The sequence below is a fragment of the Lysinibacillus sphaericus genome (genome assembly GCF_000600105.1).
Classification (GTDB): Bacteria; Bacillota; Bacilli; order Bacillales_A; family Planococcaceae; genus Lysinibacillus; species Lysinibacillus sphaericus.
Genome location: NZ_CP006837.1, coordinates 3,575,632 through 3,690,974, shown reverse-complemented (window position 1 = coordinate 3,690,974; position 115,343 = coordinate 3,575,632). Strand labels below are relative to the sequence as shown.

The following is a 115,343-nucleotide window of genomic DNA, read 5'->3' as shown; positions in this document are numbered from 1 at the left end:
AGACTTCTTTATTGAAACCTTCTAAACCGAGGGGAAGTTAGATTCACGTGAGAAAATTTATTTGGTTTATCTGTATGGCACTACTAATTATCACAGCATGTAGTAATAGCAAAGAAGTTCCGGTTGAAGCAAAGGAAGAGCTAAAAAATAAAAATAAGTTGCAATTATCTATTTGGTTGCCCGAATGGCAAAAAAAATCAGCAATAGAAGACGTGAAAAATTCACAGCAGGGTTTACAGGATATCCGTGTATTTGGCGCTTATTTCAACAGTAAAGATCAATTATTATTAACAGATAATGCGGTAGAGATGTTGCAACAAACACAGCAACAATTTCATGCCACACATTTTGTGATGCTTACGTTAATCAATGACTATGTTACAGATAACGCCCCATCAGTTCAGAAGGATAGTAAGTTATTACATCGCCTGCTCCAAGATACTTCAACGAGGCAAAAGCATATCGATAATATATTGCAAATTGTTGAGCAATATCAGGTCAAGGGAATAGAAATTGATTATGAAAAGGTAGCGAAAGAGGATCTTCCGAAATATATACTTTTTTTAGAAGAGCTTTATCAACAGTTATCCAAAAAAAATATCACACTAAATGTTGTATTAGAACCGCGTTTTCCATTCGATATGAAATTGCCCGATGGCCCAAAGTATACTGTTATGGCGTACAATGTCCATGGTTATCATAGTGGACCTGGAGCAAAAGCAACATTCTCATTTTTAGATGACTTACTAAAAAAAATACAAAAGTCGAATCAAAACTTAGCCATTGCTTTTGCAACGGGTGGATTTAAATGGGCTGCACAAGGGAAAGCAGTTGCTTTAACGGAAATTGAGGCAGAGCAACTTCTCGCCAAAACGAAAGTAAAGAAACAACGAGATCAAGCAAGCGGAGCTGCCTACTTCACTTATTCTGATGACAATAATGTACGTCATGAGGTATGGTATGCGGATCAAGAGACACTTGAAAAATGGATTAGCTATGTCCAACAAAAAAGCTACCATGAGGTAGTATTATGGCGCGCTGGCGGTTTAAGTTCAGATACATTAAAGTGGATTGACAAGCAATCTATCAAATGAAGGAAGGATAGATAAGTCAATTAAACGTATTTTTTACTGTAGTTTGAAATAGCGAAAAGCTATATAATGATTAAATATGACAAGCCCCACCATTTAACTTTTTGTGGGCGAGCATCGAGCATCTTCCATATGGCATGTGCCATATGGAGGGGGCTTGTCTGACTCGCTTTCCTATAAAAGTTTATTTGGTGGGGTTTACCTTGTTTATCAATAATTATGTACGGTTAGTACAAGGTTTATTTTTGTTCCTATCGGGCACTAAACAAGTAAGGCTTTGAATTATTTCGAGGAGAGCTACAAGGAGGTAGGAATAATGAATGAAGTAATTTTCGCAAAAGATATAATGCTAGAACAAGATGTTAAAAAATATTTTGAAATTATGCTTGAAAGTGCTATTCGTTCACATATGACGATTACCACAATTTTTTTAAAGTGTGTACACAGTAGCTCTTCAGAAGTAAATCAAAGCAATGTAAATGCTCAAATTACTGATTTTTTAACGGAAAATATTCGGAAGACGGATTTACTCTTCCAATTGGCAGATGGAGAGCATTGGGGCATTATTTTTTTACAAAGTAGCGATGTTGAAGCGAATGCATTTTTAAAAAGAATCTTTTATTTACTAAAGAAAGATACAACGCTAGAAAGTCGCGTTGCCTTAAAAGCTTCTATAACAGAAATACGTAATAATCAGATTAACTTTGAAATACTAGTAGAAAAAAATAAAGCATTACTGGCTGATAGCAATCAACAGCAATGGTGGATTGAACAGATAGAGGATTATCGTTTACAATCCATTGAACTTGTAAAAGTGAGTATTATTGAACAAAATGCTATTTTTAGAAAAGTGTTAGAAACGACTTTAAATTCCATGGATATCGCTAATTTTACTTTTGATGTCACAGCATATGAAGATGGTTATAGTTTTTTACAATCTAATACTTATCAATCCGGGCATTTGCATTTAATTATTATGAATGATATTTTACCGCGCAATAATGGCTTAGAAATTTTACACAGCTTACGAACAATGCCGAACGAAAAGCGATTCCTCATTTACATGATGTCTGAACGTAACTCAGAGATCGCCGCACTCAATGCATATGAAGGTGGCGTAGATGAATTTATAGTTAAACCGTTTAACTTACGTTTATTAGAAGCAAAAATTAAACGAACTTTTGCGAGGTATTGGCAATGATAGACTTATCGCTTGATTTTCTTTTATCCGTAATAGCTATACTGTTCATCGTTCTGTGCGGCTTTATGATGTATATATTTTATCAACGTCAAAGTGAAGTGCGTTTTAAAAAATCGAGAGATATCTATTTAAAAGACTACTCACAGCTTTGGTATGAATATCTTTTTAATAATGAAATTTTTTCAGTGGTGCTTATACCACGTGGCAAGCCGCAAGTTCAGGCAATCGAAATGATTTTTTCATCCTATTTAAAGAACATTACGAATGATGATATGAGATGGAAAATGAAGAATTTTTCCAATCAGTATTTAAAGACATTTTATGAAAATGATTTAATGAATAAACGTTGGAGCATTCGCATGAACGCATTATATCGTATCGCCGATTTGCAGCTCGATGAATTGCTCGATGCTTGTAAAAAATTAGAGACAACGAAATACTCTAAGGAAGAGTTTTTTCAATTGCTTAAAATATATTCTTTATTTCAGCCAGAATTATTTATTCAAAAAATAAAGGCCCCCAATGCAAATTACTCTGAAAGTGAATATAGAAGATTATTCGTTTTATTAGAGGAAGATATATTTATGCGATTTTTTGATGAGTTTACGAGCTGGTCAATGAGCATTCAATTTGCTGTAATCGATACGGCTGCGGCCCAAAAAAATATGCAATATATTGAGAAATTAGAGCAATTATTAACGAATGAAAATGATGAAATTAAAATACGCGCGCTAAAGGGCCTGTTTGAAATTGGTGTAATTGAAAATATCAATCCGTATATTCCTTTCGTAACGTCACATTTATGGGAAGTACGCTTAATGGTAGGGAAGATATTTAAATATGTCCCCTTGTCCTATTCTTATCCCTATTTAGAACAGCTTCTTCAAGATGAAAATTGGTGGGTTCGGTCTCAAGCTGCGAAGACGATTGCTGAAGATCGTGACGGATTAGAGAAATTAAAAGAGTTTATTTCATATTCTACTGATCATTATGCAGTGGAGATGGCACAAGAAACAATAATGAGAAAGCAGGGAACGAGATGAAAATTTTACATTACTCCATGTTGTTTTTTGGCGGCGTAATTGTATTTTATATGCTGTTTGTTATTGTTTCATATTGCACCATGTTAATTATCGCAATGCTTGATTTGCGTAAGCGATATCGTTTAGACCCTTCGGAGTATGATGATGCGCATATAGATGCCTTTTATTCCAAGCCTGTGTCCTTACTAGTTCCTGCCTATAATGAAGAAGTAGGGGTAGTAGATACCGTCTATTCATTGCTTAATTTACGTTATCCGCAAACAGAAATTATTATTATTAATGATGGTTCCACTGATAATACTCTACAAACGGTCATTAAGCACTTTCAGATGAAACCTGTAAATAAAATTATAAAAACAAATATTCATACGAAGCAAGTTATCCAAATTTATGAATCAGAAATTTATATGAATTGTATATTGGTAGATAAAGTGAATGGCGGCAAGGCTGATGCATTGAATGTCGGTATCAACGTATCACAATATCCGTATTTTTGTTCCATTGATGGGGATTCCATTTTAGATGAAAAAGCATTGCTTCGTGTAATGAAGCCGATTGTTTTATCTGATGGCGAAGTGATTGCAGCTGGGGGCAATATACGTATCGCCAACGGAGCGAAAATGCAACTTGGCTCGATTTATGATATGCGATTACCTAGTAATTATTTAGTTATCATGCAAATAATTGAATATTTGCGAGCCTTTTTAATGGGGCGAATTGCATTAAGTAAATTTAATCTTGTGTTGATTATTTCAGGTGCATTTAGTGTCTTTTCAAAAAAATGGGCTGTTGAAGCAGGCGGCTATTCGACCAATATTATTGGTGAAGACATGGAGCTCGTTGTCAATATTCATCGACTTATTAAAGAGAAAAAAGAAAATAAACGAATTGAATTTGTGCCAGACCCTGTCTGTTGGACAGAAGCGCCGCATACATTAAGTGTTTTGCGAAATCAGCGCAGACGTTGGCACCAAGGGATGTTTGAAAGTCTTTGGAAACATAAGAAAATGACGTTAAATCCACGATACGGTTTGATTGGTATGGTGTCGTTTCCGTATTTTTGGCTTGTGGAATGTTTAGGACCTGTTGTAGAACTAGGTGGCTATATCTATATTATTATCGCGTTTTTCTTAGGGCAAATTTATTATGAATTGGCGATTTTGTTATTATTGCTTTTTGTTATTTATGGTGTTATTTTTTCCGTTGCTTCCGTATTATTTGAGGCTTGGAGCATGAATACGTATCCAAGAAAGAGAGACTTGTTACGTATGATTACTTTAGCGTTTACTGAAATTTTTTGGTATCGCCCACTTACACTACTATGGCGTTGTGAAGGATTAATTCGATTTGTACGTAGAAAGAGTGAATGGGGAAATATGAAGCGTGTCGGGATTGCTGAAAAGGAGAAAAGAGTATGAAGCGAATATATATAGGAATTATCATTACATTAATGCTCATTATTACTCCGATTATTATTTGGTACTTGGATGATAATACCCCGCTTAACGTAGCTATTTTAGATAAAACAGTTCCAAATGAAACATATCGCGAACATCTCGGCGTGAATTGGTTTTTAAATCATTACAAGTATACGATGGACAATCAGCCTTATGATTTAGTGGACAGTTATTTCGGTACGCAACCAGATGACAAATTAAAAAGTGTAACGGAAAAAAAATTCCCAACAGACTACAGTAACTATGATGTGATTTATTTAGCAGATACGTATGGTGTGTATAAAGATGATTTAGGACAAGAAAAAAGGCTAGGACAGCGCTCAGAAAAAATTGTCGGTGGTTTAGAGATGGAAGAATGGCAGTCCATTGTATCTCGACTAGCTAGTAATAAAAAAAGTATGTTAATAGCCGAGTACAATACATTTGCTTCGCCAACAACAGAAGCTGTTCGAAAAGAGCTTCAAGATTATTTGGGAATTTCATGGTCAGGATGGATTGGGCGTTATTTCGATGAGCTCGATTATCATAAAAATTTAGAAATACCACAATGGATCGTAGATGAATACGGAGACGATTGGTCCTATAAAGGCGGAGGATTTATCGTATTTAATGAAATTACAGAAAAGCTCGTAGTATTAGAGTTGGACAAACATATTAAAACGGCAGGGATTGAGCTTCAATTTACGGAAGCGGGTAAGCAATTTTTTAATACCTCTAGCAGTGCAAAATATGAGTATTGGTTTGATATTATTACGCCGAAATATGCTGAAGATGCATTAGCCAACTATAAGTGGGATTTAACGAAAGAAGGGTCAAAGTTATTAGATGACAATCATATTCCACAACAATTTGCAGCGATTGTCTCGCAGGATAAACGTTATACAACGAGCTATTATTTTGCAGGAGACTTCAATGATATGGGGCGTTTACCTACGCTATCTAAAGTCAAAGGTTTACCTACTCTTTATAAATATGCTGAGAAGTTTGCTGACAGCTCTTTTTATTGGTCTATTTACATACCAGTTATGCACAAAGTATTTGAGACATTTGAGAAAAAAGAAGTGCAAGAAACAAATCATGCAAACAAATTAAACTATAATGCACGTGTTCAAGGTGAAACGTTTGAAGTGTTACAAGATGGAAAATGGGAGCCGATAACATTCAAAGGTGTCAATATTGGTATGGGGAAACCAGGTGCATTTCCTGGGGAAGCAGCAATCACTGAAGAAGAGTATTATCGTTGGTTTAATCAAATTGCAGCTATGAATGCGAATACGATACGGGTATATACATTACACCCGCCAGGCTTCTATCGAGCGCTGGCAAAGTACAACGAAGAAAATCCTAATAAGCCACTATACGTTTTACATGGTGTTTGGATTAATGAAGAAGGCTTATCACAATCACTTGATGCTTATGATGCAACTACGTTAAAGGATTTTCAACATGAAATGAAGCGCATGGTTGATGTTATTCACGGTAATATTTATGTGAAGCCTGTAACGGGACATGCATCCGGCTTATACGATGTAGATGTTTCAAAATATGTAATTGGTTGGGTGCTTGGGATTGAGTGGTATCCACATATGGTCGTCGGAACAAATGAAAAGCATGCTAATTTAGGGCAATATAATGGAACATTTTTCGAAACGAAAAATGCGACACCTTTTGAGCATTGGCTTGCTGAGCAGATGGACATGATTACAGTTTATGAGAAAGAGAAATACAATTGGATGCGACCGATGAGTTTTACCAACTGGGTAACAACAGATTTACTAGAGCATCCATCCGAACCATCAGAAGATGAAGATTTAGTAGGCGTTAACCCGAATGTCATCTTTACAAAAGGGGAAATGCAAACACCAGGACAATTTGCTTCATATCATGTCTATCCTTATTACCCAGATTTCTTTAATTTCGATAAAGATTATTTAAATTATGTAGATTTCCGTGGTCAAAAAAATAGTTATGCGGGCTATTTAAATGAATTGCATAAGGCGCATACAATGCCTGTACTTATCGCGGAATTCGGCATTCCAGCATCGCGTGGAATGACACATGAAAATGTCTACGGTTGGAATCAGGGGCACATGTCTGAAAAGAAACAAGGTGAAACATTGCAGCATTTGTATGAAGATATCATGTATGAAGGCTTGCTTGGTGGGCTTGTATTTACATGGCAGGATGAGTGGTTTAAACGGACGTGGAATACAATGGATTACGACGACCCGAATCGTCGACCGTTTTGGTCCAATGCTCAAACCAATGAACAGCAATTCGGTCTAATGAGCTTTGATCGAAATAAAGTAAAAGTGGATGGAAAGCTAAATGATTGGGAAGAAGGTACACAATTATATAAAACTTCGCCTTCTAGCTCGACTGATTTTGCTGTGGATTACGATGAAAAGTATGTGTATATGAAGTTGAAGAGTGATGAGATAAAAACAGCATCACCACGTATTTTACTAGACGTAGTACCAGAGCAAGGCAATACATCTGCAACAACTATTAAAAATATAACATTTTCAAATGGTGTTGACTTTATTGTTGAGTTAAATAAAAATAGCGATTCGCGAGTTGTCATTGATGAATACTACGATTTCTATGATTATTTCTATGGACATCGATTAAGTATGATTCCTCCACGCATGAAAGCAGCGGTTAAAAATAGTGGCAAGTTTGCGCCGATTTATTATGTTTTAAATAAACAACTGTACTTACCAGAACAAAAAAAGACGACAGACTTTAGCTTTTATGAAACAGGTAAATTGCTACAAGGAAATGCAAATCCTGAAGCGTCTAACTATAATTCACTCGTTGACTACACATGGACAGATGATAATGTGATTGAGCTACGAATACCTTGGCTTCTGCTACAATCCAAAGATCCAAGTCAGCGAGAGTTTATGGGAGATTTATATGCAAATGGTGAAACAGCGTCAGTTAAAGTGGATAATATTTTTGTTGGTGTAGTATTTGTCGATGAAGAAGGAAAAGTAGTCCAATCTTTACCGAAGTCTACGAATAATGTATTGCCAGCATTGGATTCATATAGTTGGGATACTTGGCAACAACCGAAGTACAATGAACGCTTAAAACAATCTTATTATATTTTACAAAAAGTATTTAAGGACGATTAACGCATACACTTGAAGCATTGGATAAACAGAAAAAGTGGCTGGGACATAACTAAAAAAATTAAGAAACAGACGAAAGATGTTCATAATTTTTTGCTGTATGGAGACCTTAGCTATTCTTGCTTTTGCAATAAAAAAATTAGAAGTGTTCACTAGTTGTTGGTAGCGAAGGCGGTGACTCCAGCTCAGAACAGCACATAATGTAAGACGCGGGCATACGCGCGCAAGCAGAGGGTTGCGGCTTACTGTGCTGAGCGGAAAGCACCGTCGTAGCGGACAACAACGGCAAAGCAAAAAAGTGTTAGATTGATGGCAGTCAATCTAACACTTTTTCTCTTTTGTCTCAGCCACTTTTTTTACTGTGAATGTTGTTGTCGCACCGTCGTCGGACGCATCTCAATTGTTTGGGTCATTGAAACTGTGAAAGTCGAGAATAGAAATTAGTTACGAACTCTAAAAATATTTTTTCAGATGGAGCGATTTCACGATTTATCGGTGAAATAATGCCAACAGTTCTTGGTATTGTAGGTGATTCAATGGGTACCTTAATCGTGAAGCGGGCAGCTGAATCATATAGGGAGCTTTCAGGAAGTAAGCTAACGCCAATTCCAGCTGCAACTAGACCTTTTAAGGCATCTAAGTCTTCACCTTCCGAGATTACATTCGGTAAAAAGCCAGCAGCACGACAAGCGTCCATTGCAACTTTATGCAATATATAGCCGTCTGGAAATAGAACGAAAAGGTCATTACGTAAGTCTGCCAGTTGAATGCTTTCTCGTTTAGCTAATGGATGGTTTGCTGGCAATAAGGCTGCAATGTTTTCTGTAAATAGTATAGTTGATTGGATTGCCTCGTCCTTTGGGGGAAGCGGTCCTAAAAATGCTAAATTTAACTCACGGTTTTTAACAGCATCAATTAAAAATCGATAGGAGCCCTGACGCAATTGGAATTGCAAATCTGGGTATTCGCGCTTAAAGGCTGAAATAACAGTCGGTAGCACATAGCTTGCTAGGCTTGTAGGAAAGCCTATCTTAATAGTACCTTTTGCAGGGTCTAAATATTCCTCTACCTGCTTCGCTGCAAAGTCTATGGCTTTTAAAGCAGTAATCGTATGTTCGAGAAAAGTTTTTCCGATCGGTGTTAATTTTACATTTCGACCGACGCGTTCAAAAAGTGGTGTGCCTAATTCGTCCTCTAAATTAGCAATTTGACGACTTATTGCTGACTGAGCAACATGAAGATGTTCAGCAGCTTCTGAAATATGTTCCCGTTCTGCAACCTCCACAAAATAACGTAATTGACGTAACTCCACTGGATATTCACCTCTATTAATCGAAAAATCCGATTGATTATACTTTAATTATATAATATTTAATATATAAATAGTCTGAAAAAATAGCGTAGTGCGAAATAAAAATATGATAAATTACAGAAAAGACAATTGAAATTGAAAGATTTAACACAATCTTTTAATGATTATATTAAAAAAAGGAAATTACACTTATTCTGTTAGTAATTTGAGAGTTGGGTCTTGTAAGATGTATATGAGGTGGAAATTTATGATAAAGAAAGGGATTAGCTGGATACTAATTCTACTGGCCATTACAATGTTAGCCGGTTTAACATTTAACGATCAAGATACGAGCAATACAGATCTGCAAGCAAAAGATGGCATATTAGATCTTACGGGTATTTCTAAAAATGAAAAAGTAGTTGCCTTGTCAGGTGAATGGAAGTTTGTTGGAAATGAATATGTAAAGCCAACCGATATTCTGCAAAATGCAAAGGTGGAAATTGTGCCGGGGCCTTGGAAAGAAAACGTCCAATATGGTACTTATCAGCTTCAAGTTACATTGCCTGCCCATTTCGATAAACTAGGCATCCGTGTAAGAAATATTTGGTCTGCACATCGCCTCTTTATCAACGGAGAAGAGTTTGCTTCTTACGGAACGCTTGGAACGCAAAAGGAAGGGGCAGTACCGAGTAATCCAGTGTATGAAATCTATTTTAAGCCTAAAACAAAATCACTGACCATTACATTGCAAGTAGCAGATTTCTATAATGCACGGCATGGCGTCATTTTTCCAATTGATCTTGGTGATGCAGAAACGATTGCTCACGATGTTGTAAAGGATGTTAATTTAGAGAAAACGACAATCATTATCTTATTTATTTTTTCGATTTTTCATTTTAGCTTGTACTTATTAAGGACGAAAGATCGAGCTTTTTTCTACAGTGCTCTGTACTTTTTCACATTGGCATTATTAGTATCTACAAGGGGTGAACGGACGCTTATTCGGGAGTACCCTGCCATCTCCTTCGAATGGTACTTTCGATTACAAGATTTTATTACGTATATCAATGCCGTTACGTTATTCTTTTTCTTTGTCTATACTGTTGAAACGCTAGTGAAGCGTCGAACAGCTATTACGTTGGCGATGCCGCTAATCTTATACGGAGTAGGAACGCTACTCTTTCCTGCAAGGTCATTATCATTTTTACAATATTTCTTCTTTGGATACATAAATGTTTTGGCTTTAATAATAATTGGGAGATTGGTCCACTTACTTATCACTAAAAGTACGAAAATACCTAGAAATGAACTAATGATTTTAAGTGCCTCGATGTTTTCACTACTTATCTTTTCGATAAGTGGCACAGTCGATCAGCTTTTTTTCTCTGGCAAAAATGTTCTTAATCGCGGTGGATTACTATTTTTTATTCTAGGTATGAACGTCTTTCTCGCAATGCGTCTTATTAATCGAACGACGGAAGCGGAAGTTTTTAGCGAAAGATTGGAAAAGGCTACAATAGGTAAAGATTCTTTTTTAGAAGTTACAACAAAAGAACTCGAACAACCTCTTTATCATGCACTGAACGTCACAAAATCATTATCAGCACATCGAACTTTAATAGAGCATCAATTACTTGAGCAACAACTTGAACGTTTACTTTATTTAGTAAATGACTTAAAGGATTTTACAAGAATTCGTTTCCAAGATTTTCACATTGAAGTTCATCCGGTAAATGTGCAAATGATTTTTCAGCATGTCGTTAAAATGCATGAACGTACGATGGAAAAAGCAAATATCCGATTTTATACGCATGCAGATAGTCAATTGCTAATACAAGCAGATGAGCAAAGAATTAGTCAAATAGTTTATCGTGTGGTGGAAACAGCCATTGCTCACGCGGTCAATGGAGAAGTCGTTCTAACGATTATGCATCTTGATGCAGATGTAAGAATAGTCGTTGAAGGAACTGGACCTGACGTTATCAAGCAAATCGCTGCAGACGAAACGGGCCAATCAATCGGAAAAGCAATAATTGAACAAATGGGTGGCAGCTATTCGGTAGATATTTTACATAATGGCATAAGGTTTTTAATCACATTGCCTTTTGGGGGATATGAGAAAAAACAACACAATAAAACCGATTATGTTCTGCCGTTACCCCTTCCAACACTAAATGATAATTTACCAAATTTATTGATTGTGGAGGATGATGTTATACATGCAGAAGTATTGCGAAGTTTGCTTCAGAATCATTACGCAATATCTTTAGCGCATAGTGCTGAAGAAGCGCTTTACACTATTCAGCATAAAAAACCGGATTATTTATTAATCGACGAAGTGATGCCGGTGATGGATGGCTTAGTGTTAACCAAACAAATAAGAACTCAATATAGCTATATTGATTTACCGATTATCATGCTAGTAGCTAATGAATATCCTACGAATATTTCACTTGTACTTGAATCAGGCGCTAACGATTACATTCGAAAGCCTGCATCCAAGGAATCATTATTGGCACGACTCTCTGCTATTTCTTTAACGAAAGAAGCGATGACGAATGCTATTGAGCATGAAATGAACTTTTTACAAGCGCAGATTAAGCCACACTTTTTATATAATGCACTTAGTAGTATTATTTCCTTCTGTTATACAGATGGAGAACGTGCAGGCCATTTATTAACCATGTTGTCTACGTATTTACGATATATTTTTGATTCAGGAAAAGAAGGACATCGAGCAACGCTTGAAAAAGAACTAGAAATCATTCAGGCTTATGTTGAAGTTGAACAAGCTCGTTTTGGTAGTAGATTAAGCGTTGTAATTGAAATTGATGAATCAATTGATACAGCAAAAGTTGAGGTGCCTAGCCTGCTTATACAGCCTCTTGTCGAAAATGCGATTCGTCATGGAATTTTTGAAAAAGAAGGAAATGGCTGTGTAATTGTGAAAATAGAAAAAGAAGAAAATTTCCTTGTAGTTCAAATTATCGACGATGGCGTTGGGATGACGGCAGAACAAGTAGCCGCTTTAACAATGGGGAAAAATATCAGTTCTAATGGAATTGGTTTTACGAACGTATTACGCCGTGTTAAAGAGTTACCAAAAGCTTCGCTCATGATTCAATCTAAATTGGATGAAGGAACTACAATGATTTTAAAACAACCTTTAAAGGAGCATGCCAATGTGGAAAATTATTATGGTAGAAGATGAAGAACCTATTCTAAACTTGCATAAGCGTTTACTGGAGAAGAGTGGTCTTTTTAAGGTTATTGCATCTTATACTTCGCCCATAGAAGCAGCTAAAGAGCTTTCAACAATTCAGGCAGATGCGATTCTGTTGGATATCGAAATGCCTAAAATAAATGGCTTAGAGCTTGCGTTAAAGCTAGTAGAGGAAGGAATTGATGTACCAATCATTTTTTCGACAGCTTATACGAAGTATGCAGTAGATGCTTTCCGCGTACAGGCGCTTGATTATGTCTTAAAACCGATGACACCGAATACGGTACTGCAATTAGATGAACGACTTGCAAAATATTATGGTCGTCAGAAACAACACAATATTGCTAAGCTTGAAGTTCGCCTTCGAGGTGAAGCAGGAACTCGTATGAACGGTCAAGCGATTAAATGGCGCACAAAGGTAACAGAAGAACTGTTTTACTATTTGCTGCTGAATGAAGGAGTAGTCGTTTCTAAATATCGTATTTTAGATGATATTTGGCCAAATCTTGATGAGCGAAAGGCACTAGCGAACCTTTATAATACGATTTATCGCTTGCGCCAGCTATTTAATGAATTAGAAGTGCCAATTCAAATTGAACGTATCAATGATGGCTATGAGTTAAAAACAAATAATGCCGTTGTGGTGCAAATGTCTAATGAGCCTGATTCATTCCTTCTTGAATCAAAGGGCTATTTATGGGCTTATAAAATAAGCTGAATTATATTTTTAAAAAATAGTAAAGAAGAGAGCTTAAGACAAAAGCGTTAGATTGACCTGCTAGCAATCTAACGCTTTTTTGCTATGTTGCTAATGTCCGTTACAACGGCTATGCGCATGCACTAAGAATGCACCCCGTTATATGCCACGCTTTGTTGCATCTTCATTTCTAAGTTGTTCCTACTATAGCCATGTCCTTTGCCACAACTCGTATGCTCTTTACATTGGTAAAATAATTGCAAAGGAAGGAATCACTAGGTTTTCCATTCATTGAACCTAGCTAAAAGTTACGAACAGGTTTATTCTTGTTTTTTATATTTACATACAAAGTTTTATGGAGACTTCTGCTGAAAGCAAATTAAATTTTCATCATACAGTAAAAAAGTGTAAATCTGCTTGACGTGTTTATTATGCTAGTACTCTATAATTTTATTTCTTGAAGTGATTCCATTCGAATGAAATAGGATATAGTATAGATAGGGTTGTTTGTGCGTATTTGTCACAAAACCGTTACAATTAATGCTCTATGCGAGGTTTCCACTATGTAGCTAGATGAAATCTATTCTCAATTAGAGATATTTCATTGAAAATAAACTTTGTTGATTCTCATTGTCAGTTTCGATTTCCAATAATCTGAAAATGCTTACAAAGTCTTTATATTTCACGATTTCATCATTGAAAAGTGAAAGTGGTCAAAATGGTTTGCATAGAGAACGATTTTCAGTTAAGATTAGAATGATAATAATTAAGGAATGGTTGCCCATTCATAGAACACATTATGGAGGTATTTTCATGTCAACTTTAGTAATTAAAGATCTTCACGTTGAAATCGACGGGAAAGAGATTTTAAAAGGCGTAAACCTTACAATTAATACAAATGAAATCCATGCAATTATGGGACCAAACGGAACTGGTAAATCAACACTAGCTTCTGCAATTATGGGACACCCTAAATACGAAGTTACTTCTGGTACAGTTGAACTTGATGGTGAAAACGTACTTGAAATGGAAGTTGATGAGCGTGCACAAGCAGGTTTATTCCTTGCGATGCAATACCCATCAGAAATCGCTGGTGTGACGAACGCTGATTTCTTACGTTCAGCTATTAATGCACGTCGTGAAGAAGGCGACGAAATTTCACTAATGAAATTTATTCGTGAATTAGATAAAAATATGGAATTCCTTGAAATGCATGAAGACATGGCGCAACGTTATTTAAATGAAGGTTTCTCTGGCGGTGAGAAAAAACGTAACGAGATTCTTCAATTAATGATGATTAAACCAACTTTTGCTATTTTAGATGAAATTGACTCTGGTCTTGATATTGATGCACTTAAAGTTGTGTCAAAAGGTATCAATGCAATGCGTGGCGAAGGCTTCGGATGCTTAATGATTACGCACTATCAACGTCTACTAAACTACATCACACCAGATCACGTACACGTAATGATGCAAGGTCGTGTTGTAAAATCAGGCGGCGAAGAATTAGCACAACGTTTAGAAGCAGAAGGTTACGATTGGATTAAAAAAGAACTAGGAATCGAAGAAGAAACAGAAGAACAAGAAGCATAAGAAGGAGGACGAACTAGCATGACAGTGGAACTTAACTTGCCTGTAACAGTACAGGACGTGCGCTCGTTCTCAGAAGCGAATGGTGAGCCAACTTGGTTTGCAGAGCTTCGTACGGCAGCACTAGACAAAGCAGCTGGTTTAGATATGCCAAAACCAGATAGAACAAATATTACAAAATGGGATTTTATGAATTTCCCAACTCACACAGTTGTCAGTGAAGAATTAACTTCATTAGATGAATTACCAGAAGAGGCAAGAGGGTTAATTAATCTTGAGTCTCAAGAAAACTTATATATTCAACGTAACAACACACCAGCGTTTATTAAAACGTCACAGGAGCTTGCTGACAAAGGCGTTATTTTTACAGATATGTTAACAGCTGTACGTGAACATGGTGAGCTTGTACAAAAGTATTTCATGACTGAAGCAGTAAAAGTCGATGAACATAAATTAACTGCACTTCATGCAGCACTTGTAAATGGTGGCGTATTTGTTTACGTACCGAAAAATGTCGTTATTGAGCAACCGTTACAAGTAGTATTTTTAAATGATAATGCCGAAGCTTCTCTATATAACCATGTATTAGTTGTTGCTGAAGCCAATGCAGCTGTCACATACGTAGAAACATATATTTCTACAGTTGAAGAAGCGAAAGGTCAGGCAAATATTATTTCCGAAGTCATTGTACAAGATAACGCGCAAGTAATTTACGGTGCGGTTGATGTACTGGCTAAAGGTTATACTACTTATGTAAATCGTCGTGCTCGTTTAGCGCGTGATGCAAAAGTAGACTGGGCACTAGGTTTAATGAATGATTCAGATACAATCTCTGAAAACATTACACACCTTATCGGTGATGGTTCTCATGCAGATACAAAAACAGTTGTAGTTGGTCGCGGAGAGCAAAAGCTAAACTTTACTACAGAAGTTCGTCACTGGGGTAAAAACTCAAATGGTCACATCTTGAAACACGGTGTGATGAAAGATGCAGCACAGTCAATCTTTAATGGTATTGGTTACATTGAACACGGTGCTACAAAAGCGGATGCACAGCAAGAATCACGTGTGCTAATGCTTTCTGAAAAAGCACGTGGCGATGCGAACCCAATTCTTTTAATTGACGAAGATGATGTAACAGCAGGACACGCAGCATCTGTAGGACGAGTAGATCCACTACAACTTTATTACTTAATGAGTCGTGGTATCTCGAAAGCAGAAGCAGAGCGCCTTGTTATCCATGGATTCCTTGCGCCAGTTGTTACGCAATTACCAATTGAGGGCGTTCAAAAGCAACTGACGGAGGTTATTGAAAGGAAAGTTCGCTAATGATCAATAAAGACATTAAAAGCTATTTCCCAATATTAAATCAACAAGTAAATGGTCACCCGCTTGTTTATCTTGATAGTGCAGCAACATCTCAAAAGCCTATTCAAGTAATTGAAGCAATTAAGCATTACTATGAATTTGATAACTCAAATGTTCACCGAGGTGTGCATACATTGGGGAATCGTGCGACTGACAAATACGAGGGTGCTCGTGAAAAGGTTCGCAATTTCATTAATGCGAAAACGACAGAAGAAATTATTTTCACTCGCGGTACAACAACTGCGTTAAATACAGTAGCTTCTAGTTATGGTCGTGCAAATGTTGAGCAAGGTGATGAAATTGTCATCACACATATGGAACACCATTCTAATATTATACCTTGGCAACAGCTTGCAAAAGAAAAAAATGCAACATTAAAGTACATTGACCTTGAGGCAGATGGAACGCTTGACCTTGAAAAGGTTCGAGCAACAATTACGCCGAAAACAAAAATCGTGTCTGTATCCATGGCATCAAATGTTCTCGGTACGATTAATCCGATTAAAGAAATTGCTAAAATTGCACATGCCAATGGTGCAGTTATGGTAGCGGATGGTGCACAAGCAGCACCGCATATGAAAATGGATGTGCAAGACCTAGATGTCGATTTCTTAGGATTTTCAGGACATAAAATGTGCGGACCGACTGGAATAGGTGTACTATATGGTAAAAAAGAGCACCTTGAAAAGATGGAGCCAATTGAATTTGGTGGCGAAATGATCGACTTTGTTGGATTACATGATTCAACGTGGAAAGAATTGCCGTGGAAATTTGAAGGTGGTACACCTATTATTGCAGGAGCAATTGGTTTAGGAGCTGCTATCGATTTCTTAACTGAAGTAGGGTTAGACAATATCGCAAAGCATGAACATGCGCTTGTAGGCTATGCGATGGATCAGCTTGAAACAATTGACGGACTTAAAATTTTTGGCCCACGCGATCCTATGAAGCGTTGTGGACTTGTTACATTTAACTTAGATGATGTACATCCGCATGATGTTGCAACTGTTCTTGACATGAATGGCATCGCTGTTCGTGCCGGACATCATTGTGCGCAGCCACTAATGAAATGTCTCCAACAAGTAGCGACAGCGCGAGCAAGCTTTTATCTGTACAATACGGAGGAAGATATTGACCGCTTAGTTGCTGGGTTGCGTTCAGCGAAGGAGTATTTTGGCGATGTCTTTTAATAATTTAGATCAACTATACCGTTCAGTAATCATGGATCATTATAAAAATCCTCGTAACAAAGGATCTTTAGAAACAGATGCTGTCACAATTGATATGAACAATCCGACTTGTGGTGACCGTATTCACTTAACACTTAAAGTGAATGATGGTGTTGTAGAAGATGCGAAATTTGACGGTGAAGGCTGTTCAATTTCGATGTCTTCTGCATCGATGATGACTCAAATCATTAAAGGGAAAAAAGTAGCAGAAGCATTAGAACTTGCTGATATTTTCTCAAAAATGATGATGGGTGAAGAATATAGCGATAAATACGACCTAGAGGATGTCGAAGCACTGCAAGGTGTTTCACAATTCCCTGCACGCATAAAATGTGCGACATTGGCTTGGAAAGCAATGGAAAAAGGCGTAAAAGAATAATAATTCGTGAACGGAGGAGAAATAATGGCTAAAAAAATGCCGGATATTGGCGATTACAAATACGGATTCCATGACAAGGACGTATCAATTTTCCGTTCAAAACGTGGTTTGACTGAAGAAATCGTCCGTGAAATTTCAAATATGAAGCAAGAGCCAGAGTGGATGCTTGAATACCGCTTAAAAGCGCTTGAAACTTTCTATACAAAACCGATGCCACAATGGGGTGGCGACCTTGGCGATTTAGATTTCGATGAGATTACGTACTACGTAAAACCATCTGAAGCTACGCAAAAATCTTGGGATGAAGTACCTGAAGAAATTAAAGCAACGTTTGATAAATTAGGTATTCCTGAAGCAGAGCAAAAATATCTTGCTGGTGTATCAGCTCAGTACGAATCTGAGGTAGTATACCACAACATGAAACAAGATCTTGAAGACCTTGGTATTGTGTTTAAAGATACTGATTCAGCTTTACGTGAAAACGAAGAGATTTTCAAAAAATATTGGGGCAAAGTAATCCCATACACTGATAACAAATTTGCTGCATTAAATTCAGCTGTTTGGTCAGGTGGTTCATTTATCTACGTGCCACCAGGTGTAAAAGTGGAAACGCCTTTACAAGCATACTTCCGTATTAACTCTGAAAACATGGGGCAATTTGAGCGTACGTTAATTATCGTTGATGAAGGCGCACACGTGCATTATGTTGAAGGATGTACTGCTCCAGTTTATACTACAAACTCTTTACACTCTGCAGTTGTAGAGATTATCGTCGAAAAAAATGCTTACTGCCGTTATACAACGATTCAAAACTGGGCAAATAATGTTTACAACTTAGTAACTAAACGTACAGTTGTTGAAGAAAACGGTACGATGGAATGGATTGACGGTAATATTGGTTCAAAATTAACGATGAAATACCCAGCTTGTATCCTAAAAGGTGAAGGCGCTCGTGGTATGACATTATCAATTGCATTAGCTGGTAAAGGACAACACCAACATGCTGGGGCAAAAATGATTCATATGGCACCGAATACATCTTCTACAATCGTTTCTAAATCGATTGCCAAACAAGGTGGTAAAGTAACATATATGGGTCAAGTTCGTTTCGGTCCTAAAGCAAGTGGTGCACGTGCTAACATTGAATGTGACACGTTAATCATGGATAATCAATCTACTTCGGATACGATTCCATACAACGAAATCTTAAATGATAATGTTTCTTTAGAACATGAAGCGAAAGTTTCAAAAGTGTCAGAAGAGCAACTATTCTACTTAATGTCTCGTGGTATTTCTGAAGAAGAAGCAACAGAAATGATCGTAATGGGCTTTATCGAACCATTTACGAAAGAATTACCAATGGAATACGCAGTAGAAATGAACCGTCTTATCAAGTTCGAGATGGAAGGTTCAATCGGCTGATTTTTTGTTGATGTACATGCGACTAGAGCTATTTTAGCTTTAGTCGCTTTTTATTTTTGTAAGTATTTGCACTGGAAAGTGTATGCTATCATTAGGTACATAGGGAGGGAGTCTTATGATTCGAATTGGGTTAACAGGCTGGGGCGATCATCCTTCGTTATACAGTGGTGTGACTGCCTCAAAGGACAAATTATTTGATTATGCAGGTCATTTTTTAACAGTAGAAGTAGACACATCATTTTATGCTATTCCATCAGTTGATAATGTACGGAAATGGTGTGAACTAACACCACATTCATTCCGTTTTGTTATAAAGGCTTATCAGGGAATGACCGGTCATTTACGTGGGGAAATCCCCTTCGAATCCAAAAATGATATGTTTAACGCGTTTATTGAGTGTGCCAATGAATTTAAACGGCATGGAAAATTAGCGATGGTACTCGCACAGTTTCCACCATGGTTTGATTGTCAGTCAAAAAATGTCCAATATTTATTGTATATTAGGCAACAATTAAAAGAGTTCGATGTGGCAATTGAATTTCGTAATCGCACGTGGTATGCAGACAAGCTTGTCCAGCAAACAATGGATTTCTTGCAGGATCATCAATTTATTCATACGATTTGTGATGAACCACAAGCGGGTATTGGCTCTGTTCCCTTTTACCCTGAAGTAACGGCAAATAGGGCACTTGTACGCATTCATGGTCGTAATATTCATGGTTGGCGTAATACTGGCAATATGAAAAACTGGCGCAAAGTTCGATTTCTATATGATTATAATAAAGAAGAATTGCAACAACTCAGCCAGCATATTCAAGCTATACAGCCAAAGGTACAGGAGTTATTTGTGTTATTTAATAATAACTCAGGGTTGCATGCTGCGAAAAATGCAAAGGAGCTTCAGGAGCTATTAGCTATACGAGATGTTGGTTTAGCACCAAAACAATTAAATATGTTTGAAGGAGAAATATAATGGAGTTTATTCTTTTAGTTATCATTGCACTAGCATCGGGGCTAATCGGCTCTCTTGTTGGGCTAGGTGGAGGGATTATTTTAGTACCGGCTACTTTATTTGTTGGGTTAAATCTTGGGTTGCTTCCAGATATAACACCGCAAAAGGTGGTTGGGCTATCTGTTGTGATGATGATTTTCACCGGGCTAGCATCAACATTAAGCTACATGAAATCCAAAACGGTGGATTATAAAAGTGGTTTTATATTTTTTTTAGGTAGTGTTCCAGGAACAATGGTAGGTGCATGGGTAAATAAAGGATTGGATTTACCTTCATTTAATTTATATTTTGGGTTATTGTTAATTGTTATATCGATTATTTTACTTGTACGCGATAAATTGAAACCTGTACAATGGTTTGTGAAAAATGGTACACAACACCAGTTTATCGATGCATCGGGACAAACATATGTTTACGGCTATCCGATTTGGTTTGCGTTGTTGTTCTGCTTTGCAGTTGGCTTTGCATCAGGATTATTTGGTATTGGTGGCGGCTCGATGGTTGTGCCTGCAATGATCATATTATTTTTATTTCCACCACATGTGGCAGTGGCAACATCCATGTTTATGGTGTTCTTAACATCCATTGTGAACTCCGCAAGCCATATTTATTTAGGGCATGTACCATGGCTTTATACGATTCCAGTTATTCCTGGGGCTTATATTGGAGCTAAGTTAGGAGCAGCACTCAATAAAAAAATTAAATCAGATACACTTGTCCTGGCACTTCGAATTATTTTATTATTATTAGGAATTCGTTCCATTATAGAGGGCTTATTGTAAAGAAGAGGTGGCTGGAATGCTAGAAAAAATTCATATTTTTCACACAAATGATTTGCATAGTCATTTTAAGTATTGGCCACGCATGCAAAACTATGTCAATGCGCAACGTGCTCAATATGCAGCTCTAGGGGAAACTAGCTTTTTAGTTGATGTTGGAGATCATCTAGATAGGTCAAATATTTATACAGATGCGACTATTGGTAAGGGAAATGTCCAATTATTAAACGATGCAGGTTATGATGTTGTGACAATCGGTAACAATGAAGGCATTACACTGTCTCATGATGAGTTGTTTCATCTATATGATGACGCGCTATTTGAAGTCGTAGTGGCGAACGTTAATGCCTCGAAGGGACAAAACCCAATGTGGCTAAAGCCTTACGTTGTGTTAACTACAAAAAATGACACGAAAATCGCGGTTATTGCAGCGACAGCTATGTTCGAAATTTATTATAAGGAATTGCAATGGCAAATAGACGATGCACGAAGTTCCCTTATTCGATTAACCCATCAACTGCGTAAAGAAGTAGACATTGTTGTTTGTCTGTCACATTTAGGAATTACTGAAGATGAACTGCTCGCAGAGGAATGTCCTGAGATTGATGTTATCTTTGGGTCTCATACGCATCATACATTGCCAAATGGGAAGTTCATCAATGGTGTATTGCTTACTGGCGGAGGAAAATTTGGCCAATATACTGGACATCTCGTGATAGAATATGATAAAAAAACGAGAGAAATTGTTGAAAAAAAGGATACTTTAATTCATAATAAGGACTTGCCAATTGTTGAAAATGAAAATGAATTTTTGCTAACTTTAGAAGAAGAAGGCAAAAGGTTATTAGACAAGCCTGTATTTTCAACAGAAAAAATGTACAATAAAGAATGGTTCCATTACTCACAATTATCTCACTTATTTGCGCATGCAATTATAGAAAAAAGCGATGCAGATTGTGCGTTATTTAATGCAGGGATTTTTTTAGAGGGCCTTCCAAAAGGAACGGTAACCGCGCTTGATTTACATAAAATTTTTCCACATCCAATTAATTTATGTACAATCGAATTGTCGGTATCTGAAATAAAAGAGATTTTTCAGCAATCGAAAAATGAAGAGTGGCCCAATATGGAGCTTAAAGGATTAGGGTTTAGGGGCGTTGTTTTTGGTAAGATGCTGACGTATGGCTTTGCAATGAATGAGGAGCGTCAATTGCTCATTAATGGAAAGATTGCAGATAATGAACGTACTTATAAATTAGTAACGCTGGATTTGTTTACGTTCGGTTATTTTTATCCTAGCTTTAAATATGCAAAGAAAAAATATATTTTACCTGATTTTTTACGAAACATTATGTTAGATTATGGGCAAAGTTTCTTTAAGCGATAGATAAAATGCTTTAAGAATGGATTGGGGAAGAAGTCATGCGATTAATTTCAATCGATGTATTAAAAGAAGGAATGGTACTAGGAAGAACCATTTGGAATGAGGCAGGTCATCCACTTTTAAAGAAAGACGTTGTCATTAATGAACGTATTATTGAAAGACTTCAACAGTTGAATACGCATTATTTATATATTGATGACAAAATTTCTGAAGGCATTGAAGTCAAGGAGACAGTTCCTCCTGATGTCCGGAATAAAGCCATTTCAACTATTAAAGATTCTTTCCAATCATTGAATGGTTTAAGTACGGTGAATGCCTCTTATATACTGGATCAACAGTCGAAAGCGATTGTCACGATTGTCGATGAACTACTCTCAGCTATTACGGGTAATAATGAAATTTTAACGGTTTTAACAGATGCTTATTTATTTGATGAATATTTATATCAGCATTCTTTTCATGTGACTTTATACTCGATTGCAATAGCAAAAGAATTAGGTCATTCTGCTGAAGATCTTCGTTTAATTGGTATTGGTGCCTTATTGCATGATGTTGGAAAGCTTATGGTGCCGAAAGAGATATTAAAAAAACCAGGTCGCTTATCTCATGAGGAATTTGAGATGATGAAAATGCATACGCGTTACGGGTTTGATTTATTACGTAATTTGCATTCTATTTCCTTACTGGTTGCACATTGCGCTTTTCAACATCATGAACGCATTGATGGAAGTGGTTATCCACGTGGCTTAGTTGATTTTGAAATCCATCCATTTGCCAAAATAATTGGTGTAGCGGATGTATTCGATGCAGTGACGACAAATCGTGTATATCGTGAAAAAATGCTACCATCACAAGGGCTTGCCATTGTTGAAGCTGGCTCAGGCACTATTTATGATGCACGAATTGTTAATGCATTAAAAAGATCGGTTGTCCATTATCCGAATGGGCTGATTTTAAAATTATCAGATGGTCGCCGAGGCATTGTTTCTAAACAAAATACTTTGGATGCTGCTTTGCCATGGATTCGAATTTTTGAAGAGCGTAATGAATTACTTACAGCGACATATGAAATTAATTTAGTGGACTATCCAACTGTAAAAATTGATAGTATTGAAACTGATTATGTAGTACCAACGAGAGTCGTATAATTTGCTCCTTCTGTTCATACGTTGTAGAACAGGAGGAGATTTTTTTGTTTTTCCCTCGAAAAAGGATGAAATTGCGAACGAATCATAAAAGAGGAATGCAGCTCAATCGTTTAACCTTATTAATTGTCGCAAGTATTATTTGTATCGCATTATTTCTGTATTTATTAAATGAGCGTCTTAAACCCACATATTTGGAATATGCAGAAGTGCAGACGAATAAAATTGCGTCGTATGTTGTTAGTAAAGCCATTAACTCACGTACTTCTAACGTATTGGACGTTAATGATATAATCGAAGATGTACCATCTGGTACGTCAGTGACCACAAAATTTAATACAGAAATTATTAATAGAGTGCGTGCAGAAACACTTGAACTTGTGAAAATGTATTTAGAACAAGCTGAGCATGGAGAATTGTCCCATTTACCGGATTTAGATAATGTTGAATATGATGTGAATAAAATTCAACAAGGAGATGGTATTGTCTTTTTCGTTCCGCTTGCACAGGCGGCAGATATTCCTTTACTCGGTAATTTAGGGCCTAAAATACCCATACGTTTTCATGTAATTGGCAATGTCCATAGTAATGTTACAGCGGATATTAGAGAATTTGGTATTAATAGTGCGTATGTCGAAGTTGGCATTCATATAGAAGTGAATGTCCAAATAATTGTGCCATTTGCTAGTAAGTCAACGACGGTATCACAGGATATTCCTGTAGCAATGGGGTTAACGAGAGGACCAGTACCAAACATTTATACGAATGGCACAGATGCGGTACAGCCATCTATAGAAGTGCCGGTGCCATATCAATAGAAATGTTAGGTTGAGAGTAAATGTTAGTTGTTGCAGTTCGTGTAATATGATACATTGACAACAGTGATGGTAGATCATATTCAACAAAAGATTACTTTGATAGGGGCGAAATTGTATGACATCCTGTAAACCTACTAGCAATGAAAAAGAAGAACATGTAAGAAAACCTGATTGGCTTAAAATTAAACTAAACACGAACGATGAATATAAGGGTCTTAAAAAGCTAATGCGTGAAAAAAATCTTCATACAGTATGCGAAGAAGCACGTTGTCCAAATATTCATGAATGCTGGGGTGAGCGTCGAACAGCGACAATGATGATCTTGGGTTCAGTTTGTACGCGTGCATGTCGTTTCTGTGCTGTAAAAACGGGTTTACCAAATGAGTTAGACCTTGCAGAACCAGAACGTGTGGCAGATTCAGTAGCAATTATGAACTTAAAACATGTTGTTATTACAATGGTGGCTCGTGATGATTTAAAGGATGGCGGTGCAGAAGTATTAGCGGAAACTGTGCGCGCTATTCGTCGTAAAAGCCCTTTAACATCAGTAGAAGTATTGCCTTCAGACCTTGGAGGTATTAAGGAAAATCTTCAACTTCTAATGGATGCAAGACCAGATATTTTAAATCATAATATTGAAACAGTACGTCGTTTAACGCCAAGAGTACGTGCGCGTGCAAAATACGAACGTTCTTTAGAATTTCTTCGTTTAGCAAAAGAGATGCAACCAGACATTCCAACAAAATCATCTTTAATGATTGGTTTAGGTGAAACGCATGAAGAAATTTTAGAAGTAATGGATGATTTACGTGCGAATAACGTGGATATTATGACAATTGGTCAATATTTACAACCGACTAAAAAACATTTACCTGTAAAAAAATATTATTCTCCGATTGAATTCGGTAAACTTCGCAAAATTGCAATGGAAAAAGGTTTCAAACATTGTGAAGCAGGCCCACTTGTACGCAGTAGTTACCATGCAGACGAGCAAGTGAATGCCGCAACAAAAGAGCGTCAATTACAAGCCGAAGTGTAATGTAATTTAGTAGACCTAGAAAGGTGGTGTCACTTTGATCATTATTGAAGGATATGAATACGAAGTTGTTGAAGATTACCGTGAAGCTTTTCAGGAAGAAGTCTTTAAGGAGCGGTACTCAGATATTTTAGTCAAGTATGATTATATTGTAGGCGACTGGGGTTATAATCAATTGCGGTTAAAAGGTTTTTTTGACGATAAAAATCAGAAATCTACCTTTGATACAAAAATCAGTACGCTGCAAGATTACTTATATGAGTATTGTAACTTTGGCTGTGCTTACTTTGTTTTGCATAAACGCGGTAAAGCTATTATGCAGCCTGATGTTGTAATAAATGAAGCTACCGAAGTGACAAAACCAAATGACAATGAACAGATAGCAGAATAGCTAATAACAACCTGATGCCAAATGTGCATCAGGTTTTTTTATGCGATGACGGCCGTTGAACAATGAACAGCCAAGTATAGTGTGTGTAATTTGGATATAATAGTACAAAAGATTAGTGCTTTAGCATTTATTGATTCTTATTAAAGGTGTGATTTTTATAAAAAGAGCAGTCTTTTTAGATCGAGATGGGGTTATTAACGAAGTGTTGACGAAAAGAGTTAAATTTGTGAATAAGCCGCAGCAACTTTTTTTCCTACCTCATGTGCCAGAGGCGATAAAAAAATTAAACGACTTTTTTGATTTTGTCTTTGTTGTAACCAATCAAGGTGGCGTAGGCTTAGGATTTATGAAAGAAGGACAGCTCAAAAAAATACACATGCATATGACAAATGAATTAAAGACACAAGGTGCTATCATTCATGAAGTCGTGTATTGCCCTCATAAACCAAAAGCTGGTTGTGATTGTCGGAAACCAAATAGCAAGTTAATTGTAGATCTTGCTGAAAAATACAATGTGGATTTATCAAAATCTTATATGGTGGGGGATACAGATACAGACATTATTGCAGGAAAAAGAGCTGGTACAAAAGGCGTTTTTTTAGGTAAATATGATCCACTTGCGGATGCCGTATTCCCAGATTTAATAAGTGCTGTTGACTGGATAATTGAGGATGCATATTAGTTTTTTTGTTTAAGTATAAATCATTTAAAAAAGGAAAGTTTATAAAGTGGAGGTGATAATTTTGGCTAACGAAAAGCAAAAGCAAAAGAAAAAGCAATTAGACCGTGAAGAGTACGGATATGGCTTTGATATTAGTGTAGATGATTTAGCTGTTATTGGGCAAAATAAACAAGCGAAAAAACAAAATGATAATGAAAACAAAAACAAACCACATAATAAAGATAACCCTTCCACTTTAAATAAATAATGATACATCAGGGGTTCTATTTAGTGTAATATTCGATAGACATGATGGGATTTTGACAAAAAAATTTCGCTATATGCCAAAGGGTCTATTGCAGTCCCAAGCAAATGGATTAGCGAAATTTTTTTTATTTAAATCTTTTAAACAGTATTAGTTTAGTAATTCCCGTAAGTATTCACGCAGTTCCACTGTCTCTTCTTCAGAACGGTTGTATACGTGTTCAAGGTAGCCAGGTTCTTCTACGTCGTCTGGTCCTATAATCGCAAAACGGCCAAATTGGATATCCATCACAAGTACTTTGCCAAAGAAGCGGCTAGATTGTAAAATGGCTAAATCGTAGCGTAGTTTTTGTCCTGCAAAACTAACAAAGCGTGTTTTTGTATCTTCTACATCATCATATAAGAAAAAACGTTCCATCTTTTAATCTCCTTCCAGTCCTATAGATATGGTACTATAGAAGAGAAAAGACTATCAACTTTAAATGATTTGAATGGGGGCTTTCCTTGTGTATTTTGTAGATCGAAATAAAATCACAACAAACTTACAGTACTTAGATAAACTATTAGCTATTTTGGAGACAGAGGATAACTGGCTACAAAATGATATGAAGAAATTAGCGCTCGAACGTATTGGGCATAATGTGATGGAATCAATGATGGATGTAGGTAACTTAATGATTGACGGTTTCATCATGCGTGATCCAGGTAGCTATGAGGATATTATTGATATATTAATCGATGAAAAAGTCGTATCAACTGATATGGAAGCATCGTTAAAAGCTGTTGTAGGCTTACGTAAAATGCTCGTTCGTGAATTCGCATCTGTAGATATAGCAGAAGTTGTGACGGTTTTAACAGCCAGCTTACCGGCTTTAAAGCAGTTTGCACCAGCAGTGAATAACTACTTAACAAATGAGCTAGGTCCCGTATCAGCATTTTTACCTGAGGATCATCAATGAAAACCTATAAGGCTTATTGCTTTGATTTAGATGGCACTGTCTACCGCGGAAAGGAAGGTATTCCTTCTGCGGTTGCTTTTATACAGCAATTACAGCAGCAAGGGATTGAGCCGTTTTACGTAACAAACAATTCCTCTAAAACGAGAGAGCAGTTACAAGAAGCTTTACACGCAGTTGGCGTAGAAGCACCACTTCATCATATTTATTCAAGTGCTTTAGTAACAGCAAAGTATGTAGCTATGAATTTCCCAGACAAAAGAGTAGCAATGATGGGCGCTGATGGGATTCGATTGGCGTTGTTAAATGAAGGAATTGAACCTGTAGACAATGAGCCAGATGTATTTGTTATGGGCATCGATCGCACATTAGATTATATGGCACTGGCAAAGGCTACAATTGCTGTACAAAATGGTGCTGCCTTTATTGCAACTAATCAAGATATTAAATTTCCAACAGAATATGGATTTTTACCTGGAAATGGCTCATTTGCGCGCCTAGTAGGAGAGGTTGCTGGGGTTGAACCAATCTACATCGGGAAGCCGTCTGCTGCAATGCTCGACATCATTGCGTTAGAGCATTGTTTTACAAAAGATGAGATGGTTATGATTGGTGATAACTACGATACGGACATTATGTGTGGTATTCATTTTGGCTGTGATACCATTCATGTCAATACAGGTGTAACACCAACAAGCGAAGTTTTAACAAAAAAACAGCAACCTACTTATTTAGTGGAAACGCTGGTTTAAAATTTTGCTCGAGGTATAAATTAACAAAGGATGTTATGCCGATTTTGGTATAACATCCTTTTCATATGTGTAACTTTATTTTGTTAGGACTCAAACTTTTTTTAAAATATATTGATGGTATCCATGTTTTACAATTACCATAATGGATTTTCATCAATAAATTGATATATAGCTTTTGTGAGCTCCTCTGGTGAAGCAGCTTCTACTAATTCACCATTGACAATCGCGTAAAAAGATTCAGAACACTTTGTACAGTAGCTAAGGCAGCCATATTCCAAAACATCGATATTTGGATCGCGTTCGAGTATTTCATAAGTTTTTTGTGAGCCATTTGCTAAATTACTTACACAAAATTCAACCATTGGATTCATATGTTCACCTCACCCTTGATATGCTACTAGCTTTTGAAACGTTCGTCAATGATTTAAATTGATTGAGTTAAAGTCGTTCCAGTTTATATGAATGCTGACTAACCGTTTATTTGTAGTGGGGATGCAAATTATTGCAAGATACTTTTGGATGTCACCAATTTTAAGTTAAACTTTTCGAGTCGGCTTATTTATTACGGGGCACAAATTCTGCCGAAATGTAATTGACTTTGGCATAATTGTTGTGTGAAAATGCAAAGAAGTAATCGATATTGTGAAATCTTTCACAAAAATGCAATCTTATATTGTGAAACTTCTCACAATCGGTTATACTCATTTGTGGATACTTTGTGAACAATTATAATTAGATACATTAAAGGAGACTATTATGGGGAAATTAGTACTTTTAGGTGGCGGCTACGGCAATATGCGTGTCATGCTTCGACTTTTACCAAACAACTTACCTTTGGACACGGAAATCGTGTTAGTAGATAGAGCGCCTTTCCATAGTTTAAAAACAGAATTTTATGCATTAGCAGCAGGGACTTCAACAGATAAAGAAATTCGTGTAAGTTTCCCAGAGCACGAGCGTTTAACGGCTGTGTATGGTGAAGCCGTTGGGATTAACCGTGCTGAAAAAGTAGTCATTCTAGAGGATGGGCAACGTATTGAATATGATGATTTAGTTATTGGTCTAGGCTGTGAGGACAAATACCATGGTGTACCAGGTGCAGAAGAGTACACATACAGCATTCAGACGATGGCAAAATCACGTGCAACATTCCAAGCGTTATGTGGTTTACCAGCAGGCTCAACTGTCGGCATTGTTGGTGCTGGTTTAAGCGGTATTGAGTTGGCGAGTGAGCTACGAGAAAGCCGTGCTGATTTAAAAGTAAAATTGTTTGACCGAGGTTCACGTATTTTAAAAGACTTCCCAGAGAAGCTTAGTAAATATGTGAAAGATTGGTTTACGAAACATAATGTAGATGTTATTGCAAATTCTAATATTACAAAAGTAGAACCAGGGAAAATTTTTAACCATGAAGAGGAAATACCACTAGATGCAGTAGTTTGGACTGCAGGTGTGCAGCCTGTTAAACTTGTGCGTGAAATGGATGTTGAAAAAGATCGTCAAGGTCGTCCGATTGTCACGCAATACTTTAATGTGTTGGATGATGAGCACGTCTATGTTGTTGGTGACTGCGCTTCTTCTGACTTTTCTCCTAGTGCACAATTAGCGGAGGAGCAGGCGGAGCATATCGTAAAAGTATTACGTATGCGTTGGAAGGGTGAGCGTTTACCAGAAAAAATGCCTGATATTAAACTAAAAGGTTTCATGGGATCATTAGGTAAAAAACAAGGCTTTGCTTACTTAGCGGATACAACTGTTACTGGTCGTATTGCACGTTTAATGAAATCTGGATTACTATGGATGTACAAATACCAAAATGATTAATGCGTTGCTCATATTCTTTTGAGCATACTAGTAAATAATAAAAGGGATTGCTCAAAGGTAAACTTGTGAACAATCCCTTTCATGTATTATTAAACGGTTTCGTCTGGTGTAAAGCCAAGGTTTTCAAGGGCATTAAAGACCGGCTTTAATTGGACATACCCTTCTCCTACTACTTCATCATTGATGAGCACGAGTGGATAGAAAAATTCATCTTCTTGAATACGTCTAGCATAATCTAAATCACGTTCATTCTCAATTGGACCTTCAATATCGACATAACGAATAGCATAAGCTTGGTCTGGATATTTACGATCAATAGCGGCTTGCAACCACTCATATGTATCCTTAGAAGATGGTGCATTGACACAGCTAGCACAGATGACCGCAGTGCCATAAATTTCGATAATTGGTTTTGTTTGACCCATAGTATTTATTCTCCCTTGTGATTCTATATTGGATTTTTTCTGTTGCTAACATTATAATCATTATAAGGAAAGGAGTCGAGACAAATGGCAGAAGCAACAATTAACGACCAAGTTCAAGAAGTATTAGATAAATTACGTCCATTCTTATTACGTGACGGTGGAGACTGTGAATTAGTAGATGTAGAAGATGGCGTTGTAAAATTACGTTTATTAGGTGCATGTGGTAGTTGCCCTAGTTCTACGATTACATTAAAAGCAGGTATTGAACGTGCTTTATTAGAAGAAGTACCAGGGATTATTGAAGTAGAACAAGTTTTCTAACATTTACGTACAAAAAGTTCTAGCTAATTTTGGCTAGAACTTTTTTAATTTACGCTTGTCGAGATTTTTCTTTTTCTTCGCGAATCAGTGTCCATTGTTCCTTTGCCATATCGATAATTTTTGCTTCGCCACCAATACTTTGTTTCTCAATAACCTTAGAAAAGAAGCGTGTCGCATTTTCGATATCACCGATACGTCGTGATAGCTCGGCAATCATATACATAATGCGTACATCAGACATTTGAGTTGTGCTGTAATCCTCATTTGAATAGGAATCCATATAAAGATCTCGGGACATTTTCATAAAACGCTGCTCTTGACCTTCATTTTTTAATGAACGATATAACCACGCAAGACGTAAAGTTAGACCAGCAGTAGCAACGAATTTTTCTTTTTTAATCGTAGCGCATAAAAATGCTAATTTATAGGCTTGAATCGCTTGGAAGACCGTACGTTCACCTTTAAAATCATGGTGAATCCATTTTTCTGTAATTTGTGTCTTTATCTCATCTTGTACGCCAGGCGCAAAATATTTTGTAAAGTCCTCTGTAAAGGAGAAGCCACAATGCTCACAAACAAAAACATTGTAGTAAAGAGCATTGACATCGTCAGCATAAATCGGCTGAAAATCGGTTTCCGTATGATCCACTTTTATGAATTTAGAGCGTACTTTTAATGTTGGAAATTCTTTTTTACAATTAAGACATTGAATTTTTTTTTCATAATACGGTGAAATCTCCATAATATATACCTCTTTCATCGATGTAATTATAACTATTATACCAATAGATGCATTTAACACATGAATAAAAAATACTAATTAAGTGAAAATATCGGGAATTTTGCTAATAATCTACTTCAAGCTGAATGTTTGTCATACAATAGTCAAAATTGATATGATAAGTAAGAAGGAAGGTGATTGGGATGACAAGTTTAAAACAAGTAATAGACGTGACTGAAGCGGCTGCATTTCATATTAATGAAATGATGGAGCATAATGAGGAGCAAGGTTCTTTTTTACGCGTAGCTGTTAATGGTGGCGGATGTAGTGGTCTATCGTATGGCATGCATTTCGATAAAGAGAAAAAAGAAGACGATTTTGAAGATGTACAACATGGTTTAACGATTCTTGTTTCCCGCGAAGATGCGCCTATTTTAATGGGAACAAAAATTGACTATAAACAATCGTTAATGGGTGGTGGCTTCACCATCGACAACCCAAATGCCATCGCATCTTGCGGCTGCGGCACAAGCTTTAAAGCGGCAAAACGTGAAGGTACGCCTGAAGTTTGTGAATAATTAAACGTGATATAAATGTTGAAGAAGGGTTGTATAAGTCTATACATTCCCGATTATAAGTAAACACAACCCTAAATTAGCGTCGTTAGGGCTGTGAATACCAAGCCTTTTTGATTTGTCTGTTGCGGAAAGCATCACAAATTGAGGAGGCTTTTTTGTATGGTTTAAAAAGAGTAAACAAACACAATGTAGAAAGAATATCCAAAAACTTTGAACAATCAATTGACCTTATGGATTCTGCTAAAAATGCAAAGGGGCTTCGACCAAGAACATTAAAAGATTATCGTAAAGATTGGAGCTACTTTGTTAAATGGTTGGAGCAGACCTATGGGATTGAGACAGTTGATGAACTAGCACCACAGATTTTCCGTGATTATATTAACCACCTTAAGTATGATGCGAAAAAGTATGAAGGGCATAAATTTATAAAGGAAGAACAAGGGTTAGGATTGGCTGATACAACAATCAACATTTGATTACGAGTATATAAAGCAATGTACACCCATTTAGAGCGTGAGGGATTAATAGCGTTTAATCCTATGGCGTCTGTAAGGCTGATAAAGCAAGATATAGACCTGACAAATTGCTTTACCGATGAAGGAGTGAAGGAGCTTTTCAAACAGCCTGAGAAGCGTGATTACGTTGGCTTTCGTGATTATGTTGCTATGACACTTTTATTAGATTGTGGACTTAGAGCAAATGAGTTATTGAGCCTACGAGTGGCTGATATAGACTTTCAGACACGCTTCATAACGCTAAAAGCTGAGGTAAATAAGAATCGCAAGCCTCGTATTGTACCAATGTCAGGTCATTCAGTAAAGCTCCTCATGCAGCTTATTGGTGAAAATAAGAAGCATTTCACAACCGACAGAAGTTTTCTATCACAATGGGGAGAGCCTTTAGGGCAAAATCATTTCAATAAGCGTTTAAAATATTATGCTGATAAAGCAGGGATCAAGGGCAAAAAGGTTACTGCTCACGTTTAGCGTCATACATGGGCAAAGAATATGACACTTAATGGATGTGATTCTTTTACACTTCAAAAGATGGGTGGTTGGAGCGATATTAGGACAATTTAGAAGATACTTCCAAATGGATACAGACGATTTACGAAAGACGCATGATAGTTATTCACCTGTGATGAATATGTTGAATAAAAAGCAATAAGATTAAAGGAGCTAGAGGGGGTAGCTAAGGATTTGAGGGAGAGCCTTTAGTTTGATTGGCTGTCTATGTTATAGCTTCAAGGTAACTTGATTCTATGATGTAGATGGTCTTTTTGTGTAATTTAAAAATTTCTCATATTCCACTAGTATTGATTTGACAAAAAGATTTTTTTGTAATATGGTAATAAACAATTAATTATGTATTACTTTAATTGTATTAATTATTGTATTACAATTGAATTGGAGATGATATTAGTATGGAAAATACACCGAAAACAATCAGTTTTAGATTGGATGATGCAACACTTGAGAGTATGGAATATTTAAAAAAGAACTTATTTAAAGATAAGGAAGTTGGTAACTCAGAGTTAATTCGTTATGCGTTAAGCTATTTACAAAGTAGTTTTGGACGAGGTATGGCTGACAGTGAATACTTTTATGAGTTAGTTCAATCGTATATAAAGACAATTTATTTGAAAGCACCGTCAACAAACTTCCGAATGTTAGATGAGATACTTTACGCAATGGAAAATGCTTATGGAGAGTATACGGTAGAAGAAGTAGAAGAGCTTGGAAAGTTATATGATGAATTAAATCCAATAACTCTTGTACAACTAATTCGTTTTAAAAATAAAATTGTTCCTATAACGTTTTTAAAAATTATGGGACAAGATGAAGACGAGTTAGAAGATATGACTGAAACCAAATTAGCAGATTTAATTTTGCAAAAATTTTCGGAAGAAGAGTTTAGGAAAGAAGCAAAGAGGCTGTTCCATATAGAATCATGATTGTTAAATGCTCTTTAGAAATAGTTAGGCACTTACAGCAAAAGAAAGAGAAAATTATTTTCTAATTAATCTCATGTGCTTAGTTAATTAGCGAGCAAATCAATTACTAATATAAATAAAGACTATTCAGTAGTTGAATATCTCGCAAAATGACTATTAGCTAAAAGGAGCTATGTTAATACTTGTATAACGTTTTAGCTGATAGAGGAGGTTATTTTTTATTGAAAAACACAATATTTTATTCATGGCAATCAAATCTCCCTAATTCTTCGAATAGAGGATTTATAGAACAGTGTATAAAAAATGCTATAAGAAATATTAGAAATTCTAAAGATTTACATTTAGAAATGAGTATAGAAAGAGATACAAAGGGGGTAATTGGAACACCGGATATTGTTGATACTTTATTTAAAAAAATTGATTCTAGTAAATTATTTATCGCAGATGTTTCAATAATTAACTCAAATAGCAAAGAAAGAAAAACACCTAATCCTAATGTATTGTTAGAATTAGGATATGCGGCTAAATCTCTTGGATGGAATAATGTATTATGCTTTTTTAATCTAGATTATGGTAGTATAGAGGACTTACCGTTTGACATTAAATTTAGAAGGATTATAACGTACAGTTTAAATAATCGTGTTAAAGGTGAAGTTAGAAGTGAATTAGCAAAAATAATATCTGCGACAGTCGAAGAATTGTTTTTTAGTGGATTATTAGATGATGATATTAATGATTTTTTCAAAGTTAAGATAGATACACAGTTACTTACTGTTCTCAAAAGTATAGCCAATATAGTATATGGCTATAATTCCGAAGGGAATAATCTTAATCGTATAACTAGGCTATTAAATTTAAGTGAATCTGATATGCAAAATTTACTTTTGAATAAAGAATTTATTGGTTTTCAAGTCCACAAAAATTTTCGAGAAATAGAAGAGGAACTTACATTAATATTTAAGGATTTCGTATCTTCTATGTATTTTAAAAAAGAACTTGGAATTATTATTGCAAACATTATTAAATGGATAAAAAAATATAATAAGTTTATTTCTTTAAGAACGCACCCAAATTTATTTATACATACATCTAAAGTCAATTCAGAGTATTATTTACTTGATTCGAAATCTTTAAATCCTACAAACAAAGAAGGTTATTTATTGTTAAGGAAAATTGATGGTGAAAAAGGAATGGTAGTAGACTTTGGAGATATACAAGAAACTTCAAAAGTAGATAGAGCATTAGAAAGCGTTTATCTCAATGAAATATATTATATAGAATTTAGTGCTTGTATAAAAGAATTTTTGGGGTTAGTGGAGGTGTGGCTTGATAAGACTAATGGTGAATTTATTATTGATAATATTGAAAACTTCGAATTTAGAAGAGGTGAAAATCCCTATATAAAATCTATTGGAAATCCAATGCAAGAATCATTATTGATGATACTAAAAGAGGGAATTAACATTAATTATTATGAGCTATCTATATTTAATGCTATTAGTATTTTAAAAAGTTACGGATATATTTTTTCTGATGAAAGTTCTATTAAAAAAATTGTAGAGAGATATACAGCCATAAAGTTTAATTTAGAAGAAGAAATTACTTCACTTATTAATTATTCAACTGTTGAAAACCCTATTGACTTAATACAACCTTCTAAAGAAAACTTTGAGCTTTTAAAAAATAAAGAGTTAAAGTTAGATAGTATCTATATGCCACATATATTGGTTAAGAAAATAAAGGCATTAATACTCTTGCAAAACACTTCGGAATTAGAAATTGTAAAAGTGCACATTGATGAATTATTAAAAAAAATAAATGAAAATTTAGTAGTTTTATTACCAAATGTAATGGAGAGTTTTTTAAGAGAGGTAGCGGGAGGTAGATATTCCGATATTGATTTAGAGCAAGTTGCAGAAGAATTTGAAAATATAAGAAATTATCATGAAAAAGAATTGAATATTCTATTAAGAGGTTTGAAAAAGGTAGATATATTAAAAATATTAGAGAAATAAATATAAAGATAAAATTATTCCTTAATATAGTAGAATATTCATATAAATCATAGATATTAGTAGGAAGTGGGTTATTTAATGAGTATTACTGAGTGGGTACTACAAACTTATAATGCACAAAATAGTGGGCTTGAAAAAGCGAAAAATTTTACATTTATATGGAGTTTATTTGAAAATCATTCTAGAGGTAGTATTTTCAAGTCTAATAATATGCATATTAGTGATTTTGAAGTATGGGTAAATAGTTTAGATATTAAAACAGATAAATTTTCATTAGTTATCGAAGACAAAAATTCTAATAATAATATAAGTAATGGGTTAATTGATAATATCAATAAATCATTTAATCATTTTTATCAGAAATACGATAAAGATAAAGAAGTATTTTTGAATCTTGTATTTAATCAAAATGATGCAATGACACAAAGAGCGAAAGGGTATTTTAAAACTTTCGCAGAATCGATGGATAAGACAAGGATACAGTCGAAAATTATTTTTTTGTTTTATATTGCTAAAAGAATGAGAAATAAGTTTTTTCATGGTATCAAAAGTATTGAGGATGTTAAACAAGACTCTAAAGAGTTTGAAAAAATAAGTGGATACTTAATATCTATTATTTCATTAATAGAGAAATATGATTGAATTATTATTAATATATCAAATTTCAAGGTAATTAGATAAGAACTTGCGTAGTTTATAGAGGAGCGGGGTAAAATAAGGGTTTATCTCGTTTTTTATTTTGATATTAGTCTTTGTGTAAGACAAAATAACAATATTAAGATGTAGTTCAGGTAAGTCTTACATAGCATCTGTGAAGCTGTTGGAATATATGACCCTTATTGTGAGTGTGGTGAAACAGTGGATGCTTGAGGAGTTTGTTATGACCTAATGGAAGGGGGGCGTAGTTTCCGATATTGAGGTAGGGTGTCTCCTTGTATTGATGTGACCTGAATCATCCACACGAATTTAAGTTTCTAACGAAAGACTAATCACATTTAGTAATGGTTTTTCCACGTTACTTGGGGTACAATCGAATCAGCGATATGCACAATCATAGAGGCATGGGATACACAATCCACTCTGTGATTTACAATCCATCAAAGCATAAACAAACGTTGATATAAAAACATTTAAGGTAATTAACTTATGGGTGGTGGCTTCACCATCGACAACCCAAATGCCATCGCATCTTGCGGCTGCGGCACAAGCTTTAAAGCGGCAAAACGTGAAGGTACGCCTGAAGTTTGTGAATAATTAAACGTGATATAAATGTTGAAGAAGGGTTGTATAAGTCTATACATTCCCGATTATAAGTAAACACAACCCTAAATTAGCGTCGTTAGGGCTGTGAATACCAAGCCTTTTTGATTTGTCTGTTGCGGAAAGCATCACAAATTGAGGAGGCTTTTTTGTATGGTTTAAAAAGAGTAAACAAACACAATGTAGAAAGAATATCCAAAAACTTTGAACAATCAATTGACCTTATGGATTCTGCTAAAAATGCAAAGGGGCTTCCTATTCTTATTATAGTAACTGCGTAAGAGTGTTCCTTCTTAATAACAGGAACCCAATCTTATTTTTCTTTTATAAAAAAGAAACCTGTTCCATTTTCTTGTGGTATAAATCCTTCTTCAATGGACATTTTTTCTATAGTGTTTTGTTCATGTGCTGTAATTACAGCGGTAACATCCTTTTTTTCAGCTGGCTCCCCTTTAATAAAAAAGAAACCTGTTCCATTTTCTTGCGGTACAAATCCTTCTTTAACGGACATATTTTCTACCATTTTTTGTTCTTCTTTTGTTATAACCGTAGTAATATCTGTTTGTTCTTTAGCTGATCCTATATTGTCTTTTGCAAAACCAATTGTCAATGCTAAAACGCCTGTTAAACCAATAGTGAAGACTAACTTTCCTTTCATATAAAAACCTCCATTTGAATGTAGTTTGAACCAATAATATATTTCTTTATCATTTTTCCTTACACAATTTTATAAAGCAACTTAGAACTTCTCCGTTAGAGTTTCTCAATTTTTATTGTTATATTTTCTTCGCTAATTGTGATGTTTTCTGTTTCAGATACTTTCTTTATAGAATCTTTAATTATTTGTTTAATCATCTTATCATCAACTTTTGTATTCTTTGGAAAGCTTATTGATATATCAATAATTCCTTTAACGGGACTACCACTTACCATTATTCCTTCTATTGACTCACTATCCAATTCCGTTTGTTCTGTAATAGATGCCATTATTTCTGTTTTAAATTCTGAAATTAAATTTAATTCTTTTGATTCTGACATTACATTTGCATCATTTTCCTTGTTTTCCGTAATATCTATAATTTCCTCTTTATTGCAGCCAACTAACAAAATTGAACTAAAAACCATTCCTGAAAGCATAGCTTTTTTTAACACTTATACTCCTCCTTTATAAATAAATTACATATTTTGAAAAAATATCAATATTAAGTTTAACGATATATATTGGCGAAAGTTTCAATTTAAACATAATATCTTACCTTATTGAATTGATAAAAGTGAGTAAAGATATACACATAGAAAGACTAAGGTATTTTCTAGAATGCCTTGATATTCATTTACAAAGTATATCGAGGTTGTGCACATTTGAATCGAAGCAATGAAAGCGGATTGCATTTCTTGTTTATTCATTTATATTTAGCTTTAAAAATAGGTAAAATTTATTATGGAAATATATACAGTCAATAGTAAAAATGGTAGAATAGTGAAGATTAAAAGGAGGTCATTTGATTGAATATACTTAAGAAATGGTTTGTTGCAGCCTTTGTACTCATCATGTTATTTACTTTTCAGCACCAAGTAGCCGAAGCAGCAGACTACCGAACAGTGAAAGTTGTGAGTGGCTCCAGCTTAATTGTCAGAGAGTCGCCGAGTGATACAGCCAATTCGGTTGGTAATCTAGATAAGAACCAATTTGTAATAGAGTTTTCTACTTCTAATGGTTGGTCTCACATTCAAGCTGGTGATGTTAAGGGCTACGTTAATACTTCATTTTTAAGCGTTCCACCTTCAACAATAAAAATTGCAAATTCTAAAAGTGGTCTTGTTGTAAAATCTACGCCATCGCTATCAGCAGCCACATTAGCGACATTGAAGTACAATATGGTCGTTGAAGATTATGGCTCGGTAGGGAATGGATGGTCCTATGTGCAGTATGGTAATGTGATAGGCTATGTTAAATCCGATTTTATGGGAAAGACTAAAACATCGACTAAGTATGTAAATACAAGTAGTGGGGTTGTTGTTCGCAATATTGCCAGTCAATCTGGAGCTTCAGTAGGTTCATTAAGCAATGGTACACAAGTAACAGTACATTCTACATTAGTAGGGTGGTCTTATGTAACTGCTGGGAATGTTAAAGGGTATGTAGTCGATTCATTTTTATCGACAAAGAAACCTGTTGTACCTTTCAATAATATTAACTTTAAATTGTCTATTCGTGATGTAGAGAGAAATGAAAAATCAACGTTTATTCAAAAAATTCAAGACGATAGAGAAACTTATTTAATTTATGAGACGAAAAAATATGGCTATTTTGCAGAGTTAACATACATTTTTATAGGTGGACAATTAGAGTATATTAGCTATGATTTCTATCCAGATCAAAATAGTTATCATACATGGGATGAAATGTCTGTTTTACATGATATTCTGCATAGAAAGGGTGTTGCAGAATTTGGTAATGACTATCAATTCACATATGAAAAATATAATAGTCTATATACTACTTGGGAAAAGAGTGGTTACAAGGCATTGCTAACAGTGCACGATAACTATCTTTATACAACGGCAAAATTAATATATTATCGTAAATAAAATTCATATAATTAGTAATATAGATATAAAGCCTTTTAAGTTGGTGCTTGCAAAAGCATAATGAATTTACAAGGCTTTTTTGTATGGTTTTAAAGAAGGTGAAAATTGCAATGGAGAATGAATATTCAGTGTTAGTGATCGGGGGGTATTTATAAAAAAACCTCACATTGTTGTAATGTAAACCTCCAATAGCGATTGAGAAAGCAGAATAAAAAGACTTGTGCTGAAAAGTCGTTCAAACGCACAAGCCTTCACAAAAGTATTTCTTTGAAAAATAGACTATCCTATTAAGATGTTAAGGATACCATGAAAGTTTAGCATCACTATCTAATGGTTTATTTTTTATTTCCTCGCTCAAAGTATTGAACCATTGACTTGAAATTTCTTCTGCTTTGAGATTGATATCGTCATTATCTTCCCAGATAATATGAGAAAACCAAGCTCCTGTTGCCCATTCAAATTGCAGTTCAGCAAAAGAAATTTTAGGATGGTTCACTTGAATAAATTGATCATTTACTGCTTTAGAAACGTTAGAAGCTTGAGGTAGTAACTCATTTTGAATTTTTTCTATAATAGTAGGATTTTCAAGCTCATACCACTTCAATAGATGCCCATCAATTTGGTAAAAAATATGGAAAGATGGCTGTTGACCCATATCTATTAAAATAAAGGCACGTTCTACTGTGTTGTCAGTCGCCTTCACTGCGTTTACGATAATATTTTGCGCAATTTCCTTCCAAAAGTCATTTGCCTCATCTAATGGTGACGGTAAAGAAAACGCAGACTCAAGTTCAGAAATATCAGCTTCTGCTTTATTAACCTCTTCAACTTTTTTAAAAAATCTATTAAAGAACCCCATTAATTGCCCTACTCCCGATTTTATTTATGATAAATAATTTTAGTATTGTTGCTTATTTGTTAACTAAAACATATCTATTACAAATAATAACATATAAAAGTAATAATAAATAAATGGTTATGTAAATATTTAGGGGCATAGGGTGAGCATGGTGTTGTAGATAAGTTTACTTTGATTTTGGTGAAAGGGGATATTCGTACAATAAGAAAGAAGCTGCGATATATCTTTAGATAGAGATATTTGCGGCTTCTTTATGTACCGGTAAAAGATGGTTAGCTAAGTTTCGCTACTACATAATCATAAATTTCTTCTGAAGGTTTATCGAGTGCAATGGAGAATTCCGAAAATATAATTTCTTGTAAAGAGTGCAATAATTTTTCTTCTTGATTTGGGAATTTTTTTTCGTTCGCTTCATATTCAATCTTTTTGCGTAGCAGTGTATTTAAGAGGTTAGCTTGCTTTTGTCGATCGCCGGTTTTAATAATTTCTACGTGAAATCTCATACGATGTGTGTTTTGTTCAATCCATTCCACACCAGGAGACGTGAAGGATTGTAAAATTCGAATGGCTTCTTCTTTTTGAATAACATCTCTAAGCTGTTTTTTTGCATTATCAATAGGAGTACGTATCGTTAATTTTGAATCGTTTAGTGGTTGTAAAACGTAGTAAGTTTTAGTAATGTCGCTAAAGGTTTGTTCACAAATATCTTCAACTGAACAAAGTCCATGTGATGAATAAATGACTACATCGCCAACATTATACATGTATAATCCCTCCATCAAACATTATTGTCAACTTAGTTGACTAAATTAATTGTAAACAATAAAAGAACTTTTGTCAACTTAGTTGACGATGACTTCGTTTTTTTGTATAGTAATTACGAAAATTAGGGAATGAAGGTGAACGAGTTGAAGGACGAATTGCAAAATCGAGATGTCATTGATTTGTTGAGCGAACGTCATGAAATACTTCGCCGACTTGCTGAAGAGAAATGGAATAAACATAATACAGTCCATATATCCAACTCAGAATGGCATATTTTAAGCAAAATTTATAAAAACCAACCGACTATTTCAGAAGTAACAAAAGTTGTGGATTTTTCTCGCCAAGCCACTCATAAATTTATTAAAAGTTTAGCAGCTAAAGGTTTGGTGGAAGTGAGCAACGCTGAGAATAGTAAAAAGCACAAAGTAATACGGATGACGAACTTCGGTGAACTGTGCTATGAGCAAAATGAACGGAATAAAGCAGAAATTGAACAGCAATTGGTTCGTACTATCGGAGAAGAGCAAGTAGCAAAATTAAAAAACATCTTACAACTTAATTGGATGGAGTGCCAGTCACCGAAACAATTCTGAATATTTCTTTTGCGCAGGATGCGTGTGCTTGAGTTTAAAGCTTCTGTCTGCAAAGATATCGTCTTTTTTCTATAATTAAAACTTCTAACTATAGAAAGCTTAACGCTATAATATGGACATAGAGGTGAATGGATATGAAAAAAGATCGAGGCAAAGTTTGGTTAGGAGTCGCTGGTTGTACTGTCAATGAGCTTGGACAATGGCTTGTTGTCAAAAAGGCTTATAGTGGTTTAAAGGGGCGCTGGTCATTACCAGCAGGTTTTGTGAATGCAGGTGAAACAGTGGATGAGGCGATTGTTCGGGAATTAAAAGAAGAAACAGGGTTAGATTGCTATGTTTCGGGCTTAATAGGTTTCCGTACAGGTGTTATTCACGGTGAAGTTAGTGATAATATGGCTATTTTTTATTGTAAGATGAAAGACGAGCGACAACAGCTTTGTATTCAAGAAAATGAATTGTTAGAGGCAAAATGGTTATATCCATGGGAATTGGCACAGGATGAAATGACATCGGTCATGTTAAAGGAAATGGTTTCTAATCAGTTTGAACAGCATCAATTAGATGCCATTGAAGGTATCAATCCAGGAGAGGTATTCGGTTACACCTCTTACCGTTTGTTTTTTAAAAAATAATGCAAGGAACAGCTAGCTACATTTACTGAAAGTTGACGATTTACTAAAATATGACGAACATGCGAAATGAAGGATATGTTCATTGAAAGCACTCTCATAATCATGTAAACTAATGAGAGGAAAACGGAGGTTATACATACATGGGTGGTTCAGTTTCATTAGTACAGTTAATCATTTCAATTGTGTTATTTTTCGTCATGTTTTTTGGTATCGGATTCTTATTGAATATGTTACTGCGAATGACATGGTTAATGGCAATTGTATATCCAATTGTTGTTGTTTTTATTGTCGATGAAGTAAGCTTTTTAGATTATATTTTTAAACCTGGTTCAGCTTTCCCTGCGCTGTTGGAGAAATTGCAAGCACTTCAAACAGTAGATATTGCTATTTTATCTGGCGGCTTTGCAGGAGCGATTGTAGCAGGAATTGTAATGATTTATTTACGTAAAAGTGGATATCGAATGTTTTAGTCTTAACAAGAGACAATGTAATTGTGAAAGGAGCTGGTTCGAGGATGTGAACCAACTCTTTTTTTATTGAATAAATTGATAGGCTATGATGGCGATAAAAATGCCAGTCAATGCTCCGAAAAATACCTCACTTCGCTTATGCCCAAGCAAGGTTTTTAATTCTTCCATTTTTTCTTGCCCATCCATTTGTGGCCAATCCTTTATATCACGTAACAATGTTTGAAAATCTTTGCGCAACTGATTTAAGACTACAGCATGTTGCCCTGCCTGGTATCGAACACCACTTGCATCATACATGACAATAAAAGAAAACATAGCCGCTATGGCAAAAATGGGAGAATCTAAGCCTGTTTCATAAGCGATGGACGTTGTTAACCCTGTAACAGAAGCGGAGTGTGAGCTAGGCATTCCTCCAGTGGATGTGAACAGTCCCCACTTTAATTGTTTGGTCATTAAAAAATGAATGGGGATTTTTACAAACTGTGCAAAGAGAACGGAAAAGAGGGCGACGAGTAGAGGAGTATTTTGAAGTATCGACATATTCATCACAACCTTCACTTGTAATTGCCTTTATTATAACATTCATTATTTTCTAAAAGAAGAAATAGCTAAATATTACGTGCATTTCTGAAAGTTAGGTATAATAGAAATATTGAATGGAGGAATATTTATGCATATTGTTAAAGAAGCAAAAACATTTGAAACGATTTCTACAGAAGTATTAGTGGTGGGGGTCACAAAACATCGTGAACAAATGCAAGATTGGGCAAGTTTTTCGACTTTTTACGGAGAGTCTCTGAATGGGTGGCTTAGTGCAGGTGATGTTTCAACTGAACTAAAAGCCATTACGAAATTGCCATTTATGAAGGAGCATGCCCATCTAAAACGAATTTTGTTTGTTGGCTTAGATGAACGTAAAAACTTAACGGAAGGTGATTTACGTGCAGCCTTTGGTTTAGTCGGCAAAGAGCTAAATGCTTTAAAAGTGAAAGAGTATTCGATTTGGCTAGAATCATTTACAACAGAAACAATAACGGTAGATGATGTTGCATTTTTAGCAGGTGAGGGCACAACGCTAGGTTATTATACAATTCCGCACTATAAAACAACTTCAAATGAAGTAGATAAGCGCATGGAAGCTGTACATTTCGTGACTACTGCTGAAGATTTAGATAATGTTGTAGCGAGCTTCGAGGTCGGAATTATTTATGCAGATGCCGTAAATGAAGCACGTAGCTTAATTAATCTTCCACCAAATTTATTAACAGCGACAGACTTAGCAAATTATGCACAGTCCCTTGCTATGGACTATGATTTTGAAGTGGAAATTTTAGATAAAGCCCAACTAGAGGAACTGGGAATGGGTGGTATTTTAAGTGTAAATCAAGGCTCATTTGAGGAACCTCGCCTTATCACTTTAAAGTATAAAGCAACAGAAGATTTCACTGATCCGATTGGGCTTGTTGGTAAAGGTGTAACGTATGATACAGGGGGCTATTCTCTAAAACCTAAAGATTCAATGGTTGGAATGAAGGGTGATATGGGTGGTGCAGCAGCTGTGCTTGGCGCTATGAAAATTATTGGTGAATTACGCCCTAATAAAAACGTTGTAGCAGTTATTGGTTCTACGGACAATATGGTTTCGGACACAGCCTTTAAACCTGATGATGTGATTACAACGTATAGCGGTAAAACGGTTGAAATTTTAAATACTGATGCTGAAGGTCGTTTAGTACTGGCAGATGCTACTACATATGCTAAACAACAAGGTGCAACTGCGCTAATCGACGTTGCCACTTTAACTGGTGGTGTTATTACAGCTCTTGGTTTAGATAAAACGGGTGCACTTTCTAATAACGATGCATTCTATGCGAGTTTTATGGAGGCAGCACAAGAGACAGATGAGTTTGTATGGCGTATGCCGTTAACAGAAAGTGATAAAAAGCGAATTCGGAAATCAGATATTGCCGATTTAAACAACTCTCCTGGTCGCGATGGCCATATGATTTTCGGAGGTGGCTTCGTAGGTGAGTTTGTTGGGGATTTACCATGGATTCATTTAGATATTGCAGGTACATCGGATGCAGTCTCTGCACATGATTTAGGACCAAAAGGCGGTACAGGTGTCATGGTGCGAACACTAGCAAACTTTGTGCAACGTTTAGGTGAAGAGAAATAGAGTAGGCAAAGGACTTGCGGTATATGTACCTCCCTTCATACGATAGAGAAAAAGGGAGGTAGCATATGCGGAATTTCGGAGGATATCCAGGAGGCTTCGGTGGCTTCTTTTGGCCAATTGGCGCACCATTTTTTGGAGGATTTTTAGGCGGTCTACTTGGATCACAATTTAACCAATATCCAAACTATCCTAATTATCCAAATTATCGTCCATACCCACCAGGTCCATTTTACCCGCCAGGTAGACCATACCCGAGGTATCGTAGACCATATTAATGTGAATTAAACGAGTGCCAGAAGTTTAACAATGGGCTCATTAAAAAGTAAAAAAAGGTGAGGCTGGGACAAAGGAGAAAAGGTGTTAGATTGATGGCAGTCAATCTAACACCTTTTTTGCTGCGCCGTTGTTGTCCGCTTCGGCGCGGTGCTTTTCACTCAGCACAGTAAGCCGTAACCCTCGCTAACGCGAGGAATGCCAGCGTCTTACGTTGTGTACGTTCTGAGCAGGAGTCACCCCTTCCTACCAACAACTAGTGAACCCTTCTAAATTTTTATTTATTGCAAAAGTAAAAATAGCTAAGTTCTCCGTATAGCAAAAATTTATGAACACCTTTCCTCAATTTTTTAAGTTATGTCCCAGTCTCATTTTTTTCGTATTGAAAATTTAAAATGATTGGTTTCGTCGTTTAACTTTTAAAATGAATAAAACAACTGTTGACAGAATATACTAAATTATTTATTATTCTTATTATATTACTAAGAATTAAAAATAAAAGCTGACTAGCAAACTAGAGGCTCTTATTATCCAAAGGCAGGACTGTGTCTATGGATAGTATGAGTCTCTTTTTTTATCGAATGAAAGGAGTGCAACGACATGGGAAAAGTGTTCATAGTAGGAGCGGGTCCTGGAGATGTTGATTTGATTACCGTGCGTGGATTGCGCTGCATTGAACAAGCGGATGTCATTTTATATGACAGACTGGTCAATAAGGATTTATTAGCCTATGCGAAAAAGGGTGCCAAGTTAATATTTTGCGGTAAGTTACCAAATCGGCATGCCATGATTCAAGATCATATTAATCATTCGCTTGTAAGCTATGCACAACAAGGTTTTATTGTCACAAGGTTAAAAGGAGGTGACCCTTTCGTTTTTGGTAGAGGTGCGGAGGAAGCTGAAGTACTTGCACAACACCATATACCATTTGAGGTCGTACCTGGTATTACATCTGGTATAGCTGCACCTGCCTATGCGGGAATTCCTGTTACACATCGAGATTTGAGTTCAAGCTTTGCAATGGTCACAGGGCATATGCGAGAAGGAAAAGATGATGGTATTCAATGGGAAAGTCTTGCTAAAGGAATCGATACCCTTGCGATTTATATGGGCGTTGGCAATTTGCCTTATATTCAACAGCAGTTACTGCAATATGGACGTGATGCGCAAACGCCTGTCGCACTTATTCATTGGGGAACGTGTGCACAACAAAAAACGGTGATAGGTACATTGGCAACTATTGTGGATGTCGTACAGCAAGAAGAAATTCAAAATCCGAGCATGATTGTAATTGGTAAGGTGGTGACATTAAGGGAAAAAATCCAATGGTTTGAGGAAGTTTGTCCACAAATGCCTTTCAAAGAGATGTCAGTATAAGGAAGTGTTTTGATGCAAGCGATTTTATATGTAGCACATGGCAGTCGTGTGAAAGCTGGTGTAGAGCAAGCAGTTGCATTTCTACAACGCGTGCAACAGGACATTGCATTACCAATACAAGAAATTTGTTTTTTGGAACTAGCCGAGCCGACTATTGCACAAGGTATAGAAAACTGCTTCCGCCAAGGAGCAACGGACATTGCGATTATGCCAATTTTGTTGTTAGCCGCTCAGCATGCCAAGCATGATATTCCCAAGGAAATTGACAAAGCACAAAAGCAATATCCAACAGTACATTTTACATACGGTGAACCACTCGGCGTACATGAACTATTAATTGATACACTTCAAAAACGAATTTTAGAAACACAGCTCCATTTTAACAATGCAAGTGTATTACTGATTGGACGTGGCAGTAGTGATCCAGCAGTAAGAGAGGATTTAACAAAAATCGCATTAAGATTACGCCATAAATATGGTTATGGAAAGGTCGATACGTGCTTTTTATACGGAGCGGGTCCTAATTTGGAGGAATGGTTAGCACAAAGAAAACAAGACAATGAGCAGGTATTTATTGTGCCGTATTTATTGTTTACAGGCATTTTACGTCAAAGTATAGCCAAACGTTTACAAGGATATGAGGTAAATAACATGATTTTATGTAATAGCTTGGGCTATGACGATAATGTAAGAAAAGTATTAGTGGAACGTATTATGGACTTAATAAAACGAAATTATTTGGAGGAAGGGTGTTTTTCGTAATGGTAGATAAAAGAAAAGAAAATATAAATCTAGCATTAGATAATGTCCGACAAATTTTAAATACAGTTAACCATGGCTCGATTACATTAACTGTTCAAAACTTTTACGTTGTACAAATTGAAAAGAAAGAAAAAATACGTCTTAGATAATTTAATAATGATACGTGAGGTGGCTTAGTTGAAACTGCAAGTAATTAACAGTCCTTTTAATGAGGAACAGGTGAAGCTATTAAATGAACTTCTACCTAAATTAACTGGAGAACAAAAAATATGGTTGAATGGTTACTTAAGTGCTCCACTAACAACAGTAGATACCGTTGTAGAAGAAGCAGTATTGTCGGTAGTACCCGAGACGAAAACGGTGACGCTATTATATGGCTCACAAACTGGAAATAGCCAAGGACTCGCTGAAAAATTTGCAGCTGCGTTAAAAGCAAATGATATTGAGGTGACTGTCACATCTTTAGCAAAGTTTAAGCCAAATAATTTGAAGAAAATAACGAATCTTTTGCTCGTAGTGAGTACGCATGGTGAAGGGGAACCACCCGACCAAGCAATTCAATTCTATGAATTTTTGCACAGTAAGCGTGCGCCTAAATTAGAACATCTGCACTTTTCTGTTTTGGCATTAGGAGATAGCTCATATGAATTCTTCTGTAAAACTGGGCAGGATTTTGACGCACAATTTGAAAAGTTAGGCGCGAAACGTATCGTTCCACGTAGAGACTGTGATGTTGATTACGATGAACCAGCAGCCGAATGGTTTACAGCTGTTCAACAGGCATTATTACAGCAAAGCGATACAGCGATTGTCTCGCATGCAACGCCATTATTAGAAGAAGAAGCTACATATTCTCGCAAACATCCGTATTATGCCGAAGTACTGGAAAATATCAATTTAAATGGGCGTGGCTCGAATAAGGAAACACGTCATATTGAGTTGTCCATTGAAGGTGCAAATTTACATTTTGAGCCTGGAGATAGCATTGGTATTTTGCCAGAAAATGATGAATCTTTAGTAGATGCATTAATCACAGCCTTGCAGTTTCATCCTCAAACAGAAGTAACGGTGTTTGAGGAATCCATGCAATTAAAAGAGGCTCTTCAAAAAAAGTTAGAAATTACAGTGTTATCGAAGCCTCTTTTACAAAAAATTAGTGCTTTTACGGTGCATAAAGCATTGGCAGAGCTATGTGAAAGTGCTACAGCATGGAAGGATTACGCAAGAGGAAGAGATTTACTTGATGTCGTTGAAGATTTTGCTCCTTTTACTTGGGATGCACAACAGTTTGTAGCCCTTCTTCGTAAAATTCCAGCGAGATTGTATTCCATTGCTAGTAGCCAATTGGCCAATAGTGATGAAGTCCATTTAACAATTGCTAAAGTGAGTTATGAAACGAATGGTCGAAAGCGTTTGGGCGTGTGTTCGGGCAGTATTGCAGAGCGAATTCAAGTGGGCGATACATTACCGATTTATGTCCATAAAAATCCAAACTTTAGATTGCCAGAACAAGCAGATACACCAATTATTATGATTGGTGCAGGCACAGGTGTTGCGCCGTATCGTGCTTTTTTAGAGCAGCGAGAGGAATTAGGAATAACAGGGGATACTTGGCTGATTTTTGGCGATCAACATTTTGTCACCGATTTCCTTTATCAAACAGATTGGCAGCGTTGGCTTGCTTCAGGCACATTAGCTCAAATGGATGTTGCTTTCTCACGTGATACAGATAAAAAAGTATACGTCCAACATAAAATTCACGAAAAGGCACAAGTATTTTATGAATGGCTTGAGCAAGGGGCTGTTATTTACGTTTGTGGTGATGAAAAATCGATGGCTGCTGATGTTGATCAAACAATCTGTCGCATTATTGAGCAGCAAGGGCATAAAACGCCTGAGGAAGCGAAAGCGTATATCAATGATTTGAAACAGCAGAAGCGCTACCAACGTGATGTTTATTAGTAAAGGAGCGAGATAAATGACTGGAAAAATTATTTTACCCCCACAACCTGGAACACCAAGCGATGTTGAGCGTATTAAAAGCGATAGTAATTACTTACGTGGAACATTAGAAAGAACAATGAACGAACCTTTAAGTTCAGGTATTCCTGAAGATGATAATCGCTTAATGAAATTTCATGGCAGTTATTTACAGGATGATCGAGATTTAAGAAATGAACGGCAACGTCAAAAATTAGAGCCCGCGTATCAGTTTATGGTGCGTGTACGTACACCTGGTGGTGCGGCAACACCTGCACAGTGGCTTGTTATGGATGAGATGGCAAGAAAATATGGCAATGGATCATTAAAATTAACAACACGCCAGGCATTCCAAGTGCACGGGATTTTAAAATGGAATGTCAAAAAATATATGCAAGAAATAAATGAAGTACTTTTAGATTCTCTTGCTGCATGTGGGGATGTCAACCGTAATGTAATGTGTAATGTCAATCCCAATCAATCAGCATTACACGAGGAAATTTACAATTGGTCAGCAAAGTTAAGTGAGCATTTATTGCCAAGAACACGTGCCTATCACGAGTTATGGCTAGATGGCGAAAAAGTAGTGGATAGCCAAGAAGAAGAAATCGAGCCAATTTACGGTGCACAATATTTGCCTCGTAAATTTAAAATTGGTATTGCGATTCCACCGAGCAATGATGTCGATGTTTACTCACAAGATATTGGCTTTATTGCAATCGTTGAAGATGATGAGCTTGTAGGTTTTAACGTAGCAGTTGGTGGTGGTATGGGGATGACACATGGTGATCATGAAACGTATCCACAGCTTGCGCGTATGATTGGCTTTATAACACCTGATAAATTACTTGAGACGGCAGAGAAAATTATTACGATACAACGTGATTATGGTAATCGTTCAATTCGTAAAAATGCCCGTTTTAAATATACAATTGATGCACGTGGACTCGACTGGTTTAAAGCAGAATTACATCGTCGGCTAGGGTGGGAAATACAAGCGGAGCGTCCATTTACATTTGACCGAACGGGCGATGAATTTGGATGGATTAAAGGTGCAAATGGTAAATGGCATTATACGCTATTTATTCAAAATGGGCGCATTAAAGATTTTGAGGATTATGAGCTGTTAACAGGTTTACGAGAAATTGCCAAAGTGCATACCGGAGATTTCCGATTAACACCAAATCAAAACTTAATGATTGGCAATGTATCGCAACAGCAAAAGGAAATCATTGCTGCGCTTATTGAGCAGTATAAGTTAACAGACGGGGCCCACTATTCAGCGCTGCGCCGTAATTCCATTGCTTGTGTGTCGTTGCCTACTTGCGGTTTAGCAATGGCAGAGGCAGAACGTTATTTGCCTTCACTCATTACGAAAATTGATACGATTATCGATGAAGCGGGTTTACATGATACGGAAATTGTTATTCGTATGTCGGGTTGCCCAAATGGGTGCTCACGCGCTGCAATGGGTGAAATCGGCTTTATCGGCAAAGGTCCAGGAAAATATAACATGTATCTTGGCGCAAGCTTTACAGGTAATCGTTTAAATAAAATTTATCGCGAAAATATTGGGGAAGAAGAAATTTTAGCCGAACTACGTCCAATTTTGCTGCACTATGCAAAAGATCGTTTAGAGGGCGAGCATTTCGGGGATTTTGTAATTCGTGCAGGTTATGTAACAGCCGTCTTTGATGGTCGAGAATTTCATAAGGAGTAAAAGGAGGGTGCCTGGCACGCAAACAATTCTGAATTCTATATCCTAAAAATTCACGAAGGCTCCTGTGAAATAGCGCAAGATGTAAGCCGCAACAGGCCCGCGACAGCGAGTGTTGCGGCTTACGTGTGCCCTTGCAAACACTTTGGCGGTAAGAACTTCTGCCATAATGGACATCAACGACATAGCAAAAAGTGTTAGATTGAAGGGTAGTCAATCTAACACTTTTCTTTTTTGTCCAAGTTTTTTAAATAGAATAATCTTCTGGGATAAATACTTTTAATTGCTTTGGTCGCACAAATACATTGTCACCTACGTTAAGATGAAGACTTAAAAATTGATCTTTTGTCAGTTCTGCTTCTAAAAATTCATCCATGTCACAACGACGGAGTTCAATTTGGACAATCGGTCCAAGCAAATGAATATGGCTGATATGGGCGGGGACAGTGCCAGCCACCGCTGTTTTTTCAATTTGTATATCGTGTGGTCGTACATAGCCTACTGCATCTTCTTGTGTATGGGCATGCGTATCTGGCACATCAATGGCAAATTCTCCATGTGTCAACTTACCGTTATGTAAACGCCCTTTAAAGAGGTTAACATTACCTAAAAAATCATAAACAAATGGACTTTTAGGATGGGTGTACACTTCATCTGGACTTCCAATTTGCTCAATTTTACCGTTGTTCATCACGACGATACGATCTGCGACATCGAGTGCTTCTTCTTGGTCATGCGTAACAAAAATACTTGTAATATGAAAATCATCATGTAACTTCCGCAACCAACGCCGTAATTCCTTACGCACTTTTGCATCAAGTGCTCCAAATGGTTCATCTAGTAAAAGGACTTTAGGTTCCACAGCAAGTGCACGTGCAAGTGCAACCCGTTGACGTTGCCCACCAGATAGCTGTGTTGGATAGCGATCCGAAAAATTGTCTAGTTTAACAAGTCGCAGTAGGGTCATTACTTTATCGGTTATTTCTGCTTTGGATGGTCTTGTTTTACGTGGTCGTACTTTCAATCCATAGGCAACATTATCGAAGACCGTCATATGGCGAAAGAGCGCATAGTGCTGAAAGACAAAGCCTACGTTTCGTTCCTTCGGGTGACGATTAGTAATTGTTTGGCCGTCAAATAAGATTTCGCCGACATCCGATGCTTCAAGCCCTGCAATCACGCGCAGTAAAGACGTTTTACCAGAACCAGAAGGGCCAAGTAGCGCTACCAATTCACCAGATTGAATATCGATGGATACATCTTGTAAAGCTTGAAAAGAACCAAATTTCTTAGAAACATTTTGAATTTGAATGCTCACGCAAGAATACCTCCTTTAAATTGATTTCGATTTCCATGCAACAATATCTTTTATAACTAGCGTAATAATCGCTAACACACTCATCAATGAAGCAACAGCAAAAGCTGCTGAAAATTGGTATTCATTGTATAAAATTTCGATATGAAGCGGCATTGTATTCGTCATGCCTCGAATATGACCCGAGACGACAGAAACTGCTCCAAACTCACCAATGGCACGTGCATTACATAAAATCAAACCATAAAATAATCCCCATTTAATATTGGGTAATGTTACATACCAAAAGGTTTTAAAGCCATTTGCACCAAGAGAAATAGAAGCTTCTTCTTCAGCGTTCCCTTGTGCTTGCATTAACGGGACAAGCTCACGTGCAACAAAAGGCAATGTTACAAATATAGTCGCAAGCACAATGCCAGGTAAGGCAAAAACAATTTTAATATCATTAGCAAATAGCCAATCTCCAAATAGTCCTTGTGCACCAAATAGCAAGATAAATACTAAGCCTGCAATAACGGGCGATACAGCAAAAGGTAAGTCAATTACTGTTAATAATAAATTTTTACCTTTGTAATTGAATTTCGTTAATGCCCAAGCAGCCATAATGCCGAAAATGGCATTTAAAGGAACGGCAATGGCTACTACTGTTAAGGTCAACTGAATAGCAGCTAAAGCATCTGGATGTGCGATTGCTGCAAAGTAGACGTCTGCCCCTTTTTGAAAGGCCGTAATAAAAATCGATACGAGGGGGAGAACGATAAAAAATGCTAAAAATGCCAGTGCAATAAATGTTAATACATAACGAAAGAAGCGAGGCTCCTGTAAGGCAGCGGGCTTTGCTGCTACAATCCGTGTTTGTGGAGCCAAAGGTTCAATAATCGTAGACTGATCCATAAATACCTCCTAATGTATAAAGCGGCGATTTGCTAGCCATTGAATAAGATTAATCGTAAATAATAAGACAAAGGATGTAATTAGCATAACAGCGGCAATAGACGTGGCACCCGCATAGTCATATTGTTCAAGCTTTGTCATAATGATTAACGGTGTAATTTCTGTCTTCATCGGCATGTTACCAGCGATAAAGACAACTGAACCGTATTCCCCTAATGCACGTGCAAAGGCTAATGAAAAGCCAGTCAAAATGGCTGGTGCAAGTTCAGGGAAAATAATCTTACATACAGTTTGCAGACGTGTAGCCCCTAAACTTGCTGAGGCTTCTTCAACTTCTACACTAATATTTTGTAAAACAGGTTGCACAGTACGCACAACAAATGGAAGACCGATAAATGTTAGAGCAATTATAATACCGAGTGGTGTAAAGGCGATTTTAAAATTGAAAAACTGTCCAATCCAGCCATTTGGTGCATATAGCGATGTTAAAGCAATACCTGCTACTGCCGTAGGTAAAGCAAATGGTAAATCTACAAGACCGTCAATAATACGTTTAAACGGGAAGTGGTAGCGTACGAGTACCCAAGCGATAATGGTGCCAAACACAACGTTTACTAAACCAGCAGCAAGTGCAGTGCCAAAGCTTAACTTATAAGAGGCAATTGCTCGAGGGTCGGTGACAATTGCGGTAAACTCTGCCCAGCTTAACGACATTGTCTGAATGAAAATCATTGCTAAAGGTAAGAGTACAAGCAAGCTTACGTAGAGCATCGTATAACCAAGTGAAAGGTGGAAGCCGGGAATAACACGAGCCGGCTTCTTTTTAAATGTTAGGCTAGTCATCATATGCCTCCTTATTGTGGAACGTAAATTTCATCGAATGTACCACCATCTTTAAAATGTGTTGTCTGAGCTTCTGTCCAACCCCCAAAGTCTTCAATGGAAATAAGTTCAAGCTTAGGGAATTGCGCTTGGTATTTTGCTAATATATCTTCATTGCGTGGTCGATAGTAGTTTTTCGCAGCAATCTCTTGACCGATGTCACTATATAAATGTTGTAGGTATGCTTCTGCGACTTTACGCGTCCCTTTTTTATCAACAATTTTGTCAACGATTGCTACAGGAGGCTCTGCTAAAATACTTAAAGAAGGTGTAATAATTTCGAATGCATCTTTCCCTAATTCATTAAGTGATAAATAAGCTTCATTTTCCCAGGCAATTAACACATCACCAATTTTTCTTTCAACAAAAGTAGTCGTGGCGCCGCGAGCACCAGAATCAAGTACCTCTACATTGCGATACAAAGCCTTCATAAAATCTTTTATTTGCTTCTCGTCATTGTTATACAACTTCGCTGCATAGCCCCATGCGGCTAAGTAATTCCAACGGGCACCACCTGAAGTTTTTGGGTTTGGCGTTATGACTGAGACATCGTCTTTTACCAAATCATCCCAATCTTGAATCCCTTTTGGATTGCCTTTTCTTACTAAAAAAACAATGGTAGAAGTATAGGGTGTAGAATTATTTTCAAATTCTGTTTGCCAGTCTTTGTTTAGTAGACTACGAGCTTGGGCAATTTCATCAATATCGTAAGCAAGTGCTAATGTGACAACATCGGCTTCTTGACCATCAATAACCGCACGCCCTTGTTTACCCGAGCCACCATGTGATTGATGAATTTTTACTTCTTGACCTGTTTCGTTTTTCCACTTCGCGATAAAGTCTTGATTAAATTCATCGTAAAGCTCACGTGTTGGATCATAAGATACATTTAGTAACTCAACTGTTTTTTGTGTGTCTTGCGAAGTTGTATTGTTATCTTTGGACGTGCTATTACATCCTGTTAACATAATTGTTAACCCTGATAAGAGTACAATTGTTTGAAAAATAGTTTTTCTTTTGTTCATTGAAAATCTCTCCTTTTTCTTACAAAATGCAAAAGGACCATCTCTTCAACATGTATCAACACATGTTAAGGAGATGGCCTTCAGATAATCTGATCAGCATATTTTGTTTTTTAGCTTAGTACCACATTAAACATATATTTCCTATTAGTCAACAAGGAATTGAAAAAATATTTAAAATTTTAGATAGGTTTTTCCCTAAGTCCAGTAACGAGTAGCAAAAGACTCTTTTTATGAATAAAATTATTTGTATGTAACGATAGTGACAGTTTAAAGAGATGCAAAATGACATTCTTTAAATATGTTTATATTTTTACAAAACCTAGTTGACTACTAGGTGTAATTTAGTATATATTGGGTAATAAGAAAAGTGATTGTTGAATGAGGTACAAGATTACTAGTTTACAATCATCATATATGCTGGCTAGTCAAACTAGAGGCGTTTTAACGAAGGTACAATGCATTATTGTATCTGTTGTTAAAACGCCTTTTTCTATATCCGAAAATGTTTCGAGGGGGATTTTATGTTAACGTATGCAACTTGGCAGGAGCCAACGATTAATTTTGAAGTGGATGAATCCTATAAGGGTGCACTTGAGGTGTTACGCTGGAGCTATGCACAATATGGCGATGAGATTGTATATGCGTGTAGCTTTGGTATTGAGGGAATTGTGTTGATTGATTTGATTTCAAAAGTAAAGCCAAATGCTACGATTGTTTTTTTAGACACAGATGTCCATTTCAAAGAAACGTATGACACGATTGAACGAGTAAAAGCAAACTATCCGCAGCTAACGATTATACTGCAAAAGCCTAAGCTGACACTTGAGGAGCAAAAGGCGCAATATGGCGATGAATTATGGATGTCCAATCCTAATCAGTGCTGTGACATCCGAAAAATAAAGCCGTTACATGAGGCGTTATCAGGAGCAAAAGCTTGGATTTCAGGGTTGCGCAGAGAACAATCGCCAACTCGGCAACAGACAAATTTTATCAATCGTGATGACAAATTTAAATCCATTAAAATTTGCCCGCTTATTCATTGGTCATGGAAAGATATATGGCGTTATGTTTCCAAGCATAATTTAACGTACAATCCATTACACGATCAAGGCTATCCGAGTATTGGCTGTGAACACTGCACACAACCTGCATTTACGTTGGATGATTTACGTGCAGGTAGATGGCAAGGAACGGGTAAAACTGAATGTGGGTTACATGAATAGGGGCGTTTAAATCATGCTGGAATATATTGCAATAGCTATAAGTTTATTTTTTGCAATGAATATTGGGGCAAGTGGTGCAGCAGCATCCATGGGTGTTGCTTATGGGGCAGGCGCTATAAAAAAAGCATGGCACGCATTGTTAATTTGTGCGGTAGGGGTTTTGGCAGGCGCTATATTGGGTGGCGGTGAAGTTGTCAAGACTATCAGTTCAGGGATTATGCCACAACAGTATATTACTGTGAAAATCGTCATCATTATATTAATTTCTGCGACAAGTGCGTTGTTTCTTGCCAATTTGTTAGGCATTCCCTTATCGACGAGTGAAGTAACCGTCGGAGCGGTCGTAGGTGTAGGAATTGCCTACCGCGTGCTATATGTCAAATCATTGCTCGTGATTATGGCCTTTTGGGTAATCGTTCCTGTTATAGCGTTTGTCATTGCCTTTATAGTTGGCAAAGTACTGTATAAATTTCAAGGGAAGAGCTTTTTGAAAAACCACCCAATTTTAACAGTGCTACTTATATTTGCTGGATTTTTCGAAGCTTTTTCAGCAGGGATGAATAATGTTGCCAATGCAGTAGGCCCACTTGTTGGTGCTGGTATGATTACGGTGACAAAGGGTATTTGGCTAGGCGGTGCTTTTGTTGCACTAGGGGCGTTGTTGCTAGGAAGACGTGTACTCGAAACAAATGGCAAAAAGATAGTGCGTTTTGAAAAAGCTGAAGGCATTCTTATTTCAACTACAGGTGCCTTGCTTGTTGGTATTAGTTCATTGTTTGGCTTACCTGTGCCATTAACGCAAGTAACTTCCTCTTCTATTATTGGTATCGGAATGGCGAAAAGCGGTAAACAAATTTTTCATAAACATATCGTAAAGAAAATCATGTGTATTTGGATTGTATCACCCATTTTTTCATTAGCGATTTCTTATAGTCTAATTCAGTTATTTATGGAGAAAGATTTATATGCCATCGTCATTATGGGGAGCGTTATAATCGGAACGCTTGGTGCTATTAGTTTAATGCGAACAATGCGTGAAGAAGAACGCTCAATATACGATGCAGGTGAAGGCATTTAAATATAAAACATAGTATTTGAATAAAAATAGGGGGAATATTGAATGAGTTTACAACCACATGGCGGCACTTTAGTGCAAGCTTATAATCCACAAAAATCAGTAGTACATATTGAGAAGGAGATTGTTTTGGATACCATTGCGTTAAGTGATTTAGAATTAATCGCAATTGGAGGGTATAGCCCAATCGACGGTTTCTTAACTAAAGAAGATTATGAATCTGTTGTTGAACATACAAGGTTGGCCTCTGGCATTGTTTGGAGTATACCGATCACACTGCCTGTTGATCAGGCCGTAGCAGCAACTTTACAACCAGGTGATGAAGCAAAATTAATCTATGGTAATGATGTCTATGGTGTGATTCATATCGAGGATATATATGAACCAGATAAGCAAAAAGAGGCACTACTTATTTACGGTACACAAGACTTAGCCCATCCTGGAGTGAAAAAGTTACATGAACGGCAGGGGATATATGTTGGTGGTCAAATTACGTTAATTAAACGTCTAGAGCAAATATTCCCTACGTATTCATTTGATCCAACAGAAACAAGGCAGTTGTTTAAAGACAAAGGGTGGCAAACAATTGTGGGCTTTCAAACGCGTAATCCTGTTCACCGTGCGCATGAATATATTCAAAAGGCGGCATTAGAAACAATTGATGGCTTATTTTTAAATCCATTAGTCGGTGAAACGAAGTCGGATGATGTATCTGCCGCTATACGTATGGAGAGTTATGAAGTGCTTTTGGAAAATTACTATCCTCAAAGTCGTGTGCAATTAGGTGTGTTCCCAGCGGCTATGCGCTATGCAGGGCCTAAGGAAGCCATTTTCCATGCACTAGTGCGGAAAAATTACGGCTGTACCCATTTTATTGTTGGACGTGACCATGCAGGTGTAGGGGACTATTATGGCACATATGATGCGCAAAAAATCTTTGAACAATTTACCGAAGATGAACTTGGGATTGTGCCTTTAAAGTTTGAACATAGTTTTTATTGCACTCGATGTGAAGGCATGGCAACTACAAAAACTTGCCCGCATGATAGTGCATCACATGTAATTTTATCAGGAACGAAAGTCCGGGAAATGCTCCGTAATGGAGAAGTGCCTCCAAGTACATTTAGCCGTAAAGAGGTTGTCGATGTACTAATAAAAGGCATGCGTAAGGAGGTATTAAAATGAGTTCTAATATCGTATGGCATGAAGCTTCTATTACGAAAACAGAGCGTCGCACGCAAAACAAACATCACAGCTTTATTTTATGGTTTACAGGATTATCGGCATCAGGAAAATCTTCCGTAGCAAACGCGTTTGCACGTACATTATTTGAGCGAGGTAATCAGGCGTTCGTATTAGATGGTGATAATGTAAGACATGGCTTAAATAATGATTTAGGCTTTGACGAAGTGAGCCGTAAGGAAAATATACGACGTATCGGGGAAGTTTCTAAGCTTTTTGTGGAGAGTGGTCAAATTGTACTCACAGCCTTTATTTCACCTTATCGACAAGATCGTCAAGTCGTTCGACAGCTAGTGGAAGAGGGGGAATTTTTAGAAGTGTATGTGAAATGCTCCGTAGAAACATGTGAACAACGCGATCCAAAAGGTCTATATAAAAAAGCGCGCAATGCGGAAATTGCTAATTTTACAGGTATTAGTGCGCCCTATGAAGAACCTGAACATCCCGAATTTATTTTGGATACTGAACGCTATTCTATTGAGGACTGTGTAGAGCAGTTAACAACGTTTCTAACGGATAAAGGCTATATTTAAAGCGTGCCAGTCACTCAAACAATTTCAATGTTTGCCCTAGAGCAATGATTGGGCAGGAGCAACAACCACCGTAACAGACAAAGATATAGCAAAAAAGTGTTAGATTGATTGTAGTCAATCTAACACTTTTTCATTTTTGTCTCAACTTTGGTTATTTAATACCTTGTTCTTTTTTCATTTTCTCAATTTCTGGCCCTAGTTCATCACGTACGGTTCCTTTCCATGGCTTAACACCTGCTATGTAGGAGGAACGAGTCATAATATGTCCTCCGACAGGTCCAGTTATGAATAGAAACAAAATACCTAATAAAATACGTGGGTTAAAATGATCCTCGATCAGCCAAAAATAAAAGAATACACCTACCAACACACACATAACACCAAGTGTGGCACTTTTAGATGCGGCATGTGCCCGTGTGTACAAATCAGGTAATCGAATCAGCCCAATAGCTGTTACAACGATAAATAGTACACCAATCGAAATAAATAAAATAACTAATGTATTAGCGAGAATTGTCACGTTTAATGATATCTCCTTTCTCTATAAATTTAGAGAAAGCAACAGTACCGATGAATGATAATATCGCTAATAATAAAACAATTTCTAGGAAGAAGCTTGTTTCCACTAAAACTGAAAATAACGCGATTAAAGAAATAAGTGATACACCTAAGGAATCAAGTGCTACGACACGATCTGATGCAGAGGGTCCTTTTACCATACGGTAAATCACTGCAATCATCGATAAGCAAATCACTACGATCGCTGCAATAATAAACGTCATCATGATTTACTCACCTCCAAAATAGCTTTTTCAAAAGAGTCTCGAATGGATGCAATGGCATCATCTACATCACTAATATCAATAGCATGGACAAACAATGTTTTAGCATCATCTGAAACATGCACTACAACAGTCCCAGGAGTTAATGTAATGAGACTTGATAGTAATGTAATTTCCCAGTCTTCTTTCAATACAGTTGGGTAAGCAAAGAAGGCAGGTTGCATGTCCAGCTTGGGCTTTAATACAACTTTCAATACTTGAATATTGGCTAATATTAATTCCTTGAAAAAGAGAACAGTGAGTTTAATAATTGCCCATACTCGAAATAAATAGAGACGTGTAAAGAAAAATCTTCTCATAATGACGAGCAATACAATACCAAGGATGAAGCCTACTATAAACCCTGTTGCTGTGTAATTAGATGAAAGGAACATCCAAACGAAGGCAAGAGCAAAATTTAAAATAATTTGAAATGCCATAGCTCTAATCCCCCTTCATTACAGCATCTATATAAATAGATGGGTCATTTAAAAGTTTTGCAGCATCATTCATAAATGGTGTCATCCATTCCGAACCAACACCATAGGCAACGGTAATAAGCACTAATAGGACAGTCGGCACAAAAAGTGTAGTATAGACTTTTTTATCGACAGTTCCCTTAGTTTCCTTTTCCTCTCCCCAGAAGGCATATAGGAAAATACGAATAACCGACAGTAGGACAAGTAAAGAGGAGGCTAAAATAAAGATACTACTCCACATACTGCCAGCCTCAAAGCCCCCCTGCACAATTAAAAGCTTTCCAACGAAACCACTAAGTGGAGGAATCCCAGCTAAACCAAAGGCAGCAATTAAATAGAACCATCCAAGAGTAGGATATGTTTTCATAAGACCGCCCATTTTACGTAAATCTGATGTACCGGTAATGTAGATGACAATACCAATTAACATAAAGAGGGCTGCTTTTATAAGCATGTCATGTATCAAATAGAACATTGCGCCCTTTAGCGCCATTTCATTCATTTGGGAAACACCAAACAAAATGACACCTACTGCAATCACGATGTTGTAAATAATAATGAGCTTGACATCGAAATAGGCTAGTGCGCCGATACAGCCAGCAATAATTGTTCCAATGGCTAGCACCATTAGTAAATCATGTGTATACGATAAATCGTGTACAAAAAATAATGTGTATGTGCGCGTAATCGCATAAACGCCAACTTTAGTAAGCAGTGCACCGAAAAGTGTTAACACAGGAATAGGTGCAGCAGCATAAGAAGTTGGAAGCCAGAAGTAAAGTGGGAATATGGCTGCTTTTAGTCCAAAAACCATTAAAAACAAAACAGCAATTACGGTTATAATACCTGGCTGATGAATATCGCTAATCTTTACTGCGATGTCTGCCATATTTAGTGTACCCACAACTGAGTAAAGGTAGGCTACCGTAATAACAAACAAAGCAGAAGAAATAACATTAATTAAAATATATTTAATGGAGCCTTTCAGTTGTCCTTTTTCTCCACCTAGCACAATGAGTAAATACGACGCCATTAAGAGTACTTCAAAGAATACAAATAAGTTGAAAATATCTCCTGTCGTAAAGGCACCATTTACACCAGTTAAAATAAACATCATACCAGGGTAATAGAAAAAGCGTTCACGCTCTTTTGTAATAGAGCCAAAGCCGTACCAGACAACAAAAAATGCAATGAGTAATGATGTAGTTACTAACAGTGCTGACATCATATCAGAAACCATTGTAATACCGTATGGTACTGGCCAATTGCCAAACGTGACTTTCTGAATGCCATCATTTTTAACTTTTAGTAAGAGCGAAACGGCTGAAACAAAAGCAAGTAGGATGCCCAGTAAAGCAAACGAACGCTGGTATTTTAAATTTTTTTGCCCAAACATTAAAATCATACCGAAGAAGAACGGAATGATAATCGGCAGTAAAAGGAAGTTATTCATCCTCATCACTTCCTCTCATTAAGCTAATATCATCTGTCTCAAGCTCTTGATAGGAGCGATAGGCAAGTACTAGGAAGAAAGCCGTTACCCCGAAGCTAATAACAATCGCAGTTAAAATCAATGCCTGTGGTAAAGGATCAGCAAACGTTTTGGCTCCTTCTTTTAAAACAGGGGGTGCCTCACCTGTTAATCCACCCATTGTTAAAATAAGTAAATGGGCACCATGGCTTAAAAGTCCCGTACCAATAATAATGCGTAATAAGCTTTTCGATAATATTAAATAAACCGCTGCCATAAACAGAAAGCCAATGACAAACGCCATAATTATTTCCATTATTCATCCTCTCCAATCGTTTGAATAATGGTCATCGTAACGCCAACAACAACCAAGTAAACACCGCTGTCAAACAGCATTGCTGTGTGCAAAGACTGCTTACCTAGAAGCGGCAATTCGAAATAATCAAAGAAATGTGTAAAAAATGGTTTTCCTAAAAACATCGGGAATGCGGCTGTCGCAAATGCCAATAATAAGCCCGTAGCCGTTAAATACGTGTAGTTTATCGGTAAAACATTTCGCACTGTATTTAAATCAAAGGCAAGGACTAACAGTACAATGGCACTGGATGTTAAAAGCCCCCCGACAAAGCCGCCACCGGGTGTATAATGACCAGCTAGGAAGATATGAATGGAGAAGAAGAAAATAATGAAGAATACAATTTTAGCTGTAAATTGTATAATCACATCATTTGTTTTCATGTGGTTTCTCCTTTCTATTCATACGCAGCTTAATCATTGCTAAAATTGCCATACCTGCAATACCTAATACTGTAATTTCAAATAATGTATCAAAGCCACGATAGTCTACTAAAATCACATTGACAATATTACCGCCACCCGCTTTAGAATAAACGGTTTCTTCATAATATTTTGAGATGGTCGGCACAAGTTTTTGCGAATGTGCAGATAATGCGATAAGTGTCACCATCACACCAACTGCGATTGAAATAATCGCCCGATTTAATTGAAAGCGCATGCGTTCTTCGCGCTTGCCAAGCTTCGGAAGATGATAAAACGCCAATAAAAATAACGCAACCGAAATGGTTTCAATAACTAGTTGAGTTAACGCTAAATCAGGTGCATTAAAAATAACAAAGAATAATGCAACAGTATAACCGACAGAGCCTAGTCCAATAATTGCTGTCAGTCGTGATTTTGCAAAAATTGTGATCGCTGTTCCAATCATTAACACGACAATTAAAATTAGTTCGTATGAGCGAATTGGTGCTGTACCTTCAAAAGATAGTGAAAAGGCATCTTTTACAAATAAGGTTCCAATTGAAATCGCTGTGATGCCACTAAACATATACAGTAGATAGTGACGCATAGACCCTGTCATATAAAGACGTGATACACGATTTAACCCTACATCTAAAGCAAGCATCATTTGGTCATAGGCATTATTGAACGTAAGAGCACGCGGGAATAGCTTGTAGATGCCTTGCCATTTAGGTAAGGCAACAAATAATAAGACACCTATAATAACAATGCCTATTGTCATAACTAATTCTGGTGTAATTTCGCCATGCCAAGCTGACACGTGAATGTTGATATCTTCAGGTGCATTATATAAAAACGGCTGAATAGCTTGTACAGCCGGCTTCACAAACGTATCACCAATAAGATTCGGAATGAAGAAAATAATCACCACTAATGATGCTAAAATCATCGGCGATATAAGCATGCCTATCGGAGCTTCGTGTGGTTTATGAGCGTAAAGTTCTGGTTTATATTTTCCTGTAAATGTTCTACAAACAAAGTAAAAGCTATAAATAAACGTAAAAATACTCGCAATCCAAGCAACAATTGGGAACAGCACGCCCCATGTATCAAAGCCGAAAAATTCGAAATTCTGAAGTGATAACATAGCTGTTAAAAACATTTCCTTACTTAGGAAGCCATTAAATGGTGGTAATCCTGCCATTGAAAAACTACCGATCGCCGCAACCGTAAAACTAAGAGGCATGATGCTCATTAATCCGCCAAGTCTACGTATATCGCGTGTACCTGTTTCATGATCGATAATCCCAGCAATCATAAATAAGCTACCTTTAAATGTTGCATGGTTAATCAAGTGGAAAATGGCTGCAAAAGCTGCATATTTAAACATTGAATCTGCTGCTCCATTTACATGAAATGCAACTGCACCAGCTCCTAGTAATGACATAATTAGCCCAAGCTGACTGACAGTAGAAAAGGCAAGAATACCTTTTAAATCGGTTTGCTTTACTGCAAAGAACGAACCCCAGAAGAGCGTTAGCAGACCAACTCCTGTAACAAGCCAAATCCAAAGTTCAGAAGCTGCAAAAATCGGTGTAAAGCGAGCAACTAAGTAAATACCTGCTTTTACCATTGTTGCAGAGTGAAGATATGCGCTGACAGGTGTCGGAGCCTCCATTGCATCCGGTAACCAAATATAGAATGGGAATTGTGCAGATTTCGTAAACGCCCCAAACAGCAATAATATAAGGGCCCAAATGAATAACGGATGTTGCACTAAGTTTGGTGCCATTGCAATAAGTTCACGGATTGAATATGTTCCACCCATTAAATAAAGAAGGATAAATCCTCCTAACATCATTAAGCCGCCAAAAACGGTAATCATCATCGATTTTAGTGCACCGAAGCGAGAAGCATCGCGTGTGTACCAATAACCAATCAATAGGAACGATGAAATAGATGTTAATTCCCAGAAAAAGTACAAAGTAATTAAATGGTCTGATTGTACAACACCGAGCATAGCGGACATAAATAGTAATAAGTAAACATAAAAATTATGTAGTTTTTCTTTATGTTTATCTAAGTAGAAAATGGAGTAAAGCACAACAAGTGAGCCAATTCCAGTAATTAGTAATGAAAATAATAAACTAAGTCCGTCTAAATAAGATACAACAGAAATATCAAGTGATGGTATCCATGGAATTCCATCATAAAATACTTCGCCTTGCGCAACTCTCGCTATATAAGTAGCATAAATCACGGCGAGTGTAGCAGGTACTGCAAGAACAAACCAGCCTGTGTGAATATTTTTAATGCTTTTATATATAAAAGGCACAAAAATTGCAGCAAGCATCGGGATGAAAATATAGAGTACTTGTAACAAAAAAATCCTCCTTTATGCAGGTAAGTGTAATAATTATAACGTACTTTTGTAGGGAATGCATATCGACTCGTAGGATTTAGCTTGGATACAAGGAGAATTTTAGCTATATTATAAATAGGAAGTTATCAAAAAAAACAGAGGAAAAAAATTTTTTATGAGGAACCCTTACATATATGGTTATTTACCATTAATTACAATTTTATTATTTAGTTTAACGTTCGGCATGTATGCCGTAGGTGAAGCATTACAGTTGTTTCAAGCAATCGGTGTTTATTCTGGAATGCGAGAATTTTTGTCAGATTTTGAATTACGTGTATTGTTACTCATTGTGTTTGCGCTTATCTTTTTTATGGCTTTTTCAGCACTCAAACTAGTTGGTGAAACAATTCATGAACTAGGAATGTTGTTTTTTTCGAAGGACAATGAAGGGGCTGCTGTGAGTCAAGCACGTGGAGGCTACGTCATTTTATTTATTGGTGCAATGTGTTCTGCCTTTGCAATTCAATCTATCTATGTATTGGCAGGTATTTTTGTATTAACGGTCTTTATATATTTTATTTATCGTATTTATAAAATGAGCCTTTATATGTCTATGGGTGGAACAATTGGATTACTTATATTTGAGCTTTTCATGTGGACATTACTATTCTCGTTATTAGTTTATGTCATTTTAAAATTGTACAACGGCGTACTAGCAAGTCTCCCATTTGCCAAATAAAGTGCCAGTCACCCAAACAATTCTGAATTTTTTCTAAGTAAAAACCCACTTTGACTCCTGCGAAGGCTGATAATGTGCCTGCAGAAAACGAAGTGGGTTTTTTATGCTAGTGCCAGTCACCGAAACAATTCACCGAAACAATTGGCGCTGATACACTAATAGAAAGTTACTCTAGTAAAACATTAAAGAGTTTGTGATGAATTTTGTACGCTTCTAGTTTTTCCATTGGCTGTGGTTTATCATAGCCAAGCCACACGGCAGCGGTATATTGGTCATTTAAACCAGCTAGCCAATAATCACGGTAATCATTTGTCGTACCTGTTTTAGCCCCAACATAGCTACTATTGCTATAAACCCCTTGCCCCGTACCATTTGAGACAACTTCTGCAAGCAGACCACGCATATATTTTACGGTTTTAGGCGACCAAATCTGGTCACGTGCCTTGTCCCAACTATATAGCTCAGTGCCATCATTAGCTGTTACTTTTCGAATACTGTGGGCTAGCACATAAGAGCCATCGATAAAGCTTGTATAGGCATCTGCAAGTTCAAGAGCAGTGACGCCATATGTTAATCCACCTAATGAAGCTGCGTAAGTATGATCCTTTGCCACCATGGAACGGAAATGGAAGCGATCAAGATAACTGAAAGCTGTATCTACCCCCACAGCGTTAAAAATGCGAAGAGCGGACGTATTGTAACTATTCCGGAATGCTGTATGAATTGTCACATCACCGTAGTTATATCCTCCATAATTTTGAGGACAAAAAGAACCGACACAATAGCGCCCACCATTGACAATGGAGTCTGGCGTATGAGTTGTTGTTTCAAAATAGGGTGCATAGACAGCAAGTGGCTTAAAGGCTGACCCTGGCTGTCGCGGACCTTGATAGGCTCGATGATAATCAAACTTTTCGTAATTTTTTCCAGCATAGAGGCTGACGACTTCACGAGATGAATTGTTAATAACAGCACCCGCCGCCTGTAATTGGCCATTGCCTAAAATAGCAGTTATGCGCTCTTCATCATGATTCTGTTTAGTTGGATCCAGTGCAGTATAAATAGTTAAACCATTCTGATATAAAGTATTAAGTCGATTGTCTAGTTGTGCTTGAATAGTTTTCTTTTCTTCTTCACTTTGCGTGTTGAGCAGTCGATCTGTATAGCCTTCCTTCTCGGCTACTAGCCAGCGTAACTCTTGAAGAACGTAAGTACTATACATCGGATAGCTTTGTACCTTGTTCTTAACATTTAAAGTAATTGGTTCTGCTTTATACGTCACTGCATCTTCTTTTGTAATAACACCACTTGTCGCGAGTGTATCAAGTAGACGTTCTTGTCTTGCCTTGGTATCATCAAAATGTTTTAAAGGGTTATAAAGAGAAGGATTGTTAGGGATAGCTGAAATAAACGCTATCTGTGCAATCGATAATTCTTGGATAGGTTTTTGAAAATAATAGCTTGCTGCACTACCTATTCCATAAACTTGATTGCTAAAATAGGATTCATTTAAATACATCGTTAAAATGGCATCTTTATCGTATTTCTTTTCAAGTTCATAGGCATAAAATAGCTCTGTTAGTTTTCTTTCGTATGTTTTTTCATCAGATAAATAACGCATACGAACAAGCTGTTGGGTAATGGTACTGCCTCCTTGTGAAGCTGAATTGGTGTTTGAGTTAGCAACCACCGCGCGTAGGATAGCGCTAAGATCGAAGCCGACATGATTATAAAAGTCTGCATCCTCACTAGCAATAAAAATTTCCTGGGCAATTTGTGGAATTTCTTGTAAAGTTAAAGGTTGTCGCCATTCGACATATTCCTCACTAAAGGTTTGGCCGTTCTGATCAACTAATGTGACAGGAAGCTGTACCTGTACTTCGGGAACCTCAATTTTCTTCTGAATTTGTTGTTCGTGGGCTTGTGCTGTACTCAGCTCTGCTCGTATATTTGTACCAATCCACCAAATGGTAGGTAAACATAGCGTTACAATAATAAAACCAAAAACTTTTTTCATATATGCCTCCAACTTTGAAAATAAGTCTTTCATCAGAATAGCATATTTTGGATGTATTCCAAATACTCGTTCAGACCTATTTACACAATACTAAATTACAAAATAACAATTGCCTTGAGGTCGTCTGTCATTCCAACATGATTTTGGGTTATACTACCATTGTTACTACACAGAAGTTTCTAGATTTTCACAAACATAATTGACTAAACGATTGTAAAATTGCAAAATTCGTCAATACTTTGATGGAGAAAACAGCTAGGAAGTATGTTAGACTAATATGAGGTCAGAAATGATAAGGTATAATCATTTTCGTTGAAACTGAAATTTACATTTAAAGGAGAGACTCCAATGTTTCCACAATTAACAACTGAAGTACAAGAAGGCGAAGTACTAGTAGAAATGAAAACAACGTTAGGTGCATTAAAAATTAAATTGTTCCCAAAACAAGCACCAAAAACAGTTGAAAACTTCTTAGGGCATGCAAAATCAGGTTATTATGATGGTATTATTTTCCATCGTGTTATTCAAGATTTTATGATTCAAGGCGGTGACCCTACTGGTACAGGTATGGGTGGAGAGTCAATTTGGGGTAACTCATTTGAAGATGAGTTTTCTGATGAATTATTTAACCTGCGTGGTGCATTATCAATGGCAAATGCTGGTCCAAACACAAATGGTTCTCAATTCTTTATCGTACAAATGAAGCATCTTCCAAGTGATATGCTTCGCCAATTACAAGGTGCTGGTTTCCCAGAAGAAATTATTGAGGCATATGCACAAAATGGTGGAACACCATGGTTAGACCATAAACATTCTGTATTTGGTCATGTTGTAGAAGGTATGGATATCGTTGATAAAATTGCTGAAGTAGAAAAAGACTTCCGTGATAAACCTGTTGAAGATGTGAAAATCGAGTCAATTACAGTTTTTGAATAATTATTGTAAGGACGTGTAGAAAATATGGAACATTTGATGTATCAATTTTTATATTTCCCAGAAGATAAATCAGCGTATATTCCAGCAGCTTTTGAATTTTTAATTATGCTTATTTTATGTATAGGCGTATTTATGATTTTCCGTAAAATTTCTAAAAAGCAGGAATTAAAATCTAAGGAAATCGAAGCACGTATTTTAGCTGAGAGAAACAGCACCAACAATAGACACAATTAAAAAAAGCACTCTGCAAAAGAGTGCCTCCGACTATAGACAAACTTGAGATTTCCCGAGTTAGTCTATAGTCTTTTTATATACATCCCGACAGCAGGCACAGTGTAAGCCATAGCTTGAAAATTCACAATTGTGTGAGTGACTGGCACTATGACAATGCGAGCTTAAAACGAGCAACGGCATCTTTTACCGTATCAAATGAGCAAGCTACATTCATGCGCAGGAAGCCACGACCTTCTTCACCATATTTTGAACCAGGTTCTAGTGCAAGTTTTCCAACTTCAAGCAAACGTTGCATTAATTCTTTTTCATTGAGACCTAGTTGGCGGCAATCAATCCACAATAAGTACGTACCTTGAGGCTTTGCAATGTGTATGCCTGGCAATTGCGTTAACTCGGCTATAACATAATTCATATTATTGGAAATATAAAGAAGTAACTCTTCTAGCCATGGTAATCCTTCTGTGTAGGCTGCTTGCAGTGCTACAGGAGCAAAGCTATTCAATGAACCTTGCCCGCAAGCCATATTAACCGCCTCTAAAAGCACCTGCTTTTTCTTATCTGTCGTAATAATATAAGCAACTTGAATTCCTGCAAGATTAAATGTTTTAGTCGGTGCCATACAGGTAATAACACGATTAATTTCATCTCCTGCTAGTTTTGCAAGCGGAGTATGTTGTGCACCATCTAACATTAAATCAGCATGAATTTCGTCTGAAATAATGAGCACATCATATTTTGCACATAATCGAATAATTTCTTTTAATGTAGCTTCGTCCCATACATAGCCTCCTGGATTATGTGGGTTACACAATATGTATGCTTTAACGTTTTGGGCAAGTGCCTGTTCAAAAGCCTCAAAATCATAGACAAATGTTCCATCTTGCTCGACTAAAGGGCAAGTAACCACTTCACGGCCATTACTTTTAGGGATATTAAAAAATGGCGGATAGACGGGAGTAGAAATAAGCACTTTATCGCCTTGTTGAGTCAGTGCAGTCAAAATATTTGCCAAAGCTGATACGACACCGTGGCTGAAAGAAATGGCTTCTTGCTCAATGTGCCAATTGTATCGGCTTTTTTGCCAATCTACAATCGCTTGTTTTGCTTCTTCGCCTACATAGCTATAGCCAAAAATCGCCTCTTTAGCATGTTTTTGCAGTGCTGCTGCAACTGCAGAAGGTGGAGCAAAGTCCATGTCCGCTATCCACATTGGTAATATTTCTGTTGTATCGCTTAATCCATAAATTTTCTCCATTGCGTCCCATTTTACTGAGTTAGTACAACGACGATTTAAAGTTTGATCGAAAATCGACAAGCAAATCCCTCTTTTCTTTTTTTTTACTATGGTATCATACCTATTAAGATTAAAGGATAATAGGTGAGTATTTTGGATAATATAAAAATGAATCGAACAGCCGTGCATCTGCTAGCAGAGTGGGATCCTTTCCACTTAGGTGCTGAGCATTATGATACAGAAACAGCAGATGTTGTTGCAGCACTACAAAGTATTGATGACCCATCTGCTCTTGCGAAGGTCATTCAAGAAACTTACGAGCACTCGTTTGAACAGTGGATTCCAATTGAAGATTGTGTTGCCATTTCATATAAACTACTGGCCATTAAGTTTGAAGCAAAATGTATTATTTAAATCGACATATAGTGTTTTTTTATTGGAAAGGTTTGTGTGCAAATGATTGCACGAAAGCTGCTTCCTTATAAAAGTGAGGTTGTCTTCTGTTTTTAGACAACCTCACTTTCTTATTGAAATAACGGCAAAATACCTTGGATAAAAATAAGCAAAATCGCAATAGGTGACACATAACGAATTAAAATATACCAAGTGTTAAACAGTAGACTTGAGGAAGCAAGCTCTTTACGAGAAATATCCTTTGTATAATAATAGCCTGCAAAAATAGAAATCAGTAAGGCACCGATTGGCATGCCGACACTATTTGTAATAAAGTCTACAAAATCAAAAATGGAACGATCTAATATTTTGACATCTGATAGAATACCGAAAGATAGGGCACTCGGAATTCCGAAGATGAAAATAATAAGTCCACCAATCCATGCGATTTTTTTACGCTTGTCGGGTTTGTCTCCAATGGCGATAGCTACTACAATTTCTAACATTGAAATCGAAGAAGTCACTGTAGCAAACAGTAAAAGAATAAAGAAAATCGTTAAGAATAGGCCCCCAAGTGGCAATTGCTCAAAAACAGCAGGTAAGATAATAAAAACAAGCCCTGGCCCTTGGTCGGGTGTATAGCCTAGCGCGAATACAGCTGGGAAAATAACTAAACCTGCAAGAAGCGAAATAATAATATTCATAGATGCTACATTAATGGCTGAATTACCGATTTTTTCGGTTTTAGGGAGATACGATGCGTACGTAATCATAACAGCTATACCAACACTTAAGGAGAAGAATGCTTGTCCAAGCGCTTTTAAAAATGTTTCAGCATTTAAGTAAGACCAGTCAGGTACAAACATAAATTTTACGCCTTCCATTGCACCATCAAGTGTTAAGGAACGGATTACTAACACAATAAAGAAAATAAATAGTAGTGGCATCATCCACGTACTTGCTTTTTCAATCCCACCTTTAATACCTCCAGATACGATAGCAATCGTTAACAGTAAAAATAACCCTTGCACAAGTACAGCTTCAAATGGGCTAGAGATAATATTGCCAAACAAATCAGCATAATTCCCGTTATGACCATCGCTCGTTAATTGAAACGTTAATGAACGTCCTAAATAACTTAAAATCCAACCACCTACTACACTATAGAAGGATAGTATTAAACCCGCAATAATCATGCCGCCCCATCCTATTAAAAACCATGGTTTTCCTGGGGCTTGTTGTTTGAACGATGTTACAGCATCCTTTTGCCCACGACGTCCAATCATAAATTCTGCAATTAACACCGGCAAACCGATGAAAAATGTACATAAAATAAATAATAAAATAAATACACTTCCGCCGTTGGTTCCCGCCATATAGGGGAATTTCCAAATAGCGCCTAATCCTATGGCGCTACCAGCAGCAGCTAAAATAAATCCAATTTTTGTTGAAAATTGATCTCTAGATGACACGAAAATAAAGCCTCCTTATACTAAAGTTCTATTTTACCGCAAATATGGCATAACACAAGGCAAATTTCTGAAAATTGATTATAAATACTTTTTACGCCCCAAAGTCTTACTACAACTAGAATTCTTTAAACGAAATGCATGATTTACTATCAATTCTAGCGATTTTCTCAAGCTATCCAGTTACAATTAAAATTGTAACAATTAGGAAGAATAGGTCGTTACATAGAAAAGGAGGGATAACGAGTGAATGAAACGGAATTAATCGAGCGAGCACAACAGGGTGATAAAGAAGCTTATATTGAACTAATTCGCATCCATCAGCGAACAGTTGAAAAATTTGCTTTTCAATGTGGCGTACATAGTAGTGATTTAGCGGATGTTTCACAAGAAGTTTTTGTCAAGCTATACCGTTTTTTACATCAATTTAAGCAGGATCGATTTACGACATGGCTTTATAAAGTCACACTTAATGCTACCCGTGATTATTATCGAAAAGAGCGACGTGAACAAGCAAAGGAGGAGCTGTTAAGCGCGCAGCGACAAGCCCCAAGTCCTTCAGCTGAAAAGCATGTCCTTAATTTTGAGGAAGACCGTGTATTGCATCATAGAATTCAAGCGCTTGATGAAAAATATCGCTATCCGCTCGTCTTGTATTATTTTCATGAGTTGAAGTATGAGGAAATTGCCGAGGTACTTGGCATTTCGTTATCCACTGTCAAAGTACGCATATTGCGGGCAAAAGAAAAACTTAAAGTAGCTTTGACACAGGAAGGGAGTGTTGAGAATGGATGATCAACAATTTGACAAGCGCATGGCACTGTTGAAAAAATCATACGACCGAATGGAACCTCAATTAAATCCCGACAATGTTTTCAAGCAAATGGAAGAAGAAAAAGAAGAAGCACTGCCGAAGCAATCGATTACCGCACAACAAAAACAAGCCGTAAAATGGCAGAAGCCAGCAGTATGGATAGCAAGCGTTGCAAGTGTGTTGCTAATTGGTCTCTTAGTATCGTTTTATACATTGAATCAACAGGAAAATACACACAGTGAAGTAACACAAGATGTGCCTGTTGAAAAGGCAGTTGAGGAAGAGATAGCAGATTACCTAACGAAAAAATTTAATAGTAAAAAGGAGGATATTAGAAAGGAATTAAAAGTGACCAAAGATGAGCTAGAAGCCTTTGATTTTATTAAAAACGCAAATTCAATGTTAGATTTTTATCTTACGACTAATTTGCATTTGAAATTAACGGATGAGAACTATGTGGAAATTATGGAAGAAAATATAATGAATCGGTTAATGACTCCTAAGCGGGCGGTAGAAAAGATAGAAACTTTTAGAAATTTAAGTTTTGAGGAATCGTTTGCCGTTTATAGTAACTACGTTATTTCTGTAGAGGAATTGGAGCGTTTTTATAGCAAGCTTCTTGAGCCTTACCAACAGCAATTAAAAGAAAAAGATGATGTAAAACAATATCCATCTAATTTACAAGCTATTATTGAAGCGGCAAATAATCAATATATGGAGTTGAAAACGGATGGAAATGGCGTGTTTTATTTTAAAGCAAATCCAATCAATGGGGAATTTGCTCCGCAGTATATCAACCAATTACATCCGGACGTTTTCGGGTATTTCGAATATTTAAAAATGGGTTACTTATTATTGGCAGATGACTTACGATATACGCGAGAAGAAACGGCGCGCTCACTTAAAATAATGGAACGTACATTACTTGCAGATGTAAATGCTAGTTCTCTTGATTACAAGCTTTTAGAAGAAACCTATAAAAATACGTGGGTGGTATTATTGCTAGGTACAAAACAATATCCTGCCATAGCAAATGACGGGCAACCTCATCAGGACTATATGAAATTTTTAGAGGAAGTAGCTAGTGGAAAGTATGGTGAAGTAATGCAAAAGACCGCTGCTACTATTTTAGGAGAATTACAGCAAATGCAGCACTCCGCTACATTATCACAACTTGAACCTTATGATATCTGGACAATACTTTTACAGACACGGCAAGAAACAGCAGGTACTATTAACGACAGTGACTTTAATGTTGTCGATATGAATGAGTCTCGTATTGCACAAATAAAAGGAATATATGAACAATATAAAAACAATAATGATGAAGCAATCATCAATCAACTACACCCAATCAATATTGCCTCACTTTACTTATATGCTGTGACCATTGACGATAAGGCAGTGCAAAATGCTTTATTAACACCAGATGCCGAAGTGGATGCAAGTATGTTACAAACGATACAGAGTCTTGATGTTTTTAGTCAGCTAGGCGAATATAATGGAATTTTTCCTACCGTCGCTGCTCGTGTTGCTATAGGCAATCAGGAAAAGTACGGAAGGCAGTTCCTCATCAAGTTTTCAAAATCAGAGGAAGGTTATTATCGTATCACAGCAATCATGGATTGATGGGATGATTTTTTGCCCCACTTATTGACGTATGTTATAATTTATCGTGATATATACGTAGCAAACATATAGAAAGTGGGCAAAGGTTATGGCAAAAAAATATGAATTAGGAGACGTATTGACCGGAAAAGTTACAGGTATTCAACCGTACGGTGCATTTGTAGCACTTGATGACGATACACAAGGGCTCGTGCATATTTCTGAAATTACGTACGGCTTTGTAAAAGACGTCAGTGAGTTTTTATCAGTTGGGCAAGAGGTTGAAGTTAAGGTACTTGAAATCGATGAAGCGGCCGAAAAAATTAGTTTATCGATTCGTGCCTTACAAGAGCGCCCAGCAGCAAGAAAAAAAGACGCACCACCCCGAAAATCATTACAGGATCGAGTGGATGAATCCGATGCGAATGGTTTTAATTCCTTAAAAGATAAATTACAGGACTGGATCGAACAGTCAGGACATTAAAAAACGAGGATGCTTTCATGTGAAGGCATCCTCGTTTTTTATTTTTTATGATTTAGCCCTTTTTCATCTTCCGTATGCGATATTGCAGGTTTTGTCGGCTCATACCGAGAGCACCAGCAGCCTTTGTTATATTGCCTTCATATAGATTTAAGACATTTTGCACATAATAGGATTCGGCTTCTCGTAAATAAGCATCGAGAGGCATGACATCGTTTTGCTGGTGGAACATGAAAAATTCAGGTTCATGGTCAGATGTGTCTTGGCTTTGCACTTTAAATCGAAAATGAACAGGTAGTAAATCAAACGTAACGGTTGATTCTGTTGTCATAAACGAAACGATTTCATCTAGCAATAGTTCGAGTTCCTTTAAGTTTCCTGGCCAATCATATTGTAAGAATAATGCTTGGACATCCGGTGCAAGTTCTGCCACATTTGACGCAAATCGCTCACGATGACGACTAAAATAATCTGCCACGAACGGTAAAATATCTTCTTTGCGATCTGTTAAATTTGGAATAGTAATGGACATTGTTGCAAAGAAATAATAGAGAGATTTAGACAGCTTATTTTCTGCAATAAGTGTAATTGGGTCACTGCCGACACTACCGATTAGCATATATTTGGATGGTGGTAATGACTGTAATAACTCAAGTAACTGTTCCTGAATTGGAAGACTTAAAAAATCAATACGTTCGAAGAAAAAAGTATAGGCTTTATCATCTTGTAAAAGTTCCTGCACCTTATCGAGCACTGATTTTGCCGAACGTCGACTAAATAATGTAACAAAGGCTTCTGGATCAGTAGAAGCTGCATGATGAATACCTTCTGCAACTAAATCTTTGCCTGTACCAGATTCACCGATAAGTAAAACAGGTAATTTTACCGCCGCCGCTTTTTTAGCGTTGACAATAACTTGTTGCATTGCTTCAGATACTGCTGTAATCATATCAAAAGTTAAAGGTTCACCATATCGTCGTAGCGGCTGATAGACTAATTTTTCTAAAGATGTGATATCACGTGCGAATTCAATCGCACCAATCAATTGATTATTTTTAAAAAGAGGGAATGTATCATTAATGGTTGTAATTTCATGGCCGTTTTTATTCCAATAGGTTTGTTTCACATTCATTTCTTGTAAACCGGTTTGTAACACCCGCATTAAAGTACTTTCATGTTGACGGAAGGAAAACAATTCAATAATTGAACGATCTGCTAATTCATCAAAATGAAATCCTTCGATTTCTTTCATTTTTGAATTATAGATAATTGTTTTACCCGTTACGTCAATCGCATGTATACCAACGGATACATTAGTTGCAATAAACTCATAAAAGGGTAGTAATGGTTCAGAATTATTCATAAAATGTGCACCTCAAAAATTTTTTACTTGAAATATGCAACGAAATTTTGCATTATAATAAGTGTAAGAATATTTTATACGCAAAAATATTTTGCGTCAATAGTTTTTGCATACTAAATATTTACAGCTCACAAAAGGAGGATATAGTATGATTCCATACAAACATGAACCATTTACAGATTTTTCTCAAGAGGCAAATTACAACGCATATTTAGAGGCATTAAATAAAGTTGAAAGTTATTTAGGTCAAGACTATCCATTAATTATTGGTGGAGAGCGCATTACTACAGAAGATAAAATCGTTTCATATAACCCAGCAAAAAAAACACAGGTGATTGGTCGCGTTTCAAAAGCAAGCAGAGAATTAGCTGAAAAAGCAATGCAAGTAGCTGACGAAACATTTAAAACATGGAAAAAAGTAGACCCAGCGATTCGCGCTGATGTGTTATTCAAAGCAGCGGCAATTATCCGTCGTCGTAAACATGAGTTTTCAGCATTATTGACAAAAGAAGCAGGTAAACCTTGGAATGAAGCGGATGCAGATACAGCGGAAGCAATTGACTTCTTAGAATACTATGGTCGCCAAATGTTACGTATTAAAGACGGCCAACCAGTAGAAAGTCGCCCAGGCGAATACAACCGTTATGATTACATCCCATTAGGAATCGGTATCGTTATTTCACCATGGAACTTCCCATTCGCAATTATGGCTGGTACTACAGTAGCAGCTTTAGTAACAGGGAATACAGTATTATTAAAGCCAGCTTCAACTACACCAGTTGTTGCATATAAATTTATCGAAGTTTTAGAAGAAGCAGGATTACCAGCAGGTGCTGTTAACTACGTACCAGGTTCTGGTGCAGAAGTTGGTGATTACTTAGTTGATCATCCGAAAACGCGCTTTATCAGCTTCACTGGTTCTCGTGATGTTGGTTTACGTATTAACCAACGTGCAGCAACACATAACGAAGGTCAAATTTGGATTAAACGCGTTATCGCTGAAATGGGCGGTAAAGATACAATTGTAGTCGATAAAGAAGCAGACTTAGAGCTTGCAGCACAATCAATTGTAAAATCAGCTTTCGGCTTCTCAGGTCAAAAATGTTCGGCATGCTCTCGTGCTGTTATCGTAGAAGATGTTTATGACACAGTAGTGAACCGTGTAGCAGAGCTTACTAATGAATTAACAATCGGTGACCCAGCTGACAACAGCAACTTCATGGCAACAGTAATCGACCAAGCAGCTTTCAATAAAATTACTGAATACATTGAAATCGGGAAAAAAGAAGGACGCCTTGTAGCAGGTGGTACAGCAGATGATTCTGTTGGTTACTTCATCAACCCAACAGTGTTTGCAGACGTAGATCCTTCTGCTCGCATCATGAAAGAAGAAATTTTCGGACCAGTTGTAGCAATTGCAAAAGCAAAAGATTTCGATGAAGCGATTGAAATTGCAAACGACACAGAATACGGCTTAACAGGTGCGGTTATTACAAATAATCGTATGAACCTAGAAAAAGCGCGTGAAGATTTCCACGTTGGTAACTTATACTTCAACCGTGGTTGTACAGGTGCTATCGTTGGTTACCAACCATTTGGTGGTTTCAACATGTCTGGTACTGACTCAAAAGCTGGTGGCCCAGACTACCTACAACTTCATATGCAAGCAAAAACAACTTCAGAAATGCTTTAATTTTTACTGATTTTAATGTGGGACGACACCACATGTTCAAAGATAGACTGTTCTAGTAAGTAGAAAAAGTTAGCACACCTCGTAGAAAATAAATTCTACGAGGTGCGCGATTTAACCATATGAAGGTCAACAAATATTTTTTGTTTCTATTATATAGTCCTTTTTCAGCTCTACTAGGCAGTCTTATCTTTCATAGATTTTTATTATGAGTTAGTAGGGAGAGTGCTTTATGACAAAATCACAACAAGTTATTGAACAAACACAAAATTATGGTGCTGCAAACTATCATCCACTGCCAATCGTTATTGCAGAGGCTGAAGGTGCTTGGGTTAAAGATCCAGAAGGAAACAAATACTTAGATATGTTATCAGCATATTCTGCAGTAAATCAGGGACATCGTCATCCAAAAATTATTGCTGCATTAAAAGAACAAGCTGATAAAGTAACATTAACTTCTCGTGCATTTTACAGTGAAAACTTAGGTGAATGGTATGAGCTTGTAGGAAAATTAACAAATAAACAAATGGTTTTACCTATGAATACGGGTGCAGAAGCAGTGGAAACTGCATTTAAAGCAGCTCGTCGTTGGGCTTATGATGTAAAAGGTGTTGAAGAAGGCAAAGCAGAACTAATCGCTTGTAATGGAAACTTCCACGGGCGTACGATGCTAGCAGTATCTTTATCGTCTGATGAAGAATATCGCCGCGGTTTTGGACCGATGTTACCTAACATTAAACTTGTAGATTATGGTAATTTAGAAGCGTTAAAAGCTGCAATTACACCAAATACAGCAGCATTTTTACTTGAGCCAATTCAAGGGGAAGCTGGTATCGTTATACCACCAGAAGGTTTCTTAAAAGCAGCTCGTGAACTATGCCGTGAAAACAATGTGTTATTTATTGCAGATGAAATTCAAGCAGGATTAGCTCGTACAGGTAAAATGTTTGCTTGTGATTGGGAAGAAGTAGAGCCTGATATGTACATTTTAGGAAAAGCATTAGGCGGCGGTGTATTCCCAATTTCTTGTGTAGCTGCAAATCGTGATATTTTAGGTGTCTTCAACCCAGGTTCTCATGGTTCAACTTTCGGAGGTAACCCTTTAGCTTGTGCTGTTTCTATCGCATCTATTAAAGTTTTATTAGATGAAAAATTAGCAGAGCGTTCACAAGAACTAGGTGAATATTTCAAAGGGAAATTACGTGAAATTAACAACCCAATCATTAAGGAAGTTCGTGGTCGTGGTTTATTTATCGGTATGGAATTAACAGAGGCAGCGCGTCCATATTGTGAAAAGTTAAAAGAATTAGGCTTATTATGTAAAGAAACACATGATACAGTTATTCGTTTTGCACCACCATTAGTTATTTCTCAAGAAGATTTAGATTGGTCAATTGCTCAAATTGAAAAAGTATTTAAACTTTAACAAAATGTTCACATTTTATTTCGGAAGTGTGTTACAATGATGCCGATATACTATCATTATAAAAACAAAGAGGCGATTTAATATGTCTGAAAACTTAAATCTGTTCACATCAACTCAAGATGTTATTCAAGATGCTCTTAATAAACTAGGCTATGACGAAGCAATGTATGAATTACTGAAAGAACCGCTTCGTATGCTACAAGTACGCATTCCAGTTAAAATGGATGATGGTACGACAAAAGTATTTACTGGTTACCGTGCTCAGCACAATGATGCAGTAGGACCAACAAAAGGTGGCGTGCGTTTCCACCCAGCTGTTTCAGAAGAGGAAGTTAAAGCGCTTTCAATGTGGATGACATTGAAATGTGGAATCGTTGATCTACCATATGGCGGAGGTAAAGGCGGTGTCATCTGTGACCCACGTCAAATGTCAATGGGTGAGATTGAACGTCTAAGCCGTGGTTATGTACGTGCGGTAAGTCAAATCGTGGGACCAACAAAAGATATTCCTGCGCCAGACGTATTTACAAATGCACAAATTATGGCATGGATGATGGATGAATATAGCCGTATGGACGAATTCAACTCTCCAGGGTTCATCACAGGTAAGCCACTTGTACTTGGTGGTTCTCAAGGTCGCGATCGTGCAACTGCTCAAGGTGTAACAATCGTTATTGAAGAAGCTGCGAAAAAACGTGGTATTGATATTAAAGGTGCTCGCGTTGTTATTCAAGGATTTGGTAACGCAGGTAGCTTCTTAGCTAAATTCATGAATGATTTAGGTGCCAAAGTAATTGGTATTTCAGATGCATATGGTGCTCTTCATGATCCTGAAGGTTTAGATATCGACTACTTATTAGATCGTCGTGATAGCTTCGGAACTGTAACAACATTATTCGAAAACACAATTTCAAATAAAGATCTTTTAGAGCTTGATTGTGATATTTTAGTTCCTGCCGCAATTGAAAACCAAATTACTGCTGACAATGCGCATAATATTAAAGCAAACATTGTCGTAGAAGCAGCAAATGGTCCAACGACAGCAGAAGCGACAAAAATTTTAACAGAGCGTGGCATTTTACTTGTACCTGATGTATTAGCATCTGCAGGTGGTGTTACAGTATCTTACTTCGAGTGGGTACAAAATAACCAAGGTTATTACTGGACAGAAGAAGAAGTAGAAGAACGCCTGTACAAAAAAATGGTTGAAGCATTTGAAAATGTTTATACAACAGCCACTACACGTAACATCAATATGCGCTTAGCTGCATATATGGTTGGTGTACGTCGTACTGCAGAAGCATCACGCTTCCGCGGATGGGTTTAATCTATCGAAAAGGGTCGTCTCCAATTTGGAGCGACCCTTTTTTGTATAGAATGAAGCTGTGTGCCATTACGAAAGTTAAACTTAACAAAACTTGTTACGACGATTTTTTTGGTTTGTCAGTAGATTACAAGATGAATGAGTTGTGCCTGAAAAAATACATAGGGCATATGTGGATTAATGCGCGCGCATATAATGGTGCTTAAATCTTTGCTTTCTACTCTAGAAATATGAGAAAATCCAACTAGAAAGGGGCGATTTCCATGAATTCATTTACATTTTATAATCCAGTGAAGTTACATTTTGGTGAAGATGCGTTGGAAAAATTACCGAAAGAATTAGCGCAGTTCGGACAGAAGGTGCTAGTTGTTTATGGCGGAGGTAGCATTAAAAAGAATGGTGTATATAATGCTGTCATTGAGAAATTACAAGAAGCGGGTAAGTCCATTTTTGAATTGAGCGGTGTTGAGCCAAATCCGCGTGTAGAGACAGCTCGTCTAGGCATAGAGATTTGTAAAAAAGAAGGGATTGACCTTGTGCTCGCTGTTGGTGGTGGTTCTGTTATTGACTGCTCCAAATTAATAGTAGCCGGGGCAAAATATGACGGGGACGCATGGGATATTGTTAAAAGAAAATTTATTGTGAAAGATGCACTACCGTTAGGAACAGTGTTAACCTTAGCTGCAACAGGCTCTGAAATGAATTCCGGTTCGGTTATTACGAACGCTTCAACGGAAGAAAAATTCAGTTGGGGTAGCCCAGCTGTCTTCCCTAAGTTTTCTATTTTAAATCCAGCATACACAGTGACTGTGCCGAAAAATCATACAGTTTACGGTATAGTGGATATGATGTCCCATGTCTTTGAACAATACTTCCATAATGCAACCAACACACCCATTACTGATGAAATGTGTGAAGGTGTATTACGAACAGTAATTAGCACGGCCCCTAAACTTATCGAAGATTTAGAGAATGTGACATTACGTGAAACGATTTTACTAGCAGGAACAATTGGTTTAAATGGCTTTTTATCAATTGGTTCCCAAGGGGATTGGGCTTCGCACAATATTGAACATGCCGTATCTGCCATTTATGATATCCCTCATGCGGGTGGTTTAGCAATTTTGCAACCACATTGGATGCGTCTAAACGTATCGGTTAATCCTGAGCGCTTTGCGGGTATTGCGACACGTGTCTTTGGTGTTGATGCAACTGGAAAGACAACCGAGGAAGTTGCCCATGAGGGGATTGATCGTCTATCGGCATTTTGGACATCTTTAGGTGCACCCAATCGTTTAGCCGATTATGATATTGACGATGCTAAATTCGATCAAATTGTTGAACATGCCATGGAAAACGGACCTTTTGGCAACTTCAATAAGTTGCAGGAAAAAGATGTACGTACAATTTTACAAAATGCACGTTAGGTTATAGTGTGACAGTAAAGGATGTATCGAAAAGTGAGATTATCACTTTTGATACATCTTTTTTATTTTATTCATTACAAAAAATCAATTACAAACGCCTGTCTATTATTTGGGTTAATTGTCAAAATTGTTCAGAATTTGTTCAGGTAATTTTTTTAAAATGAATGTAATCATTTTTGAATTGACAGGGGATGTAGAGAGAATGTTAAAACAATTGATTGAAAATCATATTACGATGCACTGTGAGAGTCATTTTTTTCAGCCGAATATTTACGAACTGAAAAATTGTATCGAAGTATTAGGAATTGAAGCGACTGCGTTACGAATGGACAATGATCAAATTGCCGCAGGATATGTAGTCGACAATCGTATATTTTTTAAAAGCATGCGATATGGACAAACGACGATCACATTAACTGATGGTCAAAGGGAAGCGATTGTGCAACTTTACGTTCGTCCATCTGGAGAAATGATGCTAGAGGTAACGCCGAATTTAGATGATGCTGAAATCGTGCTAGTGTATTATCGAACGATTTTAGCTGAAACGGCGATAGCAATTGATTTAAAAGGGGCTTTGAAGCACTATTTAGTAGCACATAATCTTATGAATGATGAGGAAGCCATTACAGAGGTGCATTATAAATCGATGCATCCGAATGTACTAAAAGATTCTTATGCGGGTAATTTTGTTTTAGGTTGTCGTCCGGACGGAGAGTCGTTAACAAATGCTGAAGAATTTGAATTAGCCAATCGTCTGGCTACATTAGAATTCTCAAAAATTATTATTCAACAGGATGGCATAAAAAAAATGATCTGTTTAAGAATGCTATTAACTTTTATGATTACGGATTATGTAATTGTCTCATAGAAGTTTGAATGCATTTGTCAATGATAGAACTTTTTACGTATTCTTATACTAAATAGCCAACTGCCTTACGTTGGCAATTGGCTATTTGTTTATTGTTCTTTTGTAGGTCGTTCTCCAACATGTTGCCAATTTAATCTACCATCATCCTCATCAAATAAAATGGCTACTTTTGATACGCCTTTTTGACTTAGAAGTACTTCTGTTAAATGGTCGCGTACATCATCTAAATAAGCAAGGGATAAATTCGGGTCTGCTTCTGCCACAAGCTCTACATGTAGAAATTCTCCTTCTTTAATCACTTCTAAACGAACGATATCTTTAATATTTGGGTTATCCATTACAAGGTGAGCAATATGATTCAGCATTTCCTCATCCGTTTCACCGATAACACCACGTGCGTTATCTAGGAATACCTTGCCAACTACATAAAACATCATACAGCCAATAATAATTGACACAAGTCCTTCAATTCTCGCCCAACCAGTAAAATGTGCAATTAAGATGGCGGCAAAGGCTAAAACGTTACCACCAGTAGCTACTAAATCTTCCATAAATACTAATTTAGTGGCAGGTTTTGCACGTTTTAAATACGTAAATGCTTTTGCAATAGAAGTTAGGCCAGCCTTTTCTTGTCCAGCCTCATGTAGCACCTCGACTGCTGCTTTTGCAAGAACCGTACCTTCTAATACAATCCCAATAAACAACACACCAAGTGCAATAAACATTCCTTTCGATTCACCTGAAGGATGCATAAAATGATGCCAGCCTTCCTTAATCGTCTCATAAGATAGGATGGCTACAATAATTACGGCGAATAAGCATACAAGATTAACAATTCGACCAAAGCCTCCTGGGAATTGCTTTGTAGGTGCTTTTTTCGAAAGGGCGGAGCCGATATAGACGAAAAATTGGTTTGCAGCATCACCAAGGGAGTGCATCATTTCGGCAAACATAGCCACATTGCCTGTGAAGAAAAAAGCAATCCCTTTAATGATTCCTAAAAAGGTGTTTACAAATGCAGCCATAAGGGAGGGTTTATTACCGTCTTTTAATAGTTTTAATATTTCTGTCATAAGAGTCCTCCAACTAGTTTAAAATTTCCATTTCTATTTTTTCAATATAAGGTAAGGTACGTAATGAACGATAAAACGACAGTAAGTTATCTGAGACAATTAACGATAAACGGAAATCTAATTCGTGTAATACTTGATTATTCGCCATTGGTATATCTTTAATACGAATATTTTCAATTACAATGTTGTTTTCCTTTAAAAAAAGAAGAAATGATTCTGTATGGTCATCATTATCAATCTGAACCTTTAATGATACTTCTCGCATCCGAATTCGTTTTGGTCCAATTTTCATAAGAAAAGGAGATAACACTTCGATGCCAAAAACAATGATAATAACAGCTAGTGTTGCATCCATATAAAAGCCTGCGCCAACAGCAATTCCAATGCCAGCAGCTCCCCAGATCATAGCTGCAGTCGTTAAACCAGAAATGCTATCATTACCGCGTCTTAAAATGACACCTGCCCCAAGAAATCCGATGCCACTAACTACTTGTGCTGCTAAACGAAGGGGATCCATTGTAATGTTTATATCTCCCCTTGGAGGTGTTGAGTATGCAGTCTCGATAGAAATAATAGTTAGTAAGCAACTAAATGTAGCAATCACTAAACTTGTTTTTAATCCAACAGGTTTCTTTTTTAATTCCCTTTCAATACCGATTACTAAACTTAATGTGGCTGCAATCACTAATTTTATTCCAACTTCATATGTAATCATATTCTCCAATAATGTTTCCAAACGCAACCCTCCATTGTTATTTCGTATTGCTAAGAGATATGCAAGCTGTCATTATTATATGTACATTACTTTTTTGTATTGTACATCACGCAAGTAATGAAGTATAAGTTTTTTTTATGGAGGCGGATTCAATGAGTAAACCGAAGATTCATCCATATATTCCAATTTTCATAGGTGTTATATCAGTATCTTTATCTGCTATTTTTGTGAAATTAGCAACTGCGGATGCTGGTGTTATTGCTTTTTATCGTATGTTGTTTTCTGTCATAATTATGGCACCACTATTTTTTTGGAAATATACCAATGAATTAAAACAGCTATCTATTCGTGATTGGTGTTTTTCTTCTATAGCGGGTGTTTTTTTAGCTTTTCACTTTATTTTGTGGTTTGAGTCACTAAATTACACATCTGTTGCAAGCTCAACTGTGCTTGTGACACTTCAACCACTTTTTGCGTTTGTAGGTACATACTTTTTCTTTAAAGAGGCAATTACTGTGAAAACTATTTTTGCGGGGGCTATTGCCATTGTTGGTAGTGTGTTAATAAGCTGGGGTGATTTTAAACTAAGTGGATCTGCTTTCTATGGGGATCTGCTTGCATTAATTGCTTGTGCACTTATTACAATATACTTACTATTTGGGCAAGATGTACGAAAGCGATTATCACTTGTGACTTATACAATGATTGTTTACGCAGTAAGTACGATAACATTGTTTTTCTATGTTTTATTAAAAGGGGAATCATTCGGTCCGTATTCGTCTATGGATTGGATGTGGTTTATTTTATTGGCAATTGTCCCTAATTTATTAGGTCATACTTTATTTAATTGGTCTATTAAATATGTTAGTACGAATGTTGTTTCAATTGCTATATTATTTGAACCAATCGGAGCGGCCGTATTAGCTTTTATTATTTTTAAAGAGTATTTAATCGCTACACAAATCATTGGTGGATGCATTGTAATAGCAGGGATTCTACTGTTTGTAGTGGATGATAAAAAGATTTTAAAGTTTTTTAAGAAAAAAGCTTGATTTTTATATTGCTATATTATATATTATTACTTGTCCTTAACAAGAAGGACGACATGAAAAAAGAAATTAAAAAGTTGTTGACTTCTTGTTGAATACAAGTTATGATAATAAAGTCGCTGAAAACAAGCGGAAATAAATGAACCTTGAAAACTGAACAAGCAAAACGTAATCAATATAGTTTTTACTAGCTAACTTCGTTAGTGAACGAAACAAAATTCTGGACATCAAAATTGATGCCAGCAAAACAATTTGAGCTAATCAAATTTCTTTTATGGAGAGTTTGATCCTGGCTCAGGACGAACGCTGGCGGCGTGCCTAATACATGCAAGTCGAGCGAACAGAGAAGGAGCTTGCTCCTTTGACGTTAGCGGCGGACGGGTGAGTAACACGTGGGCAACCTACCCTATAGTTTGGGATAACTCCGGGAAACCGGGGCTAATACCGAATAATCTTTTGTCCCTCATGGGACAATACTGAAAGACGGCATCTCGCTGTCGCTATAGGATGGGCCCGCGGCGCATTAGCTAGTTGGTGAGGTAACGGCTCACCAAGGCAACGATGCGTAGCCGACCTGAGAGGGTGATCGGCCACACTGGGACTGAGACACGGCCCAGACTCCTACGGGAGGCAGCAGTAGGGAATCTTCCACAATGGGCGAAAGCCTGATGGAGCAACGCCGCGTGAGTGAAGAAGGATTTCGGTTCGTAAAACTCTGTTGTAAGGGAAGAACAAGTACAGTAGTAACTGGCTGTACCTTGACGGTACCTTATTAGAAAGCCACGGCTAACTACGTGCCAGCAGCCGCGGTAATACGTAGGTGGCAAGCGTTGTCCGGAATTATTGGGCGTAAAGCGCGCGCAGGTGGTTTCTTAAGTCTGATGTGAAAGCCCACGGCTCAACCGTGGAGGGTCATTGGAAACTGGGAGACTTGAGTGCAGAAGAGGATAGTGGAATTCCAAGTGTAGCGGTGAAATGCGTAGAGATTTGGAGGAACACCAGTGGCGAAGGCGACTATCTGGTCTGTAACTGACACTGAGGCGCGAAAGCGTGGGGAGCAAACAGGATTAGATACCCTGGTAGTCCACGCCGTAAACGATGAGTGCTAAGTGTTAGGGGGTTTCCGCCCCTTAGTGCTGCAGCTAACGCATTAAGCACTCCGCCTGGGGAGTACGGTCGCAAGACTGAAACTCAAAGGAATTGACGGGGGCCCGCACAAGCGGTGGAGCATGTGGTTTAATTCGAAGCAACGCGAAGAACCTTACCAGGTCTTGACATCCCGTTGACCACTGTAGAGATATGGTTTTCCCTTCGGGGACAACGGTGACAGGTGGTGCATGGTTGTCGTCAGCTCGTGTCGTGAGATGTTGGGTTAAGTCCCGCAACGAGCGCAACCCTTGATCTTAGTTGCCATCATTTAGTTGGGCACTCTAAGGTGACTGCCGGTGACAAACCGGAGGAAGGTGGGGATGACGTCAAATCATCATGCCCCTTATGACCTGGGCTACACACGTGCTACAATGGACGATACAAACGGTTGCCAACTCGCGAGAGGGAGCTAATCCGATAAAGTCGTTCTCAGTTCGGATTGTAGGCTGCAACTCGCCTACATGAAGCCGGAATCGCTAGTAATCGCGGATCAGCATGCCGCGGTGAATACGTTCCCGGGCCTTGTACACACCGCCCGTCACACCACGAGAGTTTGTAACACCCGAAGTCGGTGAGGTAACCTTTTGGAGCCAGCCGCCGAAGGTGGGATAGATGATTGGGGTGAAGTCGTAACAAGGTAGCCGTATCGGAAGGTGCGGCTGGATCACCTCCTTTCTAAGGATATTTTCGGAATACAAACCTTGGGTTTGTAAGATTACGTTTTGCGTTCAGTTTTGAAGGTTCATCATTACGATGAAATACTTCAAAACTGTGCTCCTGTCGCTACGCTTTCGTCGCAATCTGCGAAGAAGTAGAAGCAGGTAGTGAATTTGTTCTTTGAAAACTGGATAAAACGACATTGAAATTGTAACAAACACATTTATTTTTTTAAGTTTTTTATAGACTTAATAACGAAATAGGGTTTCAAGACACAAGCAGTTCTAGGAAGCGAACGAGTGAATGCAGGAGCGTACTTACGTACGTGACTGATTGAACGAGAGAAGCTGAAAACGAAATGCGCAGTGGATTGGAAGCCGTTAAAGGTTTCGAGATACGAGTAAGACAAGGAAGCGATTGAGTGAGAGAAGGAGCGTACCTCTGTACGTGACTGACCGAACGAATGAAGCTGACGCTGGATTACGATGTATATCGGAAGCTGCAGGTTAAGTTATTAAGGGCGCACGGCGAATGCCTTGGCACTAGGAGCCGAAGAAGGACGGCACTAACACCGATATGCTTCGGGGAGCTGTAAGTGAGCTTTGATCCGGAGATTTCCGAATGGGGGAACCCACTACGTTTAATCGCGTAGTATCTTGACGTGAATACATAGCGTCTTGAAGGCAGACCCAGGGAACTGAAACATCTAAGTACCTGGAGGAAGAGAAAGAAAAATCGATTCCCTGAGTAGCGGCGAGCGAAACGGGAAGAGCCCAAACCAAGAGGCTTGCCTCTTGGGGTTGTAGGACACTCTATACGGAGTTACAAAGGAATGAGTTAGATGAAGCGACTTGGAAAGGTCCGCCAGAGCAGGTAAAAGCCCTGTAGTCGAAAGTTCGTTCCCTCCAGAGTGGATCCTGAGTACGGCGGAACACGTGAAATTCCGTCGGAATCCGGGAGGACCATCTCCCAAGGCTAAATACTACCTAGTGACCGATAGTGAACCAGTACCGTGAGGGAAAGGTGAAAAGCACCCCGGAAGGGGAGTGAAAGAGATCCTGAAACCGTGTGCCTACAAGTAGTTAGAGCCCGTTAATGGGTGATAGCGTGCCTTTTGTAGAATGAACCGGCGAGTTACGATTACGTGCGAGGTTAAGCTTTAGAAGGCGGAGCCGCAGCGAAAGCGAGTCTGAATAGGGCGAATTAGTACGTGGTCGTAGACCCGAAACCAGGTGATCTACCCATGTCCAGGGTGAAGGTGAGGTAACACTTACTGGAGGCCCGAACCCACGCACGTTGAAAAGTGCGGGGATGAGGTGTGGGTAGCGGAGAAATTCCAATCGAACTTGGAGATAGCTGGTTCTCTCCGAAATAGCTTTAGGGCTAGCCTCGTGATGAGAATACTGGAGGTAGAGCACTGTTTGGACTAGGGGGCCATCCCGGTTTACCGAATTCAGACAAACTCCGAATGCCAGATATTTATACACGGGAGTCAGACTGCGAGTGATAAGATCCGTAGTCAAAAGGGAAACAGCCCAGACCACCAGCTAAGGTCCCAAAGTAATCGTTAAGTGGAAAAGGATGTGGCGTTGCACAGACAACCAGGATGTTGGCTTAGAAGCAGCCATCATTTAAAGAGTGCGTAATAGCTCACTGGTCGAGTGACGCTGCGCCGAAAATGTATCGGGGCTAAACGATTCACCGAAGCTGTGGATTGACATCTACGATGTCAGTGGTAGGAGAGCGTTCTAAGTGCGTTGAAGTCAGACCGGAAGGACTGGTGGAGCGCTTAGAAGTGAGAATGCCGGTATGAGTAGCGAAAGACGGGTGAGAATCCCGTCCACCGTATGACTAAGGTTTCCTGAGGAAGGCTCGTCCGCTCAGGGTTAGTCGGGACCTAAGCCGAGGCCGATAGGCGTAGGCGATGGACAACAGGTTGATATTCCTGTACCACCTCCTCACCGTTTGAGAAATGGGGGGACGCAGTAGGATAGGGTAAGCGCGCCGTTGGTTGTGCGCGTCCAAGCAGTAAGGCGTGTGTGTAGGCAAATCCGCACACTGTAACGTTGAGCTGTGATGGCGAGTCCGTATGGACGAAGTTCCTGATTTCACACTGCCAAGAAAAGCCTCTATCGAGGTGAGAGGTGCCCGTACCGCAAACCGACACAGGTAGTCGAGGAGAGAATCCTAAGGTGTGCGAGAGAACTCTCGTTAAGGAACTCGGCAAAATGACCCCGTAACTTCGGGAGAAGGGGTGCTCTTGAGCGTGCAAGCGCATGAGAGCCGCAGTGAATAGGCCCAGGCGACTGTTTAGCAAAAACACAGGTCTCTGCAAAACCGTAAGGTGACGTATAGGGGCTGACGCCTGCCCGGTGCTGGAAGGTTAAGAGGAGTGGTTAGCGCAAGCGAAGCTGCGAATTGAAGCCCCAGTAAACGGCGGCCGTAACTATAACGGTCCTAAGGTAGCGAAATTCCTTGTCGGGTAAGTTCCGACCCGCACGAAAGGCGTAACGATCTGGGCACTGTCTCAACGAGAGACTCGGTGAAATTATAGTACCTGTGAAGATGCAGGTTACCCGCGACAGGACGGAAAGACCCCGTGGAGCTTTACTGTAGCCTGATATTGAATTTTGGTACAACTTGTACAGGATAGGTAGGAGCCAGAGATCTCGGAGCGCCAGCTTCGAAGGAGGCGTCGGTGGGATACTACCCTGGTTGTATTGAAATTCTAACCCATGCCCCTTAGCGGGGCAGGAGACAGTGTCAGGCGGACAGTTTGACTGGGGCGGTCGCCTCCTAAAAGGTAACGGAGGCGCCCAAAGGTTCCCTCAGAATGGTTGGAAATCATTCGTAGAGTGTAAAGGCACAAGGGAGCTTGACTGCGAGACCTACAAGTCGAGCAGGGTCGAAAGACGGGCTTAGTGATCCGGTGGTTCCGCATGGAAGGGCCATCGCTCAACGGATAAAAGCTACCCCGGGGATAACAGGCTTATCTCCCCCAAGAGTCCACATCGACGGGGAGGTTTGGCACCTCGATGTCGGCTCATCGCATCCTGGGGCTGTAGTCGGTCCCAAGGGTTGGGCTGTTCGCCCATTAAAGCGGTACGCGAGCTGGGTTCAGAACGTCGTGAGACAGTTCGGTCCCTATCCGTCGTGGGCGTAGGAAATTTGAGAGGAGCTGTCCTTAGTACGAGAGGACCGGGATGGACACACCGCTGGTGTACCAGTTGTCTTGCCAAAGGCATCGCTGGGTAGCTATGTGTGGACGGGATAAGTGCTGAAAGCATCTAAGCATGAAGCCCCCCTCAAGATGAGATTTCCCATTACGCAAGTAAGTAAGATCCCTCAAAGACGATGAGGTAGATAGGTTCGAGGTGGAAGTGTGGTGACACATGGAGCTGACGAATACTAATCGATCGAGGACTTAACCAAAAAAGTTTGAAACATTCAATGCACCGTTTATCCAGTTTTGAAAGAACAATCTTTCAATTAAATACTGTCTAGTGATGATGGCAAAGAGGTCACACCCGTTCCCATACCGAACACGGAAGTTAAGCTCTTTAGCGCCGATGGTAGTTGGGGGCTTCCCCCTGTGAGAGTAGGACATCGCTAGGCATAATACCCAGGAGGATTAGCTCAGCTGGGAGAGCATCTGCCTTACAAGCAGAGGGTCGGCGGTTCGAGCCCGTCATCCTCCACCATATGCCGGTTTAGCTCAGCAGGTAGAGCAACTGACTTGTAATCAGTAGGTCGTGGGTTCGATTCCTATAGCCGGCACCATTTTTTTGAGCCATTAGCTCAGTTGGTAGAGCATCTGACTTTTAATCAGAGGGTCGAAGGTTCGAGTCCTTCATGGCTCACCATTTTAATTGCCAACAATAATATGCGGGTGTGGCGGAATTGGCAGACGCACTAGACTTAGGATCTAGCGCCGCGAGGCGTGGGGGTTCGACTCCCTTCACCCGCACCATTTATATATTAAAATAATAATTGCCAGAATAAATAATCTTATGCACATGCGGAAGTAGTTCAGTGGTAGAACACCACCTTGCCAAGGTGGGGGTCGCGAGTTCGAACCTCGTCTTCCGCTCCAAATGTGCCGGGGTGGCGGAACTGGCAGACGCACAGGACTTAAAATCCTGCGGTAGGTGACTACCGTGCCGGTTCGATTCCGGCCCTCGGCACCATTTTTTATCAAGCGCCCGTAGCTCAATTGGATAGAGCGTCTGACTACGGATCAGAAGGTTGTGGGTTCGACTCCTGCCGGGCGCGCCAATAAATGAACGGGAAGTAGCTCAGCTTGGTAGAGCACTTGGTTTGGGACCAAGGGGTCGCAGGTTCGAATCCTGTCTTCCCGACCATTTCCAAAAATCTGTAATTTATGGGGCCTTAGCTCAGCTGGGAGAGCGCCTGCCTTGCACGCAGGAGGTCAGCGGTTCGATCCCGCTAGGCTCCACCATAATTTATAACCAGTATAAAGATCCTGGCGGCGTAGCTCAGCTGGCTAGAGCGTACGGTTCATACCCGTAAGGTCGGGGGTTCGATCCCCTCTGCCGCCATCTTAAAGGACCTTTAGCTCAGTTGGTTAGAGCAGACGGCTCATAACCGTCCGGTCGCAGGTTCGAGTCCTGCAAGGTCCACCATTTATATAATAGTACGGAGGTATACCCAAGTCTGGCTGAAGGGATCGGTCTTGAAAACCGACAGGCGGGTAACACCGCGCGGGGGTTCGAATCCCTCTACCTCCTCCAGTTTTAATTTTAGTAAATGGTGTACAAAAAACTCGAAGTGAATAAACATATTATCGCGGGGTGGAGCAGTGGTAGCTCGTCGGGCTCATAACCCGAAGGTCGTTGGTTCAAATCCAGCCCCCGCAACCAAATGGTCCCGTGGTGTAGCGGTTAACATGCCTGCCTGTCACGCAGGAGATCGCCGGTTCGATCCCGGTCGGGACCGCCATTTTAAAATAGGTTCAGTAAAAGTATATGGGTCAGTAGCTCAGTTGGTAGAGCATTAGATTGAAGCTCTAAGTGTCGGCGGTTCGATTCCGTCCTGACCCACCATATACGCGGGTGTAGTTTAATGGTAAAACCTCAGCCTTCCAAGCTGATGTCGTGGGTTCGATTCCCATCACCCGCTCCAATGGGCCTATAGCTCAGCTGGTTAGAGCGCACGCCTGATAAGCGTGAGGTCGATGGTTCGAGTCCATTTAGGCCCACCATTATTCCGAAGTAGCTCAGTTGGTAGTAGCACCTGACTGTTAATCAGGTTGTCGCAGGTTCGAGTCCTGCCTTCGGAGCCATTTTTTTATTTATGGGGAAGTACTCAAGAGGCTGAAGAGGCGCCCCTGCTAAGGGTGTAGGTCGGGTAACCGGCGCGAGGGTTCAAATCCCTCCTTCTCCGCCATTGGCCCCTTGGTCAAGCGGTTAAGACACCGCCCTTTCACGGCGGTAACACGGGTTCGAATCCCGTAGGGGTCATACTAAAACACAGTCGATATGAGCAATCATAACGACTGTGTTTTTTTGTCTAGATCATTTTAAAAATCGTCTACCGATTTAACGGTAGACGATTTTTTGTTAACTACGTGATAGCATTCTTTCAAGAGAGCTACGAGCTTCTTCAGCCGTTAACGCATCCACTTGAATGCGATTATGTGGCTTACCTTGGTCAATACTTTCAAGTGACCAAAGTAGATGTGGAAGGTCGATTCGATTCATTGTAAGACAAGGGCAAAAGTTTTCGTTTAAAGAGATTATATGTTTATCAGGATGTTGTTGAATAATGCGATTTACTAGATTCATTTCTGTTCCGATTGCCCACGCCGAGCCGCTTGGGGCGTTATTAATCGTATCGAGAATATATTTTGTAGAGCCTGCATCATCTGCAGCAGCAACTACTTCACGACTACATTCAGGATGAACAATAATGCGCATATTTGGATATGTTTGACGAACCTTAGCAGTATGTTGTACTGTAAAACCTTCATGCACCGAACAGTGTCCTTTCCACAATATGACTTTGATATTTTCTGGAGATTGGTCTGTTTCAAGTGTATTTGTATGAGGGTTCCAAACCGCCATACTTTCTAGTGGAACACCTAAGTCAAAAGCAGTGTTTCTGCCCAAATGCTGATCTGGTAAAAATAAAATACGCTGCTTTTGTGAAAAAGCCCATGTTACCATTTCTTTAGCATTAGAGGAGGTTACGCAAGCCCCACCGTGACGTCCAGTAAATGCTTTAATGGCTGCAGTCGAATTTACATATGTTAACGGCAATATTGTATTACCAAAAAGTTGTTGTAAAATAGGCCAAGCTTGCTCTGTTTGATAAATATCAGCCATATCTGCCATGGAACAACCTGCACGCATATCAGGTAAGTAAACATGTTGTTTTTCAGTCGTGAGCATATCAGCTGTCTCTGCCATAAAATGTACTCCACAAAAAACGATATGTTCTGCTTCTGTATTAGCAGCAGAAATTTGAGCAAGCTGTAAGGAATCTCCTGTGGCATCAGCAAATTGAATCACTTCATCTTTTTGATAATGATGTCCAGGAATAAAAAGCTTCTTACCTAGTTTCTTTTTAATAGCTAAAATTCGAGACTCCATTTCGGTCGTTGATAATGTGCGGTAATGCTCAGGAAGTAATGAAGTTTGTTGTAGTAGACTAGTGATGGACAAGTGTATGCTCTCCTTTCATTTGTACAAGTGCACTTATATCAAAGGCTTTTACTGAATGCGTTAGTGCACCCAGTGAAATCCACTGAATACCTGACTTTGCATAAGCATGTAAATTTTCTAATGTAATGCCACCAGAAGCTTCAGTGGCAATATGTGTTGGAACGGATTGAATCCAAGCTGCTATTTCTTCAGGCGTACAATTATCAAACATAATAATGTCTGCACCTGCGGCAATGGCTTCATCTAACTGGGGTTTTGTTTCAATCTCTACTTCGATTTTTACTGTATGCCCAATTTTTTTACGAGCGGTTTGTACGGCTGCTGTAATACTACCAGCAAAAGCAATATGATTATCCTTAAGCATAATCGCATCGTATAAGCCACTTCGATGATTATAGGCACCACCTATACGTACAGCATATTTGTCAAGCATCCTTAAGCCAGGAATCGTTTTGCGTGTATCGCAAATTTTCGCAGAAGTTCCTGCTGTTTCCTGAACAGCTCTATTGGCTGCTGTGGCGATGGCAGACATGCGCTGAATAAGATTTAAAATCACTCGTTCTCCTATCAATAATTTCTGTAGAGGTCCTTTAATAACTGCAAGAATATCACCATATTTCACGGCATCACCGTCATTTTTATGCATTGTGATCTGCATGGAAGAATCGAGTAACCGAAAACCATGTTCGATAATAGGTGTTCCGCAAAAAATACCACTATCTTTTGCATAAAAGGAAAAGGAACCGGTTTGCTCGATTGAAAAGATAAGTTCGCTTGATAAATCCCCATCTCCTATATCTTCATTAAAAAATTGCTTGAGCATTTCCTCGAGTTTGATGATATTCATACATTGAATTCCTCACTTTCATTTGTCCTTGTTGAAAAATAATCCAGCGCTGTGCCCAGTCTGTTTCACTGTTAGGTGTATCGTTGCGAATATGAGCGCCACGAGTTTCTGTTCGTGTAAGAGCCGCATGCCCCATCAGCGAAGCAACAATATGCATCATGTAGAGTTCAAGGTGCTGTGCATTGAAATTCATCACATTCACTTGAAGTAAATCTTGTAATGAAGGCAATTGCTCTACAAAAAGTTGCATATCGATAGGGTTTCGCACGATGCCTAATGTATGCATCATTGCTTGTTGTAATTGTTCTTTCGGTAATAATGGGGGCATCGACTGTTGATATTTTGCAGCAGCAAGCGTGAAATTCGTTTGGTTGCAACCAGTTTGTATGATATATATAGCCATCTTTTGGCCGAATGTGATGCCTTCCAGTAATGAATTGCTTGCTAAACGATTTGCACCATGAACGCCCGTACAAGCAACTTCGCCGACAGCATATAGGTTTGCAATCGTAGTTCTTCCCATGTCATCAGCTATAACGCCGCCCATTAAGAAATGACTTCCTGGTGCTACAGGGATTAGGCCATTTTGTAAATCAATACCGTTGTCAATGCAAAGTTTTGTAATCGTAGGGAATTTCTCTTCAAAGTGCTGAATGTTTGTAATATCAATAAATGTTTCTTGCCCAGATGCGCGCTTTGTATATAATGTGTGGGCAGTAACATGACGTGGTGCTAAATCTAGCAGTGGATGTACACCTGTCATAATAGGTTCACGCTGTGCATTAACAAAAATACCTCCAGCGCCTCGAACAGCTTCAGAAACCAATCCTTTAGCCTCGCCATCACACCATAATAAACTTGGATGAAATTGCATAAATTCCATATCGCTGATGGCAGCGCCTGCGCGATATGCTAATGCAATACCATCTCCCGTATTCGAGGCATAGTTAGAAGTGCTTGGATAAAGAGCACCTGCACCACCTGTAGCAAGAATGACATGATGGGCAAAGTAACGTTTTAATCCTTCTTCACCCTTTGTCAGGACGCCAATACACGCGCCATTGCTGTTTAACATCAATTCAAACGCCAATTCATTGCAATGAATAGAAATGTTTGACGGTAGGTGTTTAAGTAAGTAATCAATCAATATTTGACCAGTCCTATCGCCCCCAGCATGTAAAATACGATGATGACTATGGGCTCCTTCTAAGCCAAGTGCCGGTTCACCGGTTTCTTGCCGATCGATGGGCAATCCCTCTAAGAGAAATTGCCTCATAATGGTAGAACCATCTTTTATAAGTGTTTCAACAAATTTTTTCTCGTGATGGCATTCACCGGCAGCTAATGTATCAGCAATATGCAAATTTGTATGATCTTCAGGACTAGTAACGGCAGCTATGCCTCCTTGTGCACGATAAGAGCTACTCATTTTAACAGAGGATTTCGTAACAATCTGTACTTGAAAATACTGTCCAAGTAGTCGTGCTGCTTGAAGTGATGCAATGCCACTACCAATAATGAGTATGTCTGTCTTTACATCCATAGGTCTACCTTCTTTACAGTTGTCTTGACACATATCTTTACATAAAATAAAAAGGAAAACAAGACTTGATGACTAGAAAGGGAGAATTAGATGATTTACATGGATTATGCAGCAACATCTCCAATGTCGAATAAAGCACTTGAAGCTTATTGTGAAGTGGCAAAACGTTATTATGGAAATAGTGCAAGTTTGCATGATTTAGGAGGACAAGCAAATTACTTTGTAGAACAGGCGAGAGCTATCGTAGCAAGAAAACTCGGCGTTAAAAGTGATGGGATTATTTTTACTGGAAGCGGAACAGAAGGGAATTTACTATCGATTTTATCACTGGCTTTAGCTTCAAAAAAAGGCAAGCATATAATTTCATCGCAAGCTGAGCATACGTCTGTCCATGCAGCATTGAATACACTTGAGAAAATGGGTTATTCCGTTACAAAATTACCTTTACAACTGGATGGGTGTATTCAAGTCAATCAGGTACGAGAGGCTATAAGAGAGGATACAGCATTAATAACAATTCAACATGTAAATTCTGAAATAGGCTCCATCCAACCAGTGGAAGAAATTGCTTTAATAGCAAACAGTCAAAATATATTTTTTCATGTAGACTGTGTACAGTCCTTTTGTAAGCTACCAACTACTTCTTTTTGTGCAAATGTAGATGCAATTACCATTTCTGCCCATAAAATAGGAGGGCCAAAAGGATGTGGGGCAATATTTGTAAATCCTCAAATTCGAGTGCCGTCTTTAACACCAGGCGTAACACATGAACGTGGTTTACGTGGTGGAACATTAGATACACCTGCCATTGTGGCTTTTGCGACAGCCATTGAAAACTATCATTTTGAGCGTCAACATTATGAATTGTTGCGTCAATATCTACAAAGCCATTTACCACCAGCTTGTCGATTAATTGAGTGTGTGAGGCAACTACCTAATATATGTGGTTTGATGATGGACAAAGTGGAAGGGCAATACGTGTTACTCAAATTAAACGAAGCCGGTATTTGTATTTCAACTGGTAGTGCTTGTGATATACACAGTGAATCTGGCACAAAAGCAATTATATCAATGGGTTATACAATGGAGGAAGCACGACAGTTTTTTAGAATATCATTTGGACCAACAACAACATTTGAAGAAATTGATCAATTAACTTTTGCATTGTCTAACATTCTAAAATAAATTAGGTATTGAAAAAAGCCTTTAATTTTTCTGATAAATCACTTCCTGTAAAAATTAAAGGCTTCTTTGTTCTAATAAATTGCTTCTTGACGTTACTAGTAAGCATGGGCTTTAAGTGATAACTGCAAAAGCCATCTATAATTTTATTGTTGCAAAGGCGTAAAAGCTACCTCTCCCATAGCGATGCAAACGAGCACACCATTAAAGAAACAGTAGTAGCGTTCGTTAAAAATATACATCTCTTTGTCGACAATTTAACTATTTTATTGATTTGTGTAAATAAAATGTTTTCTTTTGGAAAAACAATTGCTATAATGGTTAGTAGAGCGATAAATTCTCTCACATAACAAAAATATCTTTAAAAAGTAATAATTTCTTTTTTTTATAAAAAAGTGTTGCATTCTCTAGATAAACGTTATACAATAATTCTTGTCTTGAAGGACAGGTAAACAACTTCAAAACGAAATACATAAGAGTTTCGAGATAAAAGCTATTCGCAAAAGCGGTTGAGAGAAGGAAGAAGCTTACTCTAGTACGCAACTGACCGAACGCATAAAGCTAATGCAGTAATACTTTGTATTGAAAGTCGAAATATAGTCTAGTGATGATGGCAAAGAGGTCACACCCGTTCCCATACCGAACACGGAAGTTAAGCTCTTTAGCGCCGATGGTAGTTGGGGGCTTCCCCCTGTGAGAGTAGGACATCGCTAGGCATAATACCCAGGAGGATTAGCTCAGCTGGGAGAGCATCTGCCTTACAAGCAGAGGGTCGGCGGTTCGAGCCCGTCATCCTCCACCATATGCCGGTTTAGCTCAGCAGGTAGAGCAACTGACTTGTAATCAGTAGGTCGTGGGTTCGATTCCTATAGCCGGCACCATTTTTTTGAGCCATTAGCTCAGTTGGTAGAGCATCTGACTTTTAATCAGAGGGTCGAAGGTTCGAGTCCTTCATGGCTCACCATTTTAATTGCCAACAATAATATGCGGGTGTGGCGGAATTGGCAGACGCACTAGACTTAGGATCTAGCGCCGCGAGGCGTGGGGGTTCGACTCCCTTCACCCGCACCATTTATATATTAAAATAATAATTGCCAGAATAAATAATCTTATGCACATGCGGAAGTAGTTCAGTGGTAGAACACCACCTTGCCAAGGTGGGGGTCGCGAGTTCGAACCTCGTCTTCCGCTCCAAATGTGCCGGGGTGGCGGAACTGGCAGACGCACAGGACTTAAAATCCTGCGGTAGGTGACTACCGTGCCGGTTCGATTCCGGCCCTCGGCACCATTTTTTATCAAGCGCCCGTAGCTCAATTGGATAGAGCGTCTGACTACGGATCAGAAGGTTGTGGGTTCGACTCCTGCCGGGCGCGCCAATAAATGAACGGGAAGTAGCTCAGCTTGGTAGAGCACTTGGTTTGGGACCAAGGGGTCGCAGGTTCGAATCCTGTCTTCCCGACCATTTCCAAAAATCTGTAATTTATGGGGCCTTAGCTCAGCTGGGAGAGCGCCTGCCTTGCACGCAGGAGGTCAGCGGTTCGATCCCGCTAGGCTCCACCATAATTTATAACCAGTATAAAGATCCTGGCGGCGTAGCTCAGCTGGCTAGAGCGTACGGTTCATACCCGTAAGGTCGGGGGTTCGATCCCCTCTGCCGCCATCTTAAAGGACCTTTAGCTCAGTTGGTTAGAGCAGACGGCTCATAACCGTCCGGTCGCAGGTTCGAGTCCTGCAAGGTCCACCATTTATATAATAGTACGGAGGTATACCCAAGTCTGGCTGAAGGGATCGGTCTTGAAAACCGACAGGCGGGTAACACCGCGCGGGGGTTCGAATCCCTCTACCTCCTCCAGTTTTAATTTTAGTAAATGGTGTACAAAAAACTCGAAGTGAATAAACATATTATCGCGGGGTGGAGCAGTGGTAGCTCGTCGGGCTCATAACCCGAAGGTCGTTGGTTCAAATCCAGCCCCCGCAACCAAATGGTCCCGTGGTGTAGCGGTTAACATGCCTGCCTGTCACGCAGGAGATCGCCGGTTCGATCCCGGTCGGGACCGCCATTTTAAAATAGGTTCAGTAAAAGTATATGGGTCAGTAGCTCAGTTGGTAGAGCATTAGATTGAAGCTCTAAGTGTCGGCGGTTCGATTCCGTCCTGACCCACCATATACGCGGGTGTAGTTTAATGGTAAAACCTCAGCCTTCCAAGCTGATGTCGTGGGTTCGATTCCCATCACCCGCTCCAATGGGCCTATAGCTCAGCTGGTTAGAGCGCACGCCTGATAAGCGTGAGGTCGATGGTTCGAGTCCATTTAGGCCCACCATTATTCCGAAGTAGCTCAGTTGGTAGTAGCACCTGACTGTTAATCAGGTTGTCGCAGGTTCGAGTCCTGCCTTCGGAGCCATTTTTTTATTTATGGGGAAGTACTCAAGAGGCTGAAGAGGCGCCCCTGCTAAGGGTGTAGGTCGGGTAACCGGCGCGAGGGTTCAAATCCCTCCTTCTCCGCCATTGGCCCCTTGGTCAAGCGGTTAAGACACCGCCCTTTCACGGCGGTAACACGGGTTCGAATCCCGTAGGGGTCATACTAAAACGCAGTAAATGTGATTACACATTTACTGCGTTTTTTTTGCTAGATTGAAAAATTGAGAGTGCATCGTTTCCCATTGTCTATTTATGAATACAATGATGATTCTCTTTAATAGCAATATTAGGTAATATAGGTATAAGCAATTATAAAGGGGGATCATACGAATGAGCGAAAATTTAAGATGGGTGTATAATCGGCAATATCTTTTGCAAGAGAACTTACAACAATGTAAAGATTTACTGCAAAATTTTACAGTAGAACAGGTTAATTGTGTGGAAAGATTCCATCATACATATGAAAATTTTGAAAAAACACCTATACATGATTTAGATGCTTTAGCAATGGGTCTCGGGGTCAGTAAGATTTTTGTTAAAGATGAATCCTATCGCTTTGGTTTAAATGCGTTTAAGGTGTTAGGTGGTATTTATGCGATTGGCAAATATGTTGCGAAATTGCTAGATCAAAATGTTGATGAATTGTCTTTTGAACAATTAAAACTACCTGAAGTGAAAGAAAAATTAGGCGACTGTACCTTTATTTCAACGACAGATGGCAATCATGGGCGCGGGGTTGCTTGGGCAGCAAGGGAACTTGGCTGTAAGGCGCGAATTTATATGCCTGCTGGTAGTGCGGAAGAGCGCTTGCAAAATATTAAAAATGAGGGCGCATATGCAGAAATCACTTCAATGAATTATGATGAAACGGTAAGGTATACCTCACAGCTTGCAGAGGATAATGGCTGGATAGTGATACAGGATACAATGTGGAAAGGGTACGAAGAGATTCCATTATGGATTATGCAAGGCTATACAACATTGGCAAAAGAGATTGTTGACCATCTGCAAGAAGCACCGACCCATGTATTTTTACAGGCAGGTGTAGGTTCATTTGCAGGAGCTATTGTCGCTTTTTTACAACAATATTATGGACAACAACTAACATTTGTTTTAATTGAACCTGATGCAGCTAATTGCTTCTATGAGAGTTTTAACCGAGGTACTGGACAGTTTGTTACTGTCGGTGGAGAAATGCAAACCATTATGGCTGGCTTAGCATGTGGGGAGCCTAATCCTATCGCTTGGGATATTTTAAAAACATATACAAAGGTAAGTATTAGTTGTAGTGAGAGAGTAGCTGCAACGGGTATGCGTGTCTTGGGAAATCCACTTGGAGCGGATAATCGTATTGTTGCAGGAGAATCAGGAGCAGCGCCATTTGGATGTTTTTATGAATTAATGACAAATAAGGATTACTATGATTTAAAGGTCGCTTTACAGCTCAATCCAAAGTCAAAGATATTGTTTGTTAGTACAGAGGGAGACACAGACGTAGAAAACTACAGAAATATAGTGTGGCATGGGAAGTATGCTAAATAGGAAAGGTGAGCATCTTGGATACTGAGATGCTTTTTTATATTAATTCTTGCAAATTATTTATCCATTTTATAAAATATTTTTACTTATATACGGAATATCTCAATATTTAGCTTTTAGTAGGAATTAAAATATATGTGTTTACAAGATGTAGACTTAACTTTTAAATTAACGGAATTTTCATACATTTAATTAGTTAGGAGGTTTAATAGAAATTAGATACTTTTATCCTATCTTCTTGTTATTATCAATATTTCTCATAGGGTGCAGTTCTAAAGAAGCTAGCTTAGATTCTATAGCATTTTCTTCTAAAGAATGTGAACAAAACTGGGGTATTTGTACAGTTTATGATAAAGGAAGAGGTGATAAAAGTGAATAATCACATAAATATCAATGGAGGATAACGAAATATAATCCTGACTTCAGAAATAATGAAGGGCATTACACGAAGAAATTGGAATGGACAAGCCCAACTCACATTGGGAAGACAATTAATGGTGAAACTTTTACATTAGAAAAATATTTAAAGGTCGAAACAGCCTATATTAATACAATCATGAAGTTTTTAGAGGTCAATCATATAAAATCATTAACAATGATTAACATGACTTATATTGATGTAGATAGTAATTGTGCTATGTATAATCAATTGTATGATGAAAAATTAGACAATTTTCAATTAAAAGATGATCAAGAAGTATCGATTGATCAAATCCCTCTTATTTCTAAAATGGTATTAAGAGGTTTCATATATTGTCATTTCATAACTTTAGATTTTTTTGTGCATTTTGGAGATGACTATTATATGTTTATTGGAACAAATAATTATCAAGAGGAACCATTACAATTTGCTCGGGAAAACAATTTATTTGTAGAAGAAATGGTTTCTCCATTTTATATCAATGAAGAGAACATCGAAAGAATGGTAATGTGGACGCCAATTAATGAAGACACCGTAGTAGGTGAGGAAATACTAACTGACATTTCAATAGAGGAATATAGAGAAATATTGCATCTTTCAAATATTCATCCGGTTATCGGGTTATTTCCAATTACAGCGAGTAACCAACAATTTTTTCAAAAAAAATTAAGACATAAAATAGATACGAATAAGTATCAATATTATCTAAGTGCGGGGGATTAACCTAACTGTACTGAGCTACTCTCAAAAGTTAGCCAAATATTATAAGCAACTTCTAAGATCTGTGCCTGGGTGAAGTGGACACAGATCTTTTTATTTTTCCCTTACGGCAGACTTATATAAATATCCTCTTGACCTTAACGCTGCGGAAAGGTTTACAGTATAAATATGGAGGTGAAAGCAATGGAGTATACCATTTTACAGCTTGCTAAATTGTCAGGAGTAAGTACGAGAACGTTGCGGTATTATGATGAAATTGATTTACTAAAGCCGGCAAGAACAAATGAAGTAGGGTATCGCTTTTATGGGCAACAAGAAGTCGATATTCTTCAGCAAATTTTGTTTTATAAAGCGTTAGATATGAAGCTTGAAACCATTCACAACATTATTCATGCACCTGATTTTCAACATAAAGCGGCATTAAAAACACATCGTGATGCTTTATTACAACGAAAAAAACAGCTAGATCAATTATTAAAAACAGTGGAACAAACCATTCAATCGATTGAGGAGGAACAACCAATGACAAACGAAGAGAAATTTGAAGGCTTTAAAGAATTGCTGATTGAGGAAAATGAAAAACAATACGGTAAAGAAATTCGTGCAAACTACGGCCATGAAAAGGTCGATGCATCGAATGCGAAGTTTAAGAATTTATCAGAGGAACAATATAAGGCAATGCAGCAACTCGAACAGCAACTATTTGAACGATTAAAAGAGGCAATGGCTATAGGCGACGTGAAACATGATGTCGCCATGGAAGTGGCAGAACTGCATAAGCGTTGGCTGAGCTTTTCGTGGCCACAATATACAAAGGAAGCACATGCTGGTTTAGCACAAATGTATATAGCAGATGAACGTTTTACGGCTTATTACGATCAACATGTGTCAGAAGGTGCTACTCAATTTCTCCATGATGTAATTAGAGAATACACACAAAACTAATGGAATCCTTCTCATACAGATGTTTTAGAAATAGATATTTAGGAAAAAATGAAAGTATGAGGAGGAGATTTTTTTGAAACAACAAATGATTGAAAAGTTTAAAAACCAATTACAGCAGGAATTACAAGAACTAGAGAAGCAGCTAGAAGAATCAGAGCGACCGCAGGCAACAGAGCTCTCAAATTATGATAACCATCCAGCCGATAATGCGAGTGATTTAACAGACCAACTTACAGAGATGGCCATTGATGAACATCGTAGTGACCATGCTGAAGAAATCGAGCATGCGCTGCAAGCAATAGAAGATGGCACATATGGTAAGTGCGCTATATGTGGCGAAGAAATTCCGTTAGGCCGTTTAGAGGCTATGCCACATGCATTGACATGTGTAGAGCATGCTGAACAAAGAGACGATTTACTGCGACCAGTAGAAGAAGATGTGTTATCCTCTTTACCAAAATCTGATGATTTCGAAGAGCTTGAGGAATTTGGTTCGTCTGATACACCATCAGATAAAATGTAAAAAATAAGAGCATTTCTTCCCTTAAACAGTATAATAACTGTATGAGGTGATGGACATGGAAATAATTGATTTACATTGTGATGTTTTATTAAAGTTAACGACATTAGAAGAACCCAAATTTAGTAATGATAGCCGATTACATGCTAATAAAGAAAGACTGCAACTAGGGCAAGTCAAAGCACAAGTATTTGCCATTTTTATTGACCCTGAAATACCTCAAAGTATGCAATTTTTAGAGGTTATGCGCCAAATTGAAGCCTTTCATACACAAGTATTACAAACAGAGGGCATGGTGCATATTACGGAATGGTCACAACTCGATACGTTAGCACTTCATGAAATTGGTGCTATTTTAAGTTTAGAAGGCTGTAGTGCAATTGGCGAGGATTTGACAAAGCTTTCCGCAATTTTGGATGCAGGTGTTATGTTAGTAGGTCTTACATGGAATGAAGAGAATGCTGTAGCCTATGGTGCTGAGCAAGATGCTAGCCTCGGTTTAAAGCCATTTGGTAAGGAAGTTGTTAATATGCTAAATGAGCGGGATATTATCATTGATGTTACCCATTTAAATGAGCAAGGATTTTGGGACGTACTGCCGCTAGCAAAGCATATTATTGCTAGCCATAGCAATGCACGTGCAATTTGTGACCACCCGCGTAATTTAACAGATCAACAGGCTAAGGCGCTTGTTGAGCATGGGGGCCATATTCATCTAGTTTACTACCCGCATTTTATTGGCGACAATGCAACAATGGATGATTTAATTGAGCATATAAAGCATCTGGCAAGTGTCGTTGGCATGGAGCATCTTGGGGTAGGTTCTGATTTTGACGGAATAGATATGACAATCAAAGGTCTTTCACATGCAGGTGAGGCGCAAAATTTATTAGAGATGTTACGTGAGTATTTTTCAGATGAAGAAGTTCGCGGAATTGCGCATAATAATTTCAAACAATATTTAAAAAAAGCAGCAACTAAATAAGTTGCTGCTTTAGCGTGTCAACAGAGTAAAAATCGCTACGAAGTTATTTCTGCTATTGGCAAACGCACACCGTTGGTTGCAATTTTCTACTTGCATGTGAGGCGCCACGTTTAACGTTTTATGTTGTTCTCGTTGAAGTCGCTGCCTTCGTTGCAATTAACTAACCCTATTAATAAAAGAAATGATTTACTAATAAACCAATTGCTAATAGGAAACCGAAGAATGTATTTGTTTGCGCTGTAAATTTCATCGCGGGCATTACTTCTTTGGCTTCTTTTTTATCGCGGAAAATTTGGATTGCTCGGAGTGGCTTCGGTACACTTAGGAAAATGATAAGCGCCCAAAAAGTAATCCCATCAATGGCTACTAATGCGATAACCCAAAGGTACGAAACGATGAAAAAGCCAGATAATACAGAAATAGCACGGTCGCGTCCCACTAAAATGGCCAGTGTTTTACGTCCACCTTCTGTATCGCCAACGATGTCACGAATATTATTAGAAAGCATAATGGCGCCAACTAAAATCATACTCGGAACAGAAAGTAATACCGCATCTAATGTAACTGTAAGTGTTTGAATGTAAAAGGCAATTAAGACAATACCCATCCCCATGACTGCGCCTGAAACAAGCTCTCCAAAAGGTGAATATGCGATAGGGTACGGCCCTCCTGTATATAGAAAACCTATAAGCATACATACTAGTCCAACTACAGCAAGCCACCAAGAAGTGGAGGCACAAATATAAATGCCAAGTAGCATGGCTAGTGCATAAAAGCTTAGGGCAATCAGCATAATCGTTTTCGGTTGAACACCGTGGCGCACAATCGTGCCACCAATGCCGACAGAATGTTCATTATCTAATCCTAACTTGTAATCATAATATTCGTTGAACATATTTGTTGCTGCTTGAATCAGCATACTTGCAATTAACATTGCAAAAAATAGTCCAAAATGAATGGTTTCTTTTTCAATTGCTAGCGCAATCGCTGTTCCTAAAAATACTGGAACAAATGAAGCGGTTAAAGTATGTGGACGTGTTAAATGCCACCAAACTTTAAAACCCCTATCAGCTTCAATGACTTTGGTCATAAGGTCTTTCTCTCCTTCAACTATTGTAGACTCTTCTTATTTTATACGAAGAAAGAGAAATTGGATAGGTTCACAGCTTATTACATACTGTTATGTTTAAAAAAATGATACAATAGTACATGCATTTGAGAGATGGGAATATAAATTAAGTAGTAGAAAGAACAGAGCCGTCAAACGTATAGGACGGCTATTTTAGCGGAACAAGTAATGCTAAAGACGGATGTCACAGAGGGATTTGTGTGTGACATCAAAGCGACAGACGTAGGATGTTATGTATGTGCAGGACAACGCAACACGTACCATAACGCGAAAACATCATTGATATGTACATTGCAATAACGGAGGTAATTTTCATGCAACAGAAGTGGTACCAAGCCACAGAACTAGAAGTGGACTCTTTGGGCCAAAACCTTCATTTTTATATGGAAACAATCGAAGTAAGTCGCTTATCGGCTCTTGCATTTTTTGCAGCGGGCGAGGAGCGTTATAAAGGTGAACGATTTTATTGGCAAAATAGAGAAAAAACAATGACATTGGTTGGGCTAGGACACGCTCACACAATTCAAAATAACGAAAAAAATAACCGCTTTGATGCTGTAGAAGCAGAGTGGAAGCGCTTAACGAAAAACTGCGTAAAAGGTCAGGCTGAACTACAACCAATTTTGTTTGGTGGTTTTACATTCGATCCGCAAAATAATGTAGATGGGGAGTGGACTGACTTTCCAGAGGCTTATTTTGCCTTAGCAACGTATCAGCTTGTTTTACGTGATGATAAAGCCTATGTAAGCATTCACCTTATCGCAAGTGCTGCTGAGGCAGATGGACAATTAGAGGCGTTGCGTAAAGAGCGAAATCATTTAATCCATGCTGCTCAAGTAAAAGAAGTGAAAATGTATGCGAAGCCTGAAATCACAAATTATTTCGAGCCTTATAAGGATCCTTATTTAGCATCAATTGATCAGGTCACAGCATTAATTAAAGCAAAAAAAGCGGATAAGGTTGTCATTGCACGTTCCCTTGCGCTGCAATTTAAGGAGCAAGTAACTTCACCTCAAGTATTAGCTCAAATTATTCACGAACAGCCTGAAAGTTATTTGTTTGGGTTGGAGTGGCAAGATTTATTATTTTTCGGCGCATCTCCTGAGCGTCTTGTAAAGGTTGAAAATGGTCGTGCCTACTCATCATGTGTTGCAGGATCTATTCAACGAGGTAAAACGGCGGAGGAAGATGAAGCTTTTGGACAAAGCTTATTAAATGATCCGAAAAATGGTGGTGAACATCAATATGTAGTCGATATGATTGCGGAAACGTTCTCAAAAAATTGTGTTGAAATGAAAATACCTGATGGACCACGCTTACTAAAAATTAGAGACATCCAACATTTATTTACACCTGTTGAAGGTCAGCTAAATAACGAAGCAACCATTTTGCAATTGACGAAGCATTTGCATCCAACACCCGCTTTGGGCGGTGTGCCTAGAAAAGAGGCAATGATTGCTATACGTAAATACGAGCCAATGAACCGTGGTCTTTATGCTGCACCTATTGGCTGGTTAGATGCGGAGGGTAACGGAGAATTCGCAGTTGCGATTCGTTCAGCAGCTCTACTAAAAGATAAAGCTTATTTATATGCAGGTGGCGGTATTGTAGCTGATTCAGAGCCACAATCTGAATATGAGGAAACATTAGTGAAATTCCGTCCAATGCTTCGAGCGTTAGGAGGACAAGTACATGAGTGAACGGAAAATATTGACTGATTATGTTTATAAAATGGTTGCATCATTAGTACAGGCAGGTGTCCAACATGTTGTTGTAAGCCCAGGGTCACGGTCGACGCCACTAGCTTATGCTTTTGCCTCAACAAAGCAATTGACGATGTACCGTCAAGTAGATGAGCGAGCTGCTGCATTTTTTGCGTTAGGCATTGCTAAGGCGACTACTAAGCCTGTCGTTTTGTTATGTACATCTGGTACTGCGGCGGCAAACTATTATCCTGCGATTGTGGAGGCAAGTTATGCAAGAGTACCACTAATTGTTATAACAGCCGATCGTCCACATGAATTACGTGAAGTAGGTGCACCACAAGCAATTAATCAGACGAATTTATACGGAGCACATGTAAAGTGGAGTGTGGATTTTCCGCTAGCGGATGGTGCTGCACCGACATTGCCATTTATTGAACGTCATATTGCACGTGCAGTAGCTATTGCAACAAGTGCACCATTTGGACCAGTACATCTTAACGTACCGTTCCGTGAACCGTTGCTCATTGATTTTCGAGAGGAGCTTCCAACTGTTACGTTTAAGCAAAGCCATATTGGACAGTTAACGCCACCGAAAGCTGCACAAGTAGAACTGGCTTCTATTTTACGAGACACTAAAAAAGGATTTGTTGTTGTTGGGGAGCTTCCGCTCGGGACAGATTTAACCATTATGTGGGAGTTTGTGCGCCAATTAAAATGGCCTATCATTGTGGAGAGTCTATCGAATATGCGAACTTCCGTGCCAAATGATTGTTTGCCATATGTTATGACAACCTATGATGCCATTATGAAAAACGATGATTTTAAAGCGCTAGTAGTACCTGAAACAGTTCTGCGCTTAGGAGCACAACCTGTATCGAAATTTATGATGCAATTTATTGCAAAGTCGCAGCCCAAAGCTTATATTGTTGTCGATGAAGATCCGATGTTCCGTGATTCAACAGGGGTGTCCACTCATTTTCTGCATGCAAGCATTGGCGAATGGCTCGTACAATTAGACCTTGCTGAAACTGCGCTAGAGGCGGCATATTTAGCGGAATGGCAAGATGCGAATGATATTGCACTTGAGTATATTGAGCATTATACAGAAGGCGCAATTGACGAAGGTGCTATGGTAAGTCGTTTACTTGAAATCATTCCAAATGGCAGTGATATTTTTGTTAGCAGTAGCATGCCCATTCGTGATATCGATACGTTTTTAATGGCAACATCAAAAGATATTCGAATTTTTGCGAATCGTGGCGCTAATGGCATTGATGGGGTCGTATCAACGGCAATGGGCTTAAGCCAAGGAAATAACCGTGAAACCTATTTGCTTATCGGAGACCTAGCTTTTTTACATGATGTCAATGGCCTAATTGCGTCACGCTATCAAGCATGTAATATGACCATTATTGTCATGAATAACGATGGTGGTGGTATTTTCTCATATTTACCGCAATCTACGGTAGAGGCTCATTATGAAGATTTATTTGGTACACCAACTGCACTTGAATTCCAAGACATTGCTCGTATGTACAGTATGGACTACATTTGTGTTGAGGATATTGCACAGTTAGTGCCGAAATTTAACACGTTGAGAAAAAATCCGTTACGATTAATTGAGATTTTTACAAACCGTGAAGAAAATGTCTATGCACACCGCGCGCTTTGGAATCGTATTAATGCAGGGTTAAAAGCATGGCAAAGCTAATGATTCGTGGGCTTGAGACACATGTGGATATATGGAATGAAGAAGCGGGGCAAACACTAGTTGCCCTGCATGGCTTTACAGGTAGTACTGCTACATGGCGAAATTTAGCAAAGGATCTTCCACATGTGCGAGTTGTGGCGATTGATTTAATTGGTCATGGTCAAACAGCCGTACCGGAGCAAGTAAGTCGCTTCACGATGGCTGAACAATTGCGTGATTTAGAGGAAATATTTTGTCAGTTACAATTAGAAACTTTTGCATTGCTCGGTTATTCAATGGGTGGACGTATTGCACTATCCTATACGATTGCTTACCCTCAACGTGTCAGCAAGTTGCTGTTAGAAAGTGCTTCTCCTGGTTTGCGAACTGCAAAAGAGCGTATGGAGCGATGCGAGCGTGATAATGCGTTAGCGGAGAAAATAACAACGAATGGTTTACAGTCCTTTGTTAATTCGTGGGAAAATATTGCGCTATTTGAATCGCAGAAGCGTTTAGCTAAAAATGTAAAACAAGCAGTTCGAGCAGAACGATTGGCCCAAAGTGAAAAGGGCTTGGCAGGCAGTTTACGAGGAATTGGAACAGGCATGCAACTATCAAACTGGTATAATTTAACTCAATTAGAATTACCTGTACTATTAATAACAGGTTCATTAGATGTTAAATTTTGTAATATTGCATTGGAAATGAAAGCGTTATTAAAAAATGGAAAGCATATGTCAGTAAATGACGCTGGACATGCAATTCATGTGGAAAATCCAGCTGAATTTGCTACAATAGTAAAGGAGTATTTAACGTAATATTTTTTACGTTAGCGCCTCTTAGTAGTAATGAGGCGAATTTTATAATTAGGAGGTATTTCAATGTCACGTCAATGGACTACATTACATACTTACGAAGATATTAAGTATGAGTTTTATAACGGTATCGCTAAAGTGACGATTAACCGTCCAGAAGTGCGCAATGCATTTCGACCAAAAACAGTTATGGAAATGATTGATGCATTTTCTCGTGCTCGCGATGACAAAAATGTCGGTGTTATTATTTTAACAGGTGAAGGCGAAAAAGCCTTTTGCTCAGGTGGAGACCAAAAGGTACGCGGCCATGGTGGCTATGTAGGGGAAGATGAAATCCCACGTCTAAACGTTCTTGATTTACAACGTTTAATCCGTGTTATTCCAAAACCAGTTGTAGCGATGGTTGCTGGTTATGCTATCGGTGGAGGACACGTATTACATGTTGTATGTGACCTTACAATTGCAGCAGACAATGCTCGTTTCGGACAAACTGGTCCTAAAGTCGGTTCATTTGATGCTGGTTATGGTTCAGGCTATCTTGCACGTATTATCGGTCATAAAAAGGCGCGTGAAATTTGGTACCTTTGCCGTCAATACGATGCTCAGCAAGCGCTTGATATGGGCTTAGTCAATACAGTTGTTCCTTATGAACAATTAGAAGATGAAACAGTGCAATGGTGTGAAGAAATGCTACAAATGTCTCCAACAGCTCTACGCTTCTTAAAAGCAGCTATGAATGCTGATACAGACGGCTTAGCTGGTCTTCAACAAATGGCAGGCGATGCTACACTTCTTTACTACACTACTGATGAAGCAAAAGAAGGTCGTGACGCATTTAAAGAAAAACGTCAACCAGACTTTGGTCAATTCCCAAGATTCCCTTGATTCGGAATATTAGAAAAAGCTGGGATAAAAGAGAAAAGGTGTTAGATTGATGGTAGTCAATCTAACACTTTTTTACTGCGCCGTTGTTGTCCGCTTCAGCGGTGCTTTCCGCTTAGCACCGTAAGAAGCAACCTTCGCTACCACGCAGAATGCCCACCTCTTACGGTGTACGTTCTGCGCAGGAGCCATAGCGAAGTTCGCCATATAGCAAAAATTGATGAACACCTTTCCTCTGTTCCTTAAATTTTTTTAGTTATGTAACAGCCTCTTTTTCTGTCTATAACAGGCTAAAAGCAGTACCATATCAGTGTAATGATTGGAGGAAGCAAACAATGTATCCAAACTGGATTTTACAGCGTGCGTCTATCACACCATTACGTAGCGCTCTCACATATGAAGGACAAACTTGGACCTTTCAACAAGTAAATGAGCTATCCTTAAAACGAGCTCGACAATTAACAGCACTTGGGGTGCAGCAAGGGCATCGTATCGCTATTATGGGTCCGAGTACGCCTGCACTGGTCGTTATGATGTATGCTTGTATGCATTTGCAATGTGAAATGGTGATGCTTAATCGCAGGCTGACTCAAGCCGAAATCGCATATCAATTAGAAGATTCACAAGCAACGATTGTGCTAGTTGCAGATGAGGATGTAGAAAAATTACCGTCATCCGTACACTATCATGAATTTACGGCAATAGAAAATAGTAAAGAGCAGTATGTTGATATTGCAAAAGAATGGTCACTCAATCAAACAACATCCATTATGTATACGTCTGGTACGACAGGCTTCCCAAAGGGGGTTCGTCAAACAGTTGGTAATCATCAGGCAAGTGCTACAGCCTCTGTTCTAAACATAGGTTTACAAGCCGATGATGTTTGGTTGTGTGCAGTGCCATTATTCCATATAAGTGGTTTTTCCATTTTAGTTCGTTCATTGTTATACGGCAATAAAGTACAACTATATGAGCATTTTAACGTAGAGGCGATCACACAAAATATTATGGATGGTGATGTCACCCATATGTCAGTGGTCGCTGTAACATTAGAACGCATTTTAAATACCCTTGAGCTAAATAAGGCGCAGGCGTCACCCCGTTTTAAATTGATGCTAGCCGGTGGTGGTCCTGTACCAGTGGATTATCTAGAGCGAGCAAGTGCATTGCATTTAGCAGTAGCTCAAACATATGGTATGACAGAAACCTCGTCACAAACGGCTACATTGGCAAGTGAAGATGCGATGACAAAGATTGGCTCAGCAGGTAAGCCATTGTTTTTTAACCAAATAAAAATTTCAGCACCCAATGCACAAGGTGAAGGGGAAATATGTATTCGAGGTCCCCACGTAACGCCTGGTTACATAGGTCGTTTTGCCGAGAAAAGCGCAACTGAGGAGGGCTGGCTTCACACGGGAGACATTGGCTATATGGATGAGGAGGGTTACTTGTTTGTAGTGGATCGTCGGGCAGATTTAATTATTTCTGGTGGTGAAAATATTTATCCAGCAGAGATTGAAAATGTGCTATTGGCACATCCAGCTGTTCAGGAAGCGGGTGTATGTGGCATTGAAGATAAAACATGGGGACAAGTTCCTATAGCATTTGTTGTTTTAAAGGAAGCGGTCACGATGGAAAACTTAAAGCAATACTGTGAAAAGAAACTGGCTAAATATAAAGTTCCCAAACAAATTAAAATAATCGATACACTGCCACGTAATGGAGCAAATAAGCTACTAAGAAGAAAATTAGCAGCTTTACTTGCCAGTGAATAACTTTAATGGATTTAGCCTTTACAAATAGCATGCTAGAAGTCACTTCTAGCATGCTATTTTTTTGATTTCAAGTGCCAGTCACTCAAACAATTTTAAGGCTTCTGTTATTGAAATTATATTTTTTTGATTAAATTAATTATTCTTTAACATAATAAATAATGGGGGGCATAAACTATTTAGTAAAGGAGAATGACTCATATGAGAAAAACTATATATAATGTTGTCATTATATTATTTGTTTTACAAATGAGTCATGTGCAAGTATTCGCAAATTACGAATCACAGAATATAGCAACAGCTAATTCAATCGAAACATTACAACAGCAAATTCAGAAAGAAGTGATGCAATTGTCTACTGAATTTGAAATTCGTTACACTGGTAAAACTTCTGAATTACAAAACGAACTAACAGAGCTTATCAAACATGCCATATTAGATCCATATATTTTCGCCAATATTTCCAGCTTTCAATGGAAGTATGATGGCTATGCCAATAATATTGTCATTCATTTTCAATTTACTTATCATATTTCTCAGGAAGAGGAGGCATTTACAGAGCAAACATTGACAACTATTGTTGCGTCTATGCATGGATTAAGCGAATTAGAAAAAATACAGGCTGCACATGATTATATCGTCTTAACAACAGAGTATTCAAAAGATAGTGTAGGAAGCCAATATTCGCCATACACATTGCTTAGCGAAGGCAAAGGTGTCTGTCAGGCCTATGCTTTAGTGCTTTATCGAATGTTAGATATGCTAGGTTTTGAGGTGCAATATGTGCCAGGGAAAGTAGGCGAACAATTGCATGCATGGGTGTTAGTGAAGTTAGATAATGAATGGTACCATATTGATGTGACATGGGATGACCCATTGCCAGATCGGAAGGGCGAGGTACGTTATAACTATTTTCTCGTATCCGATAAGCAATTAGCGCAAGATCATACATGGGATTTTGCAAGTTTTCCTTCAGCAACAAGTGAAAAATACGCAGATTGGCAAGGGAAAAGTAGGATTGAAGTTCTTACGAAACCATTAGCTAATCTTTTTACCCCTAATAGTGGCCTAGCGATTATAGAAAATAATGCGCTGCAAATGAAACAATTAATAGAACACTCTGCACAATTACCAAATGACTTTCAACTTAGCGACAAACTTAATCAAATCG

The 115,343-nt window shown here is 38.2% G+C and carries 104 protein-coding genes, 40 tRNA genes, 4 rRNA genes and 1 pseudogene (2 of these 149 only partly in view); 118 read left to right on the top strand and 31 right to left on the bottom strand.

Translation table 11 applies throughout. From position 1 onward, the window contains the following. From T479_RS17935 to T479_RS17910, 6 genes are all read left to right on the top strand, one after another. On the top strand, positions 1 to 25 hold the final stretch of the coding sequence (locus T479_RS17935; protein ID WP_025220412.1) for a polysaccharide deacetylase family protein. The gene continues 1,727 nt to the left of window position 1, outside the view; the window shows 25 of its 1,752 coding nt (coding positions 1,728–1,752); its start codon lies off the left edge, out of view; it ends in the stop codon at positions 23 to 25. Between the two features lie 22 nt (positions 26 to 47). Then, positions 48 to 1,094: a glycosyl hydrolase family 18 protein gene (locus T479_RS17930; protein ID WP_025220411.1), complete on the top strand. Its 1,047-nt coding sequence runs from the start codon at positions 48 to 50 to the stop codon at positions 1,092 to 1,094. 313 nt (positions 1,095 to 1,407) lie between these two features. Further along, a complete protein-coding gene (locus tag T479_RS17925; RefSeq protein WP_025220410.1) occupies positions 1,408 to 2,292 on the top strand; it encodes a response regulator in 885 nt (294 codons plus the stop codon). After that, positions 2,289 to 3,335: a HEAT repeat domain-containing protein gene (locus T479_RS17920; protein WP_025220409.1), complete on the top strand. Its 1,047-nt coding sequence runs from the start codon at positions 2,289 to 2,291 to the stop codon at positions 3,333 to 3,335. The genes T479_RS17925 and T479_RS17920 overlap by 4 nt, the downstream gene beginning before the upstream one ends. Then, positions 3,332 to 4,753 carry a glycosyltransferase family 2 protein gene (locus T479_RS17915; protein WP_025220408.1) on the top strand — a complete coding sequence of 474 codons (1,422 nt, stop codon included), beginning with the start codon at positions 3,332 to 3,334 and terminating at the stop codon, positions 4,751 to 4,753. The genes T479_RS17920 and T479_RS17915 overlap by 4 nt, the downstream gene beginning before the upstream one ends. Then, positions 4,750 to 7,932 (top strand): hypothetical protein, encoded by a 3,183-nt coding sequence (locus T479_RS17910; RefSeq protein WP_025220407.1) that lies wholly within the window; start codon positions 4,750 to 4,752, stop codon positions 7,930 to 7,932. The genes T479_RS17915 and T479_RS17910 overlap by 4 nt, the downstream gene beginning before the upstream one ends. Before the next feature lie 406 nt (positions 7,933 to 8,338). Here T479_RS17910 and T479_RS17905 read toward each other — a convergent pair whose 3' ends face one another. Further along, positions 8,339 to 9,241 carry a glutamate biosynthesis transcriptional regulator GltC gene (locus tag T479_RS17905; protein WP_025220406.1) on the bottom strand — a complete coding sequence of 301 codons (903 nt, stop codon included), beginning with the start codon at positions 9,239 to 9,241 and terminating at the stop codon, positions 8,339 to 8,341. A gap of 247 nt (positions 9,242 to 9,488) precedes the next feature. On the opposite strand from T479_RS17905, the gene T479_RS17900 reads away from it, so the two are divergent. The 16 genes from T479_RS17900 to T479_RS17825 all read left to right on the top strand — a co-directional run bounded on the left by T479_RS17900 (position 9,489) and on the right by T479_RS17825 (position 26,625). Beyond that, a complete protein-coding gene (locus tag T479_RS17900) occupies positions 9,489 to 12,434 on the top strand; it encodes a histidine kinase (protein WP_024362712.1) in 2,946 nt (981 codons plus the stop codon). Beyond that, positions 12,406 to 13,164: a response regulator gene (locus T479_RS17895; protein WP_025220405.1), complete on the top strand. Its 759-nt coding sequence runs from the start codon at positions 12,406 to 12,408 to the stop codon at positions 13,162 to 13,164. Before T479_RS17900 ends, T479_RS17895 begins: the two co-directional genes overlap by 29 nt. Positions 13,165 to 13,956: 792 nt before the next feature. Continuing rightward, positions 13,957 to 14,736, top strand: a complete 780-nt coding sequence (gene sufC, locus T479_RS17890) for a Fe-S cluster assembly ATPase SufC (protein WP_024362714.1) — start codon at positions 13,957 to 13,959, stop codon at positions 14,734 to 14,736. 18 nt (positions 14,737 to 14,754) lie between these two features. After that, entirely contained in the window at positions 14,755 to 16,062 is a 1,308-nt protein-coding gene (gene sufD / locus T479_RS17885) for a Fe-S cluster assembly protein SufD (RefSeq protein WP_024362715.1), read from the top strand. After that, positions 16,062 to 17,291 carry a cysteine desulfurase gene (locus tag T479_RS17880; protein ID WP_024362716.1) on the top strand — a complete coding sequence of 410 codons (1,230 nt, stop codon included), beginning with the start codon at positions 16,062 to 16,064 and terminating at the stop codon, positions 17,289 to 17,291. Before sufD ends, T479_RS17880 begins: the two co-directional genes overlap by 1 nt. Continuing rightward, positions 17,281 to 17,709, top strand: coding sequence for a Fe-S cluster assembly sulfur transfer protein SufU (sufU, locus tag T479_RS17875; protein ID WP_024362717.1), 429 nt, complete (start codon positions 17,281 to 17,283; stop codon positions 17,707 to 17,709). The genes T479_RS17880 and sufU overlap by 11 nt, the downstream gene beginning before the upstream one ends. A 24-nt stretch (positions 17,710 to 17,733) precedes the next feature. Further along, positions 17,734 to 19,131 carry a Fe-S cluster assembly protein SufB gene (sufB, locus tag T479_RS17870; RefSeq protein WP_024362718.1) on the top strand — a complete coding sequence of 466 codons (1,398 nt, stop codon included), beginning with the start codon at positions 17,734 to 17,736 and terminating at the stop codon, positions 19,129 to 19,131. Positions 19,132 to 19,246: 115 nt separating this feature from the next. Continuing rightward, positions 19,247 to 20,104 (top strand): DUF72 domain-containing protein, encoded by an 858-nt coding sequence (locus T479_RS17865; RefSeq protein ID WP_025220404.1) that lies wholly within the window; start codon positions 19,247 to 19,249, stop codon positions 20,102 to 20,104. Continuing rightward, positions 20,104 to 20,925, top strand: a complete 822-nt coding sequence (locus T479_RS17860) for a sulfite exporter TauE/SafE family protein (RefSeq protein WP_025220403.1) — start codon at positions 20,104 to 20,106, stop codon at positions 20,923 to 20,925. The genes T479_RS17865 and T479_RS17860 overlap by 1 nt, the downstream gene beginning before the upstream one ends. 16 nt (positions 20,926 to 20,941) lie before the next feature. Further along, positions 20,942 to 22,309, top strand: a complete 1,368-nt coding sequence (locus tag T479_RS17855) for a bifunctional metallophosphatase/5'-nucleotidase (RefSeq protein WP_025220402.1) — start codon at positions 20,942 to 20,944, stop codon at positions 22,307 to 22,309. A 35-nt stretch (positions 22,310 to 22,344) separates the two neighbouring features. Next, positions 22,345 to 23,454, top strand: a complete 1,110-nt coding sequence (locus T479_RS17850) for an HD-GYP domain-containing protein (protein WP_024364829.1) — start codon at positions 22,345 to 22,347, stop codon at positions 23,452 to 23,454. Positions 23,455 to 23,498: 44 nt separating this feature from the next. Continuing rightward, a complete protein-coding gene (gene yunB, locus T479_RS17845; RefSeq protein WP_025220401.1) occupies positions 23,499 to 24,269 on the top strand; it encodes a sporulation protein YunB in 771 nt (256 codons plus the stop codon). A 115-nt stretch (positions 24,270 to 24,384) separates the two neighbouring features. Further along, a complete protein-coding gene (gene lipA, locus T479_RS17840) occupies positions 24,385 to 25,308 on the top strand; it encodes a lipoyl synthase (protein WP_024364831.1) in 924 nt (307 codons plus the stop codon). 34 nt (positions 25,309 to 25,342) lie between these two features. Beyond that, complete coding sequence (locus T479_RS17835; RefSeq protein WP_024364832.1) at positions 25,343 to 25,696, top strand: YutD family protein; 354 nt, start codon at positions 25,343 to 25,345, stop codon at positions 25,694 to 25,696. A 157-nt stretch (positions 25,697 to 25,853) separates the two neighbouring features. Next, positions 25,854 to 26,378 (top strand): D-glycero-alpha-D-manno-heptose-1,7-bisphosphate 7-phosphatase, encoded by a 525-nt coding sequence (locus T479_RS17830; RefSeq protein ID WP_024364833.1) that lies wholly within the window; start codon positions 25,854 to 25,856, stop codon positions 26,376 to 26,378. Between the two features lie 61 nt (positions 26,379 to 26,439). After that, on the top strand, positions 26,440 to 26,625 hold the full coding sequence (locus T479_RS17825) for a hypothetical protein (protein ID WP_370510647.1): 186 nt from the start codon (positions 26,440 to 26,442) through the stop codon (positions 26,623 to 26,625). 147 nt (positions 26,626 to 26,772) lie between these two features. Here T479_RS17825 and T479_RS17820 read toward each other — a convergent pair whose 3' ends face one another. Next, a complete protein-coding gene (locus T479_RS17820) occupies positions 26,773 to 27,039 on the bottom strand; it encodes a DUF3055 domain-containing protein (protein WP_024364835.1) in 267 nt (88 codons plus the stop codon). Between the two features lie 88 nt (positions 27,040 to 27,127). Here T479_RS17820 and T479_RS17815 point away from each other — a divergent pair, with 88 nt between their 5' ends. Then, positions 27,128 to 27,580 carry a DUF86 domain-containing protein gene (locus T479_RS17815; RefSeq protein ID WP_024364836.1) on the top strand — a complete coding sequence of 151 codons (453 nt, stop codon included), beginning with the start codon at positions 27,128 to 27,130 and terminating at the stop codon, positions 27,578 to 27,580. Continuing rightward, positions 27,577 to 28,329: a TIGR01457 family HAD-type hydrolase gene (locus T479_RS17810; RefSeq protein WP_025220400.1), complete on the top strand. Its 753-nt coding sequence runs from the start codon at positions 27,577 to 27,579 to the stop codon at positions 28,327 to 28,329. Before T479_RS17815 ends, T479_RS17810 begins: the two co-directional genes overlap by 4 nt. Positions 28,330 to 28,463: 134 nt before the next feature. On the opposite strand, the gene T479_RS17805 is transcribed toward T479_RS17810, so the two are convergent. Then, on the bottom strand, positions 28,464 to 28,700 hold the full coding sequence (locus T479_RS17805) for a YuzB family protein (RefSeq protein WP_024364838.1): 237 nt from the start codon (positions 28,698 to 28,700) through the stop codon (positions 28,464 to 28,466). Positions 28,701 to 29,085: 385 nt separating this feature from the next. Between T479_RS17805 and T479_RS17800 the strand changes: the two genes are divergently transcribed. After that, the gene (locus T479_RS17800; RefSeq protein ID WP_024364839.1) at positions 29,086 to 30,153 is read left to right on the top strand and encodes an NAD(P)/FAD-dependent oxidoreductase; all 1,068 of its coding nucleotides are present in this window, start codon (positions 29,086 to 29,088) and stop codon (positions 30,151 to 30,153) included. Positions 30,154 to 30,242: 89 nt separating this feature from the next. Here T479_RS17800 and T479_RS17795 read toward each other — a convergent pair whose 3' ends face one another. Further along, positions 30,243 to 30,578: a YuzD family protein gene (locus T479_RS17795; RefSeq protein ID WP_025220399.1), complete on the bottom strand. Its 336-nt coding sequence runs from the start codon at positions 30,576 to 30,578 to the stop codon at positions 30,243 to 30,245. Between the two features lie 84 nt (positions 30,579 to 30,662). Here T479_RS17795 and T479_RS17790 point away from each other — a divergent pair, with 84 nt between their 5' ends. Beyond that, positions 30,663 to 30,899, top strand: coding sequence for a NifU family protein (locus T479_RS17790; RefSeq protein ID WP_024364841.1), 237 nt, complete (start codon positions 30,663 to 30,665; stop codon positions 30,897 to 30,899). Positions 30,900 to 30,948: 49 nt separating this feature from the next. On the opposite strand, the gene T479_RS17785 is transcribed toward T479_RS17790, so the two are convergent. Beyond that, positions 30,949 to 31,641: a DUF2225 domain-containing protein gene (locus T479_RS17785; RefSeq protein ID WP_025220398.1), complete on the bottom strand. Its 693-nt coding sequence runs from the start codon at positions 31,639 to 31,641 to the stop codon at positions 30,949 to 30,951. 182 nt (positions 31,642 to 31,823) lie between these two features. On the opposite strand from T479_RS17785, the gene T479_RS17780 reads away from it, so the two are divergent. The 8 genes and pseudogenes from T479_RS17780 to T479_RS24220 all read left to right on the top strand — a co-directional run bounded on the left by T479_RS17780 (position 31,824) and on the right by T479_RS24220 (position 37,708). Continuing rightward, on the top strand, positions 31,824 to 32,198 hold the full coding sequence (locus tag T479_RS17780) for a HesB/IscA family protein (RefSeq protein WP_024364843.1): 375 nt from the start codon (positions 31,824 to 31,826) through the stop codon (positions 32,196 to 32,198). Positions 32,199 to 32,353: 155 nt separating this feature from the next. Further along, entirely contained in the window at positions 32,354 to 32,674 is a 321-nt protein-coding gene (locus tag T479_RS24125; RefSeq protein ID WP_227665375.1) for a site-specific integrase, read from the top strand. Positions 32,675 to 32,692: 18 nt separating this feature from the next. After that, positions 32,693 to 33,184 (top strand): tyrosine-type recombinase/integrase, encoded by a 492-nt coding sequence (locus tag T479_RS24120; RefSeq protein WP_227665374.1) that lies wholly within the window; start codon positions 32,693 to 32,695, stop codon positions 33,182 to 33,184. 437 nt (positions 33,185 to 33,621) lie between these two features. Continuing rightward, positions 33,622 to 34,152 carry a hypothetical protein gene (locus T479_RS17770; protein WP_025220397.1) on the top strand — a complete coding sequence of 177 codons (531 nt, stop codon included), beginning with the start codon at positions 33,622 to 33,624 and terminating at the stop codon, positions 34,150 to 34,152. A 221-nt stretch (positions 34,153 to 34,373) separates the two neighbouring features. After that, positions 34,374 to 36,167 carry a hypothetical protein gene (locus T479_RS22975; protein ID WP_025220396.1) on the top strand — a complete coding sequence of 598 codons (1,794 nt, stop codon included), beginning with the start codon at positions 34,374 to 34,376 and terminating at the stop codon, positions 36,165 to 36,167. A 78-nt stretch (positions 36,168 to 36,245) separates the two neighbouring features. Continuing rightward, a complete protein-coding gene (locus T479_RS17760) occupies positions 36,246 to 36,809 on the top strand; it encodes a hypothetical protein (protein WP_025220395.1) in 564 nt (187 codons plus the stop codon). A gap of 501 nt (positions 36,810 to 37,310) precedes the next feature. Continuing rightward, positions 37,311 to 37,421 (top strand): annotated as a pseudogene (locus T479_RS24115) (iron-sulfur cluster assembly accessory protein); the annotation flags it as partial. A 155-nt stretch (positions 37,422 to 37,576) separates the two neighbouring features. After that, a complete protein-coding gene (locus T479_RS24220) occupies positions 37,577 to 37,708 on the top strand; it encodes a hypothetical protein (RefSeq protein ID WP_265101550.1) in 132 nt (43 codons plus the stop codon). A gap of 32 nt (positions 37,709 to 37,740) precedes the next feature. Here T479_RS24220 and T479_RS17755 read toward each other — a convergent pair whose 3' ends face one another. Further along, the gene (locus T479_RS17755) at positions 37,741 to 38,085 is read right to left on the bottom strand and encodes a hypothetical protein (protein WP_025220394.1); all 345 of its coding nucleotides are present in this window, start codon (positions 38,083 to 38,085) and stop codon (positions 37,741 to 37,743) included. A gap of 95 nt (positions 38,086 to 38,180) precedes the next feature. Continuing rightward, positions 38,181 to 38,579 (bottom strand): hypothetical protein, encoded by a 399-nt coding sequence (locus tag T479_RS17750; protein WP_025220393.1) that lies wholly within the window; start codon positions 38,577 to 38,579, stop codon positions 38,181 to 38,183. Positions 38,580 to 38,933: 354 nt separating this feature from the next. On the opposite strand from T479_RS17750, the gene T479_RS17745 reads away from it, so the two are divergent. After that, positions 38,934 to 40,019: an SH3 domain-containing protein gene (locus T479_RS17745; RefSeq protein WP_024364846.1), complete on the top strand. Its 1,086-nt coding sequence runs from the start codon at positions 38,934 to 38,936 to the stop codon at positions 40,017 to 40,019. A gap of 295 nt (positions 40,020 to 40,314) precedes the next feature. On the opposite strand, the gene T479_RS17740 is transcribed toward T479_RS17745, so the two are convergent. Together T479_RS17740 and T479_RS17735 are read right to left on the bottom strand one after the other, a co-directional pair. After that, complete coding sequence (locus tag T479_RS17740) at positions 40,315 to 40,878, bottom strand: hypothetical protein (protein WP_025220392.1); 564 nt, start codon at positions 40,876 to 40,878, stop codon at positions 40,315 to 40,317. Between the two features lie 272 nt (positions 40,879 to 41,150). Continuing rightward, a complete protein-coding gene (locus tag T479_RS17735; RefSeq protein WP_024364848.1) occupies positions 41,151 to 41,642 on the bottom strand; it encodes a CarD family transcriptional regulator in 492 nt (163 codons plus the stop codon). Between the two features lie 135 nt (positions 41,643 to 41,777). Here T479_RS17735 and T479_RS17730 point away from each other — a divergent pair, with 135 nt between their 5' ends. The 3 genes from T479_RS17730 to T479_RS17720 all read left to right on the top strand — a co-directional run bounded on the left by T479_RS17730 (position 41,778) and on the right by T479_RS17720 (position 43,338). Then, complete coding sequence (locus T479_RS17730) at positions 41,778 to 42,236, top strand: MarR family winged helix-turn-helix transcriptional regulator (protein ID WP_337982688.1); 459 nt, start codon at positions 41,778 to 41,780, stop codon at positions 42,234 to 42,236. Between the two features lie 134 nt (positions 42,237 to 42,370). After that, positions 42,371 to 42,868, top strand: coding sequence for an NUDIX hydrolase (locus T479_RS17725; RefSeq protein WP_024364850.1), 498 nt, complete (start codon positions 42,371 to 42,373; stop codon positions 42,866 to 42,868). Positions 42,869 to 43,008: 140 nt separating this feature from the next. After that, positions 43,009 to 43,338 (top strand): YuiB family protein, encoded by a 330-nt coding sequence (locus T479_RS17720; protein ID WP_024364851.1) that lies wholly within the window; start codon positions 43,009 to 43,011, stop codon positions 43,336 to 43,338. A 63-nt stretch (positions 43,339 to 43,401) separates the two neighbouring features. Here the strand turns inward: T479_RS17720 and T479_RS17715 are convergent, their stop codons facing one another. Beyond that, positions 43,402 to 43,884: a divergent PAP2 family protein gene (locus T479_RS17715; protein ID WP_036205676.1), complete on the bottom strand. Its 483-nt coding sequence runs from the start codon at positions 43,882 to 43,884 to the stop codon at positions 43,402 to 43,404. Positions 43,885 to 44,008: 124 nt separating this feature from the next. Between T479_RS17715 and T479_RS17710 the strand changes: the two genes are divergently transcribed. The 7 genes from T479_RS17710 to cysI all read left to right on the top strand — a co-directional run bounded on the left by T479_RS17710 (position 44,009) and on the right by cysI (position 51,629). Next, complete coding sequence (locus T479_RS17710; RefSeq protein WP_025220390.1) at positions 44,009 to 45,517, top strand: leucyl aminopeptidase; 1,509 nt, start codon at positions 44,009 to 44,011, stop codon at positions 45,515 to 45,517. 65 nt (positions 45,518 to 45,582) lie between these two features. After that, complete coding sequence (locus tag T479_RS17705) at positions 45,583 to 45,792, top strand: hypothetical protein (protein ID WP_024364854.1); 210 nt, start codon at positions 45,583 to 45,585, stop codon at positions 45,790 to 45,792. Between the two features lie 598 nt (positions 45,793 to 46,390). Beyond that, a complete protein-coding gene (gene cobA / locus T479_RS17700) occupies positions 46,391 to 47,167 on the top strand; it encodes a uroporphyrinogen-III C-methyltransferase (RefSeq protein ID WP_025220389.1) in 777 nt (258 codons plus the stop codon). Positions 47,168 to 47,179: 12 nt separating this feature from the next. Further along, complete coding sequence (locus tag T479_RS17695) at positions 47,180 to 47,929, top strand: sirohydrochlorin chelatase (RefSeq protein WP_025220388.1); 750 nt, start codon at positions 47,180 to 47,182, stop codon at positions 47,927 to 47,929. After that, positions 47,917 to 48,078 carry a YezD family protein gene (locus tag T479_RS23355; RefSeq protein ID WP_227665373.1) on the top strand — a complete coding sequence of 54 codons (162 nt, stop codon included), beginning with the start codon at positions 47,917 to 47,919 and terminating at the stop codon, positions 48,076 to 48,078. The genes T479_RS17695 and T479_RS23355 overlap by 13 nt, the downstream gene beginning before the upstream one ends. A 28-nt stretch (positions 48,079 to 48,106) precedes the next feature. Next, positions 48,107 to 49,891, top strand: coding sequence for an assimilatory sulfite reductase (NADPH) flavoprotein subunit (locus tag T479_RS17690; RefSeq protein ID WP_025220387.1), 1,785 nt, complete (start codon positions 48,107 to 48,109; stop codon positions 49,889 to 49,891). Between the two features lie 16 nt (positions 49,892 to 49,907). After that, a complete protein-coding gene (cysI, locus tag T479_RS17685; RefSeq protein WP_024364858.1) occupies positions 49,908 to 51,629 on the top strand; it encodes an assimilatory sulfite reductase (NADPH) hemoprotein subunit in 1,722 nt (573 codons plus the stop codon). A 244-nt stretch (positions 51,630 to 51,873) separates the two neighbouring features. Here the strand turns inward: cysI and T479_RS17680 are convergent, their stop codons facing one another. The 4 genes from T479_RS17680 to T479_RS17665 are packed head-to-tail and all read right to left on the bottom strand — an operon-like array spanning position 51,874 to position 55,742. Beyond that, the gene (locus T479_RS17680; protein ID WP_025220386.1) at positions 51,874 to 52,944 is read right to left on the bottom strand and encodes a sulfate/molybdate ABC transporter ATP-binding protein; all 1,071 of its coding nucleotides are present in this window, start codon (positions 52,942 to 52,944) and stop codon (positions 51,874 to 51,876) included. Positions 52,945 to 52,959: 15 nt separating this feature from the next. Further along, a complete protein-coding gene (gene cysW, locus T479_RS17675) occupies positions 52,960 to 53,835 on the bottom strand; it encodes a sulfate ABC transporter permease subunit CysW (protein WP_025220385.1) in 876 nt (291 codons plus the stop codon). 9 nt (positions 53,836 to 53,844) lie between these two features. Beyond that, the gene (gene cysT, locus T479_RS17670; protein WP_024364861.1) at positions 53,845 to 54,678 is read right to left on the bottom strand and encodes a sulfate ABC transporter permease subunit CysT; all 834 of its coding nucleotides are present in this window, start codon (positions 54,676 to 54,678) and stop codon (positions 53,845 to 53,847) included. A gap of 11 nt (positions 54,679 to 54,689) precedes the next feature. Next, positions 54,690 to 55,742 carry a sulfate ABC transporter substrate-binding protein gene (locus T479_RS17665; protein WP_024364862.1) on the bottom strand — a complete coding sequence of 351 codons (1,053 nt, stop codon included), beginning with the start codon at positions 55,740 to 55,742 and terminating at the stop codon, positions 54,690 to 54,692. Between the two features lie 521 nt (positions 55,743 to 56,263). Between T479_RS17665 and T479_RS17660 the strand changes: the two genes are divergently transcribed. From T479_RS17660 to cysC, 4 genes are read left to right on the top strand one after another with little or no spacing between them, the layout of a single operon-like run. Beyond that, positions 56,264 to 56,965, top strand: coding sequence for a phosphoadenylyl-sulfate reductase (locus tag T479_RS17660; protein ID WP_025220384.1), 702 nt, complete (start codon positions 56,264 to 56,266; stop codon positions 56,963 to 56,965). Between the two features lie 16 nt (positions 56,966 to 56,981). Then, entirely contained in the window at positions 56,982 to 58,043 is a 1,062-nt protein-coding gene (locus T479_RS17655; RefSeq protein WP_024364864.1) for a sulfate permease, read from the top strand. Between the two features lie 42 nt (positions 58,044 to 58,085). Next, positions 58,086 to 59,225 (top strand): sulfate adenylyltransferase, encoded by a 1,140-nt coding sequence (gene sat, locus T479_RS17650; protein WP_024364865.1) that lies wholly within the window; start codon positions 58,086 to 58,088, stop codon positions 59,223 to 59,225. Next, positions 59,222 to 59,815, top strand: coding sequence for an adenylyl-sulfate kinase (gene cysC / locus T479_RS17645; protein ID WP_025220383.1), 594 nt, complete (start codon positions 59,222 to 59,224; stop codon positions 59,813 to 59,815). Before sat ends, cysC begins: the two co-directional genes overlap by 4 nt. 151 nt (positions 59,816 to 59,966) lie before the next feature. On the opposite strand, the gene mnhG is transcribed toward cysC, so the two are convergent. The 7 genes from mnhG to T479_RS17610 are packed head-to-tail and all read right to left on the bottom strand — an operon-like array spanning position 59,967 to position 65,728. Beyond that, positions 59,967 to 60,335, bottom strand: a complete 369-nt coding sequence (gene mnhG / locus T479_RS17640; RefSeq protein WP_024364867.1) for a monovalent cation/H(+) antiporter subunit G — start codon at positions 60,333 to 60,335, stop codon at positions 59,967 to 59,969. Further along, entirely contained in the window at positions 60,319 to 60,600 is a 282-nt protein-coding gene (locus T479_RS17635; RefSeq protein ID WP_024364868.1) for a Na(+)/H(+) antiporter subunit F1, read from the bottom strand. Before T479_RS17635 ends, mnhG begins: the two co-directional genes overlap by 17 nt. Beyond that, on the bottom strand, positions 60,597 to 61,076 hold the full coding sequence (locus T479_RS17630) for a Na+/H+ antiporter subunit E (RefSeq protein ID WP_024364869.1): 480 nt from the start codon (positions 61,074 to 61,076) through the stop codon (positions 60,597 to 60,599). The genes T479_RS17635 and T479_RS17630 overlap by 4 nt, the downstream gene beginning before the upstream one ends. A 4-nt stretch (positions 61,077 to 61,080) precedes the next feature. Next, on the bottom strand, positions 61,081 to 62,568 hold the full coding sequence (locus T479_RS17625) for a Na+/H+ antiporter subunit D (protein ID WP_025220382.1): 1,488 nt from the start codon (positions 62,566 to 62,568) through the stop codon (positions 61,081 to 61,083). Beyond that, positions 62,561 to 62,902 carry a Na(+)/H(+) antiporter subunit C gene (locus tag T479_RS17620; RefSeq protein ID WP_024364871.1) on the bottom strand — a complete coding sequence of 114 codons (342 nt, stop codon included), beginning with the start codon at positions 62,900 to 62,902 and terminating at the stop codon, positions 62,561 to 62,563. Before T479_RS17620 ends, T479_RS17625 begins: the two co-directional genes overlap by 8 nt. Further along, positions 62,902 to 63,324 carry a Na(+)/H(+) antiporter subunit B gene (locus T479_RS17615; protein WP_024364872.1) on the bottom strand — a complete coding sequence of 141 codons (423 nt, stop codon included), beginning with the start codon at positions 63,322 to 63,324 and terminating at the stop codon, positions 62,902 to 62,904. The genes T479_RS17620 and T479_RS17615 overlap by 1 nt, the downstream gene beginning before the upstream one ends. Further along, the gene (locus T479_RS17610) at positions 63,311 to 65,728 is read right to left on the bottom strand and encodes a Na+/H+ antiporter subunit A (protein ID WP_025220381.1); all 2,418 of its coding nucleotides are present in this window, start codon (positions 65,726 to 65,728) and stop codon (positions 63,311 to 63,313) included. The genes T479_RS17615 and T479_RS17610 overlap by 14 nt, the downstream gene beginning before the upstream one ends. A gap of 154 nt (positions 65,729 to 65,882) precedes the next feature. Between T479_RS17610 and T479_RS17605 the strand changes: the two genes are divergently transcribed. Next, on the top strand, positions 65,883 to 66,446 hold the full coding sequence (locus T479_RS17605) for a DUF5366 family protein (RefSeq protein ID WP_024364874.1): 564 nt from the start codon (positions 65,883 to 65,885) through the stop codon (positions 66,444 to 66,446). A 166-nt stretch (positions 66,447 to 66,612) separates the two neighbouring features. Here T479_RS17605 and T479_RS17600 read toward each other — a convergent pair whose 3' ends face one another. Then, complete coding sequence (locus tag T479_RS17600) at positions 66,613 to 68,463, bottom strand: transglycosylase domain-containing protein (protein WP_025220380.1); 1,851 nt, start codon at positions 68,461 to 68,463, stop codon at positions 66,613 to 66,615. A gap of 348 nt (positions 68,464 to 68,811) precedes the next feature. On the opposite strand from T479_RS17600, the gene T479_RS17595 reads away from it, so the two are divergent. Next, positions 68,812 to 69,399 carry a peptidylprolyl isomerase gene (locus T479_RS17595; protein WP_024364876.1) on the top strand — a complete coding sequence of 196 codons (588 nt, stop codon included), beginning with the start codon at positions 68,812 to 68,814 and terminating at the stop codon, positions 69,397 to 69,399. Between the two features lie 24 nt (positions 69,400 to 69,423). Then, entirely contained in the window at positions 69,424 to 69,633 is a 210-nt protein-coding gene (locus T479_RS17590) for a hypothetical protein (RefSeq protein ID WP_025220379.1), read from the top strand. Positions 69,634 to 69,778: 145 nt separating this feature from the next. Here the strand turns inward: T479_RS17590 and T479_RS17585 are convergent, their stop codons facing one another. Further along, entirely contained in the window at positions 69,779 to 70,948 is a 1,170-nt protein-coding gene (locus T479_RS17585) for a MalY/PatB family protein (protein WP_025220378.1), read from the bottom strand. Between the two features lie 72 nt (positions 70,949 to 71,020). On the opposite strand from T479_RS17585, the gene T479_RS17580 reads away from it, so the two are divergent. After that, the gene (locus tag T479_RS17580) at positions 71,021 to 71,281 is read left to right on the top strand and encodes a DUF1871 family protein (RefSeq protein WP_024364879.1); all 261 of its coding nucleotides are present in this window, start codon (positions 71,021 to 71,023) and stop codon (positions 71,279 to 71,281) included. Between the two features lie 110 nt (positions 71,282 to 71,391). Here the strand turns inward: T479_RS17580 and T479_RS17575 are convergent, their stop codons facing one another. Then, positions 71,392 to 72,732 carry a sodium-dependent transporter gene (locus tag T479_RS17575; RefSeq protein WP_024364880.1) on the bottom strand — a complete coding sequence of 447 codons (1,341 nt, stop codon included), beginning with the start codon at positions 72,730 to 72,732 and terminating at the stop codon, positions 71,392 to 71,394. 243 nt (positions 72,733 to 72,975) lie between these two features. Here T479_RS17575 and T479_RS17570 point away from each other — a divergent pair, with 243 nt between their 5' ends. The 3 genes from T479_RS17570 to yugI all read left to right on the top strand — a co-directional run bounded on the left by T479_RS17570 (position 72,976) and on the right by yugI (position 75,635). Beyond that, a complete protein-coding gene (locus T479_RS17570) occupies positions 72,976 to 73,524 on the top strand; it encodes an RNA polymerase sigma factor (protein ID WP_025220377.1) in 549 nt (182 codons plus the stop codon). Next, positions 73,517 to 75,172 carry a hypothetical protein gene (locus T479_RS17565; protein WP_025220376.1) on the top strand — a complete coding sequence of 552 codons (1,656 nt, stop codon included), beginning with the start codon at positions 73,517 to 73,519 and terminating at the stop codon, positions 75,170 to 75,172. The genes T479_RS17570 and T479_RS17565 overlap by 8 nt, the downstream gene beginning before the upstream one ends. An 88-nt stretch (positions 75,173 to 75,260) precedes the next feature. Then, positions 75,261 to 75,635 carry a S1 domain-containing post-transcriptional regulator GSP13 gene (yugI, locus tag T479_RS17560; protein WP_024364883.1) on the top strand — a complete coding sequence of 125 codons (375 nt, stop codon included), beginning with the start codon at positions 75,261 to 75,263 and terminating at the stop codon, positions 75,633 to 75,635. 52 nt (positions 75,636 to 75,687) lie between these two features. On the opposite strand, the gene T479_RS17555 is transcribed toward yugI, so the two are convergent. Beyond that, entirely contained in the window at positions 75,688 to 76,995 is a 1,308-nt protein-coding gene (locus tag T479_RS17555; protein WP_024364884.1) for a sigma-54-dependent Fis family transcriptional regulator, read from the bottom strand. 148 nt (positions 76,996 to 77,143) lie between these two features. On the opposite strand from T479_RS17555, the gene pruA reads away from it, so the two are divergent. The 5 genes from pruA to T479_RS17530 all read left to right on the top strand — a co-directional run bounded on the left by pruA (position 77,144) and on the right by T479_RS17530 (position 83,730). After that, positions 77,144 to 78,688, top strand: coding sequence for an L-glutamate gamma-semialdehyde dehydrogenase (gene pruA / locus T479_RS17550; protein WP_024364885.1), 1,545 nt, complete (start codon positions 77,144 to 77,146; stop codon positions 78,686 to 78,688). Positions 78,689 to 78,917: 229 nt separating this feature from the next. Further along, a complete protein-coding gene (locus T479_RS17545; RefSeq protein WP_024364886.1) occupies positions 78,918 to 80,111 on the top strand; it encodes an ornithine--oxo-acid transaminase in 1,194 nt (397 codons plus the stop codon). 82 nt (positions 80,112 to 80,193) lie between these two features. Continuing rightward, positions 80,194 to 81,438 carry a Glu/Leu/Phe/Val family dehydrogenase gene (locus T479_RS17540; protein ID WP_024364887.1) on the top strand — a complete coding sequence of 415 codons (1,245 nt, stop codon included), beginning with the start codon at positions 80,194 to 80,196 and terminating at the stop codon, positions 81,436 to 81,438. A gap of 260 nt (positions 81,439 to 81,698) precedes the next feature. Then, positions 81,699 to 82,862, top strand: coding sequence for an iron-containing alcohol dehydrogenase (locus T479_RS17535; RefSeq protein WP_025220375.1), 1,164 nt, complete (start codon positions 81,699 to 81,701; stop codon positions 82,860 to 82,862). A 202-nt stretch (positions 82,863 to 83,064) separates the two neighbouring features. Beyond that, on the top strand, positions 83,065 to 83,730 hold the full coding sequence (locus tag T479_RS17530; protein WP_038509896.1) for a hypothetical protein: 666 nt from the start codon (positions 83,065 to 83,067) through the stop codon (positions 83,728 to 83,730). Positions 83,731 to 83,819: 89 nt separating this feature from the next. Here T479_RS17530 and T479_RS17525 read toward each other — a convergent pair whose 3' ends face one another. Beyond that, entirely contained in the window at positions 83,820 to 84,803 is a 984-nt protein-coding gene (locus tag T479_RS17525; RefSeq protein WP_025220374.1) for a cation diffusion facilitator family transporter, read from the bottom strand. A 13-nt stretch (positions 84,804 to 84,816) separates the two neighbouring features. After that, the gene (locus T479_RS17520; RefSeq protein WP_024364890.1) at positions 84,817 to 85,539 is read right to left on the bottom strand and encodes an MgtC/SapB family protein; all 723 of its coding nucleotides are present in this window, start codon (positions 85,537 to 85,539) and stop codon (positions 84,817 to 84,819) included. 131 nt (positions 85,540 to 85,670) lie between these two features. On the opposite strand from T479_RS17520, the gene T479_RS17515 reads away from it, so the two are divergent. The 24 genes from T479_RS17515 (at position 85,671) to T479_RS17400 (ending at position 93,853) form a co-directional block, all read left to right on the top strand. Beyond that, positions 85,671 to 86,570, top strand: a complete 900-nt coding sequence (locus tag T479_RS17515; RefSeq protein ID WP_025220373.1) for a DMT family transporter — start codon at positions 85,671 to 85,673, stop codon at positions 86,568 to 86,570. A 268-nt stretch (positions 86,571 to 86,838) separates the two neighbouring features. Further along, a 16S ribosomal RNA gene (locus tag T479_RS17510) occupies positions 86,839 to 88,391 on the top strand. 486 nt (positions 88,392 to 88,877) lie between these two features. Continuing rightward, positions 88,878 to 91,805, top strand: a 23S ribosomal RNA gene (locus T479_RS17505). Between the two features lie 67 nt (positions 91,806 to 91,872). Continuing rightward, positions 91,873 to 91,988: ribosomal RNA gene (rrf, locus tag T479_RS17500) — 5S ribosomal RNA — on the top strand. Together the 16S, 23S and 5S rRNA genes with 20 tRNA genes alongside form the textbook arrangement of a ribosomal RNA operon. Before the next feature lie 10 nt (positions 91,989 to 91,998). Further along, positions 91,999 to 92,074: transfer RNA gene (locus T479_RS17495), tRNA-Val, on the top strand. Between the two features lie 3 nt (positions 92,075 to 92,077). Continuing rightward, positions 92,078 to 92,153: transfer RNA gene (locus T479_RS17490), tRNA-Thr, on the top strand. 7 nt (positions 92,154 to 92,160) lie between these two features. Continuing rightward, a tRNA-Lys gene (locus tag T479_RS17485) sits at positions 92,161 to 92,236 on the top strand. A 22-nt stretch (positions 92,237 to 92,258) separates the two neighbouring features. Next, positions 92,259 to 92,343, top strand: a tRNA-Leu gene (locus tag T479_RS17480). 48 nt (positions 92,344 to 92,391) lie between these two features. Beyond that, a tRNA-Gly gene (locus tag T479_RS17475) sits at positions 92,392 to 92,466 on the top strand. A 5-nt stretch (positions 92,467 to 92,471) separates the two neighbouring features. Then, positions 92,472 to 92,560 (top strand) — tRNA-Leu (locus T479_RS17470). 11 nt (positions 92,561 to 92,571) lie between these two features. Next, positions 92,572 to 92,648: transfer RNA gene (locus T479_RS17465), tRNA-Arg, on the top strand. A 9-nt stretch (positions 92,649 to 92,657) separates the two neighbouring features. Next, positions 92,658 to 92,734: transfer RNA gene (locus T479_RS17460), tRNA-Pro, on the top strand. Between the two features lie 22 nt (positions 92,735 to 92,756). After that, positions 92,757 to 92,832: transfer RNA gene (locus tag T479_RS17455), tRNA-Ala, on the top strand. 26 nt (positions 92,833 to 92,858) lie between these two features. Further along, positions 92,859 to 92,932: transfer RNA gene (locus T479_RS17450), tRNA-Met, on the top strand. A gap of 7 nt (positions 92,933 to 92,939) precedes the next feature. Further along, positions 92,940 to 93,016 (top strand) — tRNA-Ile (locus T479_RS17445). Between the two features lie 15 nt (positions 93,017 to 93,031). Next, a tRNA-Ser gene (locus T479_RS17440) sits at positions 93,032 to 93,124 on the top strand. A 54-nt stretch (positions 93,125 to 93,178) separates the two neighbouring features. Next, positions 93,179 to 93,253 (top strand) — tRNA-Met (locus tag T479_RS17435). A 3-nt stretch (positions 93,254 to 93,256) separates the two neighbouring features. Continuing rightward, a tRNA-Asp gene (locus tag T479_RS17430) sits at positions 93,257 to 93,332 on the top strand. A gap of 28 nt (positions 93,333 to 93,360) precedes the next feature. Further along, positions 93,361 to 93,436 (top strand) — tRNA-Phe (locus tag T479_RS17425). A 5-nt stretch (positions 93,437 to 93,441) separates the two neighbouring features. Beyond that, positions 93,442 to 93,515, top strand: a tRNA-Gly gene (locus T479_RS17420). Positions 93,516 to 93,517: 2 nt separating this feature from the next. After that, a tRNA-Ile gene (locus T479_RS17415) sits at positions 93,518 to 93,594 on the top strand. A gap of 4 nt (positions 93,595 to 93,598) precedes the next feature. After that, positions 93,599 to 93,675, top strand: a tRNA-Asn gene (locus T479_RS17410). A 13-nt stretch (positions 93,676 to 93,688) separates the two neighbouring features. Next, positions 93,689 to 93,779: transfer RNA gene (locus tag T479_RS17405), tRNA-Ser, on the top strand. A gap of 2 nt (positions 93,780 to 93,781) precedes the next feature. Further along, a tRNA-Glu gene (locus T479_RS17400) sits at positions 93,782 to 93,853 on the top strand. Between the two features lie 99 nt (positions 93,854 to 93,952). Here T479_RS17400 and nadA read toward each other — a convergent pair. The 3 genes from nadA to nadB are packed head-to-tail and all read right to left on the bottom strand — an operon-like array spanning position 93,953 to position 97,446. Then, complete coding sequence (gene nadA, locus T479_RS17395; RefSeq protein ID WP_025220372.1) at positions 93,953 to 95,056, bottom strand: quinolinate synthase NadA; 1,104 nt, start codon at positions 95,054 to 95,056, stop codon at positions 93,953 to 93,955. Further along, positions 95,043 to 95,903 (bottom strand): carboxylating nicotinate-nucleotide diphosphorylase, encoded by an 861-nt coding sequence (gene nadC, locus T479_RS17390; protein WP_025220371.1) that lies wholly within the window; start codon positions 95,901 to 95,903, stop codon positions 95,043 to 95,045. The genes nadA and nadC overlap by 14 nt, the downstream gene beginning before the upstream one ends. Beyond that, the gene (nadB, locus tag T479_RS17385; RefSeq protein ID WP_025220370.1) at positions 95,860 to 97,446 is read right to left on the bottom strand and encodes an L-aspartate oxidase; all 1,587 of its coding nucleotides are present in this window, start codon (positions 97,444 to 97,446) and stop codon (positions 95,860 to 95,862) included. Before nadB ends, nadC begins: the two co-directional genes overlap by 44 nt. A 99-nt stretch (positions 97,447 to 97,545) precedes the next feature. Between nadB and T479_RS17380 the strand changes: the two genes are divergently transcribed. The 27 genes from T479_RS17380 to T479_RS17250 all read left to right on the top strand — a co-directional run bounded on the left by T479_RS17380 (position 97,546) and on the right by T479_RS17250 (position 106,178). Further along, the gene (locus T479_RS17380) at positions 97,546 to 98,631 is read left to right on the top strand and encodes a cysteine desulfurase family protein (protein WP_052599617.1); all 1,086 of its coding nucleotides are present in this window, start codon (positions 97,546 to 97,548) and stop codon (positions 98,629 to 98,631) included. A gap of 597 nt (positions 98,632 to 99,228) precedes the next feature. Then, positions 99,229 to 99,344, top strand: a 5S ribosomal RNA gene (gene rrf / locus T479_RS17375). Between the two features lie 10 nt (positions 99,345 to 99,354). Further along, positions 99,355 to 99,430 (top strand) — tRNA-Val (locus tag T479_RS17370). A 3-nt stretch (positions 99,431 to 99,433) separates the two neighbouring features. Then, positions 99,434 to 99,509, top strand: a tRNA-Thr gene (locus T479_RS17365). Positions 99,510 to 99,516: 7 nt separating this feature from the next. Then, a tRNA-Lys gene (locus tag T479_RS17360) sits at positions 99,517 to 99,592 on the top strand. A gap of 22 nt (positions 99,593 to 99,614) precedes the next feature. Further along, positions 99,615 to 99,699 (top strand) — tRNA-Leu (locus tag T479_RS17355). A 48-nt stretch (positions 99,700 to 99,747) separates the two neighbouring features. Continuing rightward, positions 99,748 to 99,822, top strand: a tRNA-Gly gene (locus tag T479_RS17350). A 5-nt stretch (positions 99,823 to 99,827) separates the two neighbouring features. After that, positions 99,828 to 99,916: transfer RNA gene (locus tag T479_RS17345), tRNA-Leu, on the top strand. Between the two features lie 11 nt (positions 99,917 to 99,927). Continuing rightward, positions 99,928 to 100,004: transfer RNA gene (locus tag T479_RS17340), tRNA-Arg, on the top strand. Positions 100,005 to 100,013: 9 nt separating this feature from the next. Further along, positions 100,014 to 100,090: transfer RNA gene (locus tag T479_RS17335), tRNA-Pro, on the top strand. A gap of 22 nt (positions 100,091 to 100,112) precedes the next feature. Next, positions 100,113 to 100,188: transfer RNA gene (locus T479_RS17330), tRNA-Ala, on the top strand. A 26-nt stretch (positions 100,189 to 100,214) separates the two neighbouring features. Next, positions 100,215 to 100,288, top strand: a tRNA-Met gene (locus T479_RS17325). A gap of 7 nt (positions 100,289 to 100,295) precedes the next feature. Further along, positions 100,296 to 100,372 (top strand) — tRNA-Ile (locus tag T479_RS17320). A 15-nt stretch (positions 100,373 to 100,387) separates the two neighbouring features. After that, positions 100,388 to 100,480, top strand: a tRNA-Ser gene (locus T479_RS17315). 54 nt (positions 100,481 to 100,534) lie between these two features. Then, positions 100,535 to 100,609, top strand: a tRNA-Met gene (locus tag T479_RS17310). Positions 100,610 to 100,612: 3 nt separating this feature from the next. Further along, positions 100,613 to 100,688 (top strand) — tRNA-Asp (locus tag T479_RS17305). 28 nt (positions 100,689 to 100,716) lie between these two features. Beyond that, positions 100,717 to 100,792 (top strand) — tRNA-Phe (locus tag T479_RS17300). Positions 100,793 to 100,797: 5 nt separating this feature from the next. Next, a tRNA-Gly gene (locus T479_RS17295) sits at positions 100,798 to 100,871 on the top strand. A gap of 2 nt (positions 100,872 to 100,873) precedes the next feature. After that, positions 100,874 to 100,950: transfer RNA gene (locus T479_RS17290), tRNA-Ile, on the top strand. Positions 100,951 to 100,954: 4 nt separating this feature from the next. Then, positions 100,955 to 101,031, top strand: a tRNA-Asn gene (locus T479_RS17285). A gap of 13 nt (positions 101,032 to 101,044) precedes the next feature. Then, positions 101,045 to 101,135 (top strand) — tRNA-Ser (locus tag T479_RS17280). Positions 101,136 to 101,137: 2 nt separating this feature from the next. Continuing rightward, a tRNA-Glu gene (locus T479_RS17275) sits at positions 101,138 to 101,209 on the top strand. 169 nt (positions 101,210 to 101,378) lie between these two features. After that, on the top strand, positions 101,379 to 102,590 hold the full coding sequence (gene dpaL, locus T479_RS17270) for a diaminopropionate ammonia-lyase (RefSeq protein ID WP_025220368.1): 1,212 nt from the start codon (positions 101,379 to 101,381) through the stop codon (positions 102,588 to 102,590). 451 nt (positions 102,591 to 103,041) lie between these two features. Next, complete coding sequence (locus tag T479_RS17265) at positions 103,042 to 103,731, top strand: DUF7683 domain-containing protein (protein WP_025220367.1); 690 nt, start codon at positions 103,042 to 103,044, stop codon at positions 103,729 to 103,731. 180 nt (positions 103,732 to 103,911) lie between these two features. Continuing rightward, positions 103,912 to 104,673 carry a MerR family transcriptional regulator gene (locus tag T479_RS17260; protein ID WP_025220366.1) on the top strand — a complete coding sequence of 254 codons (762 nt, stop codon included), beginning with the start codon at positions 103,912 to 103,914 and terminating at the stop codon, positions 104,671 to 104,673. A gap of 85 nt (positions 104,674 to 104,758) precedes the next feature. Next, positions 104,759 to 105,196, top strand: coding sequence for a TraR/DksA C4-type zinc finger protein (locus tag T479_RS17255; protein WP_036205401.1), 438 nt, complete (start codon positions 104,759 to 104,761; stop codon positions 105,194 to 105,196). Positions 105,197 to 105,251: 55 nt separating this feature from the next. Beyond that, on the top strand, positions 105,252 to 106,178 hold the full coding sequence (locus T479_RS17250) for a dipeptidase (protein WP_025220365.1): 927 nt from the start codon (positions 105,252 to 105,254) through the stop codon (positions 106,176 to 106,178). Positions 106,179 to 106,347: 169 nt separating this feature from the next. On the opposite strand, the gene T479_RS17245 is transcribed toward T479_RS17250, so the two are convergent. Then, the gene (locus T479_RS17245; protein ID WP_025220364.1) at positions 106,348 to 107,268 is read right to left on the bottom strand and encodes a 1,4-dihydroxy-2-naphthoate polyprenyltransferase; all 921 of its coding nucleotides are present in this window, start codon (positions 107,266 to 107,268) and stop codon (positions 106,348 to 106,350) included. A 353-nt stretch (positions 107,269 to 107,621) separates the two neighbouring features. Here T479_RS17245 and T479_RS17240 point away from each other — a divergent pair, with 353 nt between their 5' ends. The 6 genes from T479_RS17240 to T479_RS17215 form a co-directional block, all read left to right on the top strand. Continuing rightward, on the top strand, positions 107,622 to 109,007 hold the full coding sequence (locus T479_RS17240; RefSeq protein ID WP_025220363.1) for an isochorismate synthase: 1,386 nt from the start codon (positions 107,622 to 107,624) through the stop codon (positions 109,005 to 109,007). Further along, positions 109,000 to 110,724 (top strand): 2-succinyl-5-enolpyruvyl-6-hydroxy-3-cyclohexene-1-carboxylic-acid synthase, encoded by a 1,725-nt coding sequence (gene menD, locus T479_RS17235; RefSeq protein ID WP_025220362.1) that lies wholly within the window; start codon positions 109,000 to 109,002, stop codon positions 110,722 to 110,724. The genes T479_RS17240 and menD overlap by 8 nt, the downstream gene beginning before the upstream one ends. Next, entirely contained in the window at positions 110,712 to 111,521 is an 810-nt protein-coding gene (gene menH / locus T479_RS17230) for a 2-succinyl-6-hydroxy-2,4-cyclohexadiene-1-carboxylate synthase (protein WP_025220361.1), read from the top strand. The genes menD and menH overlap by 13 nt, the downstream gene beginning before the upstream one ends. Before the next feature lie 63 nt (positions 111,522 to 111,584). After that, a complete protein-coding gene (gene menB / locus T479_RS17225; RefSeq protein WP_024363692.1) occupies positions 111,585 to 112,403 on the top strand; it encodes a 1,4-dihydroxy-2-naphthoyl-CoA synthase in 819 nt (272 codons plus the stop codon). 332 nt (positions 112,404 to 112,735) lie between these two features. Then, complete coding sequence (locus T479_RS17220) at positions 112,736 to 114,175, top strand: o-succinylbenzoate--CoA ligase (protein ID WP_025220360.1); 1,440 nt, start codon at positions 112,736 to 112,738, stop codon at positions 114,173 to 114,175. A 198-nt stretch (positions 114,176 to 114,373) separates the two neighbouring features. Further along, positions 114,374 to 115,343, top strand: the 5' portion of a protein-coding gene (locus T479_RS17215) for a transglutaminase domain-containing protein (RefSeq protein ID WP_025220359.1). The gene runs 206 nt beyond the window's last position; the window shows 970 of its 1,176 coding nt (coding positions 1–970); its start codon is at positions 114,374 to 114,376; its stop codon lies beyond the right edge, outside the window.

What these genes read in the sequence shown, in the direction of transcription:
- T479_RS17925 (WP_025220410.1), top strand. Translation starts at nt 1,408, where the DNA reads ATGAATGAAGTAATTTTCGCAAAAGATATAATGCTAGAACAAGATGTT.
- T479_RS17920 (WP_025220409.1), top strand. Translation starts at nt 2,289, where the DNA reads ATGATAGACTTATCGCTTGATTTTCTTTTATCCGTAATAGCTATACTG.
- T479_RS17915 (WP_025220408.1), top strand. Translation starts at nt 3,332, where the DNA reads ATGAAAATTTTACATTACTCCATGTTGTTTTTTGGCGGCGTAATTGTA.
- T479_RS17910 (WP_025220407.1), top strand. Translation starts at nt 4,750, where the DNA reads ATGAAGCGAATATATATAGGAATTATCATTACATTAATGCTCATTATT.
- T479_RS17900 (WP_024362712.1), top strand. Translation starts at nt 9,489, where the DNA reads ATGATAAAGAAAGGGATTAGCTGGATACTAATTCTACTGGCCATTACA.
- T479_RS17895 (WP_025220405.1), top strand. Translation starts at nt 12,406, where the DNA reads ATGTGGAAAATTATTATGGTAGAAGATGAAGAACCTATTCTAAACTTG.
- sufC (WP_024362714.1), top strand. Translation starts at nt 13,957, where the DNA reads ATGTCAACTTTAGTAATTAAAGATCTTCACGTTGAAATCGACGGGAAA.
- sufD (WP_024362715.1), top strand. Translation starts at nt 14,755, where the DNA reads ATGACAGTGGAACTTAACTTGCCTGTAACAGTACAGGACGTGCGCTCG.
- T479_RS17880 (WP_024362716.1), top strand. Translation starts at nt 16,062, where the DNA reads ATGATCAATAAAGACATTAAAAGCTATTTCCCAATATTAAATCAACAA.
- sufU (WP_024362717.1), top strand. Translation starts at nt 17,281, where the DNA reads ATGTCTTTTAATAATTTAGATCAACTATACCGTTCAGTAATCATGGAT.
- sufB (WP_024362718.1), top strand. Translation starts at nt 17,734, where the DNA reads ATGGCTAAAAAAATGCCGGATATTGGCGATTACAAATACGGATTCCAT.
- T479_RS17865 (WP_025220404.1), top strand. Translation starts at nt 19,247, where the DNA reads ATGATTCGAATTGGGTTAACAGGCTGGGGCGATCATCCTTCGTTATAC.
- T479_RS17860 (WP_025220403.1), top strand. Translation starts at nt 20,104, where the DNA reads ATGGAGTTTATTCTTTTAGTTATCATTGCACTAGCATCGGGGCTAATC.
- T479_RS17855 (WP_025220402.1), top strand. Translation starts at nt 20,942, where the DNA reads ATGCTAGAAAAAATTCATATTTTTCACACAAATGATTTGCATAGTCAT.
- T479_RS17850 (WP_024364829.1), top strand. Translation starts at nt 22,345, where the DNA reads ATGCGATTAATTTCAATCGATGTATTAAAAGAAGGAATGGTACTAGGA.
- lipA (WP_024364831.1), top strand. Translation starts at nt 24,385, where the DNA reads ATGACATCCTGTAAACCTACTAGCAATGAAAAAGAAGAACATGTAAGA.
- T479_RS17820 (WP_024364835.1), bottom strand. Translation starts at nt 27,039, where the DNA reads ATGGAACGTTTTTTCTTATATGATGATGTAGAAGATACAAAAACACGC.
- T479_RS17810 (WP_025220400.1), top strand. Translation starts at nt 27,577, where the DNA reads ATGAAAACCTATAAGGCTTATTGCTTTGATTTAGATGGCACTGTCTAC.
- T479_RS17805 (WP_024364838.1), bottom strand. Translation starts at nt 28,700, where the DNA reads ATGAATCCAATGGTTGAATTTTGTGTAAGTAATTTAGCAAATGGCTCA.
- T479_RS17800 (WP_024364839.1), top strand. Translation starts at nt 29,086, where the DNA reads ATGGGGAAATTAGTACTTTTAGGTGGCGGCTACGGCAATATGCGTGTC.
- T479_RS17795 (WP_025220399.1), bottom strand. Translation starts at nt 30,578, where the DNA reads ATGGGTCAAACAAAACCAATTATCGAAATTTATGGCACTGCGGTCATC.
- T479_RS17790 (WP_024364841.1), top strand. Translation starts at nt 30,663, where the DNA reads ATGGCAGAAGCAACAATTAACGACCAAGTTCAAGAAGTATTAGATAAA.
- T479_RS17785 (WP_025220398.1), bottom strand. Translation starts at nt 31,641, where the DNA reads ATGGAGATTTCACCGTATTATGAAAAAAAAATTCAATGTCTTAATTGT.
- T479_RS17780 (WP_024364843.1), top strand. Translation starts at nt 31,824, where the DNA reads ATGACAAGTTTAAAACAAGTAATAGACGTGACTGAAGCGGCTGCATTT.
- T479_RS24120 (WP_227665374.1), top strand. Translation starts at nt 32,693, where the DNA reads ATGTACACCCATTTAGAGCGTGAGGGATTAATAGCGTTTAATCCTATG.
- T479_RS17770 (WP_025220397.1), top strand. Translation starts at nt 33,622, where the DNA reads ATGGAAAATACACCGAAAACAATCAGTTTTAGATTGGATGATGCAACA.
- T479_RS17760 (WP_025220395.1), top strand. Translation starts at nt 36,246, where the DNA reads ATGAGTATTACTGAGTGGGTACTACAAACTTATAATGCACAAAATAGT.
- T479_RS17755 (WP_025220394.1), bottom strand. Translation starts at nt 38,085, where the DNA reads ATGAAAGGAAAGTTAGTCTTCACTATTGGTTTAACAGGCGTTTTAGCA.
- T479_RS17740 (WP_025220392.1), bottom strand. Translation starts at nt 40,878, where the DNA reads ATGGGGTTCTTTAATAGATTTTTTAAAAAAGTTGAAGAGGTTAATAAA.
- T479_RS17735 (WP_024364848.1), bottom strand. Translation starts at nt 41,642, where the DNA reads ATGTATAATGTTGGCGATGTAGTCATTTATTCATCACATGGACTTTGT.
- T479_RS17725 (WP_024364850.1), top strand. Translation starts at nt 42,371, where the DNA reads ATGAAAAAAGATCGAGGCAAAGTTTGGTTAGGAGTCGCTGGTTGTACT.
- T479_RS17720 (WP_024364851.1), top strand. Translation starts at nt 43,009, where the DNA reads ATGGGTGGTTCAGTTTCATTAGTACAGTTAATCATTTCAATTGTGTTA.
- T479_RS17715 (WP_036205676.1), bottom strand. Translation starts at nt 43,884, where the DNA reads ATGAATATGTCGATACTTCAAAATACTCCTCTACTCGTCGCCCTCTTT.
- T479_RS17710 (WP_025220390.1), top strand. Translation starts at nt 44,009, where the DNA reads ATGCATATTGTTAAAGAAGCAAAAACATTTGAAACGATTTCTACAGAA.
- T479_RS17705 (WP_024364854.1), top strand. Translation starts at nt 45,583, where the DNA reads ATGCGGAATTTCGGAGGATATCCAGGAGGCTTCGGTGGCTTCTTTTGG.
- cobA (WP_025220389.1), top strand. Translation starts at nt 46,391, where the DNA reads ATGGGAAAAGTGTTCATAGTAGGAGCGGGTCCTGGAGATGTTGATTTG.
- T479_RS17695 (WP_025220388.1), top strand. Translation starts at nt 47,180, where the DNA reads ATGCAAGCGATTTTATATGTAGCACATGGCAGTCGTGTGAAAGCTGGT.
- cysI (WP_024364858.1), top strand. Translation starts at nt 49,908, where the DNA reads ATGACTGGAAAAATTATTTTACCCCCACAACCTGGAACACCAAGCGAT.
- cysW (WP_025220385.1), bottom strand. Translation starts at nt 53,835, where the DNA reads ATGGATCAGTCTACGATTATTGAACCTTTGGCTCCACAAACACGGATT.
- cysT (WP_024364861.1), bottom strand. Translation starts at nt 54,678, where the DNA reads ATGACTAGCCTAACATTTAAAAAGAAGCCGGCTCGTGTTATTCCCGGC.
- T479_RS17665 (WP_024364862.1), bottom strand. Translation starts at nt 55,742, where the DNA reads ATGAACAAAAGAAAAACTATTTTTCAAACAATTGTACTCTTATCAGGG.
- T479_RS17660 (WP_025220384.1), top strand. Translation starts at nt 56,264, where the DNA reads ATGTTAACGTATGCAACTTGGCAGGAGCCAACGATTAATTTTGAAGTG.
- sat (WP_024364865.1), top strand. Translation starts at nt 58,086, where the DNA reads ATGAGTTTACAACCACATGGCGGCACTTTAGTGCAAGCTTATAATCCA.
- cysC (WP_025220383.1), top strand. Translation starts at nt 59,222, where the DNA reads ATGAGTTCTAATATCGTATGGCATGAAGCTTCTATTACGAAAACAGAG.
- T479_RS17635 (WP_024364868.1), bottom strand. Translation starts at nt 60,600, where the DNA reads ATGATGACGTTTATTATTGCAGCGATCGTAGTGATTTGCTTATCGATG.
- T479_RS17630 (WP_024364869.1), bottom strand. Translation starts at nt 61,076, where the DNA reads ATGGCATTTCAAATTATTTTAAATTTTGCTCTTGCCTTCGTTTGGATG.
- T479_RS17625 (WP_025220382.1), bottom strand. Translation starts at nt 62,568, where the DNA reads ATGAATAACTTCCTTTTACTGCCGATTATCATTCCGTTCTTCTTCGGT.
- T479_RS17620 (WP_024364871.1), bottom strand. Translation starts at nt 62,902, where the DNA reads ATGGAAATAATTATGGCGTTTGTCATTGGCTTTCTGTTTATGGCAGCG.
- T479_RS17615 (WP_024364872.1), bottom strand. Translation starts at nt 63,324, where the DNA reads ATGAAAACAAATGATGTGATTATACAATTTACAGCTAAAATTGTATTC.
- T479_RS17605 (WP_024364874.1), top strand. Translation starts at nt 65,883, where the DNA reads ATGAGGAACCCTTACATATATGGTTATTTACCATTAATTACAATTTTA.
- T479_RS17600 (WP_025220380.1), bottom strand. Translation starts at nt 68,463, where the DNA reads ATGAAAAAAGTTTTTGGTTTTATTATTGTAACGCTATGTTTACCTACC.
- T479_RS17595 (WP_024364876.1), top strand. Translation starts at nt 68,812, where the DNA reads ATGTTTCCACAATTAACAACTGAAGTACAAGAAGGCGAAGTACTAGTA.
- T479_RS17590 (WP_025220379.1), top strand. Translation starts at nt 69,424, where the DNA reads ATGGAACATTTGATGTATCAATTTTTATATTTCCCAGAAGATAAATCA.
- T479_RS17565 (WP_025220376.1), top strand. Translation starts at nt 73,517, where the DNA reads ATGGATGATCAACAATTTGACAAGCGCATGGCACTGTTGAAAAAATCA.
- yugI (WP_024364883.1), top strand. Translation starts at nt 75,261, where the DNA reads ATGGCAAAAAAATATGAATTAGGAGACGTATTGACCGGAAAAGTTACA.
- T479_RS17555 (WP_024364884.1), bottom strand. Translation starts at nt 76,995, where the DNA reads ATGAATAATTCTGAACCATTACTACCCTTTTATGAGTTTATTGCAACT.
- pruA (WP_024364885.1), top strand. Translation starts at nt 77,144, where the DNA reads ATGATTCCATACAAACATGAACCATTTACAGATTTTTCTCAAGAGGCA.
- T479_RS17545 (WP_024364886.1), top strand. Translation starts at nt 78,918, where the DNA reads ATGACAAAATCACAACAAGTTATTGAACAAACACAAAATTATGGTGCT.
- T479_RS17540 (WP_024364887.1), top strand. Translation starts at nt 80,194, where the DNA reads ATGTCTGAAAACTTAAATCTGTTCACATCAACTCAAGATGTTATTCAA.
- T479_RS17535 (WP_025220375.1), top strand. Translation starts at nt 81,699, where the DNA reads ATGAATTCATTTACATTTTATAATCCAGTGAAGTTACATTTTGGTGAA.
- T479_RS17530 (WP_038509896.1), top strand. Translation starts at nt 83,065, where the DNA reads ATGTTAAAACAATTGATTGAAAATCATATTACGATGCACTGTGAGAGT.
- T479_RS17525 (WP_025220374.1), bottom strand. Translation starts at nt 84,803, where the DNA reads ATGACAGAAATATTAAAACTATTAAAAGACGGTAATAAACCCTCCCTT.
- T479_RS17515 (WP_025220373.1), top strand. Translation starts at nt 85,671, where the DNA reads ATGAGTAAACCGAAGATTCATCCATATATTCCAATTTTCATAGGTGTT.
- nadC (WP_025220371.1), bottom strand. Translation starts at nt 95,903, where the DNA reads ATGAATATCATCAAACTCGAGGAAATGCTCAAGCAATTTTTTAATGAA.
- nadB (WP_025220370.1), bottom strand. Translation starts at nt 97,446, where the DNA reads ATGGATGTAAAGACAGACATACTCATTATTGGTAGTGGCATTGCATCA.
- T479_RS17380 (WP_052599617.1), top strand. Translation starts at nt 97,546, where the DNA reads ATGGATTATGCAGCAACATCTCCAATGTCGAATAAAGCACTTGAAGCT.
- dpaL (WP_025220368.1), top strand. Translation starts at nt 101,379, where the DNA reads ATGAGCGAAAATTTAAGATGGGTGTATAATCGGCAATATCTTTTGCAA.
- T479_RS17260 (WP_025220366.1), top strand. Translation starts at nt 103,912, where the DNA reads ATGGAGTATACCATTTTACAGCTTGCTAAATTGTCAGGAGTAAGTACG.
- T479_RS17255 (WP_036205401.1), top strand. Translation starts at nt 104,759, where the DNA reads ATGATTGAAAAGTTTAAAAACCAATTACAGCAGGAATTACAAGAACTA.
- T479_RS17250 (WP_025220365.1), top strand. Translation starts at nt 105,252, where the DNA reads ATGGAAATAATTGATTTACATTGTGATGTTTTATTAAAGTTAACGACA.
- T479_RS17245 (WP_025220364.1), bottom strand. Translation starts at nt 107,268, where the DNA reads ATGACCAAAGTCATTGAAGCTGATAGGGGTTTTAAAGTTTGGTGGCAT.
- T479_RS17240 (WP_025220363.1), top strand. Translation starts at nt 107,622, where the DNA reads ATGCAACAGAAGTGGTACCAAGCCACAGAACTAGAAGTGGACTCTTTG.
- menD (WP_025220362.1), top strand. Translation starts at nt 109,000, where the DNA reads ATGAGTGAACGGAAAATATTGACTGATTATGTTTATAAAATGGTTGCA.
- menH (WP_025220361.1), top strand. Translation starts at nt 110,712, where the DNA reads ATGGCAAAGCTAATGATTCGTGGGCTTGAGACACATGTGGATATATGG.
- menB (WP_024363692.1), top strand. Translation starts at nt 111,585, where the DNA reads ATGTCACGTCAATGGACTACATTACATACTTACGAAGATATTAAGTAT.
- T479_RS17220 (WP_025220360.1), top strand. Translation starts at nt 112,736, where the DNA reads ATGTATCCAAACTGGATTTTACAGCGTGCGTCTATCACACCATTACGT.